89 protein-coding genes, 4 tRNA genes and 1 pseudogene are annotated in these 99,354 nt (G+C 34.1%); 36 read left to right on the top strand and 58 right to left on the bottom strand.

Translation table 11 applies throughout. From position 1 onward, the window contains the following. Positions 1–2 precede the first annotated feature (2 nt). The 4 genes from FNW52_RS01955 (at position 3) to FNW52_RS01940 (ending at position 2,083) form a co-directional block, all read left to right on the top strand. A tRNA-Met gene (locus FNW52_RS01955) sits at positions 3–75 on the top strand. A 35-nt stretch (positions 76–110) separates the two neighbouring features. After that, positions 111–183 (top strand) — tRNA-Met (locus tag FNW52_RS01950). 236 nt (positions 184–419) lie between these two features. Next, complete coding sequence (locus FNW52_RS01945) at positions 420–1,361, top strand: GyrI-like domain-containing protein (RefSeq protein ID WP_143375734.1); 942 nt, start codon at positions 420–422, stop codon at positions 1,359–1,361. A gap of 254 nt (positions 1,362–1,615) precedes the next feature. Then, the gene (locus FNW52_RS01940) at positions 1,616–2,083 is read left to right on the top strand and encodes an OsmC family protein (RefSeq protein ID WP_143375733.1); all 468 of its coding nucleotides are present in this window, start codon (positions 1,616–1,618) and stop codon (positions 2,081–2,083) included. A gap of 82 nt (positions 2,084–2,165) precedes the next feature. Here FNW52_RS01940 and FNW52_RS01935 read toward each other — a convergent pair whose 3' ends face one another. The 3 genes from FNW52_RS01935 to FNW52_RS01925 all read right to left on the bottom strand — a co-directional run bounded on the left by FNW52_RS01935 (position 2,166) and on the right by FNW52_RS01925 (position 4,761). After that, positions 2,166–2,471 (bottom strand): hypothetical protein, encoded by a 306-nt coding sequence (locus FNW52_RS01935; RefSeq protein WP_143375732.1) that lies wholly within the window; start codon positions 2,469–2,471, stop codon positions 2,166–2,168. Positions 2,472–2,859: 388 nt separating this feature from the next. Continuing rightward, on the bottom strand, positions 2,860–3,687 hold the full coding sequence (locus FNW52_RS01930; protein ID WP_143375731.1) for a Two component regulator three Y domain protein: 828 nt from the start codon (positions 3,685–3,687) through the stop codon (positions 2,860–2,862). 219 nt (positions 3,688–3,906) lie between these two features. Further along, positions 3,907–4,761: a leucine-rich repeat domain-containing protein gene (locus tag FNW52_RS01925; protein WP_143375730.1), complete on the bottom strand. Its 855-nt coding sequence runs from the start codon at positions 4,759–4,761 to the stop codon at positions 3,907–3,909. A 187-nt stretch (positions 4,762–4,948) separates the two neighbouring features. On the opposite strand from FNW52_RS01925, the gene FNW52_RS01920 reads away from it, so the two are divergent. Beyond that, positions 4,949–5,431 carry a DUF1761 domain-containing protein gene (locus FNW52_RS01920; RefSeq protein ID WP_143375729.1) on the top strand — a complete coding sequence of 161 codons (483 nt, stop codon included), beginning with the start codon at positions 4,949–4,951 and terminating at the stop codon, positions 5,429–5,431. Positions 5,432–5,496: 65 nt separating this feature from the next. Here FNW52_RS01920 and FNW52_RS01915 read toward each other — a convergent pair whose 3' ends face one another. Beyond that, positions 5,497–5,775, bottom strand: a complete 279-nt coding sequence (locus tag FNW52_RS01915) for a 4a-hydroxytetrahydrobiopterin dehydratase (RefSeq protein WP_143375728.1) — start codon at positions 5,773–5,775, stop codon at positions 5,497–5,499. A gap of 119 nt (positions 5,776–5,894) precedes the next feature. Here FNW52_RS01915 and FNW52_RS01910 point away from each other — a divergent pair, with 119 nt between their 5' ends. Further along, positions 5,895–7,043: an 8-amino-7-oxononanoate synthase gene (locus tag FNW52_RS01910; RefSeq protein ID WP_143375727.1), complete on the top strand. Its 1,149-nt coding sequence runs from the start codon at positions 5,895–5,897 to the stop codon at positions 7,041–7,043. A gap of 81 nt (positions 7,044–7,124) precedes the next feature. Here the strand turns inward: FNW52_RS01910 and FNW52_RS01905 are convergent, their stop codons facing one another. Beyond that, a complete protein-coding gene (locus FNW52_RS01905) occupies positions 7,125–9,032 on the bottom strand; it encodes an ATP-binding cassette domain-containing protein (RefSeq protein ID WP_143375726.1) in 1,908 nt (635 codons plus the stop codon). 74 nt (positions 9,033–9,106) lie between these two features. Between FNW52_RS01905 and FNW52_RS01900 the strand changes: the two genes are divergently transcribed. Continuing rightward, on the top strand, positions 9,107–9,481 hold the full coding sequence (locus FNW52_RS01900) for a DUF983 domain-containing protein (protein ID WP_143375725.1): 375 nt from the start codon (positions 9,107–9,109) through the stop codon (positions 9,479–9,481). 179 nt (positions 9,482–9,660) lie between these two features. Here FNW52_RS01900 and FNW52_RS01895 read toward each other — a convergent pair whose 3' ends face one another. The 7 genes from FNW52_RS01895 to topA all read right to left on the bottom strand — a co-directional run bounded on the left by FNW52_RS01895 (position 9,661) and on the right by topA (position 19,473). Next, entirely contained in the window at positions 9,661–10,719 is a 1,059-nt protein-coding gene (locus tag FNW52_RS01895) for an FAD-binding oxidoreductase (RefSeq protein WP_143375724.1), read from the bottom strand. 112 nt (positions 10,720–10,831) lie between these two features. After that, complete coding sequence (gene gldN / locus FNW52_RS01890; protein ID WP_143375723.1) at positions 10,832–11,809, bottom strand: gliding motility protein GldN; 978 nt, start codon at positions 11,807–11,809, stop codon at positions 10,832–10,834. A gap of 47 nt (positions 11,810–11,856) precedes the next feature. Continuing rightward, positions 11,857–13,404: a gliding motility protein GldM gene (gene gldM, locus FNW52_RS01885; RefSeq protein WP_143375722.1), complete on the bottom strand. Its 1,548-nt coding sequence runs from the start codon at positions 13,402–13,404 to the stop codon at positions 11,857–11,859. Between the two features lie 51 nt (positions 13,405–13,455). Continuing rightward, complete coding sequence (gene gldL, locus FNW52_RS01880) at positions 13,456–14,085, bottom strand: gliding motility protein GldL (RefSeq protein ID WP_143375721.1); 630 nt, start codon at positions 14,083–14,085, stop codon at positions 13,456–13,458. 55 nt (positions 14,086–14,140) lie between these two features. Next, positions 14,141–15,541 carry a gliding motility lipoprotein GldK gene (gene gldK, locus FNW52_RS01875; RefSeq protein WP_143375720.1) on the bottom strand — a complete coding sequence of 467 codons (1,401 nt, stop codon included), beginning with the start codon at positions 15,539–15,541 and terminating at the stop codon, positions 14,141–14,143. 257 nt (positions 15,542–15,798) lie between these two features. After that, positions 15,799–16,950 (bottom strand): formimidoylglutamase, encoded by a 1,152-nt coding sequence (locus FNW52_RS01870; RefSeq protein WP_143375719.1) that lies wholly within the window; start codon positions 16,948–16,950, stop codon positions 15,799–15,801. Between the two features lie 3 nt (positions 16,951–16,953). Continuing rightward, the gene (gene topA / locus FNW52_RS01865; protein WP_143375718.1) at positions 16,954–19,473 is read right to left on the bottom strand and encodes a type I DNA topoisomerase; all 2,520 of its coding nucleotides are present in this window, start codon (positions 19,471–19,473) and stop codon (positions 16,954–16,956) included. Between the two features lie 363 nt (positions 19,474–19,836). Between topA and FNW52_RS01860 the strand changes: the two genes are divergently transcribed. The 13 genes from FNW52_RS01860 to groL all read left to right on the top strand — a co-directional run bounded on the left by FNW52_RS01860 (position 19,837) and on the right by groL (position 33,205). After that, positions 19,837–21,417 (top strand): glycerol-3-phosphate dehydrogenase/oxidase, encoded by a 1,581-nt coding sequence (locus FNW52_RS01860; protein WP_143375717.1) that lies wholly within the window; start codon positions 19,837–19,839, stop codon positions 21,415–21,417. 934 nt (positions 21,418–22,351) lie between these two features. Then, positions 22,352–22,930, top strand: a complete 579-nt coding sequence (locus FNW52_RS01855; protein ID WP_143375716.1) for a chalcone isomerase family protein — start codon at positions 22,352–22,354, stop codon at positions 22,928–22,930. A gap of 1,136 nt (positions 22,931–24,066) precedes the next feature. Beyond that, the gene (locus FNW52_RS01850) at positions 24,067–24,645 is read left to right on the top strand and encodes a chalcone isomerase family protein (RefSeq protein ID WP_143375715.1); all 579 of its coding nucleotides are present in this window, start codon (positions 24,067–24,069) and stop codon (positions 24,643–24,645) included. 27 nt (positions 24,646–24,672) lie between these two features. After that, the gene (locus FNW52_RS01845) at positions 24,673–25,107 is read left to right on the top strand and encodes a hypothetical protein (protein WP_143375714.1); all 435 of its coding nucleotides are present in this window, start codon (positions 24,673–24,675) and stop codon (positions 25,105–25,107) included. A 422-nt stretch (positions 25,108–25,529) separates the two neighbouring features. Continuing rightward, complete coding sequence (gene miaB, locus FNW52_RS01840; protein ID WP_143375713.1) at positions 25,530–26,975, top strand: tRNA (N6-isopentenyl adenosine(37)-C2)-methylthiotransferase MiaB; 1,446 nt, start codon at positions 25,530–25,532, stop codon at positions 26,973–26,975. 229 nt (positions 26,976–27,204) lie between these two features. Beyond that, positions 27,205–27,453 (top strand): GxxExxY protein, encoded by a 249-nt coding sequence (locus FNW52_RS01835; RefSeq protein ID WP_370511558.1) that lies wholly within the window; start codon positions 27,205–27,207, stop codon positions 27,451–27,453. Positions 27,454–27,593: 140 nt separating this feature from the next. After that, on the top strand, positions 27,594–27,734 hold the full coding sequence (locus FNW52_RS20630; protein ID WP_185965893.1) for a hypothetical protein: 141 nt from the start codon (positions 27,594–27,596) through the stop codon (positions 27,732–27,734). Between the two features lie 107 nt (positions 27,735–27,841). Further along, on the top strand, positions 27,842–29,104 hold the full coding sequence (locus tag FNW52_RS01830) for a sigma-54-dependent Fis family transcriptional regulator (protein ID WP_143375712.1): 1,263 nt from the start codon (positions 27,842–27,844) through the stop codon (positions 29,102–29,104). Positions 29,105–29,203: 99 nt separating this feature from the next. Continuing rightward, positions 29,204–29,707, top strand: coding sequence for an LptE family protein (locus tag FNW52_RS01825; RefSeq protein ID WP_143375711.1), 504 nt, complete (start codon positions 29,204–29,206; stop codon positions 29,705–29,707). 55 nt (positions 29,708–29,762) lie between these two features. Continuing rightward, a complete protein-coding gene (locus FNW52_RS01820; RefSeq protein WP_143375710.1) occupies positions 29,763–30,722 on the top strand; it encodes a tetratricopeptide repeat protein in 960 nt (319 codons plus the stop codon). A gap of 11 nt (positions 30,723–30,733) precedes the next feature. Next, positions 30,734–31,057: a preprotein translocase subunit SecG gene (gene secG, locus FNW52_RS01815; RefSeq protein ID WP_116763818.1), complete on the top strand. Its 324-nt coding sequence runs from the start codon at positions 30,734–30,736 to the stop codon at positions 31,055–31,057. A gap of 134 nt (positions 31,058–31,191) precedes the next feature. Next, entirely contained in the window at positions 31,192–31,467 is a 276-nt protein-coding gene (gene groES, locus FNW52_RS01810; RefSeq protein ID WP_077374652.1) for a co-chaperone GroES, read from the top strand. A gap of 109 nt (positions 31,468–31,576) precedes the next feature. After that, a complete protein-coding gene (gene groL / locus FNW52_RS01805) occupies positions 31,577–33,205 on the top strand; it encodes a chaperonin GroEL (RefSeq protein ID WP_143375709.1) in 1,629 nt (542 codons plus the stop codon). Between the two features lie 524 nt (positions 33,206–33,729). Here groL and FNW52_RS01800 read toward each other — a convergent pair. The 8 genes from FNW52_RS01800 to xrtF all read right to left on the bottom strand — a co-directional run bounded on the left by FNW52_RS01800 (position 33,730) and on the right by xrtF (position 41,499). Further along, the gene (locus FNW52_RS01800; RefSeq protein WP_143375708.1) at positions 33,730–34,407 is read right to left on the bottom strand and encodes a DedA family protein; all 678 of its coding nucleotides are present in this window, start codon (positions 34,405–34,407) and stop codon (positions 33,730–33,732) included. A 385-nt stretch (positions 34,408–34,792) separates the two neighbouring features. Then, positions 34,793–35,137 (bottom strand): heavy-metal-associated domain-containing protein, encoded by a 345-nt coding sequence (locus FNW52_RS01795; protein WP_143375853.1) that lies wholly within the window; start codon positions 35,135–35,137, stop codon positions 34,793–34,795. Between the two features lie 102 nt (positions 35,138–35,239). Then, the gene (locus FNW52_RS01790) at positions 35,240–37,252 is read right to left on the bottom strand and encodes a TonB-dependent siderophore receptor (protein ID WP_143375707.1); all 2,013 of its coding nucleotides are present in this window, start codon (positions 37,250–37,252) and stop codon (positions 35,240–35,242) included. Between the two features lie 63 nt (positions 37,253–37,315). Further along, on the bottom strand, positions 37,316–37,726 hold the full coding sequence (locus FNW52_RS01785) for a hypothetical protein (protein ID WP_143375706.1): 411 nt from the start codon (positions 37,724–37,726) through the stop codon (positions 37,316–37,318). Positions 37,727–37,798: 72 nt separating this feature from the next. Further along, a complete protein-coding gene (locus FNW52_RS01780) occupies positions 37,799–39,154 on the bottom strand; it encodes an MBL fold metallo-hydrolase RNA specificity domain-containing protein (protein WP_143375705.1) in 1,356 nt (451 codons plus the stop codon). A gap of 280 nt (positions 39,155–39,434) precedes the next feature. Then, on the bottom strand, positions 39,435–40,265 hold the full coding sequence (locus FNW52_RS01775; RefSeq protein ID WP_143375704.1) for a restriction endonuclease: 831 nt from the start codon (positions 40,263–40,265) through the stop codon (positions 39,435–39,437). Between the two features lie 255 nt (positions 40,266–40,520). Next, on the bottom strand, positions 40,521–40,973 hold the full coding sequence (locus FNW52_RS01770; protein ID WP_143375703.1) for an exosortase F system-associated protein: 453 nt from the start codon (positions 40,971–40,973) through the stop codon (positions 40,521–40,523). Beyond that, complete coding sequence (xrtF, locus tag FNW52_RS01765; protein WP_143375702.1) at positions 40,963–41,499, bottom strand: exosortase family protein XrtF; 537 nt, start codon at positions 41,497–41,499, stop codon at positions 40,963–40,965. Before xrtF ends, FNW52_RS01770 begins: the two co-directional genes overlap by 11 nt. A 69-nt stretch (positions 41,500–41,568) precedes the next feature. Here xrtF and FNW52_RS01760 point away from each other — a divergent pair, with 69 nt between their 5' ends. From FNW52_RS01760 to rpe, 9 genes are all read left to right on the top strand, one after another. Continuing rightward, positions 41,569–42,024, top strand: coding sequence for a GAF domain-containing protein (locus FNW52_RS01760; RefSeq protein WP_143375701.1), 456 nt, complete (start codon positions 41,569–41,571; stop codon positions 42,022–42,024). A gap of 156 nt (positions 42,025–42,180) precedes the next feature. Further along, a complete protein-coding gene (gene rpsO / locus FNW52_RS01755) occupies positions 42,181–42,447 on the top strand; it encodes a 30S ribosomal protein S15 (RefSeq protein ID WP_116763828.1) in 267 nt (88 codons plus the stop codon). Between the two features lie 217 nt (positions 42,448–42,664). Next, positions 42,665–44,797 carry a polyribonucleotide nucleotidyltransferase gene (locus FNW52_RS01750; RefSeq protein ID WP_143375700.1) on the top strand — a complete coding sequence of 711 codons (2,133 nt, stop codon included), beginning with the start codon at positions 42,665–42,667 and terminating at the stop codon, positions 44,795–44,797. A gap of 483 nt (positions 44,798–45,280) precedes the next feature. Beyond that, positions 45,281–45,676 (top strand): hypothetical protein, encoded by a 396-nt coding sequence (locus tag FNW52_RS01745; RefSeq protein ID WP_143375699.1) that lies wholly within the window; start codon positions 45,281–45,283, stop codon positions 45,674–45,676. 303 nt (positions 45,677–45,979) lie between these two features. Then, a complete protein-coding gene (locus tag FNW52_RS01740) occupies positions 45,980–47,512 on the top strand; it encodes an ATP-binding protein (RefSeq protein ID WP_255515447.1) in 1,533 nt (510 codons plus the stop codon). Between the two features lies 1 nt (position 47,513). Further along, a complete protein-coding gene (locus tag FNW52_RS01735; protein ID WP_143375697.1) occupies positions 47,514–48,260 on the top strand; it encodes a LytTR family DNA-binding domain-containing protein in 747 nt (248 codons plus the stop codon). A gap of 368 nt (positions 48,261–48,628) precedes the next feature. Further along, positions 48,629–48,868, top strand: a complete 240-nt coding sequence (locus FNW52_RS01730) for a hypothetical protein (RefSeq protein ID WP_143375696.1) — start codon at positions 48,629–48,631, stop codon at positions 48,866–48,868. A 213-nt stretch (positions 48,869–49,081) separates the two neighbouring features. Then, on the top strand, positions 49,082–49,945 hold the full coding sequence (locus tag FNW52_RS01725) for an RNA polymerase sigma factor RpoD/SigA (protein ID WP_026707723.1): 864 nt from the start codon (positions 49,082–49,084) through the stop codon (positions 49,943–49,945). A gap of 355 nt (positions 49,946–50,300) precedes the next feature. Then, positions 50,301–50,963, top strand: a complete 663-nt coding sequence (rpe, locus tag FNW52_RS01720; RefSeq protein ID WP_143375695.1) for a ribulose-phosphate 3-epimerase — start codon at positions 50,301–50,303, stop codon at positions 50,961–50,963. A gap of 56 nt (positions 50,964–51,019) precedes the next feature. Here the strand turns inward: rpe and FNW52_RS01715 are convergent, their stop codons facing one another. The 22 genes and pseudogenes from FNW52_RS01715 to FNW52_RS01615 all read right to left on the bottom strand — a co-directional run bounded on the left by FNW52_RS01715 (position 51,020) and on the right by FNW52_RS01615 (position 77,076). After that, positions 51,020–51,442, bottom strand: coding sequence for a CBS domain-containing protein (locus FNW52_RS01715; protein WP_143375694.1), 423 nt, complete (start codon positions 51,440–51,442; stop codon positions 51,020–51,022). A 100-nt stretch (positions 51,443–51,542) separates the two neighbouring features. Continuing rightward, on the bottom strand, positions 51,543–52,355 hold the full coding sequence (locus FNW52_RS01710) for a zinc-dependent peptidase (RefSeq protein ID WP_143375693.1): 813 nt from the start codon (positions 52,353–52,355) through the stop codon (positions 51,543–51,545). Between the two features lie 484 nt (positions 52,356–52,839). After that, positions 52,840–53,208, bottom strand: a complete 369-nt coding sequence (locus FNW52_RS01705) for a hypothetical protein (protein WP_143375692.1) — start codon at positions 53,206–53,208, stop codon at positions 52,840–52,842. Between the two features lie 104 nt (positions 53,209–53,312). Continuing rightward, positions 53,313–54,773 carry a SusD/RagB family nutrient-binding outer membrane lipoprotein gene (locus FNW52_RS01700; protein WP_143375691.1) on the bottom strand — a complete coding sequence of 487 codons (1,461 nt, stop codon included), beginning with the start codon at positions 54,771–54,773 and terminating at the stop codon, positions 53,313–53,315. A gap of 10 nt (positions 54,774–54,783) precedes the next feature. Then, a complete protein-coding gene (locus tag FNW52_RS01695; protein ID WP_143375690.1) occupies positions 54,784–57,987 on the bottom strand; it encodes a SusC/RagA family TonB-linked outer membrane protein in 3,204 nt (1,067 codons plus the stop codon). Positions 57,988–58,676: 689 nt separating this feature from the next. Then, positions 58,677–58,856, bottom strand: a complete 180-nt coding sequence (locus FNW52_RS21020; protein ID WP_255515444.1) for a YegP family protein — start codon at positions 58,854–58,856, stop codon at positions 58,677–58,679. Between the two features lie 15 nt (positions 58,857–58,871). Then, positions 58,872–58,976, bottom strand: a pseudogene (locus FNW52_RS21260) (hypothetical protein); the annotation flags it as partial. A 1,462-nt stretch (positions 58,977–60,438) separates the two neighbouring features. Then, positions 60,439–60,512, bottom strand: a tRNA-Arg gene (locus FNW52_RS01685). 69 nt (positions 60,513–60,581) lie between these two features. Then, positions 60,582–61,031, bottom strand: a complete 450-nt coding sequence (locus FNW52_RS01680; protein WP_143375688.1) for a GatB/YqeY domain-containing protein — start codon at positions 61,029–61,031, stop codon at positions 60,582–60,584. Positions 61,032–61,088: 57 nt separating this feature from the next. Then, on the bottom strand, positions 61,089–63,038 hold the full coding sequence (gene ftsZ / locus FNW52_RS01675; RefSeq protein WP_143375687.1) for a cell division protein FtsZ: 1,950 nt from the start codon (positions 63,036–63,038) through the stop codon (positions 61,089–61,091). A gap of 99 nt (positions 63,039–63,137) precedes the next feature. Beyond that, complete coding sequence (gene ftsA, locus FNW52_RS01670; protein WP_143375686.1) at positions 63,138–64,529, bottom strand: cell division protein FtsA; 1,392 nt, start codon at positions 64,527–64,529, stop codon at positions 63,138–63,140. A 7-nt stretch (positions 64,530–64,536) separates the two neighbouring features. Beyond that, entirely contained in the window at positions 64,537–65,259 is a 723-nt protein-coding gene (locus FNW52_RS01665; RefSeq protein ID WP_143375685.1) for a cell division protein FtsQ/DivIB, read from the bottom strand. Continuing rightward, a complete protein-coding gene (gene murC / locus FNW52_RS01660; protein ID WP_143375684.1) occupies positions 65,246–66,595 on the bottom strand; it encodes a UDP-N-acetylmuramate--L-alanine ligase in 1,350 nt (449 codons plus the stop codon). The genes FNW52_RS01665 and murC overlap by 14 nt, the downstream gene beginning before the upstream one ends. A 51-nt stretch (positions 66,596–66,646) precedes the next feature. After that, the gene (gene murG / locus FNW52_RS01655) at positions 66,647–67,741 is read right to left on the bottom strand and encodes an undecaprenyldiphospho-muramoylpentapeptide beta-N-acetylglucosaminyltransferase (protein ID WP_143375683.1); all 1,095 of its coding nucleotides are present in this window, start codon (positions 67,739–67,741) and stop codon (positions 66,647–66,649) included. A gap of 89 nt (positions 67,742–67,830) precedes the next feature. Then, positions 67,831–69,150 (bottom strand): FtsW/RodA/SpoVE family cell cycle protein, encoded by a 1,320-nt coding sequence (locus FNW52_RS01650; RefSeq protein ID WP_143375682.1) that lies wholly within the window; start codon positions 69,148–69,150, stop codon positions 67,831–67,833. A 54-nt stretch (positions 69,151–69,204) separates the two neighbouring features. Beyond that, positions 69,205–70,536 (bottom strand): UDP-N-acetylmuramoyl-L-alanine--D-glutamate ligase, encoded by a 1,332-nt coding sequence (murD, locus tag FNW52_RS01645; RefSeq protein ID WP_143375681.1) that lies wholly within the window; start codon positions 70,534–70,536, stop codon positions 69,205–69,207. Position 70,537: 1 nt separating this feature from the next. Beyond that, a complete protein-coding gene (gene mraY, locus FNW52_RS01640; protein ID WP_143375680.1) occupies positions 70,538–71,767 on the bottom strand; it encodes a phospho-N-acetylmuramoyl-pentapeptide-transferase in 1,230 nt (409 codons plus the stop codon). Between the two features lie 6 nt (positions 71,768–71,773). Beyond that, complete coding sequence (locus tag FNW52_RS01635; protein ID WP_143375679.1) at positions 71,774–73,237, bottom strand: UDP-N-acetylmuramoyl-L-alanyl-D-glutamate--2,6-diaminopimelate ligase; 1,464 nt, start codon at positions 73,235–73,237, stop codon at positions 71,774–71,776. Next, positions 73,234–75,237: a penicillin-binding protein gene (locus FNW52_RS01630; protein ID WP_143375678.1), complete on the bottom strand. Its 2,004-nt coding sequence runs from the start codon at positions 75,235–75,237 to the stop codon at positions 73,234–73,236. Before FNW52_RS01630 ends, FNW52_RS01635 begins: the two co-directional genes overlap by 4 nt. Continuing rightward, entirely contained in the window at positions 75,228–75,575 is a 348-nt protein-coding gene (locus tag FNW52_RS01625; protein WP_143375677.1) for an FtsL-like putative cell division protein, read from the bottom strand. The genes FNW52_RS01630 and FNW52_RS01625 overlap by 10 nt, the downstream gene beginning before the upstream one ends. Before the next feature lie 132 nt (positions 75,576–75,707). Beyond that, positions 75,708–76,628, bottom strand: a complete 921-nt coding sequence (gene rsmH / locus FNW52_RS01620) for a 16S rRNA (cytosine(1402)-N(4))-methyltransferase RsmH (RefSeq protein WP_185965892.1) — start codon at positions 76,626–76,628, stop codon at positions 75,708–75,710. Continuing rightward, on the bottom strand, positions 76,603–77,076 hold the full coding sequence (locus tag FNW52_RS01615; protein WP_116763849.1) for a division/cell wall cluster transcriptional repressor MraZ: 474 nt from the start codon (positions 77,074–77,076) through the stop codon (positions 76,603–76,605). Before FNW52_RS01615 ends, rsmH begins: the two co-directional genes overlap by 26 nt. 371 nt (positions 77,077–77,447) lie before the next feature. Here FNW52_RS01615 and FNW52_RS01610 point away from each other — a divergent pair, with 371 nt between their 5' ends. Together FNW52_RS01610 and yihA are read left to right on the top strand one after the other, a co-directional pair. Beyond that, entirely contained in the window at positions 77,448–78,221 is a 774-nt protein-coding gene (locus FNW52_RS01610; RefSeq protein WP_143375675.1) for an alpha/beta fold hydrolase, read from the top strand. A gap of 112 nt (positions 78,222–78,333) precedes the next feature. After that, a complete protein-coding gene (gene yihA, locus FNW52_RS01605) occupies positions 78,334–78,963 on the top strand; it encodes a ribosome biogenesis GTP-binding protein YihA/YsxC (protein WP_143375674.1) in 630 nt (209 codons plus the stop codon). 94 nt (positions 78,964–79,057) lie between these two features. Here yihA and FNW52_RS01600 read toward each other — a convergent pair whose 3' ends face one another. The 3 genes from FNW52_RS01600 to gldB form a co-directional block, all read right to left on the bottom strand. After that, entirely contained in the window at positions 79,058–79,513 is a 456-nt protein-coding gene (locus FNW52_RS01600) for a DUF4252 domain-containing protein (RefSeq protein ID WP_143375673.1), read from the bottom strand. 66 nt (positions 79,514–79,579) lie between these two features. Next, positions 79,580–79,915, bottom strand: a complete 336-nt coding sequence (gene gldC, locus FNW52_RS01595; RefSeq protein ID WP_143375672.1) for a gliding motility protein GldC — start codon at positions 79,913–79,915, stop codon at positions 79,580–79,582. Continuing rightward, the gene (gene gldB, locus FNW52_RS01590) at positions 79,915–80,871 is read right to left on the bottom strand and encodes a gliding motility lipoprotein GldB (protein WP_143375671.1); all 957 of its coding nucleotides are present in this window, start codon (positions 80,869–80,871) and stop codon (positions 79,915–79,917) included. The genes gldC and gldB overlap by 1 nt, the downstream gene beginning before the upstream one ends. Before the next feature lie 207 nt (positions 80,872–81,078). Between gldB and nadE the strand changes: the two genes are divergently transcribed. Both nadE and FNW52_RS01580 read left to right on the top strand, forming a co-directional pair. Then, a complete protein-coding gene (gene nadE, locus FNW52_RS01585; RefSeq protein WP_143375670.1) occupies positions 81,079–81,876 on the top strand; it encodes an NAD(+) synthase in 798 nt (265 codons plus the stop codon). A gap of 86 nt (positions 81,877–81,962) precedes the next feature. Then, entirely contained in the window at positions 81,963–82,592 is a 630-nt protein-coding gene (locus FNW52_RS01580; protein WP_143375669.1) for a response regulator transcription factor, read from the top strand. Here the strand turns inward: FNW52_RS01580 and dnaG are convergent. Next, complete coding sequence (gene dnaG / locus FNW52_RS01575; protein WP_143375668.1) at positions 82,589–84,565, bottom strand: DNA primase; 1,977 nt, start codon at positions 84,563–84,565, stop codon at positions 82,589–82,591. The genes FNW52_RS01580 and dnaG overlap by 4 nt on opposite strands. Before the next feature lie 502 nt (positions 84,566–85,067). Then, complete coding sequence (locus FNW52_RS01570; RefSeq protein WP_143375667.1) at positions 85,068–86,045, bottom strand: polyprenyl synthetase family protein; 978 nt, start codon at positions 86,043–86,045, stop codon at positions 85,068–85,070. A 340-nt stretch (positions 86,046–86,385) separates the two neighbouring features. Here FNW52_RS01570 and FNW52_RS01565 point away from each other — a divergent pair, with 340 nt between their 5' ends. Continuing rightward, on the top strand, positions 86,386–87,243 hold the full coding sequence (locus tag FNW52_RS01565) for a hypothetical protein (RefSeq protein ID WP_143375666.1): 858 nt from the start codon (positions 86,386–86,388) through the stop codon (positions 87,241–87,243). Positions 87,244–87,391: 148 nt separating this feature from the next. Here FNW52_RS01565 and rlmN read toward each other — a convergent pair whose 3' ends face one another. Further along, positions 87,392–88,435, bottom strand: coding sequence for a 23S rRNA (adenine(2503)-C(2))-methyltransferase RlmN (gene rlmN / locus FNW52_RS01560; protein ID WP_143375665.1), 1,044 nt, complete (start codon positions 88,433–88,435; stop codon positions 87,392–87,394). A 348-nt stretch (positions 88,436–88,783) separates the two neighbouring features. Beyond that, positions 88,784–89,626 carry an Rpn family recombination-promoting nuclease/putative transposase gene (locus tag FNW52_RS01555; protein ID WP_143375664.1) on the bottom strand — a complete coding sequence of 281 codons (843 nt, stop codon included), beginning with the start codon at positions 89,624–89,626 and terminating at the stop codon, positions 88,784–88,786. A gap of 366 nt (positions 89,627–89,992) precedes the next feature. Between FNW52_RS01555 and FNW52_RS01550 the strand changes: the two genes are divergently transcribed. Further along, a complete protein-coding gene (locus FNW52_RS01550) occupies positions 89,993–90,634 on the top strand; it encodes an O-methyltransferase (protein WP_143375663.1) in 642 nt (213 codons plus the stop codon). Positions 90,635–90,696: 62 nt separating this feature from the next. Here the strand turns inward: FNW52_RS01550 and FNW52_RS01545 are convergent, their stop codons facing one another. The 8 genes from FNW52_RS01545 to FNW52_RS01510 form a co-directional block, all read right to left on the bottom strand. Then, complete coding sequence (locus tag FNW52_RS01545; protein ID WP_143375662.1) at positions 90,697–91,260, bottom strand: phosphatase PAP2 family protein; 564 nt, start codon at positions 91,258–91,260, stop codon at positions 90,697–90,699. Continuing rightward, positions 91,260–91,658, bottom strand: a complete 399-nt coding sequence (locus FNW52_RS21015; protein WP_255515441.1) for a twin-arginine translocase TatA/TatE family subunit — start codon at positions 91,656–91,658, stop codon at positions 91,260–91,262. Before FNW52_RS21015 ends, FNW52_RS01545 begins: the two co-directional genes overlap by 1 nt. A 191-nt stretch (positions 91,659–91,849) precedes the next feature. Then, positions 91,850–94,093, bottom strand: a complete 2,244-nt coding sequence (locus FNW52_RS01535; RefSeq protein ID WP_143375661.1) for a M1 family metallopeptidase — start codon at positions 94,091–94,093, stop codon at positions 91,850–91,852. Between the two features lie 64 nt (positions 94,094–94,157). Beyond that, a complete protein-coding gene (locus FNW52_RS01530) occupies positions 94,158–94,661 on the bottom strand; it encodes a DUF6702 family protein (protein ID WP_143375660.1) in 504 nt (167 codons plus the stop codon). Continuing rightward, on the bottom strand, positions 94,658–95,413 hold the full coding sequence (locus FNW52_RS01525; RefSeq protein WP_143375659.1) for a carboxypeptidase-like regulatory domain-containing protein: 756 nt from the start codon (positions 95,411–95,413) through the stop codon (positions 94,658–94,660). Before FNW52_RS01525 ends, FNW52_RS01530 begins: the two co-directional genes overlap by 4 nt. A 162-nt stretch (positions 95,414–95,575) precedes the next feature. Continuing rightward, the gene (locus tag FNW52_RS01520) at positions 95,576–96,331 is read right to left on the bottom strand and encodes a hypothetical protein (protein ID WP_143375658.1); all 756 of its coding nucleotides are present in this window, start codon (positions 96,329–96,331) and stop codon (positions 95,576–95,578) included. Beyond that, positions 96,321–97,043, bottom strand: coding sequence for a carboxypeptidase-like regulatory domain-containing protein (locus tag FNW52_RS01515; protein ID WP_185965891.1), 723 nt, complete (start codon positions 97,041–97,043; stop codon positions 96,321–96,323). Before FNW52_RS01515 ends, FNW52_RS01520 begins: the two co-directional genes overlap by 11 nt. A gap of 29 nt (positions 97,044–97,072) precedes the next feature. Further along, a complete protein-coding gene (locus FNW52_RS01510) occupies positions 97,073–97,804 on the bottom strand; it encodes a carboxypeptidase-like regulatory domain-containing protein (protein ID WP_143375656.1) in 732 nt (243 codons plus the stop codon). Between the two features lie 384 nt (positions 97,805–98,188). On the opposite strand from FNW52_RS01510, the gene pepE reads away from it, so the two are divergent. After that, a complete protein-coding gene (gene pepE / locus FNW52_RS01505; RefSeq protein WP_143375655.1) occupies positions 98,189–98,896 on the top strand; it encodes a dipeptidase PepE in 708 nt (235 codons plus the stop codon). A 378-nt stretch (positions 98,897–99,274) separates the two neighbouring features. Here pepE and FNW52_RS01500 read toward each other — a convergent pair. Then, positions 99,275–99,350 (bottom strand) — tRNA-Gly (locus tag FNW52_RS01500). Positions 99,351–99,354: the final 4 nt, after the last annotated feature.

The following is a 99,354-nucleotide window of genomic DNA, read 5'->3' as shown; positions in this document are numbered from 1 at the left end:
AACGCGGGATAGAGCAGTAGGCAGCTCGTCGGGCTCATAACCCGAAGGTCACAGGTTCGAGTCCTGTTCCCGCTACTAAGGTAGCCTTATTGAGAATACAAAACGCACATCGCGGGATAGAGCAGTAGGCAGCTCGTCGGGCTCATAACCCGAAGGTCACAGGTTCGAGTCCTGTTCCCGCTACTAAGAAAGAGAACTTATTTGAGTTCTCTTTTTTTATACCCTAAAATCAAGGTTTTACACTACCTCCCTAAACAAGTGCTACTATAGCTTTTCCCACATAACGTTTTTAAAAAGAACTTCAAAAAAAGGTTATAGCCCTACTTTGGATTTACAAATAAACTCTTCTCTAAATATTGGGATTTTCCGGAAATTATAATAGTTATATATTAGCAGAGAAAATTGCAATAAAAGTCAGCATGAAAAAGGAAGAGTCCATCAAAGAATATTACTTTAGAATCAATAAAAGCATTGATTATATTAAAGAAAATCTTAATGAAGAACTTTCTTTAGAAAAGCTTGCTTCTCTTTCCAGTTTCTCTAAATTTCATTATCATAGGATTTTTAAATCAGTAACAGGAATAACCCTAAATGAGTTTATTAAGAATGCAAAAATTGAAAAGGCTCTTTTTTTCTTAATGAATAATCCATCAAAAACCATTAATGAAATTTCTATTGATTGTGGCTTTCTAAGTATTTCATCTTTTTCAAGAAGTTTCCGCGAAGCAAAAGGCGTCACACCTACTGAATGGCGCAAGTCATTTAAAAGTAGCAATATTGGTATAACGGATAGCAATATTGGACAAATGCAGGACAAAATCCAAGATTACCTTGCACTCAAATTAAATAATTTAAAAAATAATAAGATGAGTAAAACAATGAAACTTGATTTTGAAATCAAAAAACTTGAAGAGTTTAATGTTATCTATGTCCGAAATCTCAATATTCACAGGCATGATAGCGATACATTTGAGAAGATGTTCGAAAAGCTATTTAGTTGGGCGTCTCCAAGGAATTTAATTAATTTTCCTGAAACCAAAGCACTGACGGTTTATAGAAGCAATGCTAATATAACTGGAATGCTTCAAGCTGATGCTTGTTTGTCTGTTCCTGACAAAATAGTTGGAGAAGGATTGATAGGGAATACAACAATAAGCGGAGGATTGTATGCCATTTTTCATAAAGAAGCTCCTATGTCTGAATGCTTTAAAACTTGGAACTATATCTATGAGGTTTGGTTTGAAGAAAACGGATATCAGCCTGATAACAGAAATTTCTTTTTAAGTCATTTAAATGATCCTAAATCACATCCTGAAAATCTTCATATTATTGATATTTATGTGCCTATTAAATTGCTTTAATAATTCTGGCATGTATAGAAATATATCAGAACATCTAATAATCCATAAAACATAAGATTGATGAAATTATCGTTTATATTCTTTTTCCCATTTACAAAAATTGGCTTTGTCGTAAAATTGAAGTTATAATAATAGAACTCTATTTTTTAAATAAAAAACTCTAAACTTTTGAATTTAAAAGACAATTATTAGCAAGTGATTATCATAAATTAGATTTTAAAATATTTATCGCCCCTAAAAAAATTCAACACCAAATGCATCCCAATCACAACTACAAACTAACGCTAAAGTGGACAGGAAATAAAGGAACCGGAACTTCAGGTTATCGGGCTTATGACCGGAATCATGAAATCTTAATAGAAGGAAAAACTACTTTATCAGGTTCTGCTGATCCTACTTTTCACGGAGACAAGACCGTTCACAATCCCGAAGATTTATTATTGGCTTCACTTTCGGCCTGTCATATGATGTCTTATTTACACGTTTGTGTCAAAGCCGGAATAGTGGTCACCGATTATATAGACAATGCTACTGGGATTATGTTGGTAAACAATGATGGTTCTGGACAATTTATTGAAGTAACCTTAAATCCTATTGTAACCATCACAGAGGAAACTCTTTTAGCCAAAGCTAATGAATTGCATAAAGAAGCCAATCAACTGTGTTTTATTGCCAATTCCGTGAATTTCCCCGTGAAGCATAACTCGGAGAGCAGGGTTTGATTAGAGAAGATTACATTAATCTTATAAAAAAAAGACTGCTCAACATTGAACAGTCTTTTTTTATCCTTTAAAAACAAATAATCTACACCATAAACAAAGCATTCTTATTATGGTTGTATAAAGCCAAATCATAAAGAACTACTTTAGACACTACTTCTTCTGAAGAGGAATCAAACCTGATACCATTGTATTTTCTAAACAAGTAAATTTCTTTTAAACAATTAGACAAACTCTGGTGAATTAACGTCGTAAAAACAGGCAATTGCTTATCCCCTACCAATAAATCAATTTGATAATTTGAACTACTTTTTGATAGATTGTCTCCGTTAATTTTTATAGTAAATGTTGTCGGAATTCCGTTTTGTTCCCCTTGATACTGTACTACCATACTACTTAATATTAAAATGTGGTTAAATTAAAATTCATAGCCTCAACTTTCACATTCGTTGAATCCTATATTAAAGTTATAAAAAAGGAAACCGGTCTAATAACAGCCCTTAAATTATTCATTAATAACAAAGCTAATTAATAAAATGGTTTCGAACTCATTTAAGATTCTAAAACTTTCATAAATTCTTCGGTAAACCAAAGCGAATACTTGTAACTCGGAAAGAAGATTTTGATCAAAAAAAGACTCTAAAATACAATCCCGATTTTATATAAAAACGAAAAACCCTGTAATGTATGAAGTTACAGGGTATTCTAACTAAATGTATAAAACAAAGAACTCTCTTTACATATAAAACATCAATCGCTCTATAATCTATATTTTTCTTCTATCCTTTTATCACAGATAACGAAACCACATTTCCCATTTCATTTCGCATGGTCATATTCAATTTATCTAATAATGACAACTTATTCGAAACCAGCCCGGAAAATAAATTATAGGATAAATTCAACTTTTTTAAATTTGGTAATTTTTCTAACTCCAAAGGCACCCGACCTTTAAAATCATTATCAAACAAGTTTATATTTTCTAAATTCTGCAAATTCACTATCGCAGAACTTAATATTCCAGTAAATTTATTGCTATACAAAATCATTGATTTCAAAGATTTAAGTCCATACACAGAATCTGGTAATTGTCCATAAAATGAGTTTTCATACAAAGACAACATTTGCAACTCCAATAGATTCCCCAATTGCTGAGGCAACTCACCGGATAATATATTTCTATCCAGAATAATCGATTTTAAACTTTTAATCTTGCAAATCGAAACCGGAATATTCCCGGTTAATTTATTGGACGAAAGATCCAAAACAAGCAAAGATTGCAAATTTCCTATATTAGCCGGTACTTCTCCATTTAATAAATTTTCACTCAAATTCAGCTCTTGCAAATTTAACAATGTAGTAATCTCAACAGGAATACGCCCTGTTAAGTTATTGTTTTTTAAATTCACAGAAACCACTTTATCATCGACCACTTTTACGCCATACCATTGTGACATCGGCAATGACATGTCCCATTTTTTGATCCATTTATTACCATTGGTCGTTTGATACAATTTCATCAAAACTTCTTTCTCCGGTTGGGACACATTAGCAGCAACAGAAAACGAAAACAACACAATAAGAATTAGAGTAATTTTTTTATTCATTTACTTAGATTAGAAATTTATTGCTCCAAAAATACTTAAAAAGTTCGCTAAGAAACAAGATAAAATCGATAAATTAACATAATAACTATTTTAACAACTACATACCTGACAAAAAAATGCAACAACCCATAAGTAGATTATTGCATTTCAATAACAAAAACAAAACAAAAAAGATACTAATCCAAATAACTATCTACATAACTAACTTTCAATAGCAAATCATTCATCTGCTGCAAATACACCTCTTCCTCCTTTAGATACTTCTAGCTGAAAAGCGATTCCAGACTCATTAACCATAGTAAGATTAAAATCATCCAACTTAGCCATTTCTTTAGGGACCAATCCTGAAAACGAATTATAAGAAATATTCATATTCTTTAGATTTTTTAACTTTACCATATTGACAGGAATCTGACCTTCAAATTTATTATCAAATAAGCTTAAACTTTCTAATGAATCCATATTCGAAATGCCCCAACTAATTTTTCCTGAAAATTTATTACTGCTCAACATTAAACACTTCAAATTCTTTAACTCATAAAGTGAAACTGGAATTTGACCCGACAAATCATTATTGAATACCGAAATTATTTCTAATTCTTTCAAAACACCAATTTGAATCGGTAACTCTCCAGATAAGTTATTCATAAAAAGTATCATTTTATTTAAATGGGCTATTTTACAAATAGAATTCGGTATTGATCCCGTTAACTTATTAAACGATAGATTCAACTCTTTTAAATTTTTCAAATCCCCAACGTTTTGAGGTATTTCTCCAGAAAGCTGATTTTTAAATAAATTTAGTTCTTCTAAATTCTCCAAATCAGCAATCTCAACTGACAACTTACCCACTAAATTATTATTCATTAGAGTAATTGCAACCACTTTGTCATCTTGAATTCTCACTCCATACCACGTAGATACAGGCGCATTCAAATCCCATTTCACTTTCCATTGACTTCCATTGGTGTCTTTATATAACTTTAATAAAATCTTTTTTTCCTGATTAGATATATTAGCCAATAATGAAATCGAAAAAGTAACAGTTAAAAATAATGTAACGATATTTTTCATAATCTTTATTTTTTACATTCTACACTACAAAAGTAACAACAAAAATCACTTAAATACAAATATAATCGATGAAATACATTTTAAAAATGTTTTCATAGTCTTTTTAATACTAATAATACGTTTTGTAAATTGTAATCTGTATCAAAAAATTAATTACATTTGATACTCTAACCTTAAAACCTTAATTATGGAAATGAATTGGATTGCAATTTTAGTAGCTGCTTTAAGCACTTTAGTAGTAGGATTTGTTTGGTATCATCCGAAAGTTTTTGGAACAATCTGGATGAAAGAATCAGGAATGACCGAAGAAAAGATGAAAGGCGCCAATATGTCCTTGATTTTTGGCATATCTGTAATTTACGCCTTTCTCATTGGAATCGTTTTACAGTTTTTAACTATTCACCAATGGGGTGCCTTCAGCATGACTGGCGGCAATGTTGCAGAAGCCTTACCCTCCTACAAAGCTTTCATGGCTGATTACGGGACCACTTTCCGAACATTCAAACATGGTGCTCTACATGGATTCTTGACAGGATTACTACTTGTCCTTCCAGTTATAGGAACTAATTCATTGTACGAACGTAGAAGCTTCAAATACACTCTCGTTACAGGCGGTTTCTGGATCGTTTGCTTTATGATTATGGGCGGTATTATTTGTGGTTGGGTTTAAAACAATGCACATGTCCCGTCCTAAAAAAACCTTGTTTCTTTATTACAATGAAACAAGGTTTTTTATTAAAATAAATTTTCAATTTTTTGAGCCAATTCAAAATCCTTATCCGTTACTCCTCCTGAATCATGTGTTGTCAGTCTAATGTTTACTTTATTATACACATTGAACAACTCTGGATGGTGATTCATTTTTTCGGCCAAAACACCCACTTGAACAATAAAACCAAGGGCTTGTGTAAAATCTTTAAATTTAAAAGTCTTTTCTATTCCATTTTCTTTATACTGCCAATCTTTCAAATTGAGCAATAACGCAGCCGCTGAATTTTCATTATAGGTTATCATGATTTTTTCTTTTCCTATAAAGTTAGATAAATTTAAACTATTCCATGAAAAATTAACTTTATTAGCTACGTAAATATTTCAAAACCTTTACTAAATTTGGTGAAATATAGCTACCCAAATTGGAAACACCCTTTTCATACGAAATTTACGATCATACCACTCAACTTCCTCAAAATTGGGATGATTTAGGTCATAAAAACATTTTTCTATCCAAAGAATACCTTGAGATTTTAGAAAAATCGGCTCCCACCAACATGACGTGTCATTTTATAGGTCTTTTTCAAAATCAAGATTTAGTAGGTATTGCCGTTTCTCAATTCTTGGATTTGAATAAACTAGAATCTTTTGGGGATAGAGATCAATGTGTTAAAGCACATATTCGGAAGTTTATTTTAAGAAAATTTTCGTCTCATGTTTTAATTATAGGAAACAATATGCTTACGGGGCAAAACGCCTTTGTTCTTTCAGAAAACACGGATCCAATTCTAGCCATAAGAACCTTAAAAAAAGCAACTGAAGACTTACAACATAAATTTAAATCCATTGGTAAAAAAGTACATATTACTACTTTTAAAGATTTTCATCATAATACTCTAAAAAGCTTCAAAATAGAAGAATTTAAGACTAATTATCAGTATTGCATACAACCCAATATGACTTTTAGTATTCCTAATCATTGGAAAACAGAACAAGATTACATTGATTCGTTATCAAAAAAATATAGAGATCAGTACAAGAGAGCCAGAAAAAAAGCAATCGGTATCGAAAAAAGAAAGATGCATCTGGAGGAAATAATTGCATACGAAGAAACTATCTATGAGTTGTATGCTCATGTTGCCAAAAACGCCCCTTTCAACACTTTTTTCCTTACCAAAAATCATTTTCGGATTTGTAAAGAGACATTAAAAGATAATTTTTTGTTTTATGGTTATTTCTTAGATCAAAAATTAATAGGTTTCAACACCTTGATTAAAAACGGAAAATCAATGGACACCTATTTTCTAGGATATGATGATAGCATACAACGAGAAAAGATGCTTTATCTCAACATGCTTTATGACATGATCGCCTATTCAATCAATAAAGGCTTTGAAGAAATCATATTTTCCAGAACTGCCTTAGAAATTAAAAGTTCGGTAGGAGCAAAACCTGTTGAAATGTTTGGCTTCATGGAACATAGCAATCCACAAATAAACAAGCACGTTTATAGAATATTCCCTTACTTAGAACCTACAGTGGTTTGGCAAGAAAGAAATCCCTTTAAATAGAAGATTTTAGAATATAGAGCATAGAATATAGATTACTCTATTCTCTATATTCTATATTCTATATTCTATTCTCTATGCTCTCTACAAATTATCTATCTCTTCCTGAACCACTTCCCAATCCAAAAGAAGCTTATCTAATTCGGCTTTTTTCTTATTGTAGGCAGTAAAGAATTTAGCATCCTCAATATGTTTGTCATAATTGGAAGCCAGCATTTTATCATCTTGCTGAATATCTTTTTCTAATTGTTTAATCTGACTTTCAACTTTACTCAACTTATTCTGCAAGGCTTTCCCTTTTTTCTGTTCTTCGTAGGAAGCTTTATTGCTTTCTTTTGGAGCAGCTGCTTTCAGGGCATCCTTTTTCTCGACTTCGCGCATATTTTCCATATTGCGTTGTTCCAAGAAATAATTGATATCCCCTAAATATTCTTTTATTTTCTGGTCTTTGAACTCATAAACCAAATTGGACATCCCTTGCAAGAAGTCTCTATCGTGAGAAACCAGAAGTAGTGTACCACCAAATTTTTGCAAAGCGGCTTTCAAAACATTCTTAGATTTGATATCCAAGTGATTGGTAGGCTCATCCATTAGCAAAACATTTATGGGCTGCAACAATAATTTACAGAGCGCCAGACGGTTTCTTTCTCCCCCAGAAAGCACTTTAACCTTTTTCTCGACATCATCGCCACGAAACAGAAAAGAACCCAGCATATCGCGTACTTTCATACGATTGGTATCCATTGCGGCATCTTCCATGGTTTGTAATAACGTAATTTCGCCGTCTAAGTATTCCGCTTGATTCTGTGCAAAATAACCCAACTGTACATTATGTCCCAATTTGATAGATCCTTGGTATTCAAATTCGTCAACAATCGCTTTGATAAAAGTAGATTTTCCTTGACCATTTTGTCCAACGAAAGCAATTTTACTGCCGCGTTCCACCAATAAATTGATATCTTTCAAGATCGTTTTATCTCCATAACTTTTGGTGACATTTTCGGCCTCAACCACCACTCTTCCTGGTTCTTTTGAAACTGGAAAAGTAATATTCATAACCGAGTTATCATCTTCATCTACTTCAATTCGCTCTACTTTATCTAATTTCTTGATTAAGGATTGTGCCATCGAGGCTTTAGAAGCTTTGGCACGGAATTTTTCAATTAGTTTCTCCGTTTCCTCAATCTTCTTGGCTTGATTTTTTTGAGTAGCCAATTGTTTCTCGCGAATCTCATGACGTAACTCTAAATATTGAGAATAGGGTTTATTAAAATCGTATGCCTTACCAAGAGATATTTCAATAGTCCTATTGGTAACGTTATCCAAGAACATTTTATCGTGCGAAACGATGACAACAACTCCTGGGTAATTACGTAAAAAACTTTCTAACCAAATGATACTTTCTATATCCAAGTGATTGGTAGGCTCATCCAGCAATAAAACGTCATTGGCTTGCAATAATAATTTAGCCAACTCGATACGCATTCTCCAACCTCCTGAGAATGTTTCGGTTTGATTGTCAAAAACTTCTCTTTTAAAACCAAGACCAAGCAGGATTTTCTCTGTATCACCAACATAATTATAACCACCTAATAAATCAAAACGATGGGTATAATCCGATAGATCTTCTATAATTTGACTGTACTCATCACTTTCATAATCTGTACGAGTCACCAACTGATGATTAATATCCGCTAATTTTTTTTCTACTATTTTGATTTCTACAAAAGCTTCGTAAGCTTCTTCCAGAACTGTTCTTCCTTGTTCAAAATCAATATCCTGACGAAGGAATCCCATACGAACTTCTTTCTCTTGAGAAATCACCCCTGAATCTGGCGCAAAGTCTTTAGCCAGTATTTTAAGCATTGTCGATTTTCCTGCACCATTCTTTCCAACGAGACCAACACGGTCTCCTGCACCCAAACGAAAGGTTACTTCTTCAAACAAATAAGAACCACCAAACGAAACCGATAAATTGTGTATATTAAGCATGTATTATTATTTTATTCCTTTGTGAATTAGTAAATTTGTCTTTTCTAAATATAGAAAATATAAATTTTTTGCAAATGTTAAAAAAAGGATCCAAACTATATAGCATTTTAACAGGAACTTGTCCTAAATGTCAGAATGAGAGTATGTATTTAGACAAAAACCCGTTACATTTGGGCTCCGTTCTTAAAATGAATGAACATTGTAACCATTGTGGACTGAAATATCAAATTGAGCCTTCCTTCTTTTATGGCGCAATGTATGTTAGTTACGGATTGAATGTTGCAGTAGGAATTGCAGCTTTTATCGTTTCCTATTTAATCTTTCATTCGAGTATAAAAACCTCTTTTATTGCTATTATTGTAGCATTAATTGTATTGTTCCCAATAGTACTCAGATGGTCCAGAAACATTTACATCAATATGTTTGTATCTTATGATCCTAAAGCATAAAATTGGAGTTTTCAGTCGCAGTTTTCAGTTTTCACTCGTAGTTTCATAGTCATAAAAAGTAGTACAAATCTTTTCTTTACTATTACTTACAAGCCAGTAAATCTGTTTTATGGATGTCATTCAAACAAACATCCTTATGAGACTGAAAACTGAGACTGAAAACTAGCTCAATAATTAAACTAAGACTTCCCTTTACCCTTTTTCGTAAATCTTTGGATATTTATTTCATTATCCAGCGGAATATCATTTTCAATATTATCAAACAATGCTTTTGCCATTGCTGGCCCTAGCATAACACCACGAGTTCCCAATCCGTTCAGAATATGAATTCTATTGTATTCTGAATGCGTCCCTACTAACGGCCTCCTATCCCTAACGGTTGGGCGAACCCCTGCAAAATGTTCTATAATTTCGAAATCACATAAAATAATTTCTTTTATCCTTTCAATCAATTCTGCTTTACCTTCTTCCGTTGGCAAATCTGTTTTGTCTTTCCAATTATAGGTAGCGCCTACTTTAAACAAATCATTCCCTAGAGGCAAAATGAATACACTCGTATTTACAACACAATCTATATTTAATTGTGGCGCTTTTATAATAAAAAGCTCCCCTTTTGTACCATCTAGAGGTAAATTTTTAAAAAATGGATTAGCATGCATTCCAAAACCTTCTGCAAAAATAATGTGTTTTGCCTTTACATCTTTATAACAAACACAATCCTCCTCAAAAATTAAAGCCTCATAATCAAACGCTTCTTTCCTCAATAAATCATTCAATAAAAGATATTCTTTATACTTATCCAACAGCAAAGCGGTGTCAACATACCCTGTTTGTAACACTTCGCCATAACCATAAGGAGCGTCAATACCCTCAAATTTTTTATAAATCAAATTATTGGATAAAAAAGGCGCTAAAGCAACTTTATCCGAAGCGGCAAACCAATTATTCTGCTCTTCAATAGAAAAGAACTTCCTCAAAATAGGCATTTTAAAATTAACCTTTCCCTCTATTTTTTTGTTAAGGTTCAAATAAAAATCATCCATTAAAATCAATTGCTCCTGAGCTTGCCAAACTTCACTAAATCGCTTTAAAATAACGGGATTGTATAATCCTCCCGCAATTTTAGAAGAATTCTGAGATTCATTATCAAAAACAACGATACTTTTATTATTATTCAAAGCTATTTCAGAAAAAGAAATACCTGCTAAACCAGAACCAACAATAATATAATCAACCATAAAATTAAAATTTAAAGCATTAGAAAAATACTATTCTAAAATTGAAAACAACAATTAAACAAAAAAACTCTTGCTAGAAAGCAAGAGTTTTTATAATTCTATTTCTTAGGAATTAATAATTCCACATATCGTGTTCAAAATCACGAATTTTAGTTTTTATTCTGTCAGATTCAATTAACTGATTCAATGCATTTTCATTTATATACTCCGTAATTAAACGGTCACCGTATACATTTTCTTCTTTATAGATCGTACCACCAAATTGTCTTGAATCTAAAATTCTATCAAATGAAATAGGCATAGAAGAATTTTTCTCATTGAAAGCATAATAATCATGCAAATAATCACGTATTGACGGATAAAAAATCCAAAATAAATCAATGTAATCAGGATTGTCAGAACCAACTTCTCTTGCTTCAGGAGCTACAGGACAAATTCCTAACAAACGATATTTCAATTCAGATTGGCGTTTATCAAAATACCAATACCCTTTCAATCTATACCCTGTAATATCTTGTGCCGTAAGTTCTCTCCTATCAATGAATTGAGCATCTAAAACTCTAGCTGGACCCGCAGGAACAACAACTTGTACTTTTTTACCTTTTACGGTTTTATATGTAGTTGTTGCTTTAGGATAATAAGCATCACGATTCGCATTTACCTCTTCTCTACCAGCATTAGTAGTGTCAATATAAGTAAATGAGCTACTCATGTCTTTTAAGGTTTTTTTGGTATTAAAATAATCATCAGCATATACTTCAGTTATTTTATTAGCTTTTATCCCATTTATTAAAACATCAAATAAAGACCTTCTATCCTTACCAATATTTGTAGAATCTACAGGGAAATAAAGCGGAAAATTAAATCTTTCGCTTAAATCTACTAATTCCCAAGTAGTCTTACCCATTAATACATCTCTATCATCAACATAACCATAAGCTAGAGGCTTATCATTATCAAGAGACACTTGAGACTTAGTCTTCACTCCTATTTGCTCAGGTGTTTTAGCATTAAGCAAATTAGATTGTGCAAATGAAGTAAAACTTCCCGCAACAATTGCAATGGCAACAACTAAATTTTTAGTTTTCATCTATATTGTTTTAAGTTATTTAAGTAGGTTAAAAATCAACTTAAATATTATTGTATTTCGTAAATTACTGGAGCAGTTCTAGAAAGCATGATATCTGAACCTACTAATTTTGTTTTAATATCAGAAATAGTAACTTGATCTCCTCTAGTCGCTCTTGCCAATGCGGTAGCACATTGAGCATTAACTCTATCACCAGAAACAATTACAGCAGCTTGACCAGCAACTTTTAATGTAAAACCAACAACGTTTAATTGTACATTAAAATCAAAATCAGGTAACTTAGCCGAAATTTGAGAAACTTGCAAACGAGACTTTGCTCCTTTAACAATCCCCATTTCTCCACCAATTGCACCAACTGGAGGTGGAATACCTTTAATTCTAAATGATTTCTTATCAGAAACTTTAGATCCATCAGGCAATGTCCCTGTTACATTAATCACAACTTCAGAACCTTGTCCTGGATTCATATTATAACTACCTGCCTTACCAGCTGAACTCAATCCAGGAGCAGAAGCAGAAATTTTATCAGATGAAACACCTGCAAAAGTAATAGTCATAGGATTCACAACCCCTCTATATACCACATTCATTTTATCTGCAGAGATAGTAGCCGAATTTGGTCTCGGTACAACTACATAGCTCCCTTTAATTGGAATAGGCACTGGCTTCCCATCCTCCATAAAAGTAAAACTACCCTTAATCTCATGTTCACCAACATTTCCAGCTCCTATACTGAAGGAAGCTTGTCCATTTTCAATTTTAGTAGAACCACCACTTACTGAAACAGCCGTAGGAACAGTACTTTTATCAAAACGACCTAGATAAACAGTACCTCTCACTGCTTCACCAGTAAAAAAGGCAGACTTTTCAGGAACAACGATAGCGGTATAATTTTTCATAGAAGCCGCCTTAACAGCTGTATTACCAGTTAATGCATTAAAAACATTTGTTTCAGTAGCTTTAATATCATTTTGAACTGCCGTCAATTTAGCAATTGATGCAATCAAAGGAAAATGCTTAAAATGGTAATCCAAATAAATTTTAGAAACTCCTTCTTTATCAACTACCTTTTTAGTGTCTAATTTCCCGTTAATTTCCGCAACAATGTCACTGTATTTAGGATCACTTCCTAAAGCTGATGTCATACCCGCTTTATAAGCTTCTATTGAAGCCATAACTCCCTTTCCTTTTACTGACAAACCATCACCTGAAAACCAACTTTCGTCTAGTTTACCTGAAGCATCCATAGCTTCATAAGGCAACTTTCCGTCTTTTCCTTTTTCAATATCTTTGGTAAGATCATTTTTCAAAGAACTTATTTTGTCGTAAAAAGTTTTGGTCAATTCAGAAACCTTTACTGCAATATCTCTAGGAGCAGCATATTGCTCTGGTTTATCTTGCGCTTTTGACTGTAAATCCGCTAAAATTGCTTCATTTGAATCTAATACCAAAGAATTTACTTTTTCGAATTTTTCATTCATCAAACCAAATGCAGATAACACTTCTTTTGACATATTTAATGCTAACATTGCGATAAAAACCAGATACATTAGGTTTATCATCTTCTGCCTAGGGGTTAATTTTCCTCCTGCCATTTTTTTTTAATTAGTTTGTTATTAAATAATATATTATAGTTAAAAAACTAATTATCCTTTATTACTCATTGCAGAAAGCATACCACCGTAAACATTGTTCAATGAAGCAATATTTGCAGTCATAGATTGCATTTGTTCTTTTAATTTACCAGCATTTTCAGCAATTTCTTTATTTGCTTCAGCATTTCTTGAAGCACTTTCCAATTGTACTTTGTATAAACTGTTCAAAGATTCCATTTGAGCTGCAGCCATAGAAAGTTCTTCACTGTATTTTTTAGTAGCAGCAATAGAATCTACTGTTGGAGAAATATTTCTAGAAGCATCTTCAAAATTTCTAATACTATTCCCAAGACTACTCATTAATTCTCCGTCAATTTTAGCTTCTTTAAGCATCGCGTCAAGTTTTGATGAAAGTATGCCATCTGCATCATCAGAAGCAACTTCATTTTTTACCGCTTTTTCCCCACCTGCTAATTCAGGATAAACCAAAGACCAATCCAAGTCATTATCAACTGGTTCAAATGCAGAAAGTGCAAAAATAAATGCTTCAGTACAAAGACCAACTATTAACAATTCACTTGCTCCTGGATAATGTTGAATTTTAAAAAGCGCTCCAATAATTACTACTGCTGCTCCCATACCATAGGTGAAATTCATTGCTTTTTTGCTTAATATTGCCATCTTTCGTTATTTTTTTTTATTATTATTTATTTATTTTTTAAAACTCCTTTATTATTTATTTTTTTCCTTTTCCAGTTGTCTGAGTACCCATATAATCTTGAACCGTTCTAAAGCCAATATAACTTCTGGCTGAATCAGCATATTCAAAAGCTCTAGTACTTACCTGAAGGAAGTAAGAAACATCTTTCCAAGAACCACCACGAACGACTTTACGTTTGTTTGAATTATCAATAATTGCTGGATTCATTGTTGAAACAAACTCATACGAATTAGCATCATAAGCAGAATCAGTCCACTCAGAAACATTTCCAGCCATGTTATACAAATTATATCCATTTACCTCATAAGATTTAGCCTCTACTGTGTACAAAGCCTGATCTGCAGCATAATCCCCTCTATTTGGCTTGAAATTAGCTAAAAAACAACCTCTATCGCTTTTTGTATAAGGTCCACCCCAAGGAAAAGTAGCAGACTCAAGACCACCTCTTGCAGCATACTCCCATTCTGCTTCAGTAGGCAATCTAAAAGCATTTACATTATCAATGTGTTTCTTTTTAGATTTTATATAACTGTTTTTATTCAATGTTCTCCATTCACAAAAAGCTTTAGCCTGACTCCATGTTACACCTACCACAGGATATTCTCCGTAAGCTTTGTGCCAAAAATAATCATTATGCATAGGCTCATTATATGAGTAAGCAAAATCCTTAATCCAAACTGTTGTATCCGGATAAACCTTTACTTCTTCAGTTCTGATAAAATCTTGTCTTTTACCAACTTTGGCTTTCGCAGCCGCTTGAATATCCATCCAAGTATAGCGAAATTTAAGTTTATTCACGTCAATAGTTCTTAATCCATTGTAAGATGCTTCTAAAGGCAAATACATGGAATCCATAACCTCAGTATAAAACTCATCGGGATACTTTTTTGTATCACTAATCAATTTCGCTTTTCTGTTTAGCCTCTTATAAGCATTAGGATCTTTATCCGTTCCTATGCTATAATAGTTGTCATACATATATTTATCATATGCAGACATCTTTTCAGGATCTGAGTTATTAAAGGAGTAATCTCCAATACTACCAGCATTTTTACCTTTCGCATTTCCTGCTGCTGTATTCTGACCACTTTCTTCAGCCAAAATTGCCAAACGGAAACGTATTGTAGAATCTTTTACCCATTCTACAAATTGACGATACTCACTATTGGTAATCTCTGTCTCATCCATATAAAATGACCTAACAGTAACTGTTTTCGTTGGCGCATCTCCTACATTAGCAAGATCATCATCAGATTTCCCCATAATAAATGCACCTCCAGGTACTAATGTCATACCATAAGGTTTTTCCGGATGCCATTTTGCTCCTTTCACACCAACCAACTCTCCTTTGTCGCTTGATCTACCACAGCTAATTAACACTGCTAAAATTGCCGTACACGCAATGAACTTCTTCATAAAAATTTGGGTTATCTATTCATTATTATTCAGACTGTAAACCTATTTATTTTTCATTTAATAAACAATTCTTTTCTAGTCATTTTTGCATGACCAAAAGTAAATTTAAAAAACTTAAAAAAAAAATATTTAATCGTCAATGTGATTAAAAATAACGATAAAAAACATACTTATCATTACTTTGTAAGTTTTTCTGAAATATTATAAGAATTCATTGTATAATATATAAATTCTGTCAACTTTCAGCATTTCAAAAACTAAACAATATTCTTTCTTTGTGCTTTCCACCATCTTTCTGGCATCTCTTGATTACAAGCTGCCAAATACTCCTCATACGAACACGGTAACAACGTGTTTTTTTTCAATTTATTGCTTCCGCTAGCAATAAAAGGTATTTCAATCCACCACCTTTCCGTTTTATTGCTTTTATAAAAAACAAGATCTTCTTCTTCTAATGGAACAATATATTTTAGATAATTCTCTCTACTACCAAAAGGATATTCATTTGATCTATAATGATACCCTTCTATAAAATACCAAAATATTTGCGCTACAATAACGGACTCTTGTTTTGAATTATTGTGATTAAAAATACCCAATAACGATACTTTATCACTTATTCCCGCATATCTTGACAACGAGCATATTTCTTTACCGTTAAACCCATTTGGATTAAATGATACAAAATTCCCTGAATCTGAAGACTTTATTGAATTCAAATCGATACTTACCATATCAGCATCCCTAAAAACAGGCTCTGAAATTGAAATATTATTAGAAACCTCTCCCAATCTATAGGCATCAAAGAACAACTTTTCTATTAAATCTATTTCTTCTTGCGAATTATAATAGGTCTGATACCCAATATTACAATAATTAAAAAGATTATTTGGTTCGTTGATGATAATTTTTGTCAAATACGAATCTGATGTTATCGCTTCGTTCTCTTTTCCGAAATCAAACTTACTATCAATAGTCACTAAATTGACCATTTGCTCTAAATCGTCATAAGCTCTGTAAAGTGCGTAAGTTAAATCTTGAGAACCTCCTATTATTAAAGGTATAACTCTTTTCTTTATTAAACCTGAAACAATCTTCTTTACTGCAAAATAAGTGTCATCTTTAGAATTTCCCGGCAGTACATCCCCTAAATCGGCAATAGCTGCATTCCAATTCCCCGGAAACATTCCGTATAATTCTTTTCGAACCTCGTTCAAATCAACATCCGAAATTGCATTTATATCTCCTCTATTTTCAAGAACGCCAATTATAGCAATATCAATTTTATTTAAATCTGGAACTTGCTCATTAGTATGCAGGACAATTTTACTACCCAGATGCTGGGTAGACAATCCTTCTACATAACTTAGAATTTCATTGCCTACTGGGGCTAAAAAATCAAACTCCATTTTTTACTTCTTTTTAGCAACTGGTTTTTTAACAGCTGGTTTTTTGGCAGTTGTTGCTTTTTTCGCTGGTGTTTTCTTAGCCGGTGTCTTTTTAGCAATCATTTCTTGAACTTCTGCTAATGTCAATTTTGTGGCATCAACATCTTTACTCAATTCAATTTTGATCTTTCCTTTTGTTATCACAGAACGACCCCAACGTGCTTTTTCGACCAAAATACCTTCTTCTTCCCAGTTATGCAACACTTTATCAATGTTCTTTTGCAGTTTATCCTCAATCAATGCTTCCACATCCGATTGTGACAAATTATCAAAATCATATTTCTTGCTTACATTTATAAAAATACCATTCCATTTAATAAAAGGACCAAAACGGCCGGTCCCTTTTTGAACACCTTCTCCTTTATATACAGCAATAGGTGCATCAGCAATAGCTTTGTCATCAATCAATTTTTGAGCTCGTTCCATGGATACATCCAATGGATCTTCGCCTCTTGGCAAGGAAATAAAAACAGCTCCGTGACGCACATAAGGCCCGTATCGACCATTACTGACCTCAACTTCTTCCTCTTTATAAACTCCTAAATTTTTAGGAAGCAAAAACAACTTTAATGTTTCTTCTAAAGTAATGTTCCCTATATTTTGTTCAGCCATTAAACTAGCGAATTTCTTCTCCTCGTCATCGGCAGCTCCAATTTGAGCCATTGGGCCAAATTTCCCTAAACGAACAGAAACTGGTTTCCCAGAAACAGGATCCGTTCCCAAAATTCTTTCTCCACTTTCTCTTTCTGCATTTGCTTCTACATCTTTTACCGTTGGGTGAAATTGATCATAGAACTCTTGCATCATTTTGGTCCATTCTATATTCCCTTCGGCAATTTCATCAAAATCATGTTCAACTTTTGCCGTGAAATTATAGTCTAGAATACTACCAAAATTCTTAACCAAGAAATCAGTAACAATCGTACCAATATCTGTTGGGACTAATTTTCCTTTATCAGAACCTGTGTTCTCTTTAAGCAACTTCTCTCCTAATTTACCCGATTGCAAAGTAAGTTGTGTATAATTTCTTTCTTGACCATCTAGATTCCCTTTCTCAACATAATTTCTGTTGATAATGGTAGAAATCGTTGGCGCATAAGTAGACGGACGGCCAATACCCAATTCCTCTAATTTTTTTACCAAAGAAGCTTCTGTATATCTTGCCGCAGCACGAGAATATCTCTCGGTCGCCGTAATATAATTATTTTGTAATTTTTCGTTAACCTTCATGGCAGGCAACATTCCTTCTTGCTCTTCCTCATCATCATCGTGACCTTCTAGATACACTTTTAGGAAACCTTCAAAAAGCAGAACCTCTCCAGAAGCAGCAAAAATTTCTCCGTGATTATTGGCTTCAATTTTAACATTGGTACGTTCTAATTTGGCATCACTCATTTGAGACGCTAAAGTTCTTTTCCAAATCAAATCATACAAGCGCGCTTGATCTCTGTCTATATCCACAGTATGAAGAGACATATCCGTAGGGCGAATGGCTTCGTGAGCTTCCTGCGCCCCTTTACTTTTATTTACAAAAGTTCTAGGATTAGAAAATTCCTTACCATAAGATCTAATAATTTCGGCTTGAGCAGCATCCATAGCATCTTTAGACAAATTCACACTATCTGTTCTCATATAGGTTATAAGTCCAGCTTCGTACAAACGTTGCGCTAATTGCATGGTGATTCCAACAGGTAAATACAATTTCCTAGCCGCCTCTTGTTGCAAAGTAGAAGTGGTAAAAGGTGCAGTTGGCGATTTTTTGGTAGGTTTTGTTTCTAAATCTGCTACCTTATATGTAGAACCGATATTTTGTTTTAAGAAATCTTCGGCTTCTTTCTTGGTGTTGAAATTTTTAGGGAGTTTTGCTTTAAAAGACTTTCCTGCTTCATTTACAAACTCTGCTACTACAGAATACGTTGCAACAGCATTAAAATTCTGAATTTCTCTTTCTCGCTCAACAATCAAACGAACCGATACCGATTGCACCCTTCCAGCAGACAATCCGCCTTTTATTTTCCTCCAAAGAACAGGCGATAATTCATACCCCACTAATCTATCAAGAACTCTTCGCGCTTGTTGCGCATTAACTAAATTATAATCAATTTCTCTTGGATTATCAATCGCTTTTAGGATAGCATTTTTGGTAATTTCATGAAAAACGATTCGCTTTGTTTTCTTTTTGTCTAGTTTTAATTCTTCGGCAAGATGCCAAGAAATAGCTTCTCCCTCGCGATCCTCATCACTTGCTAACCAAACCATTTCGGCGTTTTTAGCTAAAGTCTTTAACTTGGATACTAATGCCTTTTTATCTGATGAAACTTCGTATTTCGGTTTAAATCCATTCTCTACATCTACACCTATTTCTTTAGAAGGCAAGTCGGCAATATGCCCATAACTTGACTCTACCTGATACTCACTCCCTAGAAATTTTTCGATTGTTTTTGCCTTTGCAGGGGACTCAACTATCACTAAATTCTTTGCCATGTTACTTTTGTTTGAATCGCAAAAGTAATTTTTTTTTTTAAATATCAGCCTTTCCTTGATTTTAAAAACCATTTTAATCGGCAAACGAACCATTTCAATAACTTACAACAATACAATTTACGTTCGTTTATAATTCAAATTTCCTAATTCTACTATTTTAAAAAACAAGAAAAGAGCACAATCCCTAAAATTATTGAAAACAAAAAAAACATCTTTGAGACCACAAAACACATCATTTCTTCACACCTTTATATATAGGTAGAAAAAATAAAAATTCGCTTTTAATTCTTCAAAAGGTAAGCACTTATAATTAAATAGTTAAATTTACTACAACAACCCTAATCTAACCATCAAAATAGCACAATGAATCGAGTCGAACAGTTAGAGAAACTGAAACAATCACAAATTTGGGATATCATTATTATTGGTGGTGGTGCCAATGGGCTTGGTGTAGCGGTCGATGCCGCAAGTAGAGGTTATAAAACCCTACTTCTCGAAGCCGTGGATTTTGCAAAAGGCACCTCAAGCCGAAGCACCAAATTAGTTCACGGAGGTGTTCGCTATTTAGAACAAGGTAATCTATCCTTGGTCATTGAAGCCTTAAAAGAAAGAGGCTTAATGGAGAAAAATGCTGGACACTTGATCAAAAACGAATCCTTCATTATTCCTAATTACAATTGGTGGGGTGGTTATTTTTATACTATTGGATTAAAAATTTACGATTTATTAGCAGGAAAATTAAGCCTTGGAAATTCAACATATTTATCCAAAGAAACGACACTTAAACTACTTCCGTCTATCCAAAAAAATGGACTTCAAAGTGGCGTACTCTATCACGACGGACAATTTGACGATTCCCGATTAGCCATAAACCTGGCTCAAACTGCGGTAGAAAAAGGAGCTTGCGTACTCAATCACATTAAAGTTGTTCAATTGCAAAAGAACAACAACGACCAAGTAACAGGAGTAGTAGCCACTGACCAAGAATCACAAAAAGAATATAGCATACAAGGCAAAGCGGTAATTAATGCAACGGGAGTCTTTACCAATGCCATTATGAAAATGAACGACACCGTTTATAAAAAATACATCGTTCCCAGTCAAGGTATACATTTGGTGTTCGACAAATCTTTTTTGCTAGGCGGCCATGCTTTAATGATTCCAAAAACGACTGACGGAAGAGTGCTCTTTGCGGTGCCTTGGCATGACAAAATTGTTGTGGGTACCACAGATACATTGGTAAAGAAATCAGATATTGAACCCATAGCTCTCGAAGAAGAAATTGAATTCATTCTAAGAACAGCGCAACAATACTTAACAAAAAAACCAACCAGAGCCGATGTTTTATCCGTTTTTGCAGGACTAAGACCTTTGGCAGCACCCGAAAAAAAAGGTCAAAGCACCAAAGAAATTTCCAGAAACCATAAAATAATTGTTTCGAAAACGGGATTAATAACCATCACTGGCGGAAAATGGACAACCTACCGAAAAATCGCCCAAGACATTGTTGACAAAGCCATCACGGCACATGAATTACCAAAAAAAAATTGCATTACCGAACATTTGCCTATTCATGGAAATAAAAAAAATAGCCCTGCCGACTTAGAAAATCACTTATACATATATGGCACAGACAGTGCTGCCATTTTGCAATTACAAGAAAACGAACCTGAACTAAAAGAAAAATTACATCCAGATTATGATTATACCTTAGCCGAAGTCGTTTGGGCTATTCGTTATGAAATGGCTACGACCGTTGAAGATGTTTTAGCGAGACGTGTTCGATTATTGTTTTTGGATGCTAGAACTGCAATTGCTTGTTCCTATAAAGTAGCTCATTTACTAACCAAAGAGTTAGGACATGATGAGGCTTGGATTGAAAATCAATTGGCAGAATTTAAGGCTGTTGCCAATGGGTTTTTATTAAAAGAGTTTCGAATTTAATAATGTTATATTCGTTCTGAAATATTCTTGCAAACAAATACTTTTTCCAATTATGAGAAGCTATTCCTGCTGTCCTTTATAAACTTGCTCCTACCCTTGTTTTTTTCTTGACACAAAAGGAGTCCCGATAGATTCTATCGGGATTGGTCGCTCATTTATATCAAGAAAAAACACAAGACTGCTTCACAAGGCTTTCCTCTTCCATCAGGGCTAAGGCATCCGTTTTTATAAGAACAAACGAATAACAAAATCAAAAAAAATATAATTCAAAATATTTCACAAGTAGTACCGAAGCATCGGTGGTTTTATAGTTTGACATATTTGCCAACTAATAGTTTTTTATCAAAAATTAGGCTCTTCACAATGCTTTGCCTTCAATAAAAAATCAAAACATTCGACAAAACAACATAAAACTTTACTATCACTCAACTGCTAATAACGCAGCTCGAAAGGAAATGATATCAAAATTAAACAAGTATATTCTTCTTTTTATCAAATAATAAAATGATTTCTAAATCAAATTGAAACGTGTTTTTGTAAGTAAAAGAAAACATTATTATAATTAATGCTATTTTTTTTATTATTTTTTTTTCTAAAAACTCCTAATTTACCCTCTACTACATTAAAAAAAAACATCCATTTACTTAAATCACAAATCACTGAACTACAATTAATATATAGAGAAAATACAATAAGGTTACACACACTCGTAAGGCCAAATTATAGCTGTAAAACTCATGCCTACTCTTGAACAAAAATCTCGAAACACCATTCTAATGTTAGGAAATTGTTAAGATTAGGTTAACCTTTGCAGAAAATTGTAAAAGAAAACAATCACATGTTTTTATCGACATTTAATTTCAGTGCCGATTTTTTATCCAAAAAGCGAACCCAGTATTACTAATTGTTACAAATAAATTAAATACAAATCAAAATGAAAAAAAATCTTTTCTTACTATTGTTTTCCACGTTAAACTTTATCAGTTATTCTCAAAATGTGCAAGTAACAGAAACTATTTCGATTCCAACTAAAATCAGTTCACAAGGAGACAACTTAGAACTTAATGGCTTCGCCTTAAGAGAAGTAAAGTCATATAAACTATACCTCGCCTCCTTGTATTTAGCTGAGAAATCTACTGATTCTAAAGTCTTTTTAGAACAAAACAAACCAATTACTTTAAGAATACATATAATCTCTTCTTTAGTTCAAAGAAGCCGTTGGGAGAACACTATAGCACAAGGTTTTCTAAACAGCACAGGAGGAAATATTACTGGCTTAGAAAGCCGCATAGAGCGTATGAAAAGTATAGTAAAGTCTGAATACAAAGATGATGACACCTTCATGTTTACCTATTCTCCGCAAAAAAAAATAACTTTTATTTATTTGAATGATGTACAGATAGAAGCTATAGAAGGAGAAGATTTTAAGAAAGGCTTTTTTGGACTATATCTTGGCGAAAAGCCATGGAGTCAAAGCCTTAAAGAAGGAATGCTAGGGCTCAAAAAGTTTTAATAAAATTTTAAAAATGAAACTGAAAAATGAAATAGTCTTGCTTACAAAACACAATTGAAACCATCGACTACTGAGATAAATTGGAATGGAAAAGGCAAAACCATATCCTATTAAACAAAAATATTCTCTAGATATAAAAAAAACAGCTGATTGATTTATATGTAAAAGCTTGCTGCTCTAGAAAAGCAACTAATCTCGATTGCTACGGAAATATAAGGGAAATCGAAAATTTTGCTCGATACTAATTTTAGATTAAAATTAACGTTTTTTAGCTTCAGCAAATAAGTACGAATAACCAATCACTACATACACTTCGCTTTATAATTTTCTCTCTACGATAAAAAACAAAAATATACGTCGAAATAATATAAAGTAAAATATCATTCAACTGTGCTAATGATGCATCGCAAAAGGATACCAACATTAAAAAGGAAGAAGTATAATCCTCTTTTTTTACAATCAGCATAATGACTCAAAACATCATTTAAAAACAAATTTTACTGTAAGAAAAAATTGTGTTCTAAGAACTTTTAATATTATTTGCGATTATTTTTTTTTTGTAAAAATCATCAATTTACATTCTACTAGATCAAAAAAACCACAAACTTACTTCAATCACAAATCACTGAACCACAATTAAGAAATAGAAAAAAAGCAACTAATTTACACCCATTCTAAAGGATTAATTCAGTCTATAAAAATCCTACTTTTTATTGATTGAAAGAAAAAATTACCATGCTGAAGTTAGGAAATTCTTAAGAATAGATTAACCTTTGCGCAAAAAATCTTGTTATGAAGCCCCTCTTACACCTACTTATCACCTTACCATTTACATGTTATTGTCAAGACATAAAAAAATAAAATAAACAAAACCCTTCGGTACCGCACCAAGAAGATCATATTATTTCTAAAAAAAAGCTTTCGTACTGAATTTAATTGAAAGAGGAAACAATGGATTCTCTAAACCCATACAAAATGAAATTAAGAGTAAACTAAAAATCAAATACGTTCACATTAAGTAATAATTAAAAAAAAAACACGTCTGTATCTACATTCAATTTCAGTGTCGTTTTTTTTTATCCAAAAAGCGAATCCCATAATACTAATTGTTATAAATAAATTAAATACAAATCAAAATGAAAAAAAGAATTTTCATACTGCTATTTTCGTCGTTAAGTTTTGTCAACTATTCGCAAAATCTGCAAGTAACAGAAACTATTTCGATTCCAACTAAAATTAGCACACAAGGTGACAACATAGAGCTTAATGGCTTTGCCTTAAGGGTAGTAAAATCATACAATCTATATCTTGCCTCCTTATATTTGGCTGAAAAAACTACCGATCCTAAAGTCTTTTTAGAGCAAAATAAACCAATTGCTTTAAGAATGCATATAATCTCATCTTTGGTTCAAAGAAGTCGTTGGCAAAACACAATAAAACAAGGTTTTCTAAACAGTACAGGAGGAAATATTACTGGCTTAGAAAGTCGTATAGAGCGTATGTTAAGTATAGTGAAGTCTGAATACAAAGATGATGATATATTCTTATTCGTCTATTCTCCCGTAAAAAAAACAACTTTTATTTATTTGAATGACGTACAAATAGAAGCTATAGAAGGAGAAGATTTTAAGAAAGGCTTTTATGGAATTTATTTTGGCGAAAAACCATGGAGTCAAGTCCTAAAAGACGGAATGTTAGGGATTAAAAAGTTTTAGTAAAATTCAAAAAAAAAAAAAAAAAACATGAAAACAATAAAATTAATTTACACGGTAACTTTCGCTATATTATGTACATCATTAAGTTATAGCCAAGTAGAAGCTCATACCATTATATCTGGCAAAACGACTATTGCAAAATTTTATCTACAACGAGAATTAGAAAGCATGAAAAAAGGACAGTTGATAGATTTGTATGTAGAGAGATCTAATGCCCTTACTTGTTCACTCCACTTAATTGGATTAGCCAGTAATCCTAATGTAACGATGAAAGATTTAGGTATCGTTGAGAACTCAGACATAATTAAGCAACTTGATATAAAACATACTGAAGAAGTTAATTTTATAACCAAAATGTCTAATTTCGAAAAAACATTCCTTCCGTATGTTGATAAAATTGAATTAGTTTCGTCAATCCTTTTCTATGAAGATATTTTGAAAAAATTACAAGGTAAAGATTAAATTCTAATCTAAGGCTGCGCAATCCAGAATCTTTCGGATCTGAATTTGCGCCACACGCAGAGCCCGTACTACAAATCTAAAACCACAAAATAAAGTTCTATTTATTTTGTGGTTTTTCTATATTTGGCAGCTTTCGCTGGTTTGAGCTTGATTTATATTCCAGTAAATATACTCCTGAAAACGATTACCGTAGCCCTGATTACAGTGAAAAGCCTGGAGCAAAAAAAGCAAAAGTTTCCTATTCTAGAAAAGCAACCACTCCTTATAGCCATCGGGATTGTAACAGAAAGCGGGAAATAGCTCCTTATTAGAAACATACTCCTTTATTGAAATTTAGATGACTTAAAAAGTTGTTAATTCTTCGGCTGACATCTTGTCATAATCCTTGTATTTACCTTATCTTTGCGCTTTGAAAATGCCCTATGGAAAAGATAATTGAAGAAAGTAAACAAGGAAATAGCCTTGTTCTAGAACATAAACCAGAGAATACCAAGAAACTCTTTATAGAAAGTTATGGCTGTGCGATGAACTTTTCGGATAGCGAGATTGTGGCTTCTATATTGTCTGGAAACGGATACAATACGACTCAAGTGCTGGAAGAAGCCGATTTGGTTTTGGTCAATACTTGTTCGATTCGGGACAAAGCGGAACAAACAATACGCAAACGTCTGGAGAAATACAACGCCGTAAAACGCATTAATCCAAAGATGAAAGTAGGCGTTCTAGGCTGTATGGCCGAGCGTTTGAAAAGTCAGTTCCTCGAAGAAGAGAAAATTGTGGATCTTGTTGTAGGTCCCGACGCTTACAAAGATTTACCGAATTTATTGAGCGAAGTTGAAGAAGGTCGCGATGCAATAAATGTGATTTTATCTAAAGACGAAACCTATGGTGATATTTCTCCGGTGCGATTGATGAGCAACGGAATTACGGCGCTCGTTTCTATCACCCGTGGTTGCGATAATATGTGTACGTTTTGCGTGGTGCCTTTTACCCGCGGACGTGAACGCAGCCGTGAGCCACAAAGTATCATGAATGAAATTCAGGATTTGTGGAGCAAAGGTTTTAAGGAAATTACACTTCTAGGCCAGAACGTAGATAGTTATTTATGGTATGGTGGTGGTTTGAAAAAGGATTTTGAAAATGCGACCGAAATGCAAAAAGCAACAGCGGTGGATTTTGACCAATTACTAGAAATGGTAGCGGTTGGTTTCCCAAAAATGCGTATTCGCTTTTCGACTTCGAATCCACAGGATATGCACGAAAGTATTTTACACGTTATTGCCAAATATCCTAACATTTGCAAACACATTCACTTACCGGTACAATCGGGAAGTAATCGTATCCTAAAAGAAATGAACCGTTTGCATACTCGTGAAGAATACATGACTCTGATTGATAAAATTCGTTCTATTATTCCTGATGGAGCCATCTCGCAAGATATGATTTCGGGTTTCCCAACAGAAACAGAGGAAGATCATCAAGACACTTTGAGTTTGATGGAGTATGTGAAATATAATTTTGGTTATATGTACAGCTATTCGGAACGCCCGGGAACCTTGGCGGGAAGAAAGATGGAAGATGATGTTCCTGAAACTACCAAAGCAAGAAGACTGCAGGAAATTGTCGATTTACAACAAAAACATGCTTGGATGCGTTCTGAGGAATTCATCGGAAAAACGGTGGAAGTTTTGGTCGAGAAAGTTTCAAAAAAATCGACTGAGGAATTTTCCGGTAGAAATTCACAAAGTATTACAGTTGTTTTCCCTAAAGAGGATTACAAGATTGGTGATTTTGTAAATGTAAAAATCTCTTCTTGTACGTCCGGTACATTGAAAGGTGAAGCGGTTGGGTTGAGTGATATGAATTAGAAAAAAATTTCGCCACGAATTTCACGAATTTGGCACGAATTTTTTTAATTTTAAATTAATTAATCAGCGGCAATTCGTATAGTTCGCAGAAAGAAAAATTAACCAATATGGATTTATATAAAAAAGAAGAATACTTCAAAATCATCGGATTGTGTATGGAAGTTCACAATACTTTGGGAGGCGGTTTATCTGAAGTTATATAAAAGACGCATTAGAAATTGAATTCAAATTGAATAATATTCCATATGAAAGAGAGAAACCATATTCTATAAATTACAAAGGTTTCAGCATTGCACATAAATATTATGCAGATTTTGTAGTTTATGATGAAATCATTTTTGAGGTAAAAGCACTAAAAGAAATCATCAGCGAAAATATTACCCAAACATTAAACTACATGGTTTTAGCAGATAGTCAAATTGGAATAATTGCAAATTTCAACATTAAAACACTTCAACACAAAAGAATTGTTCTTTAAAAATTATTTAAAATCAAAAAAATTCGTGCCAAATTCGTGAAATTCGTGGCTAAAAACTTTAAATTAATATTGGTGCTTTGAAAGGAGAAGCTGCTGAATGAGTGACATGAATCAAGAATTTTTACTTTAAAAAAAGAAAAATGAAACAAAAAATAGTTTACGCAATAATAGCATTCTTAGTTGCCTTTGGAATAACATTCTATGCCATTAGAACTTATTTCCCAAAACACAAAGTTGAAAAAACAGCTATCCAAAAAGATACGCTAAATAAACCGCAATAATAGAAAAACAAGAATCATACAGTTATTAAACCAAATTCAGCTTTAATAATTAGTAAAATTATCGTAGATTTTTAATCTGTGATAATCTGTGTTAGAAAAAAAAATAAATGGATACAGTTCAATCAATAAAACAACGATTTGAGATTATTGGGAATGACCCAAAGCTCAATCGTGCCATAGAAAAAGCCATTCAGGTTGCTCCTACCGACATTTCGGTTTTGGTGGCGGGGGAAAGTGGTGTGGGAAAAGAAAATATTCCGAGGATTATACATTCTCTTTCGCACAGAAAGCACGGGAAATACATTGCCGTAAACTGCGGTGCGATTCCTGAAGGAACGATTGACAGTGAACTTTTTGGTCATGAAAAAGGCGCTTTTACAGGTGCAACGAGTACTCGCGAAGGCTATTTTGAAGTAGCCAATGGTGGCACCATTTTTCTTGATGAAGTAGGAGAATTGCCCCTAACCACACAAGTACGTTTGCTGCGTGTTTTAGAAAACGGAGAGTTTATAAAAGTAGGATCTTCTCATGTTCAAAAAACGAATGTTAGAATTGTAGCAGCAACGAATGTCAATTTGTTCAAAGCCATTGAAAAAGGAAAATTCCGTGAGGATTTGTATTACCGTTTGAGCACAGTAGACATCCCCTTGCCTCCTCTTCGCGATCGAAAAGAAGACATCCATTTGTTATTTAGAAAATTTGTCGCCGATTTCGCCACCAAGTACAAAATGCCTCCGTTGAAGCTTGACGAAAATGCTATTTTATTACTGCAAAAATTCCGTTGGAGTGGTAACATTCGACAATTGCGAAATGTAGCCGAACAAATTTCGGTGTTAGAAACCAATAGAGACATTACAGCTTCGACTTTACAATCGTATTTACCAACCGAAGACGGTAGTAATCTACCATCGGTTATAAAAGACAAAAAGAACGATAGCGATTTCAATACCGAAAGGGAGATTTTGTACAAAGTTCTTTTTGACATGAAAAGCGATTTGCATGATTTAAAAAAACTGACTTTAGAATTAATGCAAAATGGCAGTTCTAAAGTACAAGAAACCAACAAAACACTCATCAAGAAAATATACGGCTCTAAAGAAGAAGATAGCGAAATCGACTTTGAGGAAGACCCAGGAACTTCATTAATCACAAGACAAGATATCGAACAGGATTATGAAGAGCAAGACAACAACAATTATCTATTGGCAGAAACCATAGAAGAGGAAGAAGTATTGCGACTGGAACAAAAAGAAATCGAAATGATCAAAAAATCATTAGAGAAAAACAAAGGAAAACGAAAAGCCGCTGCTGATGAACTGGGTATTTCGGAACGTACTTTGTATCGAAAAATTAAGCAATTTGATCTATAACTAATAATAAAATTCCATAATTTTAAATTCAAAATTCCAAAATCGTTTTTTGTATATTTGAAATTTGAACCAAATTAGAATTTGGAATTTACACATTTTATGAAAAAAGCACATTATCTCTTATTAATAATTAGTTCATTCATCCTAAACAGTTGTTCGGTTTATAACTTTACCGGAACGGGAAAAATTGATGCAAAAACGTATCAAGTTAATTTCTTTCAAAACAATGCGGACTTGATAGAACCTGGAATCGACAGAACTTTCACACTTACATTACAAGATTTGATTCAGAATCAAACCAACTTGAATTTAGTGAAGAATGGAGGCGATTTAACCTATGAAGGAGAAATAGTCGATTACCGAATCAGTCCGATGACTGCAACAGCCGATCAACAAGCTTCACAAAACCGTTTGAAAATCCGAATCAACGTTAGATTTACCAACAAAAACAAAGAATCCGATGATTTCGAAAAAGTTTTCGAATTTTATTATGACTATCCAGCCAACCAACAATTGACCGGAGCAACAAAAGATACAGCATTGAAAGATATTTTCGAAAGAATTACACAAGACATTTTCAATGAATCATTAGCTAAATGGTAATTTAGAAAGTTACTGAGAAACTCAGAAACTTAGAAACTTAGAAACTTAAAAATAAATGAACGTTAGTAGCTATAATCATCTCATAAACAAACCAGAGGAAATCAACGAGGCACAAACGTTGGCTTTGGAAAAAGTATTGGATGAATTTCCATATTTCCAGAGCGCAAGAGCACTGCGTTTGAAAGGGCTTTACAATCAAAATAGCTACAAATATAATTTTGCATTAAAAATAGCTGCCGCACATACAACAGATCGAACGGCCTTATTCGATTTTATAACTTCTGAATCTTTTATTGCGATCCAAAAAAAGATTTACGAAAAGAAAATAAAAGAACTACTGGATATTACTGTAGTTGATAGTCAAATAGTGCAAAACGAAGAGCCAACTGAAGCCGTAATAATTACAAACACTTTAGAACAATCGATTCTTACTTCTATTAAAGGATCTTCACAAGTGCCCGCTGAAGAAAGCACAATAAAAGCCATTGAAGAATTAGAAATCGAAGAACCTAAACAACCGAATCTTATACCTATAAAGGAGGAGCCAACAAAACCGCTCAAAGAAGATCCAAAAACAGCTACTGAAAAATTAGAAATCGGAAAGCCTTTGGATTTTTCTAAAAGCGAAACACACTCCTTTCAACAATGGCTTCAAATTTCCAGAGTTGAACCCATTATTAGAGAAAATACAAAAGAGGACAATCCAATAGAAAAAGACCCCATCCTTGACGAAGAAAAAAAGAAAAAAACAAAATTAATAGATAAGTTTATAGAAACCAGTCCGAAGATTTCTCCCCTAAAACCTGGAGTCGTCTTTACACCCAATCTAGAACTCAACAAAGAGGACAACTCTTATTTAATGACTGAGACTTTGGCCAAGGTCTATTTAGAACAAAAAAAATATCAAAAAGCCATACAAGCTTATGAAATATTAATTTTGAAATATCCAGAAAAAAGTAGTTTCTTTGCAGACCGTATAAAGGATATTAAAATAGTACAACAAAATAACAATTAACAATAAATAGTATGTTTTCAATTTTTTTAGTTTTAATTACAATAGTATGTTTTCTATTGATCGTAGTTATAATGGTTCAAAACCCTAAAGGCGGTGGATTATCTTCTACAATAAGCGGTTCTCAAATGTTAGGTGGTGTTCAAAAAACTACTGATTTCTTAGACAAAAGTACTTGGACATTAGCCACTATCTTAATTGCACTAATTTTGCTTTCCGGATTAAGTTTTACAGGAACTTTAAGTGATGCCGATTCAAAAATCATCGATAACACTGAAGCTGCTCCGGTTCAAACTGCACCTGCAAATACACCTGCACCTGCAACTCCAGCAAAATAATTCATTTACATAATATAAAAAAAATGCCAGCCTGTCAAAGCTGGCATTTTTTATAAGAAAAAATGTCAGTTTACACACTATGGCACAATTTCTGAAATCTCAATATCATAAAAAAATAACATAAAAATAAAATCATGACTTTAAACATTAAACCGCTTTCAGATAGAGTTCTTATCGAACCAGTAGCAGCTGAAACCAAAACAGCGTCAGGGATTTTTATTCCAGATACTGCCAAAGAAAAACCACAAAAAGGAACTGTAGTAGCAGTTGGAAATGGCACAAAAGACCACACCATGACCGTTAAAATAGGTGATTCTGTACTTTACGGGAAATATGCTGGTACCGAATTAAAATTAGAAGGAAAAGATTATTTGATTATGCGTGAGGATGATATCCTTGCAATAATATAGCCCCCTAACCCCCGAAGGGGGAACTCTAAACTTAATAAATATTCACAAACACACCCGTCTCGGCTCCCTCTCCTTCGGGGAGGGCTGGGGTGGGGAAAATCAAAACAAGATGGCAAAAGATATAAAATTTGATATTGAAGCACGTGACGGATTAAAACGTGGAGTTGATGCATTAGCAAATGCTGTAAAAGTAACCCTTGGACCAAAAGGACGTAACGTAATTATTGGTAAATCTTTTGGTGGACCAAACGTAACTAAAGATGGTGTTACTGTAGCCAAAGAAATTGAATTGAAAGACCCATTAGAAAACATGGGTGCTCAAATGGTAAAAGAAGTCGCTTCTAAAACCAATGATTTAGCTGGAGACGGAACTACAACCGCTACAGTATTGGCACAAGCCATCGTAAAAGAAGGATTAAAAAACGTTGCCGCTGGAGCAAACCCAATGGATTTGAAACGTGGTATTGACAAAGCAGTTGAAGCTATTGTTGCGGATCTTGCTAAACAAGCCAAAGTAGTAGGAAGCGATTCTGAAAAAATCAAACAAATTGCTTCTATCTCTGCCAACAACGACGAAATTATTGGTGAGTTAATCGCAAATGCTTTCGCAAAAGTAGGAAAAGAAGGGGTGATCACTGTAGAAGAGGCCAAAGGAACAGACACTTATGTGGATGTTGTAGAAGGAATGCAATTTGATAGAGGGTATCTTTCTCCTTACTTTGTAACCAATCCAGAAAAAATGGAAGTAGAACTAGAAAGTCCATACATCCTTTTGTATGACAAAAAAGTTTCTTCTTTAAAAGAATTATTACCAGTATTGGAGCCAATCGCACAAACTGGAAAACCGTTATTGATTATTGCAGAAGATGTTGATGGTGAAGCATTATCAACTTTGGTAGTAAACAAATTGCGTGGCGCCTTGAAAATCGCTGCTGTTAAAGCACCTGGTTTTGGAGACAGAAGAAAAGCAATGCTAGAAGATATCGCCATCCTAACTGGTGGAACTGTAATCTCTGAGGAAAGAGGATACACTTTAGAAAACACTACTTTAGAGATGCTTGGTACTGCTAAAAGAGTAACTATCGACAAAGACAACACTACTATTGTAAGTGGTGCTGGTGAAGCAGATATGATCAAGAATCGTGTTAACCAAATTAAAGGTCAAATGGAAGCTACAACTTCTGATTATGACAAAGAAAAATTGCAGGAACGTTTGGCTAAATTAGCTGGTGGTGTTGCCGTTCTTTATGTTGGTGCTGCTTCTGAAGTAGAAATGAAAGAGAAAAAAGACCGTGTTGACGATGCGCTTCATGCTACTCGTGCGGCTGTTGAAGAAGGAATTGTTGCTGGTGGTGGTGTTGCTTTACTTAGAGCAAAATCGGTTCTTAGCACTATTAAAACGGACAATGCAGACGAAAAAACAGGTATTCAAATTATATCTCGTGCCATAGAAGCTCCTTTGAGAACTATTGTAGAGAATGCTGGTCTTGAAGGTTCTGTTGTAGTTGCTAAAGTATCTGAAGGTTCAGGAGATTTTGGATACAATGCCAAAACTGACGAGTATGTAGATATGCTAAAAGCAGGAATTATCGATCCTAAAAAAGTAACTCGTATTGCATTAGAAAATGCAGCTTCGGTTGCAGGAATGATATTGACTACAGAATGTGCATTAATCGACATTAAAGAAGAAAATGCAGGCGGAGCCCACATGGGTGGTGGTATGCCAGGGATGATGTAATATCCGAGCATTAAGATTTAAGTACAAAGTATTAAGATCTTATCTCAATCCAACTAAATCCGTCTTGAATTCGTTCTTGACGGATTTTTTATGTTTACAATTTTTAGTTTTAAATAAACCCATGAAATCTTAATAGCTTCTAAAAACACCCTAAGGGGTGTAATGATTATAGCAAATAGATATCGGTGTTATGTAAACCCCGAAGGGGTGAAATCATTTAATTTCTTTTTTATTGAAAAATCTCCATCGTAATAATCAATATGTTAAGATGTGAAAATACCACCCCCTTCGGGGTTTTGGAATGATGTAATTATTTATTTCTATAATCATTACACCCTTTCGGGGTTTAGATAAGCCATAGTTTATCTTCGGCATGAAGTCTAATATGATTTTTGGAAAAGAACACACCTTATGATTAGTTCAAACAACAATGGAGTAATTACTATTCTACAAACTATTTCGCATAAAAAAACCGTCTTGTTTTAATAAAGCAAGACGGTTTTTTTAGTTTTATGTACAATCTCTTAATTGATATGAACTTTCTTTTTCAATATTTTAAATAAAACAGGAATAGTCGATATTAAAATGATTCCGATTACTATTTTCTCAATGTGTTGTTTTAAATCAATTCCATTTTCTAGAAACATTCCATACAAGTAATGACCCGAAAATATCAAAACAAAAGACCATAAAAACGAGCTTACTACATTGTAAAACATAAACTTCTTTTTATCCATCATTCCAATCCCGGCAACTATGGGTGCAAAGGTTCTGAAAATCGGGAGGAATCGCGCAAAAATAATAGCTTTACCACCGTATTTTTCAAAAAAATCTTTAGATTGAAAAAGGTATTTTTTCTTAAACCAAAAACTATCCTCTTTGTTGTATAAATAATAACCACTTTTGGCACCAAACCAATAGCCCACCATGTTTCCTAAAACCCCAGAAATCGCCACTAATGTAGAAAGTAAGATAAGATTTAAAAAGTCGCTTCCTATAAAAAGGACGTTTTGTATTAAATCACGGCTATAAATTCCGGCAAGAAAAAGCAAACTATCCCCTGGAAGAAAAAAACCTGCAAAAAGACCGGTTTCAGCAAAAACAATGAATAAAACAATGTACAAACCCAGTTGAATGCCACCAATTGAAAAAGTTATATAAAATTCGGGATTCAACAATTGGGTCCAATCAAAATTATTCATAAAATTTTCGTGTTTTTATTTAGGCTGTGAAAGTAAGGATTATTTAGGGGAACCACAATTTATTACTCCACTTTAAAGTTTTATTAACGCTTATTAAAACAAAAAAGCGTTTGTTTTTTTTCGTTTAATTATATAGTAAACGGCTTTTTAACTCCCCTTTCTTTGAACAGATATTTAAAAAACACTCCCGATTCCCGAAGCGTATGGATTGCGATAAAAAGGTTTACCATATAAGAAATATAAGAACCTATAAGTTATTGCTTTTTTGTCTAGCTTAAATAGCCTTATATTTCTTACATGGTTAAATTTAAAGGCTATTTATTTTAGAATACAACCGTTTTTTTTTAGCAATTACAAATAACCCTTACCTCAATTAAAGAAGAAATTACAGTCTTTCATATTGACAACAAAAATGAAGATTATCATAATCTTCTTTTGTTGCTTTCAAATCATCGGTGTCATGTCCCACTTTGGCTATTGCTTTTTTTACATCTAACAAAGAAGCTTTTTCTTCGTTTATAATCAAACTCAATTGATGTGTTTCAATACTCCATGATGCCGATTTTACTCCTGGCACCGAATAAGCAGTCTTTTGAATTCGTTTCTGGCATTGCTCACAGTTTCCGTTTACTTCAGTGGTATATTTGGCGTTTTTATTTTTCTTCTCTTGGCCTTGAGCCGAAAACCCAACGATAGCCATTATTAAAACTGCAACTACATTTTTAACCATATTCACATTGAAGCTTTTTCTGAATTCTTGTTTCATTATTTTCATTTTTTTATTTGTATTAAAATTTGATATTGATTTTTGCCATTGTTTTTTCCATTGTAATTATTTAATTTTAAACCTCAACCCCGCATAATACATCTGTCCAAATACTGGTGCATACAAAATAGTTGCATCAAAATATGGCCCAAAAGGATTTTGTGAATCTACTATTGCGGGATCTTGTCTGTAATTCCCAACATTCTCCCCTCCTACGTACACTTCAAAAATACTAGAAAACACTTTAGTAATTTGTGCATTCATCAAAGAATAAGATGGCGAAAACTCCGAAAGTTGATACGCAACAGGATTTGATGCCGTGTAAGGTAATTGCTGTTCCCCAATCCAATTGTACGTAAAGTCAAATTTCCATTGTTGTCCTTTATTTAACACAGGGGTTTCATATCCTAAATTACCAAAAAACCGATGGGTTGCCTGCAAAGGTTTTTGATATTTCCCAGTCAAATAGTCGGTTTTGATGTCATAATATTTATAAGCTGTTCTTAATTCCAGACGCTTTGCCAACTCATAATTGAACTCCAATTGAAAACTATTGGCATAAGAAGCTCCATCCAAATTATGAAAAACTACTTCCTGAGGACTTTTCATGACATCTACCACTACTTGATTCTGAAAATTGGTTCTGTAAAAATCAGCTGTTACATCTGCATTTCTATTAAATAATTTAAATCCTTGCGTAAAACTCAACCCGTAATTCCAAGCAATTTCAGGGTCTAATCCGTATATTTTACCACCCCCATTTGTAACATCAAAAGTTCTGGAACTGGCAAAAAGCGTTTGATTTTCGGCAAAAATATTCGCAGTACGTTTTCCTCTACCGGCAGAAGCCCGCAAGACTCCTTTCTCCCAAGGATTGTATTTCATGTGTAATCTAGGCGTAGCAAAAACACCCAAACGATTCCCGTAATCTACTCTGCCTCCCAAAATTAAACTAAAATCATCTTGATTATCAAAAGTATATTCAAAGAAGGCGCCTACTGTGTTATCAATTCTACTGTAATTTGTTGCGCTAACAAACTCAATATAATTATCATACGTAAAATTCAAACCTGTAGCAAACTTGTTTCTTTCATTATTGATAATCGAATTAAAAATCAAGTTCGAATAAAAACTATTTTGTTTGATATTGTAGTCCTTCAAACCAAAATAAGAGTCTTGGTCATAACTTGAAAAGGCATTTTGAAAACCAATACTTTGATATGGCATATCCTTAAAAACATAACCGATTTTTGTAGAAATATCTATCTTTTGGGTATCGATTTCAGAACCCCAAGAATGGGTTGTACCTCGATCTGTATCCGGATTAAAACTCAATTGTCCCATTACTTTCGCATCCTTCATATACTGAAAATTAATAAAACTAACCCAACCCGTTTCGGAATTGTAGTATTGATAGCGATTGAGTAAATTGATTTGTTTTTGGAGAGGATTGTCTAGAAAACCATCGGCATTAGTGTCCATTTTGGAATCTCTTATATTGCCATGCAGCAATAAACTGGTTGCCCATTTATCCGACAGTTTTTTATTAAAATTACCATTCAATTCAAAACGGGAATCGGTAGACCCATACACATTCAACAAAAAGGGATCACCCGTTAATGGTTTGGCTAATTCTGTATTGATTTGTCCAGAAACACTTTCGAAGCCATTCACAACACTCCCTGCACCTTTTGTAATTTGAATACTCTCTATCCAAGGTCCTGGGGTGAAGGAGAGTCCAAAAACCTGAGAAGCACCTCGCACAGACGGGATATTTTCTTGGGTCATCATCAAGTACGGACTTGTTAAGCCCAACATTTTAATTTGTTTGGTTCCCGTTAAGGCATCCGAAAAACTAACATCTATAGACGGATTGGTTTCAAAACTTTCGGCAAGATTACAACAGGCCGCTTTGAGTAATTCCTTGCTGGTTATTACTGATATATTTCCTGTAACGGTATATGATTTTTGTAAGCTCTTCCGTTTGGACTGTACTTTTATTTCCTGCAAAGTATCTTGTGAATAGGAATTAAAAACGGCAAACAAGAACAATACCACTATTGTAATTTGTGTTTTCATGATTTAGTTTATAATGATTAAAAATGTCAAACCACACAAAATGGGTTCAACTCAAATTAAACATTACAATCTATCGTAAAGGAGGTATTGGCTGTACAGCTTGAAAAGTGGCGGTGAGTTAGCATCGCAATAATAAGAAAGGTTTGAATTGTTTTTAAAACTAGGTACAGTAGTAAAAACAATCGGGTTGTATTCTGGAACTACAAAAGCATAATTAAACTGAAAAGAAAAAGATTTAACAACTCCATTGTCGGTTTTTTTCTGAACGACAATTTTTTTGTCTTTGCAACAACTGTCTTTTTTGCTAGCTTTTGTCTCGCAACAACCCTTTTCACTTTGTAGTGAAGGCAAAGTAGAATTCAAAGAAACTGAGGCAATTTCACCCCCACAATAATGCACATTAAATGCTAATCCTACATTGGAAACCAATAATAAGACTGCTAAAAATACACTTATCTGTTTTTTGAAATTCATACTGCAAAATTAGCATTATTATCAACTCTAAAAAATCAAATTCTTGTTAAAGTTTAGAAATAGATTCTAACATTACAATTCAAAGACTTGTCCCATCATTGGAATAACACATTCAAAACCATATTTTTCCTCAATCTTCATTTGAAGTTCTTCGGCTGGTTCCTTTTCTCCGTGCACCAAAAAAACTTTTTTCGGGGGTTTTCCCAAATCCGAAAGCCAATTCAACAAGTCCTTTTGATCCCCATGTGCCGACAAACCTTCTATTTCAACCACATTGGCTTTAACTTGATAATATTTCCCGCGAATTTTCACATCTGTCGCTCCTTCTAATAAATCTCTGCCGCGGGTTCCTTCGCCTTGATATCCAACAATAATCACGGTAGTTTCCGGTAATTGAATATACCGTTCCAAATAACTCAAAACTCTACCACCAGTAACCATTCCGCTGGCTGCAATTACTACTTTTGATTGTTTATTATAAATGGTGTCAATCGATTCTTGATACTCTGAAATCATCGTAAACATTTTACACATAGCGGTAAATTCGTTTTCGGGCAATCTATGCCATTTTCTATTAGCCGTAAACAGCCCTAGCATACTGATCCCCATAGGCGTATCTATAACATAAGGAATATTTGGAATCCTACCTTCTTCTTTCAATTGCCAAAGCATGTACATTACACTTTGGGCACGTTCAACGGCAAAACTAGGAATTATGATAGTTCCCCCATTTTGCACCGTGTCATTAATATACTTTTCGAGTTCTACTTTGGGGTCTGTGTCTGGATGAAGCTTGTTTCCGTAGGTACTTTCGAGGAAAACATAATCTGCTTTTTTGGGTTTTACAGGAGGAAACATCAACACATCATTATCCCGGCCTATATCTCCCGAAAAAACTAAAATTTTATTTTCGAGTCTCAGTTCAATAATACATGCTCCAAGAATATGTCCTGCATTGGTAAAAACAGCTTCGATTTCGGCGTCTAAATTAATTACCTCGTTAGGGTTTATTATTCTAAAATGAGGAAAAACCTCTTCTGCTTGAGCTACATTATAAAGTGGCTCTGCTATTTTGTGCTTAGAATACTTTCCTTCATTAGCCAACTTAGCATCTTCTTCTTGAATTTTGGCACTATCCAAGAGAATGAGCTTGGCAACGTCTTTGGTCGGGCTGGTGCAATATATTTTACCATCAAAACCTTGATTTACTAATCTGGGCAACCAGCCACAATGATCTAAATGGCCGTGTGTTAACAATACACAATCTATCGTGGAAGGCAAAATAGGCAAAGGCTCCCAATTGAGTTCCCGCAAAGGTTTTAATCCTTGAAATTGTCCACAGTCTATCAAAATCCGAATTCCATTACTTTCTACCAAAGTTTTTGAACCCGTAACCGTTCCCACCCCGCCAATGCATGTGATTTTCATTTTAATTGAATTTAGATTAATCGAAAAAAAACTGTTCCACCACGAATTGTGTAGGTAAAAAATTTTGCCACGAATTTCACGAATTGTCACAAATTATATTTAATTTTAAAATTGAATTGCACAAATTTTATCTGTTTTAAGAAATTTGTGACCCGAGCCTAAAAGGCGAATAGGCGAAGCAAATTAAAACGCTCCAATTTTCGTGTAAATTAGTGCAATTCGTGGCTCCTTTTTTTTGAAAATTTGCAAAACCTACTCAATTCAGGGTAACACAAAAAAACTATATAAACCTACACAACTCCGATGCTTCTTTAATCACGTTCTTTATTCTATTGGAACTCAAACCTATTTTCTCCAAATCCGTTCTATTGTTAATAATCTCTTGAACTAAAATAACATCCAAAATCAATAATTTTTCCTTTTCAGCAAGAGTCAAGGTTGTTAAGCAAGTTATCGGATACAATTGATTGTTGTCTATTTTTGTTTTTAGATTATTGGTTGCAGGGTAATCCCAACACATCAAATTAAGACCTGAACATTTAGCAAAATCAATAGCATCGGTAGTAAAGCGATTATTGGTAACAATCCAACATTTTGAAATAGCATCATTTCTAGAAAATATCTCATGCTTTTTCTCTTTTAAATCATTGAATCGGGATAAAATATACATTGGCACTTTCACATCAGTAGCGGCTTCTCTCCCTACGTGAAACTTACACTCTACCATAGTAATTACATTACTTTTCCTAACTACTACATCAATTTCATGCGAAACACATTTGCCCTGCAAAATCACATTAACCTTGGTTTCATAATGTTCGGAGGCAAAAAGTCGGGCAATGAACTTTTCGAAGAAAAAGCCCGCAGGACCTAATAACCGAATCGCTTCTCTTAAATTATATCGGGCAGCCTGCGAATTGGAGGCTTTTTTTAGAAGTCCAAAAGCCATTTTATAAATACGTTTGGTAGAAATACCTTCGAAAATTTCTTTTTCAATCAGATGTAAAACATCATCAACTATAGCAGCAGTCGCCCCAGATTTCAGTAGAGACTGCTTCAATTTCGATCGGTTAAAATCAACAATAGCACCAGAATGTTTTACAATTTTCATCTTTTATATATTTGACAATGAGTCGCATCAGATTTACATTAAAGATATAAAAAAAGAATTACTTACTTAGGGTCTGTTAAAAAATAACCAATCCATTTACTTCACTAAGTCAATATTTTTAATTGGTATTCAGTGAACTTCGTTTTATCTCGTTCTTTTGCTCATTTTCTGCGTTAAAAATTATTTTAATAGCGCTGCACTAAAATAATTTTTACCTTGAAGAACAACAAAATAACTTCGCCAATTCTGTACCATTTATTTCTTAACAGACCCTAGCTTTTGAAAATAAAACGCTGGTGTAAAAAGAATTAAGAATAAAGGTTGAATCAAAAACCGACGCACATAAAACAGCAGAAAATTATTTTGATTTCCATAAAAATAAAGGATAAAAAAGAAAGCCCCCATCAAAATCAAAAAAAAGATGAGATATAAAATCGAAGCAAATTTGACCATTTCTTTATCTTTAAAAAGAAAATAAATAATCCCCAATGATAAAATGGTATTCAAAACATAACGAAACAACAAACCTAAAAATAATAGCAAAGGATTAAATTCTGGCAAAGGCATAGCCATATAATCTCCCTCAAAATAAACCAATAAAGGATCATAGAACAAATCATCTTCAAAACCACGGACGGCAGCCAACAAACAAACTAGAAGGAGTGAAATGAAAATATTTGCCTTATTTTGAAGTATTTTATTTAGCATATTTAGAAAATTTATTTATCCAAACAATCCACAGCATAAAAACCACACTATAAATAATTAATGGAAAAAGAACAGCATGCAAGAGATGAAGTTGACTTGGAAAACAATAAATCAAAACACTCAAAATAGCAATTCGAAGCACATTTAGAACATAAATCAATAGGCTTCCGCCAAAAATAAAAAGCAAGGTATTTTTTAGATTTCCCGAAAAAGCCACCACAAAAGAAATAAACAGTATGATTAAACTAATTCCGTTACAACCTTCAACAATCCTTACCAATCCTTTTTGATGAAAATACAAGGTAAAAAAAGGCTCTTTGCTATCTTCCTTAATAAATACTGTTTTATCAAATCCAGAAAGAACTGCATCGGCATTTTGCGCTACCAATCGCGTAATCGCATCTACATTACCCCTCTCATAACTATCCAAAAAAAAATGGTACAAAAAAGTAAGCAATATATAGGTAAAGAAAAAAGTGCCCAAAAAAAGCAAAAAAGGTTTGTATCGTATTAAATATTTTCTCAAAATTAATTTTTCATCAAATCTATGCAATTTTAAAATTAGCTTTAAATACTTTTGTAAAAAAAATAAAATATGACATTTCAAGAATTACAACCAAAAGTAACCCAAATCACTTCAAAACCAAACCTTTCAAGAGATGAAAAACTGCTAGCGGTCTGTCAACTTTTGAGTGATTCTATTTCCTACTACAACTGGGTCGGGTTTTATTTTGCCAATCACGAAGCTCAAACACTCCACCTTGGTCCTTACGTAGGCGCAGAAACTGACCATACCGTTATCCCTTTCGGAAAAGGAATTTGTGGGCAAGTTGCAGTTTCTAACAACAATTTCGTTGTCCCAGACGTAAGTGCACAAGACAATTATATAGCATGTAGTTTTACGGTAAAATCCGAAATCGTAGTGCCCCTTTTTGTAAATGGACTAAACATAGGGCAAATAGATATTGATAGCCACATAATTGATCCTTTTACAGAGGAAGATGAGCGATTCTTGGAATTTGTAAATGAGGAGATTGCAAAAATTTATTAAACATTTCAAAGATTAAAAAATTGGAAGATTCCTACCTAAGGATCAAAAAATCATTTATTCCTTAATTTTTTGAATATTTCAATATTTTGACTTACTTTTGCACCCGTCTTGCAATAGCTGTAGGACATACATAAAAATCATTAAACAAATATTGGAATGTATTTAACTAAAGAGATTAAAGAAGAGATCTTCGCTAAACACGGAGAAAAAACAAACACTGGAAAATCAGAAGCGCAAATCGCTTTGTTCACTTTCAGAATTAGCCACCTTACTGAGCACTTGAAAAAAAATCGTCATGATTATAACACAGAGCGTTCATTAGTATTGCTAGTAGGTAAAAGAAGATCATTGTTAGACTACTTAAAGAAAACAGAGATCAACAGATACCGTGAGATTATCAAAGTATTGGGTATTAGAAAATAATCAATATACAAAAGAGGTGCGAAAGTGCCTCTTTTTTATTTAGCCCCCTAACCCCCGAAGGGGGAATACGTAAGGCATTTGATTTCATTATAAGCTCCCCCTTCGGGGGTTGGGGGGCTAAAAAAGTTTGGTTTTTCATTGGGTTTTAGGCATTAACTACGCAACAACTACAACTACAACACAACTAGAACCCATGTTTAATCACAAAAAATAAAGTATGATTCCAAAAGTTTCAAAAGAGATTATCGATTTAGGAGATGGCAGAAGCATCTCAATCGAGACCGGAAAATTAGCTAAACAAGCTGACGGTTCAGTAGTAGTTCAAATGGGAAATGCAATGTTGCTTGCAACAGTTGTATCTGCCCGTAAAGCAAGCCCAGTAGATTTTTTACCTCTTACGGTAGATTATCGTGAAAAATTCGCAGCAGCAGGACGTTTTCCTGGTGGATTTTTCAAAAGAGAAGCAAGACCAAGCGACAGCGAAGTTTTGACAATGAGATTAGTAGACCGTGTATTGCGTCCTCTTTTCCCAGATGATTACCATGCAGAAACGCAAGTAATGATCCAATTAATGTCTCATGACGATAACGTTATGCCAGATGCATTGGCAGGATTAGCGGCTTCGGCAGCTCTTGCTTTGTCTGACATTCCTTTTTCAACCTTAATTTCTGAAGCTCGTGTTGCACGTGTAGACGGACAATTCATCATCAACCCAAGTCGTGCTCAATTAGAATTATCAGACATCGACATGATGATTGGTGCTTCTAAAGATTCTATCGCAATGGTAGAAGGTGAAATGAAAGAAATTTCAGAATTGGAAATGGTAGAAGCTATTAAATTTGCTCACGATGCCATCAAAATTCAAATCGCTGCTCAAGAAAGACTAGTTGCTGCTTTTGGTAAAAAAGAAACTAGAACGTACGAGTTAGAAAAAGAAGACGAAGCTATTTACGCTAAAGTAAAAGCTGCGGCTTACGATAAAATTTATGCTGTTGCAAAAGAAGGAACAGCAAAACAAGAAAGAACAGCTGCATTTGCAGAAATCAAAGAAGAAGTTAAAGCGTTGTTTACTGAAGAAGAATTGGCAGTAGATGGAGATTTAGTTTCTAAATATTTCTACAAAACTAATAAAGAAGCTGTTCGTAACGTAACTCTAGATTTAGGAACACGTTTAGACGGTAGAAAAACAAATCAAATCCGTCCTATCTGGGCAGAAGTTGATTATTTACCATCGGTTCACGGATCAGCATTATTTACTCGTGGAGAAACTCAAGCATTGGCTACAGCTACTTTAGGAACTTCTAGAGAAGCAAACCAAATTGACTCTCCATCAGAACAAGGTGAAGAAAAATTTTACTTACACTATAACTTCCCTCCTTTCTCTACTGGTGAAGCAAAACCACTAAGAGGAACTTCAAGAAGAGAAGTAGGTCACGGAAACTTAGCACAACGTGCTTTGAAAAACATGATCCCTGCTGATTGTCCTTATACTATCCGTATTGTATCTGAAGTATTAGAATCTAACGGTTCTTCTTCTATGGCTACGGTTTGTGCTGGAACATTGGCATTGATGGATGCTGGTATTCAAATGATCAAACCCGTTTCTGGAATTGCAATGGGATTGATTACAGATGGAGCTCGTTTTGCTGTATTGTCTGATATCTTGGGTGACGAAGATCACTTAGGAGACATGGACTTTAAAGTAACTGGAACTGCAGACGGAATCACTGCTTGTCAAATGGACATCAAAATCGAAGGATTAGAATACCACATCATGGAGGAGGCTTTGGCTCAAGCTCGTGAAGGTCGTTTGCATATCCTTGGAAAAATTACAGATACTTTGGCAGCGCCAAAAGCGGATGTTAAAGCGTATGCTCCAAAAATCATCACTAGAACCATTCCTGGTAACTTTATTGGTGCTTTGATTGGACCTGGTGGAAAAGTGATTCAAGAATTACAAAAAGCTACTGGAACGACTATCGTAATCAACGAGGTAAACGAAGAAGGTGTTATTGAAATTTTAGGTACTGATCCTGCTGGAATTGAAGCGGTATTGGCTAAAATCCAATCGATTACTTTCAAACCTCAAATGAATGAGTCTTATGAAGTGAAAGTAATCAAAATGCTTGATTTTGGTGCGGTTGTAGAATACCTTGACGCCCCAGGAAACGAAGTATTGCTTCACGTATCGGAATTGGCTTGGGAACGCACAGAAAACGTTGCGGATGTAGTGAACATGAATGACGTATTCATGGTAAAATATTTAGGTTTAGATCCTAAAACTCGTAAAGAGAAAGTATCTAAAAAAGCCTTAATGCCAAGACCTCCACGTGAGGAGAAAAAAGAGTAATCAGATCTTAGTTTACTAAAGGTTTATTTATAGAGAAAACCCCGTTTCATGTACGTGAAACGGGGTTTTTCGATTTAAACAATTACCCTTTGGGCGTGACCGCATTAGTGTAAAGGATATAATGATAAATTTGATTGCTGATTTTTGATTAACGATTTATGATTTCAGATGTGCAAGACCCGTAAAATCGACGATTTTCTATTTACAACACAAAAATCTGAAATCATAAATCGTTAATCTTCAATCTAAAATCGCTTAACTTAATAACATTGCCCTCACGCAGCCTCACTGCGCCTAAGTACTATTCGTTTTACCAAATAAAACCATCCAAAAACAGTACCAAACCCTAAAAACAACCCAGACATCCACACCACTTTGCCGTAAAAAAACTAATAAATTCAGAAAAAATAACAAAATCAACACCTAATATTCAAAGAAAAAAAATACCTTTAACCCTATTAATCTTAAATCATTCCAATTATTATGGCCTACACAATTATTCAGATCACACGTATCAACACAGAACCTTTTGTATTTCAAAGTCCAGCAACGGTTTGTTACCCAGTAGCACCGTTAATCTCTGCAAAATTCTACACCCCACCTGGTGGATCGTTAACTCTAAAAACCAGAGCTACATTATACATAAACTCCGATGATACTACTCCTCCGACAGTAGAAATCCCTACAGAATCTGGAACTATCCTAACGATGAAATACGATTATGATTTCTCCGAAGTAACCCCAGAATCCTGCGACGTATGGTACGTAGAAGTAGACTACACCTCCGGTACTGTGGGTGGAATAAAAACTATTGAATCTTATATGAAAAACTTAGATCCGGAGACTTCTAGGGGAACTTCTACTGGAGTTCAGAACTAACTTATTTAAAATACAAACTCACATCGTTTAGTTAATCAAGCTTCAAGTTTGAAAAATTAAACGATGTTGTTATAAAAATATACTAAAACCTAAAGAATTCGTAAAATGTTAAAAATAAAATTATTTTATATTTCAATTTTGTTTTTTTATTCATTTCATATTTTTTGCCAAATACAGCCAACTATTTTAACTTTAAACCAAATTTTACAAAAAAAAACTATAAAATTTAAAAGTGAAACTAACTTTAATAAAGCTCAAATTTTCTTTATTAAAAACAATTGGGACTCCACTTTAGTGTATTCAATGAAGCAACTAATTTCTAGTAAAAACAAAGAATTAAAAGATTATTGTCATTTTTTTAGAGGTTATAGTTTAAGAGAGAAAAAACTTTTTAAAGAAGCTCAAACAGAAATGCTTATAGTGTCCAATAAATTCGAGCTCTATCCTTTAGTTAATAAAAATTTAGGCCAAATTTCATTAGAATTAAAAGAATACGAAAAAGCAATAAAATATTTCAAGGAAGTAGAAAAACTACCCATTTCAAACAAACAAACTTATAAAATAAGTGTTATTTACACCAACATAGGCATCTGTTATTTGCATCTCAATCAATTTAAAAAAGCAGAAGAATATCTTTTTAAAAGCAAAGTGTTGCAAGAAAAAGAAAAAGACACTGCATCGCTAATATATTTGTATTTGGATATTGCTAATTTATACTATATGCAATACAAAGATCAACAAGCAATTCCCTATTTTAAAAAAACTTATGCTTTATCTAAAAAAGTCAAAGATTTTGACAAAAAAAAAGAGGCTGCTAAAAACATGTCTGCTGTCGAAGAAAACAGAGGTAACTACAAAGAAGCCTTAGCCTATAGAAAAGAGTCCGAGCAATGGAAAGATTCTCTCAACAACCAAAACAATGTCTGGGCACTCGCAGACTACGAGAAAAAATATGCGGTAGCGCAAAAACAAAAACAAATCTCAGTTCTTAAGGTAGAGAACAAACTAAAAGACACCCAACGTAATACGCTGTTTTACTCGGCACTGGGCTTGCTGTTGCTATTAATAGGAGGCGTTTATCTCTATGCCCAAAAAGTAAAAAATGCCAAAATCATACTTACTCAAAAAGAAAAACTAGACGAGCTCAACGCTACTAAGGATCAATTGTTTTCTATAGTAAGTCACGATTTGCGTTCCTCCGTCAATGCCCTAAAAACCAGCAATGCCAAATTAACCAAATCCCTAGAAACCCAAAACTACAGCGAGCTCGACCAGCTCCTACTCCAAAATAGCGTCATTGCAAACGGCGCCTATAGTTTGCTAGACAACTTGCTTCACTGGGCTATGTTGCAAACCAAACAATTGTATTTCAGCAAAGATTCGGTGCATTTGTATTCCATCGTACAACAAATAGAATACAACTACAAACCGCTACTGCTCGATAAAGGCATTACTTTTGAGAATGCCGTTTCTAAAAATAGTTTTGTCTGGGTAGATCTCGATTCGCTAAAAATCATATTGCGTAACCTGCTTGATAATGCTATCAAATTTTCTCACGAGAACGGTACAATCAGCATCTATACCGTAGAGACAAACACTGCTTTTTGCCAACTCGGGCTACAGGACAGCGGGCTAGGAATGAGCCAAGAAACCATAAACGAGTTGCTGCAAGACAACGAATTATTAGCCAAAAAAAGCAACTCCGAGATTATAGGAACAGGGCTAGGCATGCAATTGTGCAAACAAATGATCCAGAAAAACAACGGCACCCTAGCCATAGAAAGCCAACTCAACCAAGGAACCAAAATGATATTGACGTTCCCAAAAACTCAATAAAATGGACAAAATAAACGTACTTATTATAGAAGACACCCCAGAGCAAAGTGACGCACTGAGCAAAGTGCTGCTAGCCAACAAATACAATATTGTTGGCGTAGCCACAAACTACACTGATGCCCTCACATTATTCTACCAAAACACGGTTGACATCATCGTAATCGATGTCTTCCTAGACGGGAAACCAGAAGGAATTACCTTTGCCGAGACCATCAACATTGTGCCCAACGCCTCCAAGCCTTTTGTGTTTTTGACCAGCTCACAAGACCGTCAGATTTTTGAGAGAGCCAAACTCACCAAGCCGTTTAGCTTCCTGATGAAACCCTTCAACGAGCTAGAAATTCTCTACGCCCTAGAAATGGCAGTCGAAAAATTCTACGAGCAAACCAACGTTTTTTTGAGTGAAGACCAAGACACCGTAATCAGCAATGATTATATGTTCATCAAAAAGAAAAACGCCCTCAAAAAAGTAGCCCTTCAAGACATTCTCTACATCGAAGTCGAAGACCGTTATTGCAACATCATCACCGAGAAAGAAAAATTTGTGATCTTGATTTCGCTAACCAAAATCAGCGCCCTCCTCGACAAAGACAAATTCACCCGAACCCACAGAAACTACATCGTTAACACCGATAAAATAGAAGAAATCATCCTTGCCGATAACCTCATCATCCTCAAAGGAAATCACAAAATAAACCTAAGCGATACCTATAAAGATTTCATCAAGAAAATGAATATTTTGTCGTAAAATTGGTTTTTGTGTGCGTATGTCATTGCGAGTACGGGTCATTGCGAGGTTCCGATAGCTATCGGAAGAAGCAATCTCACTTAGCATATCCGTTTCTATAATCTTCTCTAGTAACTCGTGTTAGTGCGGTTGCTTCTTCCGATAGCTATCGGAACCTCGCAATGATTTTGCCAGTGTCATTGCGTGCGTCTTTGCGAAGAACCAAACAATCTCCCCACTAAATCACCAATCGCAAAAAAATAAAACCCATTCCATATCATTGCGACTTCATAACAACGAAAGTAGCTCTCATAACAATCAAACCATAAAATAGTAGCATCTAGAGTAATTTTACATACTTAAAAAAAAACTCGCAAATACAGAATGCCTTGAGACTAGAACTTAACAACCACACCTATATGCAATTCAAAACTATTTTAAACAAAATCAATCCTTGGATTGGACTTATAGCGTCATTATGCATCATTATTCCGAGCTTATATGACATTATAGACGAACCTTTAACACTAAGTAACGATCATATAATCTTAGTAACAGGTGTATTCTTTATGATTGTATTCTTAAAACAAATATTTGATAGAATTATCAATTTAGAAGAAATGAAATAAATAGCCCAAAAAATAGCCAATACCATCTAATGCTATTTCTTGTTTACAATAAGCTTTCCAACAAACAATTATATTCGCTAGCACAACCTGTTTCATTCTTTTGAGACCCGTTTTTTTGGGTTATATTTAAAATAACAACACCTTTTTTGTAACTTTCTTGAAACTCCTTACGTATAACCATTTGTACACTTAAAAAATTGAGGAGACAAAAACATGAGACAACTTAAAATTACCAAGCAGGTTACCAATCGTGAAACTGCTTCATTAGACAAATATTTACAAGAAATTGGAAAAGTTGACCTTATTACCGCTGACGAAGAGGTAGAATTAGCTCAAAAGATTAAAGCTGGGGACCAAAGAGCCTTAGAGAAATTAACAAAAGCCAATTTACGTTTCGTAGTTTCGGTAGCCAAACAATACCAAAATCAAGGACTTACCCTTCCCGATTTGATCAACGAAGGAAACCTTGGATTGATAAAAGCAGCACAACGTTTTGATGAAACACGTGGTTTCAAATTTATTTCATACGCCGTATGGTGGATTCGTCAATCGATACTTCAAGCTTTGGCAGAACAATCTCGTATCGTTCGTTTGCCTTTAAATAAAATTGGTTCTATCAATAAAATCAACAAAATGTACGCATTATTAGAGCAATCTAATGAACGTCCACCATCTGCTGAGGAAATTGCAAAAGAACTGGATATGACTGTAAATGATGTAAAAGAGTCCATGAAAAACTCTGGTCGTCACTTATCTATGGATGCCCCTCTTGTAGAAGGAGAAGATTCTAACCTTTACGATGTATTGCGTTCAGGAGAATCTCCAAACCCAGACAGAGAATTAATCCACGAATCATTGCGTACCGAAATCGAACGTTCATTAGAAACATTAACTCCAAGAGAGGCTGATGTGGTTCGTTTGTACTTTGGTCTTGGCGATCAACACCCAATGACACTGGAAGAAATAGGCGAAACTTTTGACCTAACTCGTGAGCGTGTACGTCAAATCAAAGAAAAAGCAATCCGTAGATTGAAACATACTTCTAGAAGTAAAATATTAAAAACGTATTTAGGTTAATCCTTCTTCCCATAGCTATCAGAATCGGCTCAGGATGACAAAATATCCCCAAATTAAAATTTTTAAATACTTTACTTTTTAAATCTTTTAATTCAAAATGAACAACAGTCTGATTAACTGTTCGTTTTTTGATTGATGATTGAAACTCCGGCTGATTACCGGAGTTTTATTTTTTTAGACAATCATAGGATTCAATGTATTTTCTTTATGTTCCAATCAGAAATCAAAAAAAATCGTTAATCTTTGCGATCTTTGCGAAAATCTTTGCGCCTTTGCGGTTAAAAAAACTAATTTTGCAAAAAACTACAAACTAGTAAAGACGTACAGTAGTGCGTCTCAACAAAACAACTTCACAATGAAAAACACATTAATTGCCCCTTCTGTACTGGCTGCCGATTTTGCAAATCTGCAACGTGACATAGAAATGATCAACAACAGTGAGGCCGATTGGTTTCATATAGATGTAATGGACGGTCATTTTGTACCAAACATATCATACGGAATGCCTGTTATCGAAGCGATCAAGAAACACGCTACCAAACCATTGGATGTTCACTTGATGATTGAAAAACCAGAAAGATACATTGAAGAATTCGCGAAAATTGGAGCAGACATCATCACTGTACATTACGAATCTACTGTTCATTTGCACCGTACGTTAACACAAATAAAAAATGCAGGTTGCAAAGCGGGTGTTGTTTTAAATTTGACCACTCCTGTTTCCGTTCTTGAAGACATACTTTCAGAATGTTATATGGTTTTGATAATGTCTATAAACCCAGGTTTTGGAGGTCAAAAATTCGAAGAAATCACATACAACAAAGTTCGAAAACTTAAAAAAATGATTACCGACCAAGGACTGAACACTTTAATAGAAATAGATGGAGGTGTAACCAACAAAAATGCCGTTCAGTTAGTTGAAGCAGGTGCAGATGTTTTAGTTGCTGGAAGCTATATTTTTAAAGCCGAAAACCCAACTCAAGCCACCGCCGATTTAAAAAAAATGACAGCGATATAAAAATACAAAAGTCCCAATACTCATAGTAGCATTGGGACTTTTTTCATAACAACCCTTTATTTATACTGATCAATCAAATACTTAATAAGATCGGTCGTGGTTACAATTCCAACCAATAAACTTCCTTCACAAACTGGCAAAGCATGAAATTCGTTGCCTGCCAAAATCTCTGCAGCTTCTTTAATGGTAGTTTCTGGAGAAATGGTAATTAATTTTTTGGCCATCACCTGCTCTACCGTAAACATATTATAAACCGTCGTATCTACAACCTCTTCGTCATCATCGATAGCATCTGCAAAAGAGATGCGTAACAAATCGGTATAACTCAACATTCCTATTATGGCAGTTCCGCTTACTACCGGAATATGTCTAATTTTATGGTGTTTAAAAAGAGACTCCGCTTTTGTCAAATCATCTAAAATAGTCAATTTGATAATATCCTTTGTCATAATAGCCGACACTGGCACTCGATGTTTCATAGCTCTTCTTCTTCAAATTATACCCAAATTTAAAAAAGAAAATCAATCCAAAATATGATGTTTATCACCTTAAGCCATAAAGTATAATTTAGCCAATAAATTAAGGCTTCATATTCAACATCAAACAGACGTTCTTATAAAGATGGGGAAACTGTTTTTTAAATTCCAAAGGGGTTTCAAAATAGTGTTCGAGTATCACAGCAAGAAACTCAAACTGATTGGTAAAAGCATAAATTCTAAAATAGTTGGATTGAATTAGTTGCTTCCTAACAGTTGAATCACTGACTTCTTCACTAATAATACTATACATTCTAGAAAAAAGCATCGCACCATTATCATTACTTTGCAAACCATGATAATGCAATGCATGCGCAAATTCATGAATTCCGAGATTCAGATTATCATTTGTAATATCGTATCCTTTTTGAAAATCTTCCCAAGAAAAAACAACCGCTTTCGCCTTGGGATTAAATTCTCCCTTATGATATTGTTTGGTAATCATTGAAAAATAGACGGATGGATAAATTATTATTTTATCTAAAACATCGCAAAGATACTCACGCATCCCAAAAGACAACATGATATATGTGGCCGCAACATATATTTTTACTTCTTCGGTAATTACAAAGTTTTTACGACCTACAAATTCGTATTTCTCTATAAAACTAGCAATTCTATGCTCAAAATAAATTTTCTTCCTATCAGACAAACCTATATAAAAAGGAAATTGAGTGTTTAAGAAGTGTGATGCAGCGGGGGTAATTTTCTTCGGAAAAAGGTAAAAATGAACAAAGAAGGGTCTGTCAAATACTAAGCCGAAGCAGTATTCCAGAAACATAAAAATAACACGTACAAAAAGACCTAAAAAAATCAGAAAAACAATAAAAGTAAAAATAAGGATAATGTTTTCCATAAAATTGATTTAATTTAACGTACAGTTTTAATTTTAATAGATACCAAAACTTAAAACAATTTATACTTTTTATTTGAGGAATCAGTACATCATCCTGTACGAACTAGTTTAAACAAGTAAACCTATACTAAAAGAGTTTCAATTCCTGCTTCAGCACAATCTACTGTTGCAATATTTATTTTAGCATTTAATTCAACTGCTTTCTGCTATGCTACTACCATTATTTTTTCGGCTTGTTCTAAGGTAATATTCATCTTTCTCAATTTAACTATTCCACACTTTTTGTTTCAAAAATCAACGAATAATAATCTTCTTTTTTTTCAGAATATAAAAAACATTTTACATTACTTTCCCACAAGCCAAAGTAAACTAAAAGTTTTATATAAAAAAACCACCAGCACGGCTGGTGGTTTTAAAATAAAGAAATTACTCCTTTTATCTAATCAACTATTAAGAATAGAGATTAGTTGAATAAAAATTGATATTATGGAGTTACTGTTAGTACAGCACCATTTGTAAGTGTTAAGCCATCTGAAAAAGTAGCAACAAAAGCCAAACGAATTGTTTTATTTCCAGTAGCACTAAATGCAGGGTCAGTACTTAATGTAGAAGAATTAAACGATGCAGTCGCTCCATCTATTGTTGTATCAGATACTTTAGTACCAACTACTACAGGACCACTAGCCGCAGTGTTGTTGTAAACTGTAAGTGATTTTAATGTTACACCTTCTTTAAGAAAAGTGTAGATAAAAATAGGTTTTCCTATGTCTGTACGTTTAAATTTCGCATCACCTGAGACTCTTGCAGGATTTGTACTTGCTCCAAGTACTGGTCTTCCACTTGCTGCTGGCATATTAATGTCATCACTAGAATTCTCAGTACAAGATGCAAAAGCAACAAATAAGAAGAGTAGAGCGATTTGTTTTATATATTTTTTCATGTTTTATATTTTAAAGATTATTTATCCCAAAAAAGCGGTGTGTATAAGAAGTCTCCTCCAACTGCAGTTGCAGCAGCTTTGTAATTGGTAGGGTTTAGAGTTTGTTCTCTAATTGGGTAAGTCATTCTTACAGGAACTTTTCCGTTTGATGCTGGAGCTGCGGTAGCAGGAGCAGTAAGCACAGGGAAATCTAATCTTCTTGTAAATGTCCATCCCTCAAAACCTCTGTTAAACATAGCATACCATGCTTGAGTACCAATTTTTTGTTGCCAAGTTCCAACAGCTGTAGCATAAGCAACAGCAGGTTTAGCTAAATAAGTTGCTATGTCTGTTGGTACTACGCCCCAGTCTGCCATAGAAGCAGTAATGGCAGTAGTGTAGTGTGCGTCAACAGAACCAGCTACTGCTACACCTCTTGCTGCAGCCTCAGCCAATAAAAATTCAACTTCAGCATAGTCCAATAAAGTTGCACTAAATTCTTGAGCTTGAATTTTATCACTTACGTGAGTAAAACTAGAGTAAGTATTTTTAACACCTACTACACCACCAACATAAGGTGTTTTGTTTTGGGCAAAATAAGCAGTTCTTCTCGGGTCAGCTAATGTGTTTAACGCGTCAACAAATGGCTTAGCTGGCACGAAATCATGTCTTCCAGAGAAAACCATATCTACATAAAGTGGATTTGTGTTCGGTAAATCATGCATGTAAGCTACTTTGGCATTGTCTGCATTCGAATCAATAATATTTGCAGTAGCTGATGTAATAATAGCATCAGCTGTAGCGTCTCCAGCAGATTTAAGATTTACCCCTAGTTTAAGCTTAATACTGTTGGCAAACTTTATCCAACGGTTTAGATTATCAGCATAAATTACATCCCCAGTACCAAATGCCGCATTGCCAACATCAATAGTAGCTATGTCAGTATTCAAACGTTTGATAAGATCTAAGTAAATCTCTTTTGCAGGAGTATATGCAGGTAAATAATCTGCAGATCCTTGCAAAGCTTCAGTATAAGGTACATCACCAAAAGTATCTACTAATATTTGAAAATTGTAAACCGTTAAAATATCAATCAAGATTAACTGGTTTTTCTTTACAGCAGTTTTAGTGACAAAGTCTGGATCATTAGCCAAAATTACATCGTTATTCAGATATATTTTTGCTTGATTCAAATCCGCCAATGGGCCCGCATAAATGGCACTCCAGTGACTATCAGAGATTTTTCTTGTTGTCCATTCGTAGTTTGATTCGTCCAAATACGTTGTTTCTGTCCATTGTTGATTTACCAATCTAAAAATATTCCTATTTACATTGGTACTCGTAACTTGGTCAGCCGTAGTTTTCTCTGCATTAGTAAACAACGTGTAAGCAGGTACTATAGATGGGTTTTTTTCATCTGTATTTAGATTAGTAAGACTATCCTCGTTACATGAAGCCGTGAGAATTAATATCCCTAAAACATATATTATTTTTTTCATTTTTATTGTATTAAAATTTACACGATAAGTTAAACCCAATATCTCTTGTTGTAGGAAGTGACCCTGTAGAATAACCTCTTGATCTACTTCCAGAAGACAAACCACTTTCTGGATCAGCGTAAGGCAAGTTTTTACTGATGATCCATAAATTAGACCCCAATATGCTTAACGTAGCGTCTTTGACAAAGGTTCTGTCAAACATTTTTCTTGGAAAATTATAAGAAATAGAAACCTCTCTTAATTTAACGTAAGAAGCATCATAAATAAATGCTTTGTTAGGTGCTGCTAAATAACCGTAATTATTAGAAAATGTACCTGGGTTAACTACAGTCATAGTGTTTGCAGTCCCATCAGGTGCTACACCTTGATTTACTACACCAGTTTCTCTAATGTTACCAAGTGCAGTTTCTTTGTAAAGACCTGTTGCAAGACCGTAATACATATCTAAAGAAAAGATATCTCCACCATGTTGAGTGTCAATTAAAAATCCTAAAGACACATTTTTATAATTAAATTTGTTTCTAATACCACCCATCCAATCTGGATTAATGTTTCCAATAATTTTATCAGAAGTACTTGAGATCATGTATTTACCTGTAGCTTGATCTACAGTTTTTTGTCCATTCGTGTATATATAATTGGTCCCTTTTAATGTTCCATAAGGTTCTCCTGGAGTTGCATTAGAAGTTACACCACCTTGGAAAGAAGCTAATTGCAGATTCTCTAATCCATTAGGTAAAGCAACTACTGTACTTTTGTTATTAGACCAGTTTACGGTAATATTCCAGCTAAAATCTTTCGTTTTTATCGGAGTTCCTGTTAATTGAACTTCAAAACCTTCATTGTTGATGGTTCCTCCATTTACAACAGCATTAGTAACGTTTGAAGCCGAAGAAACTGCCCCAGAAACGATTTGATCGATAGATTTTGTTTTGTAATATGTAACGTCAAAACCTAATCTATTATCTAAAACGCTTGACTCTAAACCAACTTCAAAAGAGTTTGTTCTTTCTGGCTTAAGATCTGGGTTTTTGTTGGTATTTGGAAGAGAATAAATCGGTTGACCTTGGAAATTTGAACTTCTGTTGTAAGTATTTACTAAACTTAAAGCTGTAGCGTCATTTCCTACTTCGGCATAATTCACTCTGAATTTTCCTAAATTCAACCAGTCTACTTTTACTAAATTAGAGAATACTATTGCTCCCGAAATAGCTGGGTAAACATAAGAATTGTTCCCTTGCGGTAAAGTTGATGACACATCTCTTCTCACAGAGGCGTCTATAAAATAAGTACTTTTGTAACCGATAGACCCTTGAGCATAAAGGCCATTAACTCCAGCAGCTGTTTTTGTTTCTACAGGGAAAGGTAATGCGTATCTTGAGTTAGCTAATGAATAAATTCCAGGTACAACTAAACCTCCAATTGTTGATGCCAATACATTGTCAACACTTTGTCTTCTTATATTCGATCCCAATACACCTGTTAAGCTTATATCTTCTCCGATTTTTTTGTTGAAATTCAACATAACATCGTAATTAATTTCTTGCAAATTAATATCGTATCTTTGGTAACCAGATGTTTCGTCAACTGGGGAAAGACCAAATCCTGAAGCAACCGAACCAACTGCTCTGCGTTCTTCTTGAAGTTGTTTAGAAGTATCCAAAGAAACTCTACCCATTGCAGACATCCAAGGAGTAATTTCGTAGTTAAGGGAAGCATAACTAATCAAACGTGTTTTTTCGTCTGATGAGAAATTTTTGTAACGCGTAAAATAAGGATTATCCCAATAAATCGGCACTAGACCACTTACATCTGTTGGATCAGACAAGTTCCATGTTGCGTTTTGACCACCAGAATTAAAATAAGCATCTTTTTGAGCTTTAATGTCAACATTGGTTTCCCACCATTGACGGAATGTCCCCATAATGTTGTCATTATATCCTGTTGAGTTTCTACCTACAGTGTTTTGCAAAGTCACAGCAGCATAAACATTAGCTGTTAATTTGTCTGTTATTTTTTGACTGAAACGAGCACTCAATTGATTTTTTTTCAACTCACTATTTGGCATTATACCTGTTTGGTTGAAATTTGAGTAAGATAAAGATAAACTAGATCTGTCTGTTGCTTTTTCGAAAGCGATGCTATTGGTAAAAGTGTGCGCATCATTAAAAAAGGTAGCCGGACCATTTTTAGCCGCTTGCCATGGAGTAGCTTTTCCATAATTTGAAGAAGATGGAGTAAAAGCATCCCATTGATAAACCATTATAGATGGATCAAATTTATCTCCATAAGAAGCATCGTTTGAAGTATCTACTGTGTCAGGTGTTCCAGTTCCTAAAAATGAAGAACCAAATCCATAACCTGAACCATATTTGTTTTGGTACTCTGGGAAAGTTGATTTATCAATACTTCCATTTGTAAAACCAGTAGAGAAAGTCACTCCAACTGAATTGTCAGTTTTAGTTTTCCCTTTCTTTGTAGTAACCATTACAACACCATTAGCTGCTCTTGAACCATACAAGGCGGTTGCTGCAGCTCCTTTAAGGATATTTACGCTTTCGATATCTTCTTGATTGATATCAGATGCGCCATTCCCATAATCATAACCTCCACCACCTGTTTGTTGGCTTGAGAAGTTTGTATTTGAATTGTCAATTGGCACTCCGTCAATAACCCAAAGAGCCTGATTATTACCAGTTAATGATTTATTACCACGAATTACAACATTCGTAGAACCTCCAAAGTTAGTATTTCTTGTGATCTCAACACCAGCTGCTTTTCCTTGTAAAAGATTGGCAACGTTTGGCGTCGGTGCTCCTCCATTCAAATCACTCCCTTTGATTTGTTGTGAGGCATAACCCAAAGATTTTTTTTCTCTTTTGATACCCTGAGCTGTTACAACTACACTTTCTAATTGTGTTGCATCACTTGAAAGTTTTACATTTAATGTTGTTGAACTAGCTGGTTTTTCAATAGCCTTCATCCCAACATAGCTAAACACCAATTCATCGTTTGGAGTAGCTTTAATAGAATATTTACCATCAAAATCTGATTGAGTTCCATTCTTCGTCCCTTTTACTAATACACTCACCCCTGGTAAAGGCATACCTGCATTGTCGGAAACAATTCCTGAAACAGATCTCTCTTGCGCAAAAGTTAGTTGCGCCACAAGTACTACTAGAAGTACTAAGAATCCATTGAAATTTAATTTCATTATTTTAAATTTTTGAAAATTAATATACCGCAAACTTTAAAATAATTTCTTGTAGCGAGAAATGGGATACAAATACGAAGCGTTATTTTTTTGGGTAAAAAAAAATCAATACACTTTTAAAAACATAAAATACAACAATAATTATAACATTTTAACACAAAAAGATGCGTTTTTATCACAAAACAACCCAATGAACAATTAAAATTAAAAAAATTAAAAAACAATTATTAATCTTAAATAATTAAGAAAAAAGAGTCACGCTATATTTTTATAAAAATGTTTTATTTAAATCAATATTAAATTTATATTAAAATTGTATTAAATTTAACACAACGGAAATCACTGAGACAAACCACCAATTAGTTTAAAAATATTAATCTACAAACAATTACATCCGAAAATTCCTAATTAAAAAAAACAGCAATTGTCTTTTACTTCCCTTTTAAATTTACAACTAAAGATTGTATCAAAATAAACGATAATTCACAGGCTCAAATGACAGATGAAATAAAAAAAGCTACCTATTAAGGGTAGCTTTTCCATTCTTGTTATAAAAAAAGTTTATTTACTAATTCAAAATCAATTAAAAATAACAAGAAACTTATACTGTAATTACATTCTCTAGATTATGCTTTACATTCACTAAACTCAATTTTAAGATTACCAACTTCATTCATTTTTTTTTAATCTTAACTATAAAAGTCTTCAATAGCCGCATTTAGAACACCACTTTTTATGGACGTAATATGAAAATCTCGTATCTCTTTCTCTTCAAACAACTCACTTATAGCGATAACCTTACCATTAGAAGATTTGATATTAAAATAAAACATATTACCGTTTGGTGATTTTTTCCTATTAAACTTCATACTATCCTGTGAGTTGCACTTTACAGAATAAATACCTTTTATGCACATTGTTTTCCTTGTGTAACTTCCGCTACAAAAAATTGTCCGGTCCTGCTTGTCTTTATAACTAAATCGAAACATACCATCTGTATTCTTCATAATTACAAATCTTTCCATTTATAAATTAATTATATATTATTAATAAAAATCCGTTTGTGTTTAAACCGTAACTTTTGATTTCTACTCCATTTTTACTTTTATTTACTGACCTTATTCACACTTTAAAATCTTTGTTTTTTCAATTGGATTTAAGTTTATAGAATTATACCATGTTATTAAATCTCTTTAAAATGTCTTTTTTGAATTCATTTATACTGTTCAATTTAATACAGGACAATACGGTCAATTTACCAATAAAATCATTTTTCTTTAAATTGGCTTCCAGTATTTGAATTTATGTTGAAGTAGTTTATTGACAAATCATCAATAACGATAAGTATCTGATTGTTTCTGGAAAGACTTTTTACTCCTCTAGAAACTACATATGCAGATCCACAAAATTTATTATTTCTTTTCAGCTGAACTCCAGTAGCTCTATTCTAAAGTTCATTAAGAATTTTCACTTGTAGTTCCCAATGCCAAATCAGCTCCTTTTACTTGTTGAATAGTATTGACTAGCGATTTTTCGCCCCCCTAAAACCATCAGGGCAATTAACTAAAGATCAATTATTTGATATTTTAAACCTAGTTACTATCGATGAAATAGTTACTATTTATTTGCATTGCAACATAGCTAAAAATCAAGACTTGATTTGATGTTGCTTTAATTTAAGATCTTCCATCAAAATTAGTTTGTGTTCCTGTTTTTGATTTCTTCCACTAATACTCTCGCGTCTAACAAAAGCAATTCGGCATTGACTGCAACAACAACCAAAACTGTTCTCTTTTACGCAAAAAAAAAAGCTACACTCAAAGTAAAAACAACATTAGAATGTGATGTGATTTATTGCTTTTTTATTTTCACTTTCTAAACTTTATGAATGCGAATGAAATAAAAGAAAATCGAAAAAACTAACTAAAAGTAAATTTACTCGACAAAAAACATTCATTTTACACATTCAAAAGGATAGTCTTACTTTTAATGGTCAGATAAAAACTAATATTAATTTTTCATTAAATTATGAATCCGCTATTTACACATGAAATTTCTGATACCACTTAATCGATTCACACATAAATAGTTAACACAAATCAATTAATTTACAAGTACAACAATTGATACATCCAACCCAATTTTTAACATCTTGAATTCAAAAAAAAAAGTTGCCAAACCAAAAAAAGTTTAGATCATACATCAATACATCTTTAATTTTAAAAGATGCACACAAAATCATTAGTTGATATTTTTTGAGGTTTTATCAATAAATAAGCAAGTATTGCTTTTTCGAAGTTAAAATTCATCGTGTAGTTTTACGAAAAGTGGAAGGTGATTTTTTAGGTATTCAATATCAGTGATTTTTTTCACAGTTATCCCCTAAAAAACTAAAGGCGTGAAGATTATACGAATTTAGTATAATCTTCACGCCTATTAAAATTTGCTATGTGACCACGGCAGGGTTCGAACCTGCAACCCTCAGAGTCGAAATCTGATATTCTATCCAGTTGAACTACGCAGTCAATATTAATTTTAGATTATTGATTGCAGATTTTAGATTTAAAACCTGCAATCAATAACCTTGTCTTTTTTTAAGTCAATAATTTCTTTACTATGGTGGAAATGGTTTTCCCTTCGGCTGTTCCTCCTAATTGAGCAGCTGCCAATCCCATTACTTTACCCATAGAAGCAATTCCTGAAGCACCTGTTTCGGCAATGATTTTTGCAATCACAGCTTCTACTTCTGCTTCATTCAATTGAGCTGGCAAGAATTTTTCGATTACCGCGATTTGCGCCAATTCTGGTTCAGCCAAGTCTAAACGATTTTGTTCTGTGAATATTCTAGCGCTTTCTTTACGCGTCTTAACTAATCTTTGAAGCAATTTAATCTCGTCGTCTGCTGAGATTTCTTCTTTTGAACCTGAGGCAGTTTGCGCCAATAAAATTTCAGATTTTATAGCTCTTAGGGCTTCTAATGCTACTGTATCTTTGGCTCTCATGGCGGTTTTTATTTCGTCCATGATTTGTATTGATAAACTCATATAGATTTATGATTTTAGATTTATGATTTTAAATTTCGGTAGCTGAGCTTGTCGAAGCTAGTCTACATTGTCATGTAAATACGAATTATTGGAACGCAATTGTAAATCATTGTTACTGTCTGTCCCAACAGATATTCTAGAATTTGAATTGTTGTTTTGTGAACTCGAAAGATCGATACCAAATCGCTTGTAGGCTGGTTCTCTTTCTAACTCATCGACTCTAGAGACATTATCATGAAACTTATAATTAAAATCTTTTAATTTTTTTCTTCTTTCTTCTGCTCTAAATCGTAAAGTTTCTTCTATTGTCATGTCAATAGGAGAATTATTTTCTAACACTGGAGCCTCTTCAACCGGATTCATCACTCGCTTCATTGTGATGTTTAATTCTGCAGGAATCACTTCCTCCACCACTTTTGCAGCTGGCTTACTGTCTAGAAAGTCATTATCTACCTCCATATATTCTTCAAGAGAATATTTTATGATTCCATTGTCTGATAATTCTGTTACTGGAACAAATTGTACCGGCTGAACGACTTTAATATCACGAGTTTCGTTTGTAAGTTCAAACAAAATATCATTCTCTTGCTTCACAGCAACTGGCTCTGCTCTATGCAAAGGCATATCAAAAGAAAAAGCAGTTTGCTCTTGTTTTTCTTCAAAACGAATTGGCTCTGATTTTACCTCTCTAACTTGTTCTATTGTTGGGTTAGAAATAACAAAATCAATATCTTTTATAGGAGAAACAATTTCGAAAGTCACATCCAAATTTTTAATAAACTCAGACATAACCATCAACTCAGTCTCGTCAATAGAAGCAATTACCGGTTCTGGAATCGCAACTTCATCTTCTATTAAATCAAAAACTATTCTTTCAGCTGCTGCATCATTAGCTGTCGTTACTTCACTATTAAGATTAAAACCGGCTACTGTAATATTAGACAAATCAAAAACCCCTCTTTGTTCATCTTCTAATGTATGTATGATTTTTTTAGGTTCAACATTTACGATTTCGTTTTGTTGTTCTACATCAAATCCAGTAGCAATAATGGTTACAGCAATAGCATCACCTAGAGTTTCGTCTTCACCAACCCCCATGATAATATTGGCATTAGAACCTGCCTCTGACTGAATGTGTTCGTTGATTTCGGCAATTTCATCAATAGTAATTTCATTAGTTCCAGAAACGATAAGCAACAATACGTTTTTGGCACCAGTAATTTTATTATCATTCAAAAGCGGAGAATCTAAGGCCGAAACAATTCCTTCTTTGGCTCTATTTTCGCCAGAAGAAACAGAAGATCCCATAATAGCAGTTCCACTATTATACAATACGGTCTTAGCGTCACGTAAATCGATATTTTGAGTATAGTGATGCGTAATTACTTCAGCAATACCTCTAGAGGCTGTTGCCAAAACTTCATCCGCTTTTGAAAATCCTGCTTTGAAACCAAGATTTCCATATACTTCTCTTAATTTATTATTGTTGATTACAATCAATGAATCGACTTGCTTACGCAATTTTTCGATTCCGATAAGGGCTTGCTCTTGACGCACTTTCCCTTCAAACAAGAATGGCAAAGTCACAATTCCAACGGTAAGAATATCTCTTTCTTTGGCCAATTGTGCAATAACTGGTGCAGCTCCGGTTCCGGTTCCACCCCCCATTCCTGCAGTTATAAAAACCATTTTGGTATTGCGGTCCAACACTTTTTCAATTTCGGCAACACTTTCAATAGCGGATTGATGGCCTACATCTGGGTTTGCCCCAGCTCCAAGACCTTCGGTTAAATGAACTCCTAGCTGAATTTTATTCGGCACAGAACTATTATCCAGTGCTTGGGAATCGGTATTACAGACGATGAAATCAACGCCTTTAATCCCTTGTTTAAACATGTGGTTAATGGCATTACTACCACCTCCACCTACTCCGATAACTTTTATTACATTTGATTGATTCTTTGGTAAATCAAATGAAATGCTTCCAAATTCTGAGTTGCTTGACATAATATGGGGTTTTGAAATTTTATTAATTTTATTTTTTTTTACTACTCTTGGCTTGGGGCAAAAAGGAGAACTGATAACTTATTCTATTCTTGATAATACTTACTCTGCGTTATCCAAAAAATCTTTAATCTTATCCACATATTTATCAAAAAAGGATCTTCTAATTTTGTTTTCAGTCGATTCTTCTTTGGTATAATTTTGCTGAAACACGTTTTCAGGTTCCACGTATACTTCTTCTTTTGCTTCCACAATTGCCTCGATTACTGGTTCTCTGAAATAAGTCACTTTTTCAGGGACACCCATCGCTTGCATTCTAACTGCGCTTTGTGTATTATTTTCGATACTGTTCATTACTAATCCAACCGCTGTAGCATATAAAGGACTTGAAATCTCTTCATCTGAGTTTCCGGCCAAATGCTCGTTTGGATAACCAATTCTTGTATCCATTCCGGTAATGTATTCTACCAGTTGTTTAATGTGCTTTAATTGAGCACCACCACCTGTAAGTACAATTCCTGCAATCAATTTTTTGCGAGGATCTTCATGACCATAGGCTCTCACTTCCGTAAAAACTTGTTCAATAATTTCTACAACTCTTGCATTAATTATTTTCGACAGATTTTTTAATGAAATTTCTTTTGGTTCTCTACCTCTTAAACCTGGAATAGAAACAATTTCATTGTCCTTATTCTCTCCTGGCCAGGCTGAACCAAATTTCACTTTTAATAATTCGGCTTGTTTTTCTATAATGGAACACCCTTCTTTAATATCATCTGTAATTACATTTCCTCCAAAAGGAATAACCGCAGTATGACGAATGATCCCATCTTTGAAAATAGCTAAATCAGTAGTTCCTCCTCCAATATCTATAAGAGCAACACCCGCCTCTTTTTCTTCTTGACTCAAAACAGCATCCGATGAAGCTAATGGTTCTAATGTTAATCCTGACAATTCAATTCCTGAACTTTGGATACATCTTCCCACGTTTCTAATAGATGACGCTTGCCCTACAACAACATGAAAACTGCTTTCCAGTCTTCCACCATACATTCCTATTGGCTCTTTGATATCTGATTGCCCATCAATTTTAAATTCTTGTGGCAATACATGAATAATCTCTTCTCCCGGAAGCATCGCTAATTTATGAACCTGATTGATCAATAAATCAATATCGCTTCCTCCAATTACTTCTTCTGGATTACTTCTGCTGATGTAATCACTATGTTGAATACTTCTGATGTGTTGTCCTGCGATACCAACTACGACATCTTTAATTTTATACCCCGAATTATTTTCGGCTTCAAGAATTGCTTGTTGTATGGATTGAATCGTTTGTGTAATGTTATTTACAACGCCTCTCGCTACCCCTAAGCTTTTGGATTTTCCTACACCCAAAATTTCAAGCTTCCCGTATTCATTCTTTTTGCCGATCATGGCAACAATCTTAGTCGTCCCAATATCTAGACCTACCGCAATATTCTCTTTTTCCATTTTCTATTTATTTAGTACAAACAACTTGTTCCGTAAATCTCAGATCTATTTTTTTATATTTATGCAACGAACTGTCTAAACTTACCTTTTGAAAAAAAGCTTTATAGTTTTTGAATTTTCGCTCTACATTTATCATATTTCCAAAATCAATTTGAAAATTATAGTTTCTATTCAGCATTAATAAGCTACCATTGGACATAATTTTGATGCCAATAATGTTTTTTTTCAGAAACCCATCATCATAAATCACCTTAAATAATTCGAATAAATCTTTGCTATTTTTCTTGTTTATCTCCCCAGAAACAAGTGGAACTCGAGCCGTAAAATTGGCTGACAATGGCATTTTATTACCCTCGCTATCAATATAGAAGGAGCCCTCATCATTAAAAACTCTAGCTATAGGTGTCTTTTGTTTTACAACCGCCTTTAGAACTCCATCGATACTTACAAACACATCTGCTCTCTCGATCATCGCTTGAGCATTTAACACTTGCTCTAGCTTATTCAAATCTAACCTATCTTTTCTTACGATAGTAGCGTTCGAATTATTTTCTATTAACAATTTATTAACCGCTTCCTGTTTCATAAAAAGAGCGTTTTCACCTACAAAAACAACAGCTGATTTAGTCAATTTTCTCTTTGAATTTCTTTTTGATGTGAATGAAAAAAGAAAAATTACCAAGAAAAACATAAGTAATAATCGAACGTTATTCCAATTAAATATTTTCATACAATGCCTTTTTAATTGAAGGAACCATTTCCCCTAAATCACCTGCGCCAATAGTTACAATGACACGAGCATCATTAGCCAAAATTGTAGGAATCAAATCCACTTTTGAGATTAATTTTTTATGCTCATTTGTCATTTTATCCATAAGCCATTGTGAATTTACGCCTTCCATCGGCAGTTCTCGTGCCGGATAAATATCCAATAAAAGCACTTCATCAAAAGCTGATAAACTTTTGGCAAAATTATCTGCAAAATCTCTGGTTCTGCTAAACAAATGAGGTTGAAATATAGCCAATATCTTTTGACCCGGATACAATTCCCGAACCGCTTGATGAACCGCATTTATTTCGGTAGGATGATGCGCATAATCATCAATATAAACTAAATTTTCTTCTCTAATTTGATACGAAAACCGTCTTCTGATACCTTTAAACGACAACAAAGCTTTCGCAATAACCTCGGTTGGGGTGCCGTAGGTTATTGCCATAGCTAGTGCCATTAAAGCATTCATTAAGTTATGCTTACCTGGCAATCCAAAATGTAAATCTTTAATTAATTCGTTTGGAGTTTTAACATCAAAAACGTAACTACCGTTTTCTATTCTTACATTGAATGCTTTATAAACAGCCTCCTCATTTACGGCACAAACCACCCCGTCGATAGGCAATTCATTGGTAATAAACAGATTGCTTTTATCTTCTACTTTGTTGGCAAATTCTACAAAAGAAGCTTCAATTGCTTCACTAGTCCCATAAATATCCAAATGATCCGCATCCATTGATGTGATACAGGCAATATTGGGATGCAAATGCAAAAAGGAACGATCAAACTCATCGGCTTCAACTACAGTAACCGTTTTTCCGGTTCCAATTAAATTAGAATCGTAATTCTCAACAATACCACCGATAAAAGCCGTAACATCGGCTCCGCTTTCATACAAAATATGACCTAAAATACTAGAGGTAGTCGTTTTTCCGTGGGTTCCAGCAACAGCAAAACAAAAAGTATCTTTAGTAATTATCCCTAGAACTTCGGCTCTCTTTTTTACATAAAAACCTCTTTCCAAGAAATAATTCCATTCTGAGTGCGAGATTGGCACTGCTGGCGTAATAATAACCAAAGTGTTTTCTACATAACAATCAGTTGGAATCAACGCTATACTATCTTCAAAATGAATGTCAATTCCACTTTCTATTAATTCACTGGTAAGAATGGAAGGCGTTTTATCATAGCCCGAAACCTGCTTTCCGATAGCCTTGAAATAACGAGCCAAAGCGCTCATTCCGATACCTCCAATCCCTATAAAATAGACGTTTTTTATTTGATTCAGGTTCATTTGTTTTCTTTTATTAAGATTCTTCAGTCTATTCTCTTTATTCTTTATTCTTTACTCTTTTCCAATCAACTTCACAATTTCATCTACTATTTGTTCCGTTGCTTTTGGCTTAGCCAATTTTTTAATATTTTGACTCAATTGTTCTTGCTTTCCCGGATCTTTTATCAACGATTCAAATACTAAACTAAAGTCTACATCCAGCTGTGATTCTTTAAGCAAAATAGCTCCTTTTTTATTCACTATTGCCTGAGCATTTTTGGTTTGATGATCCTCAGCAACATTGGGCGATGGTATAAAAATGACAGGTTTCCCAACGATACACAATTCCGAAACCGAAGATGCTCCTGCTCTAGAAACGACTACATCGGCAGCTGCATAAACCAGATCCATTCTTTCGATAAAAGCAACTACTTGAACATTGGTCTTATTGTATTTTTTATAATCCTCTAAATAAAATTTCCCACATTGCCAGATAATCTGAACGTTAAGAGATACTAATTTATCTAATTCTTTTTCTATCAATTGGTTTATCCTTCTTGCTCCAAGACTTCCTCCTAGTACCAAAAGTGTTTTTTTATTCGCATCTAATTTAAAATACCCAATAGCTTCTTCTCTTTTACTATCAATCTCCATTAAATCTTGACGAACTGGATTTCCGGTTAAAATCATTTTATCCTTAGAAAAAAAACGTTCCAGATGATCATACGCCACACAAATGACATTTGCTTTTTTACTTAATAATTTATTAGTAATTCCCGGAAAAGAATTTTGCTCCTGAATCACAGTTGGAATATCCATTGTATTGGCCATTTTCAACAATGGTCCACTTGCGAACCCACCTGTTCCTATAACCACATCTGGCTTAAACTTCTTTATTATTTTTCTGGATTCCCATAAACTATTCAATAATTTAAAAGGGAACATTGCATTTTGAATCGTTAATTTTCTTTGCAAACCTGCAATCCAAAGCCCTTTTATTTTATACCCCGCCTGAGGCACTTTTTGCATTTCCATTTTATCTTTGGCACCAACAAACAAAATTTCTGCATCCGGAAAACGTGATTTTAATTCGTTTGCAATCGCAATTGCAGGATAGATATGACCTCCAGTTCCTCCTCCACTTAATATGAATTTATGTTTTGCCATTGTATAAAGGTTCTAAGGTTCTGATTTAATATGCCCCCTAAGGTTTTAAAAATTGATTCTATTTCTGAAATCTGTCATCTGAAATCTGCCTACTTATTTAAGACCGCATTCATTGGATTTTTAGAATTATCCGTTATAGAATATCTGCTTGAATCCAACGCTGAATTATCGAATTCATTGGCTGTAATACCATCTCCTTCTAATTCTCGATCAATCAATTTTTGAAGTGCTTCCTCTCTTTTTTCTTTTTCTAGTTTTTCTAGCGCTATTTCTTCTTCTTTTTTGGTCACACTCAAAATGATTCCAAGTCCAAAACAAGTCATCCAAATAGAACTACCACCACTACTTATCAAGGGTAATGTTTGCCCCGTAACCGGTAATAATTCTACTGCAACCGCCATATTGATCATGGCTTGAAAAATCATCGGAAATCCTACACCAATGACCACCAGTTTTCCAAAAAGCGTATTGGCTTTATGGGAGGCTACTACAAATCGAAACAACAAAAGCAGGTACAAAACCAGAACTCCTAACCCGCCAACCAATCCGTATTCCTCAACTATAATGGCATAAATAAAATCAGAAGAGGATTGGGGCAAAAAATTCTTCTGTACACTTTTGCCTGGTCCTAATCCATATATTTGACCAGAAGCAATGGCAATTTTAGCTTTTTCTATTTGATAATCATCCTCATCCGCTTTGTCAGTTGTAAAATTCTCAATACGACTACCCCAAGTACCTACTCTGCTAAAAAATTTTGAATCAGGAAAAGCCTTGGAGAGCAAGACAAAAAAAGCAAGAAACACAATCCCCATACCCAAAATGGCTCCTATATATTTCATTGGGTATTTACCAACAAAAACGAGCATGATTACCATCGAAAAAATCAAAGCCGTAGTAGAAAAGTTGGCCGGTAAAATTAATGCTAATGTTATAAAAACCGGAGTCCAAAGTTCCCAAAAAGAAGACTGGAACGTGATGGGATTTTCTCTAGTTTTAGACAAATAACGAGCTACAAAAATAAACAAAACGATAGCCGCAAGCGTAGAGGTTTGAAAAGACAATCCAACGAAAGGAATTTGAATCCATCTACTCGCATTAGCTCCTCCAATTGCAGTTCCTTTTGCTAAGGTGTACAACAACAAAAGCCAAACCACTGGCAATCCAGCCTTTGAAATAGCCCTAAAATAATGATACGGTATATTATGAATCCAATAAATAATCAAAAAACCGATACAGATATGGGCAAAATGTTTAACCAAATAACCCAAAGTATTTCCGGTTCCGTGACCTATGTATGCCAAATTACTACTCGCACTAAAAACAGGCATAAACGAAAACATAGCCAATAGAGCCACGAATGACCATATGCCTTTATCTCCTTTTAATTTGTTAACTAGTTCTTTCATTTTAAAGTTTAGAATTTAGAGTTTAGAATTTAGAGTTCTTACCGAAATCTAAAATTATAAATTTTTAACTGCTTGTTTGAATTGTCTTCCTCTATCCTCATAGCTTTCGAACAAATCGAAACTGGCACAAGCAGGCGACAATAAAACCGTGTCCCCTTTTTCGGTTAGACGTTGCGCCATACGAACAGCATCATTCATGTTATCTACTTCAACCATCATGTCAACAACACTCCCGAAAACATCAATAATCTTCTTATTATCAACACCCAAACAGATAATTGCTTTTACTTTTTCACGAACTAAGGACATCAATTCATGATAATCATTCCCTTTATCAACCCCACCAACTATCCAAACAGTAGGCGTATTCATGCTATCTAAAGCAAAAAACACAGAATTTACATTAGTCGCTTTAGAATCATTGATATATTGAACGTTTTGGATTTTCAACACTTTTTCTAAACGATGCTCAACACCTTGAAAATTAGACAAACTCTCACGGATAGTTCCCTTTCTTATTTGCAGAATCTTTGCAATAGAAGTCGCAGCCATAGCATTTTTTAAATTATGTTTTCCTTCTAATGCGATATATTCTGTTTCCATTGTAAACTCTTCGTGATTGATCTTTACTTCCATTTTGTTGTTTTTTATATAAGCTCCTTCGTTGAATTCGTCAGTCAATGAAAAAGGAATTAATTTAGCTTTTGTATTATTATTTTTTAGCCATTCTGTTATAGCTACATCATTGTAATCATAAATAAGAAAGTCTTCTTCGGTTTGGTTCATCGTTACCCTAAATTTCGAATCAATATAATTTTGATATTTATAATTGTATCGATCTAAATGATCCGGGCTTATATTGGTAATTACTGCAATATGTGGCTTGTAATTTACAATTCCGTCAAGCTGAAAACTGCTCAATTCAATCACATACACATCAAACTTATTCTCTGCAACTTGCCAAGCAAAACTTTTCCCGATGTTCCCCGCCAAGCCAACATTCAATCCTGCTGCTTTTAGCAAATGATAGGTCAACATCGTTGTGGTTGTTTTACCGTTGCTTCCCGTTATCCCAATGGTAGTTGCTTCTGTAAACGGGGCTGCAAATTCAATTTCAGAAATTATAGAAACGCCTTTTTCCTTTAATTGCTTAACTATTGGGGATTTATCTGGGATTCCAGGGCTTTTCATTACTACATCAGCATTCAATATCAGCTCTTCGGTATGTTTTCCCTCTTCCCAAGCAATTCCATTAATGATAAGAACTTCTTTGTAACTTCCTTGAATTTTCCCAAAGTCGGAAACAAAAACATCGTATCCTTGTTTTTTTCCTAGAATAGCAGTTCCAACACCACTTTCTCCACCTCCTAATATTACTAGCCTCATACTATCTTAATTTTAGTGTTACAATAGACAATATGGCCAGCATGATAGCAACAATCCAAAATCGTGTCACAATTTTGCTTTCATGGTACCCTTTCTTTTGATAATGATGATGCAATGGAGACATCAGAAAAATTCTTCGTCCTTCTCCAAAACGTTTTTTGGTGTATTTAAAATAACTCACTTGCAAAACGACAGAGAAGTTCTCTACCAAAAAGATACCGCATAATAAAGGAATTAGCATTTCTTTTCTAACAGCAATAGCCAAAACGGCAATAATCCCTCCGATGGTTAAACTCCCTGTATCTCCCATAAAAACAGAAGCCGGATAAGAATTGTACCAAAGAAATCCAATTAAGGCTCCTACAAATGCCGAGATAAAAACGGTCATTTCCCCAGAATTAGGAATATACATTATATTCAAATAATTGGAGAAAATAATATTTCCGGATACGAAAGTAAAAATCCCCAATGCCAATACGGAAACCGCAGAAGTTCCCGCAGCCAGACCATCGATACCATCTGTTAAGTTGGCTCCATTAGAAACGGCAGTAATAATAAAAATCACTACAGGAATAAAAATCAACCAAGCCCACTTTTCATAGCCTTCGCCAGTCCAAGCCAAAACTTCGGCATAATCAAATTCATTATTTTTAAAAAATGGAATGGTTGTCGCAGTAGATTTCTCTTCTACCGAAGCTTGTTGTATTACCGTTTCGGTAGTAGTTTTAAAAATATCACTATTTCCTGTATCTGTTCTTACGGTAACCGCAGGACTGAAATACAATACCGACCCTACGATCAATCCTAAACCAACTTGCCCGAAAACTTTAAAGATTCCTTTAAGACCTTGTTTGTCTTTCTTGAAAATTTTAATATAATCGTCAATAAAACCAATAGTTCCCATCCATAAGGTGGTTACGATCAATAAAATAATATAAATGTTATGCAGTTTTGCAAAAAGCACTACCGGAACCAAAGTAGCAAATATGATAATCAGACCACCCATAGTTGGCGTACCTGCTTTTTCATTTTGTCCTGCCAATCCTAATTCACGAACGGTTTCGCCTACTTGCTGTCTGCTCAAGAAACCTATAATTCGTTTCCCATAAATAGTAGACAACAGCAAGGATAACATTAATGCCAAAGAAGATCTAAAAGTAATATATTGAAAAACTCCTGTTCCAGGAACATCCATTACTTTGTCTAAATATTGAAATAAGTAGTATAGCATATTATTTTATTTTAACAGTTGATCTAAAATTTCTTTTACATTTTTCATATCATCAAAATCATGACGTACCCCTTTGATTTCCTGATACGTTTCATGTCCTTTTCCAGCAATCAATATAATATCATTGGGTTGCGCCAATTGGCAAGCCGTTTTAATCGCTTGTAACCTATCGGTAATCGTCAAAACTTTTTTGAAATTTTGGGCAGCAATTCCTTTTTCCATTTCTTGAATAATTACTTCTGGTTCCTCGTCTCTTGGGTTATCCGAAGTAAGAATCACTTTATCACTCAAATCTGAAGCAATACCCGCCATAATTGGGCGTTTTGCTTTGTCTCTATTTCCTCCACAACCAACAACAGTAATCAATTGTTCGTTTTTTGTACGAACATCATTGATGGTACTCAAAACATTTTCCAGAGCATCTGGCGTGTGGGCATAATCTACAATTGCCGTTATATTTGAACTAGAAACAATGTACTGGAATCGTCCAGAGACACTTTCCAATTCAGACATTAATCGAAGTACTTCCAAACTATCCAATCCTAATTCTACTGCGGTTCCGAAAATAGCCAACAGATTATAAGCATTAAAAGTCCCTATTAATTTTACCCAAACATCATTGCCATTAATCTTCAATAACAAACCGGATAATTGATTTTCGAGAATTTGCGCTTTGAAATCGGCGTATGATTTTAAGGCATACGTACGTTTTCTCGCCGAAGTATTTTGCAACATTACTTGCCCATTTTTATCATCAATGTTGGACAATGCAAAAGCAGTACTGGAGAGCTGATCAAAAAAGGATTTCTTCACATCTCTGTATTCAGCAAAAGTGGGATGGTAATCTAAATGATCATGAGATAAATTAGTGAAAATTCCACCTGCAAAATGCAGTCCTTCCGTTCTCTTTTGGTGAATTCCATGAGAACTTACCTCCATAAAACAATAGGCTACACCAGCAGCAATCATTTCTTTTAGATAATAATTTATAGTAATAGAGTCCGGTGTGGTATGAGTTGCTTTGAATTCAACATCATCAACCAAAATTTTGACTGTAGATAACAATCCAACTTTGAAACCCGCTTTTTTAAACAATTGATACAATAAAGAAGCAACTGTTGTTTTACCATTAGTTCCTGTAATCCCCACTAATTTTAAACCATCAGAAGGATTCCCATAATAATTGGCAGCCATATAAGCTAAAGCGACATTAGTGTCTTTTACCCGCACATAGGTAACTGCTTCAGCCAAAATATTAGGCAAAGTATCGCAAATAATTGCCGAAGCTCCAAGCTCAATCGCTTTGTCTATAAAATCATGTCCGTCTGAAACAGTTCCTCGTATCGCTATAAAAACATCATTCTTTTCGATTTTTCTAGAATCGAAATCCATTTTGTTTATAGCAATTTCTGTAGAACCGTTTACCGATTCTATAGCTACTTTATATAATATGTCTTTTAATATACTCATGATAATTCCAATAGTATAGTTGAATTTTTTACAATGTTCTGACCCGCCTGAAGCGATTGTTTTTTTACTTTTCCAACACCAACAGCTTTTACTTTCATCCCCAAATTTTCTAGCAAAGCAACGGCATCCATCCCTGACATCCCTTTTACGTTTGGAACATACTGCTGTCCTTTTTGCACTTTTACAAAATAAGAATTATAATTACTGTCTTGTTTTGGAATCGATCCGTCTAATTTTTTAATCACGTTTGTAGAGGGAGTGTCTGTAAATATTTTTTGGGCAATTCTTTTAAAAACTGGCCCAGCAACATCTGCTCCATAATAATCATTTCTGGCTGTATTGGGTTTATGAACCACTACAATACAAGAATATTTTGGATTATCCGCCGGAAAATAACCCACAAATGAAGAAACATAATGTTTATCTTTTCCTCCATTTGATGCGTAATTAGCTTGAGCAGTTCCTGTTTTACCCGCCATTGAAAAATCTTTAGAATATAATTTTGAACCTGTTCCCTTTTTAACCACATTGGCTAAAACTGCTTTCAGCTTCAAAATGGTTTCAGGAGAACAAATCCTTGGATTCATTACTTCTGTATTATATTTTCTAATGGTTTTATTCCACGCTTTAATTTCAGTAACCAATTGTGGTTTTACCATCACTCCATTATTTGCAACAGCATTATAATAGGTTAGTGTTTGCAAAGGCGTAACCGAAACTCCGTATCCAAATGCCATCCATGGCAGTGAAATATTAGACCAATTTTTATCACTCGGTTGCGGAATCATAGGCTTTCCTTCTCCTCTAAAAAGCAATCCCAATTTTTTATTTAATCCATAAGAATTAACGTGGTCAACGAATTTTGACGGGTTATTTTTGTAATTATTATAAACCGCTTGCACCATAACCGTATTCGAAGAAACTTCAAAACCACGAGCCAATGATATTTTACCGTAACCGCCTTCGTGAGAATCTCTTACCTTACGCCCATAATACCTGATTTCTCCACCATGACTATCATAAACAGTACTAGTATCTGCTACTTTGTCTTCAAGAATTGTCATTAAATCGACTAACTTAAAGGTAGAACCCGGCTCATGAGATTCGGCATAAGCATAATTGGTAGTTTCATAATAACTGCCATCGTTAGCTCTTCCCAAATTAGAAATCGCTTTTATTTGTCCGGTCTTAGTTTCCATAACCACGACACAGCCATGATCTGCTTGATATTCTTCCAATTGTTTTAATAAAGCATGATGCGCAATGTCCTGAATATAAACATCTATGGTCGAAATGACATCATAACCATCTTGAGGCTCCACTTCATTTGAATCACGTATGGGTTTCCATTGTCCTTTGGCAATTTTTTGTTTTAATATTTTACCGTCTTTGCCATTAAGATACTCACGACAAGCCCACTCAATACCTTTTCCGTCAGAATATCCTTCGGCCATTTTTCTTTCATAGCCAATAGTACGTTCTGCTATTTTCCCGATAGGATGCTCCCTAACCGTTCTTTGCTCAACAATAATTCCACCTTTATAAGCTCCCAAGCTAAACAATGGAAAACCTTTTATTTTCATATATTCGGTATAGCTTAAATCTCTAGCGATTAAATAATACCTGCTTTTATTCACTCTAGCTCTCCTCAATTCGTTTTGAATGGAGCTACTTGATTTTCTAAGCATCTTTCCCAAAGAGTCAGACAAGAGTTTTATGTTTTTTTCAAATGTTTCCGTTTTTGGAGCAACAGCATCAAAACGGATTGCGTAATTTGGAATCGAAGTCGCCAAAAGGCTTCCGTCAGCCGAATAAATATTTCCTTTATTGGCAGGAATTACAAAATTCTTAACGGTTCTTTCTTTGGCTAATTCTCTATAATGATCCCCATCAACCCATTGAATATTGGTCAATTTAACAGCAATCGCCACTGCCATCATAAGGATAACAATCGCGACTAGATAAGTTCTATAGGATATATGTTTATCTTCTACTGCCATATTCTTTCTAAGAAATTTTTCTCTTCTACTTTTCTAACTTCAATTTTAACAGGCGGTACCGCGGATGGAAAAATTTGTTTTCCCTCCATTTTTGCCGAAACAGTAGATTCCATTTTGAGTTTCATTAACTCAGAACGTTTATCTACAAATTCAGAGCGTAATTCTTTAACATGATTCGTTAATTCAATAATCTTAAATACCTTTTGTTCGTAACGTTGCGTATTGGCAATCATTATTATAGCCAGTAAAATCACAAAAACAATAAAACGCCAATTTTTGATAGCGTTATCATCTATAAGAAACTGTGCTTTTAATATGTTATAAATTCCACCTTTCATTATGTCTTGCTCTATTTTTTTATTCGTGATAAGCACACGTAGATTCAATCATTTTTTAAATTTTAAACAATCTAAACTTTTAAACCTTTTTAAACTCTTAAAAAATCTAAACCTTCTAAACCCTTAAACCTTCTAAACTTTCTTTTCCCTTTTCTCAGCGATTCTTAATTTTGCGCTTCTTGCTCTATTATTGATCTTGATTTCGGCATGATCGGGAACAATTAGCTTTCCAATGGTTTTAAAAGGAACCGAGAAATTACCATAAAAATCACGTTCTGGCTCCCCTTCGAACATTCCGTTTTTGATAAATCTTTTTACCAATCGATCTTCTAATGAATGATAGGAAATAACGCTTAATCTACCACCTGGCTTCAAAATCTCAAGGGATTGTTCTAAAAATTCTTTCAAAACATCCATTTCTTGATTGACTTCAATACGAATCGCTTGATAGATTTGAGCCAATATTTTATTCCGAACTCTTTCGGGCAAATATTTCATCAAAACTTCTTTCAATTCATCAGTGGTTTTGATTGGTCGGTGTTCTCTAGCCTCTACAATTGTTTTTGCCAAAGCTGGAGCATTTTTTAATTCTCCATAATCTAGGAAAACACGTTTAAGGTTAGCTTCGTCATATTCATTGACAACTCTATACGCATTCAAATCATTTTTCTGACTCATTCTCATATCCAATTCGGCATCAAAACGCGTAGAGAAACCTCTTTCCGCCACATCAAATTGATGCGAAGAAACCCCCAAATCTCCCAAAATTCCATCAACCTCTTTTATACCATAAAAACGTAGAAATCTTTTTATAAATCTAAAATTCTCATTAATAAGTGTAAATCTTTCGTCAGGCAAAGCATTCGCCAAAGCGTCTTCGTCTTGATCAAAAGCAAATAATTTTCCGTTAGGACCAAGTCTACTCAAAATTTCTTTTGAATGTCCTCCACCTCCAAAAGTAACATCCACATAAATTCCATCAGGGTTTATATTCAACCCATCAACAGAAGCGTGAAGCAATACTGGATTATGATATTCCATTGTCGTCGTCATTTAAATTTCCCATTACCTCCTCGGCTAAATCCGCAAAATCAACATCTTCTCCGTCTATTGATTTTTCATATAAATCTTTATCCCAAATCTCTACTATATTAACCGCAGATGAAAAAACCACATCTTTAAAAATACTGGCAAACACTACTAAATCTTTAGGAACCAACAATCTACCCAACGCATCTATTTCTACCACTTTTACGCCAGCAGTAAATCGACGGATAAAATCATTGTTCTTTTTTACAAATCGGTTTAGTTTATTGATTTTTTTCATCATCAAATCCCACTCTTCCATTGGGTACAATTCTAAACAAGGCTGAAATACAGAACGCTTCAAAACAAAACCGTTTTGAAGCGAGGAAGCCAATTGCTTTTTCAAGGGAGCAGGCAATAAAACCCGTCCTTTTGCATCGACTTTACACTCATATGTCCCTATAATTGTGTCCAAGTAAATTGTATTAATTGTATTAAGCAAAAATATATAAAATTTTACCACATTTTACCACTATCCCCCACTTTGTTAATAAGTTTAACCACTTTGAATCAAAAACCCTTAGTTTATGGACAATCAACACATTAGCTTTGTAATATATTATTTGTAAGAAAGGCTGTGTTATGCAAAAAAGCAGCGGATTTATTCAAAAAAAAGGACATTTCCTATATTAAAATTTCAACATTATTGAATGAAAAAAGCATCATTTAAGACAAATCTTTATCACTTTTTGCTAATAGAATAAAAGGTTAAAAAATAGCTGTTAAAATTCATTTTAATTTTTTAAACCTTATATTTGTTGCAAATTGAAATTGTTAAAAATAAAAATGGAAAAGTATTACAAACAAGAAGGTAAATACAGTTATTACGAAGCAGGAGAAGGAATCCCAATTGTTATTTTACATGGTTTAATGGGTGGTCTAAGTAATTTTGACGCTGTAGCTAGTTATTTTTCCAATAAAGGATACAAAATCATCATTCCCGATTTGCCTATTTACACTCAAAATATTTTAAAAACGAATGTAAAAAGTTTTGCTGTTTATGTAAAGAACTTCATTACTTTCAAAAAACTGGACAGAGTAATACTTTTAGGAAATTCATTGGGAGGTCATATCGCATTATACCATACCAAAATGTTTCCAGAAAAAGTTTCTGGGCTAGTGATTACGGGTAGTTCTGGATTATACGAAAGTGCCATGGGGGACAGTTACCCAAAAAGAGGTGACTACGAATACATCAAGAAAAAAGCCGAAGATGTTTTTTACGATCCAAAAATAGCGACTCCTGAACTTATCGATGAAGTGTACGCAACGGTAAATGATCGAATCAAATTAATTAAAACGTTGACTATTGCCAAAAGTGCAATTCGTCATAATATGGCTAAAGATTTGCCAAAAATGCATGTGCAGACCTGTATTATTTGGGGAAAAAACGACAAAGTTACTCCACCAGATGTGGCTGAAGAATTCAATAAATTATTACCTAATTCTACCTTATACTGGATTGACAAATGCGGACATGCCGCTATGATGGAACAACCTGAGGAGTTCAACAAACACCTTGAAGATTGGCTAACACATACCCATTTAGCAGAACACTAGACCGAAAGGCGAAATTTACACACACAGACATGAAATCGCTATGATTCCAAAATACAAATTAGGAATAAAGAATAGCGATACCATATTCCTATAAAAAAAATATTAACTTCATATGAAAATTAATACTGCCGAATTTATAATAAGCAACTCAGACGTAAGCAAATGTCCTAAGGATTTTATGCCCGAATATGCTTTTATTGGTCGATCTAATGTTGGTAAGTCTTCATTGATCAATATGCTGACGAACCACAAAAAATTAGCCAAAACTTCTGGGAGACCCGGAAAAACACAACTAATCAATCACTTCTTAATCAATAGCAATTGGTTTCTTGTCGATTTACCCGGTTATGGCTATGCCAAAGTTTCTAAAAAAACGAAATCTATTTTTCAAGAATTCATCACTGATTATTTTGAAACTAGAGAGCAATTGGTTTGCGCCTTTGTTCTAATAGACATCCGTCATGAAGCACAAACCATTGACATTGAATTCATGTCGTATATGGGAGAAAGCGAAATTCCGTTTTGCATTATTTTTACCAAAGCCGATAAAATCAGTAAAGTAAAAATCGATTCTCATATTGCTGCTTACAAAAAACAAATGTTTGCCAACAACTGGGCCGAAATGCCACAATACTTTGTAACATCTGCAACAGAATCTACCGGAAAAGAAGAATTGTTAAGTTATATAGACGATGTAAATCAAGAGGTATTCAAGAATAACCCTAACAATTCAGGATTCTAGAAAACCGAACTTCTCTAAAATAAAAAAAATCCCAAAACCGTATTTATTATCTGGTTTTGGGATTTTTTTATACCAACTATTATTTTAAATAATATTAATTTAAGTCATTGAAAGCTGTCAGTTTTTCAAAATCATTTATTTTTAAATCTCCTTGAACGCTTAAGAGTACCATTTGTGAACCACCTTCAATCTTCACAATAACCTCCTTTAGCTTATCTCCTTTTTCACAGGAATAAATATAAATTTTCCCATCAGAAGTATTGGAATGAAAAACCTCTTCAAAATTGTTGTTCTTTAAAAAGCCACCAAAATTTGATTTTAAAAATTCTGGATTTTCTTTTGCTACCAATATGTGATACTTTTTAACACCAGACTGTTGGGTAAAATTTCTAAACTCTTTGTCCCGGATAAGAGCATTTACAACAAATCGAGAAGCACCAAAAGATAGGGCAACATCCTTTTTATTTTCTTTTCTAAAAGCTTCATAAGGTGTTTTTGCTCCACAAGAAACCAAAAGACACACAAGCGATAACACAATTAAATTCTTCATAAGTTCTGTTTTTAAAAAAGACGAATAAACGCTCAATATGTAACAGAAAATTATAAAAAAATAAGATTATTTTTTCAAATCTAGTTTCTCGGCAAAATAATCACAGAAATCCAACATCGTATCCGACATTTTTTCATCGTTAGTTGCTCTTTTAAAAGTATCTGCCATGGCAACTAAGGTTTGATGAAAGAAAATTTTCATTTCATCAACCGGCATTTCTTTGGTCCACAAATCGATACGCATACTTTCTTTTGCTTTGCTGTCCCAAACGTTAAGCATAATTGCTTTTGATTCCGAAAGTTCTACTCCACCGTCTTTTGCTGTCCAGAAAAGTTTTTCGGGAACACGGTTTTCATCTAATTCGATTAGAAATTTAATTTCTGAGGTATTTTTATCTGACATTATTTCTTGGGTTTGTATTTTGATTTTTCGAAAATTTCTTTGGCATCCGTTTTCATCAACTGGGCTACCGTAACATCATTATTTGCCATAAAAGAGCGAACCATTTGCCATCCTATCCAAGATCCAACTTGTCCCGGAGAATCGTTATCGATCTCTAAATAAAATTTAGAAAAAGGGGCTGGATCAATAAAACGATTCGTTAATTTTTGGTCGTCACTAAAAAGCATTTGTCTTTCGACAAAATAACGCCAAATATACCCTTCATTTTCCTGACACCAAACAATTTGCTCGGGAGTATATCCTATTTTATCGGCATCACTAGACTCTGGCAGCAAAACATCTTTTAGATACAGTTGTTTCCCAAAATAAATCATTTGGGACACGAAATTTTTATCTGTAGGAGGCGCAATTTTTCTAACAGAAAAACTAGTCACAATATCCGGCATGATTTGGCTTTGCTCAAAATTTTGCTTAATGTATTTTGGAAACTGATAAAACTTATGTTCTTTTCCTAAATACAATTCCAAAGAAACAATCACTAATGAATCAGCATAAATAGCTTTATTATTACAATCCATATCCGAAATCAACGTGATCAATTTCGGTTGTTTTGTTTCCGGGAAATAGTATTTAATATGCTTATACAAAGTCTCTAAATCATTTTGAACACCTTCAATGTTAGAATATTTTTTTTGCACTTCGCTATACACTTCTCTCCAAATAGGCGCTTGCATTTTATTCAACCATACCGTGTCGTTTATCTTCGGTGAGAAAAAATAAGGAAATTGCTTTTTTACTTTGGCAAGATCTTTAGGAGGAGTCTCAAAAAATATTTTATCAAAACGCTCTACCTTAATTGTTACGGGAGTTTCTTCAATAGCTTTTTCGACCTTACTTTTTTGATCGCAAGACCAAAAAAGCAAACAAAAAACTATAGGTAATAGATATTTTTTCATTGATTTTTTATTTGTCTCCCGATAGCTATCGGGACGATAGCTATCGGGAGAAATTCGCACATCATCAATATTTTTTTTTCAAACCAATGATGATCTGCGGATTTCATTTATAATATTTTATTTAAATTTGTTTCCGAACAAATTGCGAGGCACTTGCTCTATTTATTTTGCAAATATACATCCCTGCTTTTTAAAACTTAAACTATTATGACTAAAAAAAGGACGCTTGAAATCGAAAAAGTCAACTTGCACATTGTAAATTGGTTAAAAACATACGCAGAGAATTCAAAAGTTAATGGATTTGTAATTGGTATATCTGGAGGAGTAGATTCTGCAGTAACCTCAGCACTATGTGCCCAAACCGGTTTTAAGGTTTTATGTGTTGAAATGCCGATTCATCAGGCTCACAGTCATGTTACCCGTGGGCGTGAGCATATTGAACAATTAAAAAACCAATTCCCAAACGTCACTAGTGTTGAAGCGGACTTAACATCGGTTTTTGAGGATTTCAAGAAACAGGTTCCAGAAACAAGCGATTTACACAAACTACACTTGTCTCTTGCCAACACCCGTTCCCGACTAAGAATGACCACTTTATATTATTTCGCTGGCATTTACGGTCTATTGGTTGCTGGAACAGGAAACAAAGTAGAGGATTTTGGTGTTGGATTCTTTACCAAATACGGAGATGGTGGAGTAGATTTAAGTCCAATTGCTGATTTAATGAAATCCGAAGTATATGCTTTAGGTCGCTATTTAAAAATTCCAAATTCTATTTTAACAGCAGCTCCAACCGATGGATTATTTGGCGATGAACGAACAGATGAAGACCAAATTGGAGCAAGTTACGACGAATTAGAGTGGGCAATGACTATAGAAGAGGCAAAAACTGATCAAAACACCTTTTCGGATAGAGAGGAAGAAGTGTTAAAAATATACAAAAAACTCAATAAAATCAACCATCACAAAATGAATTCGATACCAGTTTGTACTATTTTAACATAAAAAAAATAATTTGTCCGAAAAATTAGACTTATTGAAAAATTTTTAGTAATTTTATGGCTTCATAAACAATCCTAAAAATAAATACCATGATCAAAGTTTGTTTAGCAGATAACTATCCTGTAGTACATTTTGGAATCAAATCGTACTTTAAAGACCATGCGGACATTTCTATCGTTGCAAACGTAGGAAATTTCACAATGGTGAAAGACATCCTTCTTACGAAGGAAATCGACGTTCTAGTTTTGGACTTAGAACTCGAAGGATTATCTAGCATTTTCGAAGTCAAATCGATTTTGAAAAATTTTCCAAAAACAAAAATTATTTTTTACAGCGGCCTTTCAGAACAGATTTACGCTCCAAATGCTATTAAAGCAGGAGTTTCTGGATTTGTACACAAAACCGAAAAGCTGGAAACTTTAGGTCAATCGATCATTAAAGTGAACCAAGGAAAAATAATCATGAATGAAGCAGTCATGAAAAACATTGCTTTAATTGCAAAACAAAGCAAAAGCGAACGTTTGTACAGGAAACTGTCCAACCGCGAAGTGGAAGTTTTGCGTTACTTAAGTGATGGTAAGAAAAACCATGAAATCGCTGAGATATTAACCCTCAACGAAAAAACAATCAGCACTTACAAGTTGCGATTGTTAACTAAATTAAACGTTACAAATCTAGTAGATTTAGTCAATAAAGCTAAAACTTTAGAAATCGTTTAACTGTAACGCGACATCACTCTCCCTAATTTTTTCGAAAACGAATTAATTAGCTTGTAGTAGTCCATCGCCATTGACATTGACTCTGTATTATCTGAACCTGGTTCATTTGATACAGAGTTTTTTAATTCATCTATAATTTTATCAACCAAATACCATCGCATCGTAAGTATAGTTTCAGAAACATACTGACCAATGGTTTCACTTTTGGTTTTAGGAATAATATTTTGTCCTTCCCAATTATGCAAAACCACCCTCTCGTCTTCCATCAAAATATCAGTCACTTCTTGAGCAAAATCAGAATTTAAATGCATTAAATATTTTTCAATTTCTAAATTTTCATTTTGAAGAAAATATTGAATTAAGTCATTAAAAATATCTCTAAATAAAGGGTTCGCCAATTCTACCTCATCTTCCTGCAAACTCAAATACACTCTTTGATATACTTTATATTCTTTTTTTTCTGTTACATTTTCAATTTCACCATCTTCGTTGGTTTTCAAAAACACATCTTCAAACTCTTCTGTTTTATTCCCGTATAACAATAGAATTTCAATTATTTTTCGCTCCAAACGGTAGAGCACATCCACTTTTGCAGCTTGTACAGGACTTTCATTTTTTACAATCTCAAAAGCCTTTTGCTCTTGCTTTACTTTTTTTCCAACCTCAGTTATATCTTTTTGAACCAACTGAGCCAAAGTACTCGTCAAGACTTGCTCCGAAATATCCATTATTCTAGAGCATTCCTGAATGTAAATCTCACGTTGAATTCTATCCGGTATTTTTGAAATACTAGTAACCATGTCCCGAATCAAATCGGCTTTTTTGACAGGATCGTTCTTGGCATCATTCATCAAAAGTGACGCTTTGAACTGTATAAAATCCTTGGCATTCGTATCCAAATAAGCCACCAAATCATCATAGGATGTTTTTCGAGCAAAACTATCGGGATCCTCTCCATCGGGAAAAGCACAAACTTTCACATTCATGCCTTCTTCCAGAATCAAGTCGATTCCACGAATAGAAGCACGAAGTCCAGCCGCATCCCCATCAAAAAGCACGGTAATATTCTTTGTCAGCCTATTGATCAATCGTATCTGATCTGGCGTAAGCGCAGTCCCCGAAGAAGCGACCACATTTTCGATTCCAGCTTGATTGAACTGAATAACATCCGTATATCCTTCTACCAAGAAACAATTATTCAACTTGGCTATCGCTTGTTTGGCTTGAAAAATACCATACAGCACTTTACTTTTATGGTAAATTTCACTCTCTGGCGAATTTAAGTATTTGGCTGATTTTTTGTCATTGGTCAAAATCCGACCTCCAAAACCAAGTACTCTTCCCGACATACTTTGTATGGGAAACATAACTCTGCTTTTGAAGCGGTCAAAAGGACGATCTTCTCTAGCGATAGTCAAACCGGTACTTTCCAGAAACTCCATTTTATATCCTTTACCCAAGGCTTCCTTTGTAAAAGCATCCCAAGTTTCCGGAGAATATCCTAAAGCAAATTTCTTGATGGTATCATTGGTAAAACCACGTTCTTTAAAATACGAAAGTCCAATCGCTTTCCCCTCTTCGGAGTTTAAAAGGGTATCGTGAAAATACATTTTTGCAAATTCAGAAACCAAATACATACTTTCGCGAACGTCAGTATTTAATTTTTCTTCGTCCGTTTGTTCTGTTTCTTCAATCTCAATATTGTATTTTTTTGCTAAATACCGAATGGCTTCCGGATAAGTGAAATGGGAGTGTTCCATCAGGAAAGCCACGGAATTCCCACCTTTTCCAGAACTAAAATCTTTCCAAATCCCTTTTACTGGAGAAACCATAAAGGAAGGCGAACGCTCATCCGAAAACGGACTTAGCCCTTTAAAATTAGTTCCTGCCCTCTTTAATTGTACAAAATCTCCAATAACCTCCTCTACTCGAGCAGTTTCAAAAACAGTGTCTATTGTCGCTTGTGATATCAAAATTTAAGGGAATTGTATAAATGAAAGAATGCAAAAATACACAAATGAAACAATAAAAACGGAAGTTGTTTTTATTTAATTTCTGGTACAAAGCATTTAATTTTTGGTTGTCATCCGATAATCATACTCAAGTTTGGACACCTATATTACACCTCAGTTTTGAACACGAATTTCACTAATTATCACGAATTGCTTTGTCTTTAAAAATTTCACGAATTCCCTCTAAAGTCGGTATGATTGCTAATAAAATTATTATTTTTTAAACGCCGATTTAATACAATCAAGAAAGAGCTAGATAGAATTTAAAGAAAGTTGGCTATAATTCAATTGTTCCTGATTTTTTAAATCTATCCAAAGTTTTGAATTGCCTCTAGCTTTAGCTAGAGGAATGATATTGAGATAGTGGTCGATGGCTTTAGCCAAAACATTCTACTGTTTCAGCTAAAGCCAATCTGATATTCATTCATATACCTCCAGCTAAAGCTGTAGGCAATTTACAAAGTTATTTTTTTCTTTCGATAACGTAATTAACCATTAAAATAAGAGCTGATTTAAATTCAGAGTCGGGATAATTATTTAAAAGCGATAACGCTTCTTGCTGAAATTCGACCATTTTATTTTCGGCGTACCCCAAACCATGATTGTCTTTTACAAAAGCAATTACTTCTTTGACTCTTTTTTTGTCTTTATTGTGGTTTTTAATCGAATTGATAAGCCAACTTTTCTCTTTTGAAGTACATGTATTGAGGACATGAATAAGCGGCAATGTCATTTTTTGTTCTTTAATGTCAATGCCTGTTGGTTTACCGATTGCTTCTTCTGAATAATCGAACAAATCATCTTTTATTTGAAAAGCCATTCCGATGAGTTCGCCAAATTTTCGCATATTCTCCACCTGAATTTCATCATCGATAACCGATTTTGCTCCAAGGGCACAACAGGCAGCAATTAAAGTAGCCGTTTTTTTTCGAATTATTTCGTAGTAAATAGCTTCTGTGATATCTAATCTTCGGGCTTTTTCTATTTGGAGCAATTCGCCCTCACTCATCTCCCGAACCGCAACCGAAATAATTTTGAGCAAATCGAAATCTCCATTATCTATGGAAAGCAACAATCCTTTGGACAGTAAATAATCCCCAACCAAAACGGCAATTTTATTTTTCCATAGTGCATTTATAGAAAAGAAACCTCTACGGCGATTACTGTCATCTACCACATCGTCATGAACTAAAGTCGCAGTATGGATCAATTCAATTACACAAGCACCACGATACGTTCTCTCATCAACGACACCTTTTGAAACCATTTTTGCCATCAAGAAAACAAACATGGGTCGCATTTGTTTTCCCTTTCTATTGACGATATAATAGGTAATCCGATTCAAAAGCGCCACTTTTGAAGTCATCGATTCATAGAACTTTTTTTCGAAAAGTTCCATTTCGTATAAAATTGGCTGCTTTATTTGTGAAGTAATATTCATTTAGACCCCAAATATACTATTTTATATAAAAAAACGTTAATCAAACTACACAAGTATATTGTTTTTTTAGCATATTTTTTATCCTACAAAATTTTTCTGTGCCTTTTTACTAAAAGAAACCTTTATAAAAAAGAACCTTTATGAGACTACCTTTATAAAAGCAACAAAATTACTACTCCCCTATTTCATCAGCTAAAAAACACATTACCTATTTCTTAAAAATCGCTGAGTTTGATGATTTACAAGTCTTTACAACTTAAAAAACTAAAAATAATCAACTTTTAGATTAAACCTTTTTACTGTTTTTATATCCAACTTAAAACCCAAAAAATTATTTATTATGAAAACCAAATTTTTTTTTATCGCCTCTTTCATGGCTATTGTCTTATTCGCTAGTTGTACATCGAATGATACTCCCGCAAATTCTACAACCGCTACTTCAACAGATCAAGTTGTAATTGACTCAAAAATTGATGCTTCTATTGATGATGTTTCTAATATTGTAGAAGACCAATTTTTGATCAAACAAAACATGACCAGTAAGTCTTCAGAAATAATAAAAAGTATATTGCCTGCTTGTGCAAAAGTTACTTGGACATTGGTTAATGGGAATTTTACTGGAACAATCGATTTTGGCACAGAAGGGTGTGCTCTTGAAAATGGAAATGTTTTGAAGGGAAAAATAACAATTACTTTTTCTAGCAATTTTACCACTGCTGAGCAAACTATTACTTATAGTTTCGATGGATTTACCCACAATGGCAAAAAAATTCAAGGTACAAAAACAATTACTAGATCTCTTAAAAGTACTGATTTACTAGTCGCTGTACATCCTGTATTTACTTGTACTGTAGATATGACTGTGACTTTTGAAGACGGTACGGTTTATACTAGAACAGGTAATAGAGTGAGAGAAATGGTAGAAGGGTACGATACCAAAGGAAACTGGGAAGACAATGTTTTCTTGGTTACAGGTAGCGGAACTACAACATTTCCAAATGGAGACAAATGCTCTAGCACCATTAAAACCCCTTTGCGTTTTGTAATGGCTTGCAAGAGACCTTTCCCTGTTTCGGGTACTGTCTTGAAAGTTAGAAATAACATTGAAACTCTAGTCGATTTTGGAACTGGAGAATGTGATAATCTTGCTACCGCAACCACAGCAGGAGTTACCACTACCATAGAATTAAAAAAATAGTTGTGATTTAGCAAAAAATGATTAGTGATTAACTATGGTGCAATTGATAAGAACTAATTACAACCAACAAATTACATTAACAACCAAAGCCTCAAAAAAGTAGTTACTATTACTTTTTTGAGGCTTTAGCTTTTCTATTGTTTTAAATTTAAACTTCTTTATTCGCCAATTGTCCGCAAGCAGCATCAATATCTTTACCTCGGCTTCGTCTCACTTTTACCACAATTCCACTAGCTTCCAGTGCTTTTATATAAGCATTTATAGATTCTTCGGAGGCTTGTTGAAATTCTCCGTCATCAATTGGGTTGTATTCAATCAGGTTGACCTTGCAAGGAACGTATTTACAAAACTTTACTAAGGCATCAATAGACGCTTTGTTGTCATTAATGTCTTTCCAAACCACGTATTCATACGATATTTTACTTTTTGTTTTTCGGTACCAATATTCTAATGACTCTCTTAAATCAGCCAAAGGGAAATTTTCGCTAAAAGGCATAATCCGAGAACGAATTTCATCAATTGCGGAGTGCAAAGAAACCGCTAGTTTAAATTTGACCTCATCATCTGCCAGTTTCTTAATCATTTTTGGCACACCCGATGTTGAAACCATTATCCTTTTGGGAGACATTCCCAATCCCTCGGGAGAGGTAATCATTTCGATTGCTTTCAAGACATTGTTATAATTCATGAGTGGCTCCCCCATTCCCATAAAAACAATGTTCGACAGCGGATGATTGTAATACAGCCTGCTCTCTTTATCGATAGCGATTACTTGATCGTAAATTTCGGCAGGTTCTAGATTTCGCATGCGTTTTAATCGAGCCGTAGCACAAAAATTACAATCCAAACTACACCCTACCTGACTCGATACACAAGCGGTGGTTCTAGTTGCAGTAGGAATTAAAACACTCTCTACAACTAAACCATCGTGTAAACGAACCGCATTTTTTACCGTTCCGTCTTCACTGCGTTGCATTGTATCTACTTTGATGTGATTGATTACAAAATGTTCCTCCAACACGCTACGAGTTGTTTTGGCCACATTGGTCATATCCTCAAAACTGTGTGCTCCTTTACTCCACAACCATTCATAGACTTGATTCCCACGGAAAGCTTTATCGCCTTTGGTTACAAAAAAATCTCTCAATTGGTCTTTGGATAGTGCTCGTATGTCTTTTTTCTCGATTTGCATGCTGCAAATTTAATGACAATTTGTTGAATTGTTGTTTTGATAGTAAAATTTTAAGAATAAATGCACCTCTACATCAAAACTCACAAAAATGACATCTGAAATTGCTTCAAAAGAAAGCGTTTTTTTTAGTTAATAAAATTCATTTTTTTTGATGCTTTTGAAATTTGCTGCGAAACCATTAGAATTCTTAGAAGCTATTTACTTCGTCAGTTCGTTTCACTCGTGTCCAGCTATCATTCCAATCTTTTTTTAGGCTAAAAAAAATTAGAATAAAAAAAAATTCCCTTCAAACGAAGTTCACTGAACTCTGAACGGCAGTAATTTGCCTGCTACTATGACAAGTACGTTTCAAAAACCTTTTCTTTGTTTTATTTCTAAAACAAAATCTTCCGTTACCTCAAAGTCTTCAGCAATTTCTTCTACTGTTAACTTTCCTCTTTTTAACGCTTTTATAATCCCCTCAATCTTTCCTTCAATCTTTCCTTCGTCTCTAGCGGTATCCAAAACATTTCGCAAATCATTGTAGTTTTTTAAACTATCAATATAATCCGAGTATTCTTGATTATTCAACTTTGCTATTTCGGCTGTAGCAAAAAGTTTGCTAAAAATTTTGCTCTTGAATCGCGCAGGCATGGCTTCAAGTGTGCCAAGGTTTTTAAATACATACAGCCATTTATCAAAATTATTCTCTAATTGGGTCTCTGTCTTGCTAAAATTGACCAATTGAAGATATAAAAATGTAAGTTTATCATAAAACACAGCATTCTCCTGATCTTTGAGTTTTACTTTGACCAATACCTTTTCTTTGTCGTTATCCTCAAATTTAAAATCAAGTATACCAATTGTATAAACGGCTTGAAGCTGGTAATTCCAATCTCCTTTGTTGGCTTGTTCTTGAATGGGAAAAGTGCTGTAATAGACCGAGCGGTCTTTGAAATAATTTTGTTTTGCTTTTTGGAGTTCAATGATAAATCGTTCTCCCTTTTGATTGTGGCAATATAAATCGAAAATGGCTTTTCGGTCAAACTCATTTTTTGGTAAATTTTCTGTGGGTTTAAAACTCAAATCTTCAATATGATTTTCGTCTCCAAGGACTTCATTGAGAAAATCAATCAGCAAATCTTTGTTGGCTTCTTCGCCAAAGAGTTTCTTGAAGCCAAAATCGGTAAATGGATTGATGTATTTGCTCATTGTTTTTTGATTTTTATACAAAAATACAAAAATATGCATCATATTGTTTTTTTATACTACAAACCCCGTCAAGGTTTTAAATCCTAACATAGTTGCTCGTTGCTGCAAAGGTCTCCAGACTTTTCGCTTTTTTCAAATGTTCTTGAAAGGCATAAATCTAATAAAATGAGTCTCCCGACTTTTTCCGTAGATATCTTAGAAATTCAGCACGTTTGCTTTATAATGTCAAAAGCAACCTCTTTTCCTTAAACGTAGAAAAAAAAAAAAAAAAAAACACATCAATAAAGCCTCTTTAAAATCAAATATAACTCCTTTTTTATAAATGTTAAATGAATAACTTTGTGTCAAATTTCAACAACTCACAAAATGCATTTCATATCCCAAGATTTAGAAGATTATATCGAGCAACATTCCGAAAAAGAACCCCCATTACTGGCGGCTTTAAACAAAGAAACCTATCAAAAAATATTGTTGCCTAGAATGCTCAGCGGTCATTTTCAGGGGAGGGTTTTGAGTATGCTCGCCAAATTGATCCGACCAGTAAACATTCTGGAAATTGGTACTTACACGGGCTACTCGGCTTTGTGTTTGTGCGAGGGCATGCAGGAGAACGGGCAATTGCACACGATAGACATCAAGGAAGAATTGGTCGATTTTCAGCGCAAGCATTTTGACAAATCGCCTTGGGGAAAGCAAATTGTACAACATTTGGGCGAAGCTGTGGATATCATCCCCAATCTAGACCTGAAATTTGATTTGGTTTTTATCGATGCCGACAAAGAAAACTACCTCAACTATTTTGAATTGATTCTGCCGAAAATGAATAAAGGCGGTATCATTTTATCGGATAATGTGTTGTGGAGCGGTAAAGTTCTCGAACCAATACACCCGAATGACATCAGCACCAAAATACTGGTAGAGTATAATCAATTACTAAAAAACGATCCAAGAGTAGAAACGGTTTTATTGCCCATTCGTGATGGATTGACAGTAAGCCGTGTAATTTAAAAAGAACTGATGTTTAAAAAAAAAAAACCGACAGGTTTTAAAATCCGTCGGGTTTGTTTTTTTTATTGAGGAGAATATTTTTTGAGTGCCCATTGATACACTTTATACATCAGGTAACCTGTGATTAGTCCACATAAATACCCCGAAAGAATATCCAAAGGATAATGCAACCCTAAGTAAATCCTACTGTAAGCAAATATTAATGGCCATAAAAACAGTAATCCTAAATACTTGAATTGGTTCTTAAAAATCAAGAATAAAAAGGTTGCCACTGCCATAGTATTCGCAGCATGTCCTGAGAAAAAACTAAAAGAACTACGCACTTGAACGACTCTGATTAAAGTATTAATTTCAGGGTTATTACAGGGCCTTGCTCGTTGAAACGTATATTTGAATAGATTGGTAATTTGATCCGTAAACAATATCAAAACGGCAACGAAAAGCAACAAATATCCTGTTTGCTTTATTCCTAATTTTTTATAAATAAGATAAAATAAGAGCAAAAAAAAAGGAATCCAATTGACTTGTTTGGTAATGATAAGCCAAAATCCATCATAGGTTTCGCATCCTAAGCTGTTGAGATAAATAAATAACTGGGTGTCTAGAGCTAGTATTTTTTCGAGCATTACATTTGGCGTTTTATAGGTCCTGTGAGATCATCCAAAAGAGATGCAGCATCAGGAGTTGTTGTGCCACTTAGTAAACTATCTTTGGTTTTATTGGCTTCGGAAGTAAAAACCTCCGTAATTCCGTTGAATGTATTAGAGCTTTCGCCTAAAAGATTTGTCTTGGCTTTATCTATTTCAGAATTGATATTTCCTGTTAAGTCATTTAAGGATTTTTGATCAAAACCATTGGCTTCGGCTCCCTTTTGAATTTCGCTTTTGATATCATTGGTCGCGTTTTTGAGTTGTGCCATAGCCTTCCCCATAGTTCTTGCTATTTCAGGCACTTTATCAGATCCAAAAAGCATCAAAACTATAAACATAATAAAAACCAATTCGCCTCCTCCTATTCCAAACATATTTTTTGTATTTAATGAGCAAAGATATTAAATTTTAAAACTTTGTCTTTTAAAATTGTCTTAAAAAAAAGTTAGCCACGAATTACACAAATTGGCACTAATTTCTTTAAAATTTAAAAAAAGAATTATTCGTGTAATTTGTGTAATTAGTGGCTTAAATTATCAACTATTTGATTTGTAAAGCCTCTTACTTAATCGAACTTTGATTTCACTTCTACTTTTGGCCATGAATTGTTGGTCACATCAATATCGGCAGTTTCTAGTTTTGGATCGATTAGAATTTGTTTTATAGCTTTATTAGTAGCATATACTTTCTTGGCCGTTTCATTGTTTTTTCTCCAAATTTGCGCTGGATACTTGTAATTATCTACCATTCCATCTTCATAGGTAATTTGAACGATAATAGGCATTGGCATTCCGCCTGGCTTATTGAACTCTACTTCATAAAAATATTTAGGGGTTTTCAAAGTCGCTTTTTCTTCATCTGAAAGATTATGACTTACATAATCCGAAAGCAATTTCACTTCTTCTATTTGTAAAGGCTTCTTTGAAACTGGATTCAATTCTGGATTATCCCCTGCAATTAAATACACAAACGGTCCTTTTTCCTGACCAAAACGTCCTTTTTTGACTTTAGCATCTTTCAGTGCAACCGTCGGAGTTTCGGTAACATAATATTGCTTTACCTCGTTGATACCGATATCTACAAAGTCTGTAGAGTAAAACCATCCTCTAAAAAACCAATCTAAATCGACTGCCGAAGCATCTTCCATCGTTCTAAAAAAGTCTTCGGGAGTTGGGTGTTTGAATTTCCATCTGTTGGCATATACTTTAAAAGCATAATCAAACAACTCACGTCCCATAATGGTTTCTCTAAGAATATTAAGTCCGGTAGCTGGTTTCCCGTAGGCGTTATTCCCGAACTGAATGATATTTTCGGAGTTAGACATAATAGGTTCCAATAACTTTTGATCGCCACTCATATAAGGAACAATATTTTTGGCTGGCCCACGTCTTGAAGGGTAATTGGTTCCCAATTCTTGTTCGGCCATAAATTCCATAAAAGAGTTTAAACCTTCATCCATCCATGTCCATTGACGCTCATCTGAATTGACAATCATAGGAAAAAAGTTGTGTCCTACTTCGTGAACTACAACCCCTATCATTCCGTTTTTAGTTTGCTCGCTAGTCACTCCTTTTTCATCAGGGCGACCGTAATTCCAGCAAATCATAGGATATTCCATTCCTTGATCTTCTGCCGAAACAGAAACCGCTTTAGGATATGGATAATCAAAAGTATGCGAAGAATAACTTTTTAAAGTATGCGCCACGGTCATCGTAGAAGTTTCTCCCCAAAGTGGATTCGCTTCTTTTGGATAAACCGATTCGGCCATTACGACTTTACCACTCAATTGAACCGCCATAGCATCATAAATAAATTTTCTTGAAGTCGCTATTCCAAAATCTCTAACGTTTTTGGCGCTAAATTTCCAGGTTTTCTTTTTATCCGAAAATCCTTTTTCGGCTGCTTCGGCTTCGGCTTGCGTTACAATAACAACAGGCTTATCAAATGTTTTTTGAGCCAATTCATATCTTTTAACTTGTTCTGGCGTAAAGACTTCGCTTCTATTCATTAACTCTCCCGTTGCATCCATAACGTGATCTGCGGGAACGGTTATATTTACATCAAAATTTCCGAAGGGCAGCGCAAATTCTCCACCACCCCAAAATTGCATGTTTTGCCAACCTTCAACATCATTATAGACCGCCATTCTTGGATAAAATTGTGCTATAACGTACAATCTATTACCTTCTTTTTCGAATAATTCATAACCTGAACGCCCACCGTCTTGTTGGTAGTTATTGATATTATACCACCATTTTATAGAAAAAGAAAGAGTTGTTCCGGGCTTCATTGGCGTAGCCAAATTGATGCGCATCATGGTTTGATTAACTGTATAAGACATTGGAGTCCCTTTAACATCTTTTACATATTCAATAGTAAAACCACGATCCAATCCTTGTTTCAAATATTCGTTGGCAAACTTCGCTACTGGCAAAACCTGTTCTATTTTTTCATTTTCGACTAATGGAGACTGAGAATTTTTGGCAGCTTGATTTTGATCCAATTGTACCCACAAATACTCTAAACTGTCTGGAGAATTATTATGATACGTTATGATTTCAGAACCGCTTAATTTTGCATTTTTATCATCGAGTTCTACATCAATTTTATAATCGGCTTGTTGCTGATAATAAGCTGGACCAGGTGCTCCAGAGGCCGTACGAAACATATTGGGAGTTGCCAACAAATCATACATTTGACTGAATTTATTGGTGTCGTATTTCCCCCCTTGTTTGGAAGGTGTGACAACTGCTTTCTCTTGAGCAATTAAAAGGGTTGGAAAAATAAATAAAAATATAATTTTCTTCATAGGGGCAAATCGATTAATAGTAGCCCACGAAAATAATATTTTTAAACACAATTACTGGTTTATGCTAATATTTTAACACTTGTTTGGTAGAACTTTCAGTAAAAAGCATACTTTTTTTATCTCCCAGCACCGTAACATGAGTAATATTTTGCTGTTCTGGAAAACATTCTATTAATATCGAATTATGAATTTCGATTGTGTTTATTTTTGAAATTTCTTTGACATTCAAATAACAAACGAGCACATCACCATCCATTTCTTTGCTCAAAAAATTTATGGTTTTGGTTTGTCTGTTTACTTTAATAGAGAAATTTTCGGCAAGGTATTTTCTTAATGAATTTACATCTTCGTCAGACTCTTTATTGGTTCCCAAAAACACTTTTTTATTGTATTTTTTCTCGAGTCCTTTATTTAAATCATCCAGAAAAATACGGGAAGTAATTTGAAGCATTTTCTTTTCGGGAGCGAAATTAATTTGATAAATCGCCATATAAAATTTATGCACAGCAAAACTGCTTAACGATACCAAGAAGAACCCCAAAAGCCCATAAATTATAACCTTTTTCATTTTTCAAAAGTAGTAATATTTTTGAATTCCTCGTTTTTTGTGATTAAAAAATCCATGATATGAAATTGCTCATTGGCTTCGATAAACGTTTTGGATTTTGGATCGTTTTCACAAAAAAGAAGAAACAAGCCTATTTGGTCATCATCTAGTTTTAAAGTATTAGTAAAAAAAGAATAACTAACACTTTTCATCGCCACGGAGGTAAAACTCATATCCGAAACAAAATCGGTTTTGTCAGGGTTGTTTTTCTTCAAATTTTTAAAAATCATTTTATAAACTCGAATACAATCTATCCCGTTATCCCCTGTACCGGTTGGCGTCATTAAAGCATTTCTAGGTGAAGTCTGCCTATCATCATAATATTGCGTATCTACTATACTTTGGGTATTTCCTAATTCTGGTTTACTTCCTTTTTGAGCATAAACCACCACTTCTATCAATTGACGTGCAATTGCAGGAAGGTTCACTCTAAAAAAAGAAGAGGAGATGTCCTTTTCGGTAAGTACAATTTTTTTGCTTTTAAATCCTAAACTGGAAATAACTAGAGTGTCTTTTACTTTTACCAAAACACTAAAATATCCTTTCTGGTCAATAATAGATCCGGTTTTGGCATTCACATTAAAAACCAACCCATTTTCTATTGCAATAGAATCATTTACTACCCTACCATGCAAAGGTTTTCTAGTCAGGATTTGACCCAAACAAACTTGACAGCACATCAACAAAATAAAGACTCCTATTTTACTTTTCATTTTTAATCCTTTTAGATTTAATAAAAAAATACCAAATATTAAAATTGATATTTACCGACTTATTAAATTTACAACTTTATTTGATTTTATGATCTATGAATCTGCGTTATTTTTTCATAAAAAAACTACAAATCACAAAGATCAAAACTCAATATCTAAAAGTCAATTAGTTATCTTACTCGACTGAGCTAATTTTTTGAAAGCATTATTTTTGATAATCAAGAAATCCATCATCCGAAAGGCATCATTTGCATTCGATATTCTCTTGGCATTTTCATCTGTATCACAAAAAACCAAGAAAAGATTGATTTCCTCTTCCTTTAACTTCAAAGTGTTTTTAAAAAATTCGGGTTTAAAATCCCTTTGCACTTTATCTATAAAATTTCCATCGGCGCTTTTATGCAGTTTTTTTTTATCCTTTTTTTTCAACCAATCTGCTACAACCCCAAATATTGCCACAAAGTCAACGCCATTCACTATTCCATATAAAGGCATGGTTCTATTGACTAGAGAAGATTGCCTGTCTCCCGTAAACTTCATACCTACAATTTCTTGTGATCCAGCAATTTTGGGCGTAATTTTTTTTCCTACAACAACTTCTTTTAACTGATTGTTGAACAATTCCGTTTTTACAACATATAGCTTTTCTTTAAAATCCACATCAACCAAAACCATTTTCTTCGCTTTTAAAGCCAAACTAGTAACTAGCAAGGTATCTTTTGGCATTGCCAGAATATCAAAAAAACCATTAATACCAATAAAAGTAGTCACTTTTGAATTTAAATTAAAAACATAGCCGTTTTCTACAGCAATAGAATCATTGATTACTTGCCCATGCAATGGCTTCCGCACTTGAGTTTGTGCTATGCAATATTGTCCTACTAGAAATAAAACAACTATACCTAATTTACTTTTCATCTATTCTGTTTTTATTATATACCGAAGCTAAATTTGTTATAAGAAACATACTTACCGTTTTGTTTTTAAAACCTAAGGACTCCACAAACTCTGCATCTTCTACACAATAATATTGAAATCCTTTGATGAGTTCTTCAGGAATTTTTAAGGTTTTTGTGTAATATTTGTTACCAAAAAGATATTCCAATTTTTTCATTAAAATCTCTTTCTTCTCAATTTCAACATTCTTTTTAAGCACCTCCTTTTCACCAGAAACCAAGTTGAAAAATCCTTGTATTCCTCCAGAACCAGCATACAATCTTCGTTCTTGTGGCGTAAACTTAACTTGCCCTCGCGGAATTATCCCAAAGTTCTCGGCATTAATATTCGCATACTTGTTGATAATAACCTCGTCGAGTTCGATACTATTAAAAGTCATATTCACCTCTAAAGTTCCTGAGATGTATTCGTGTTTGTAAACATATTTTCGCAAATACTTATAGTCAATTCCAGAAAAATTCAAGACATCTTTATCTTTAGCCAGAATAGAAAAACAACCATTTTTATCCGAAACGGCCATCAGTTTATTAGAACAATTCACGACACTAATTCCCTCCAATGGCTTAGAATCAGAAACCACTGTTCCGATAATAATTTTCTCGACAACCTCTTGAGCGGTCAGCAGCGGACTTTGACTTAAGAAAACAAGCAATACAATTAAATTATTTTTCACAAAAAACAAATAAAGTTCAACATTTATAGCTAATGGATTTCAACACCATCTACCCTGTTTTTATTATAATTGGAAGCCAAACCCACGATTAGAAACATACTCATGGTCTTATTTTTTGATTGTATCGAGTTCGCAAAATCCGCATCTTCTACACAATAATACTGAAACCCCTTGATGAGTTCTTCTGGAATTTTTAAGGTTTCGATATAATATTTATCATCAAACAAGTATTCTAATTTTGACATTAAAATTTCTTTTTTTTCGAGTGCAACTTCCTTTTTGAGCATTTTGGTTCTGCCCGAGAAATAATTCAATACCGCATCCGTACCCTGAGTTGCCGTGTACACTTTTCTTTCGGCGGCAGTCAACTTCACTTGATCCCGAGGAATTATCCCTAAATTCTCGGCACTTATTTCAGGATGCCCATTCACAACCACCTCCTTCAATTCTATACTTGTAGCAGTCATATTCACGACAATACTTCCTAGTTTGAATTCTTGTTTGTTTATAATTTTCCGCAAAGGCTCATAATCAACCGCCGAAAAACTCAACACCTCTCCTTGTTTTGCAAGGATCGAAAAATTTCCATATTGATCCGAGACCGATTTGATTTTACTAGCAGTATTCGTAACATTTATCCCCTGCAGAGCAATAGTTTCGGATGTTATTTGACCTTTAATCCATTTTTCTGTCTTCTCTTGTGCTGTTAAAAATTGGGTAATAAAAAGAACTATAATAAGTAAAGTAGTGTTGTTTTTCACAAGCCGATCATTTAAAATTAAAACCTTTGTAATGTACCAAAACTACAATTCTTCGATTTTTCAATCGCTTTCAGTTCCTTTTGGGCTTCGTTTTTTTTTACACGGATCATCTTTCTGACATGACTTTTTAGACGCTGCCTATCATTTAGTTCATCACAAACAGCCGTTTCCGACGCCATTTGCATCGTAATTAAAACCAAATATTGAATCAAGCATACAATAACTTTTGTCATGATCTATCCCTTGTAAAATGTAAAAGTATCTTAATCTCTTCCAAATTAATTACTAACGGTTTGATAAAAAATTGTTAATTAAAACCCCGCTTACAACCTCAAAAAAGCTTCGTTTTTATATCTTTACACTAAACTTCCTTACTCAAATAAAATGAAAAATTGCATTATCTCCAGCACCTCAACCTTACATGGAGGAGAGTATCTAGAGTATTTATTACCCGAATTAAGTTTGCATTTTCAAGATTGCAAAAACATACTTTTCATCCCATTTGCAAGACCCAGCGGCATAACTCACGAAGAGTACACTACCAAAGTTGCTTTGGCTTTTGCCAAAATAAACAAAACCGTCAATGGGCTACATGAATTCGAAAACCCCCAAGAAGCTATTCAAAAAGCTGAAGGGATTTTTACGGGCGGTGGCAATACTTTTTTATTGGTTTCTCAATTGTACAAAAACAAAATCATGGACACTCTAGCCGAAACCATTAAAGCAGGAACTCCCTATTTAGGCACCAGCGCAGGAAGCAACATTTGCGGACTAAGCATGCAAACCACCAACGATATGCCTATTGTTTACCCACCGAGTTTTCAAACTTTAGGATTGATTCCGTTTAATTTGAATGCACATTATTTAGATCCGGACGACCAATCCAAACACATGGGGGAAACCCGAGAAACCAGAATCAAAGAATTTCATGCTTTCAATTCATTACCCGTTTTAGGATTAAGAGAAGGAAGTTGGCTAGACGTAAAAGGAGAAAAAATTACTCTAAAAGGAGATCTAAACGCCCGAGTGTTCAAACAAAACCAAATACCGGAAGAAGTCACAACGGGAACCGACTTAAGTAATTTGAAGTAATAAAAACAATTTGGGCGAGACCACATTATAGAAAGGGGGCTACTTCACATGCCGCTTATTCGCCCCCTTCCCATAATGCGGTCGGGCTATCCGCGCTACTTTGGTAGCTAGCTTCTATCCCTCTCGCGAGCCAATAGGAGACTATAAAAATTACGATTATACTACAGCCCTGCTTGTTAGCCAAATCACGAATCTAATATTATCTGCTTGTTTTAGTGAGATTGCTTCGTTCCGATAGCTATCGGAACTCGCAAGGACTTTGCGTGCGTGGGCTTTGCGATTGTATGTCTTTTCGAGTTCCGATAGCTATCGAAACGAAGCATAAATCTGTCCAAAAATTTTGGCACAAAAAAACCCCAAACTTTCGTTTGAGGTTTTTGGAGCGAAAGACGAGGCTCGAACTCGCGACAACCAGCTTGGAAGGCTGGAGCTCTACCAACTGAGCTACTTTCGCATTA

Source organism: Flavobacterium sp. ZT3R18 (assembly GCF_007097385.1).
Classification (GTDB): Bacteria; Bacteroidota; Bacteroidia; order Flavobacteriales; family Flavobacteriaceae; genus Flavobacterium.
The sequence above is the reverse complement of the archived record's forward strand: the minus strand, read 5'-3'. Positions and strand labels throughout refer to the sequence as shown.

Coding starts and splice junctions, on each gene's coding strand:
- FNW52_RS01945 (WP_143375734.1), top strand. CDS start 420: ATGAAAAAGGAAGAGTCCATCAAAGAATATTACTTTAGAATCAATAAA.
- FNW52_RS01940 (WP_143375733.1), top strand. CDS start 1,616: ATGCATCCCAATCACAACTACAAACTAACGCTAAAGTGGACAGGAAAT.
- FNW52_RS01935 (WP_143375732.1), bottom strand. CDS start 2,471: ATGGTAGTACAGTATCAAGGGGAACAAAACGGAATTCCGACAACATTT.
- FNW52_RS01930 (WP_143375731.1), bottom strand. CDS start 3,687: ATGAATAAAAAAATTACTCTAATTCTTATTGTGTTGTTTTCGTTTTCT.
- FNW52_RS01925 (WP_143375730.1), bottom strand. CDS start 4,761: ATGAAAAATATCGTTACATTATTTTTAACTGTTACTTTTTCGATTTCA.
- FNW52_RS01920 (WP_143375729.1), top strand. CDS start 4,949: ATGGAAATGAATTGGATTGCAATTTTAGTAGCTGCTTTAAGCACTTTA.
- FNW52_RS01915 (WP_143375728.1), bottom strand. CDS start 5,775: ATGATAACCTATAATGAAAATTCAGCGGCTGCGTTATTGCTCAATTTG.
- FNW52_RS01905 (WP_143375726.1), bottom strand. CDS start 9,032: ATGCTTAATATACACAATTTATCGGTTTCGTTTGGTGGTTCTTATTTG.
- FNW52_RS01900 (WP_143375725.1), top strand. CDS start 9,107: ATGTTAAAAAAAGGATCCAAACTATATAGCATTTTAACAGGAACTTGT.
- FNW52_RS01895 (WP_143375724.1), bottom strand. CDS start 10,719: ATGGTTGATTATATTATTGTTGGTTCTGGTTTAGCAGGTATTTCTTTT.
- gldN (WP_143375723.1), bottom strand. CDS start 11,809: ATGAAAACTAAAAATTTAGTTGTTGCCATTGCAATTGTTGCGGGAAGT.
- gldM (WP_143375722.1), bottom strand. CDS start 13,404: ATGGCAGGAGGAAAATTAACCCCTAGGCAGAAGATGATAAACCTAATG.
- gldL (WP_143375721.1), bottom strand. CDS start 14,085: ATGGCAATATTAAGCAAAAAAGCAATGAATTTCACCTATGGTATGGGA.
- gldK (WP_143375720.1), bottom strand. CDS start 15,541: ATGAAGAAGTTCATTGCGTGTACGGCAATTTTAGCAGTGTTAATTAGC.
- FNW52_RS01870 (WP_143375719.1), bottom strand. CDS start 16,950: ATGGAGTTTGATTTTTTAGCCCCAGTAGGCAATGAAATTCTAAGTTAT.
- topA (WP_143375718.1), bottom strand. CDS start 19,473: ATGGCAAAGAATTTAGTGATAGTTGAGTCCCCTGCAAAGGCAAAAACA.
- FNW52_RS01860 (WP_143375717.1), top strand. CDS start 19,837: ATGAATCGAGTCGAACAGTTAGAGAAACTGAAACAATCACAAATTTGG.
- FNW52_RS01855 (WP_143375716.1), top strand. CDS start 22,352: ATGAAAAAAAATCTTTTCTTACTATTGTTTTCCACGTTAAACTTTATC.
- FNW52_RS01850 (WP_143375715.1), top strand. CDS start 24,067: ATGAAAAAAAGAATTTTCATACTGCTATTTTCGTCGTTAAGTTTTGTC.
- FNW52_RS01845 (WP_143375714.1), top strand. CDS start 24,673: ATGAAAACAATAAAATTAATTTACACGGTAACTTTCGCTATATTATGT.
- miaB (WP_143375713.1), top strand. CDS start 25,530: ATGGAAAAGATAATTGAAGAAAGTAAACAAGGAAATAGCCTTGTTCTA.
- FNW52_RS20630 (WP_185965893.1), top strand. CDS start 27,594: ATGAAACAAAAAATAGTTTACGCAATAATAGCATTCTTAGTTGCCTTT.
- FNW52_RS01830 (WP_143375712.1), top strand. CDS start 27,842: ATGGATACAGTTCAATCAATAAAACAACGATTTGAGATTATTGGGAAT.
- FNW52_RS01825 (WP_143375711.1), top strand. CDS start 29,204: ATGAAAAAAGCACATTATCTCTTATTAATAATTAGTTCATTCATCCTA.
- FNW52_RS01820 (WP_143375710.1), top strand. CDS start 29,763: ATGAACGTTAGTAGCTATAATCATCTCATAAACAAACCAGAGGAAATC.
- secG (WP_116763818.1), top strand. CDS start 30,734: ATGTTTTCAATTTTTTTAGTTTTAATTACAATAGTATGTTTTCTATTG.
- groES (WP_077374652.1), top strand. CDS start 31,192: ATGACTTTAAACATTAAACCGCTTTCAGATAGAGTTCTTATCGAACCA.
- groL (WP_143375709.1), top strand. CDS start 31,577: ATGGCAAAAGATATAAAATTTGATATTGAAGCACGTGACGGATTAAAA.
- FNW52_RS01800 (WP_143375708.1), bottom strand. CDS start 34,407: ATGAATAATTTTGATTGGACCCAATTGTTGAATCCCGAATTTTATATA.
- FNW52_RS01795 (WP_143375853.1), bottom strand. CDS start 35,137: ATGGTTAAAAATGTAGTTGCAGTTTTAATAATGGCTATCGTTGGGTTT.
- FNW52_RS01790 (WP_143375707.1), bottom strand. CDS start 37,252: ATGAAAACACAAATTACAATAGTGGTATTGTTCTTGTTTGCCGTTTTT.
- FNW52_RS01785 (WP_143375706.1), bottom strand. CDS start 37,726: ATGAATTTCAAAAAACAGATAAGTGTATTTTTAGCAGTCTTATTATTG.
- FNW52_RS01780 (WP_143375705.1), bottom strand. CDS start 39,154: ATGAAAATCACATGCATTGGCGGGGTGGGAACGGTTACGGGTTCAAAA.
- FNW52_RS01775 (WP_143375704.1), bottom strand. CDS start 40,265: ATGAAAATTGTAAAACATTCTGGTGCTATTGTTGATTTTAACCGATCG.
- FNW52_RS01770 (WP_143375703.1), bottom strand. CDS start 40,973: ATGCTAAATAAAATACTTCAAAATAAGGCAAATATTTTCATTTCACTC.
- FNW52_RS01760 (WP_143375701.1), top strand. CDS start 41,569: ATGACATTTCAAGAATTACAACCAAAAGTAACCCAAATCACTTCAAAA.
- rpsO (WP_116763828.1), top strand. CDS start 42,181: ATGTATTTAACTAAAGAGATTAAAGAAGAGATCTTCGCTAAACACGGA.
- FNW52_RS01750 (WP_143375700.1), top strand. CDS start 42,665: ATGATTCCAAAAGTTTCAAAAGAGATTATCGATTTAGGAGATGGCAGA.
- FNW52_RS01745 (WP_143375699.1), top strand. CDS start 45,281: ATGGCCTACACAATTATTCAGATCACACGTATCAACACAGAACCTTTT.
- FNW52_RS01740 (WP_255515447.1), top strand. CDS start 45,980: ATGAAGCAACTAATTTCTAGTAAAAACAAAGAATTAAAAGATTATTGT.
- FNW52_RS01735 (WP_143375697.1), top strand. CDS start 47,514: ATGGACAAAATAAACGTACTTATTATAGAAGACACCCCAGAGCAAAGT.
- FNW52_RS01725 (WP_026707723.1), top strand. CDS start 49,082: ATGAGACAACTTAAAATTACCAAGCAGGTTACCAATCGTGAAACTGCT.
- rpe (WP_143375695.1), top strand. CDS start 50,301: ATGAAAAACACATTAATTGCCCCTTCTGTACTGGCTGCCGATTTTGCA.
- FNW52_RS01715 (WP_143375694.1), bottom strand. CDS start 51,442: ATGAAACATCGAGTGCCAGTGTCGGCTATTATGACAAAGGATATTATC.
- FNW52_RS01710 (WP_143375693.1), bottom strand. CDS start 52,355: ATGGAAAACATTATCCTTATTTTTACTTTTATTGTTTTTCTGATTTTT.
- FNW52_RS01705 (WP_143375692.1), bottom strand. CDS start 53,208: ATGCCAGCAGCAAGTGGAAGACCAGTACTTGGAGCAAGTACAAATCCT.
- FNW52_RS01700 (WP_143375691.1), bottom strand. CDS start 54,773: ATGAAAAAAATAATATATGTTTTAGGGATATTAATTCTCACGGCTTCA.
- FNW52_RS01695 (WP_143375690.1), bottom strand. CDS start 57,987: ATGAAATTAAATTTCAATGGATTCTTAGTACTTCTAGTAGTACTTGTG.
- FNW52_RS21020 (WP_255515444.1), bottom strand. CDS start 58,856: ATGAAGTTTAATAGGAAAAAATCACCAAACGGTAATATGTTTTATTTT.
- FNW52_RS01680 (WP_143375688.1), bottom strand. CDS start 61,031: ATGAGTTTATCAATACAAATCATGGACGAAATAAAAACCGCCATGAGA.
- ftsZ (WP_143375687.1), bottom strand. CDS start 63,038: ATGTCAAGCAACTCAGAATTTGGAAGCATTTCATTTGATTTACCAAAG.
- ftsA (WP_143375686.1), bottom strand. CDS start 64,529: ATGGAAAAAGAGAATATTGCGGTAGGTCTAGATATTGGGACGACTAAG.
- FNW52_RS01665 (WP_143375685.1), bottom strand. CDS start 65,259: ATGAAAATATTTAATTGGAATAACGTTCGATTATTACTTATGTTTTTC.
- murC (WP_143375684.1), bottom strand. CDS start 66,595: ATGAACCTGAATCAAATAAAAAACGTCTATTTTATAGGGATTGGAGGT.
- murG (WP_143375683.1), bottom strand. CDS start 67,741: ATGGCAAAACATAAATTCATATTAAGTGGAGGAGGAACTGGAGGTCAT.
- FNW52_RS01650 (WP_143375682.1), bottom strand. CDS start 69,150: ATGAAAGAACTAGTTAACAAATTAAAAGGAGATAAAGGCATATGGTCA.
- murD (WP_143375681.1), bottom strand. CDS start 70,536: ATGAGGCTAGTAATATTAGGAGGTGGAGAAAGTGGTGTTGGAACTGCT.
- mraY (WP_143375680.1), bottom strand. CDS start 71,767: ATGCTATACTACTTATTTCAATATTTAGACAAAGTAATGGATGTTCCT.
- FNW52_RS01635 (WP_143375679.1), bottom strand. CDS start 73,237: ATGAGTATATTAAAAGACATATTATATAAAGTAGCTATAGAATCGGTA.
- FNW52_RS01630 (WP_143375678.1), bottom strand. CDS start 75,237: ATGGCAGTAGAAGATAAACATATATCCTATAGAACTTATCTAGTCGCG.
- FNW52_RS01625 (WP_143375677.1), bottom strand. CDS start 75,575: ATGAAAGGTGGAATTTATAACATATTAAAAGCACAGTTTCTTATAGAT.
- rsmH (WP_185965892.1), bottom strand. CDS start 76,628: ATGACGACGACAATGGAATATCATAATCCAGTATTGCTTCACGCTTCT.
- FNW52_RS01610 (WP_143375675.1), top strand. CDS start 77,448: ATGGAAAAGTATTACAAACAAGAAGGTAAATACAGTTATTACGAAGCA.
- yihA (WP_143375674.1), top strand. CDS start 78,334: ATGAAAATTAATACTGCCGAATTTATAATAAGCAACTCAGACGTAAGC.
- FNW52_RS01600 (WP_143375673.1), bottom strand. CDS start 79,513: ATGAAGAATTTAATTGTGTTATCGCTTGTGTGTCTTTTGGTTTCTTGT.
- gldC (WP_143375672.1), bottom strand. CDS start 79,915: ATGTCAGATAAAAATACCTCAGAAATTAAATTTCTAATCGAATTAGAT.
- gldB (WP_143375671.1), bottom strand. CDS start 80,871: ATGAAAAAATATCTATTACCTATAGTTTTTTGTTTGCTTTTTTGGTCT.
- nadE (WP_143375670.1), top strand. CDS start 81,079: ATGACTAAAAAAAGGACGCTTGAAATCGAAAAAGTCAACTTGCACATT.
- FNW52_RS01580 (WP_143375669.1), top strand. CDS start 81,963: ATGATCAAAGTTTGTTTAGCAGATAACTATCCTGTAGTACATTTTGGA.
- FNW52_RS01570 (WP_143375667.1), bottom strand. CDS start 86,045: ATGAATATTACTTCACAAATAAAGCAGCCAATTTTATACGAAATGGAA.
- FNW52_RS01565 (WP_143375666.1), top strand. CDS start 86,386: ATGAAAACCAAATTTTTTTTTATCGCCTCTTTCATGGCTATTGTCTTA.
- rlmN (WP_143375665.1), bottom strand. CDS start 88,435: ATGCAAATCGAGAAAAAAGACATACGAGCACTATCCAAAGACCAATTG.
- FNW52_RS01555 (WP_143375664.1), bottom strand. CDS start 89,626: ATGAGCAAATACATCAATCCATTTACCGATTTTGGCTTCAAGAAACTC.
- FNW52_RS01550 (WP_143375663.1), top strand. CDS start 89,993: ATGCATTTCATATCCCAAGATTTAGAAGATTATATCGAGCAACATTCC.
- FNW52_RS01545 (WP_143375662.1), bottom strand. CDS start 91,260: ATGCTCGAAAAAATACTAGCTCTAGACACCCAGTTATTTATTTATCTC.
- FNW52_RS21015 (WP_255515441.1), bottom strand. CDS start 91,658: ATGTTTGGAATAGGAGGAGGCGAATTGGTTTTTATTATGTTTATAGTT.
- FNW52_RS01535 (WP_143375661.1), bottom strand. CDS start 94,093: ATGAAGAAAATTATATTTTTATTTATTTTTCCAACCCTTTTAATTGCT.
- FNW52_RS01530 (WP_143375660.1), bottom strand. CDS start 94,661: ATGAAAAAGGTTATAATTTATGGGCTTTTGGGGTTCTTCTTGGTATCG.
- FNW52_RS01525 (WP_143375659.1), bottom strand. CDS start 95,413: ATGAAAAGTAAAATAGGAGTCTTTATTTTGTTGATGTGCTGTCAAGTT.
- FNW52_RS01520 (WP_143375658.1), bottom strand. CDS start 96,331: ATGAAAAGTAAATTAGGTATAGTTGTTTTATTTCTAGTAGGACAATAT.
- pepE (WP_143375655.1), top strand. CDS start 98,189: ATGAAAAATTGCATTATCTCCAGCACCTCAACCTTACATGGAGGAGAG.